General features: G+C 38.8%; 105 protein-coding genes, 1 pseudogene and 1 riboswitch. Of the genes and pseudogenes, 73 read left to right on the top strand and 33 right to left on the bottom strand.

What is annotated here, in order from left to right:
• Positions 1 to 234 precede the first annotated feature (234 nt).
• Complete coding sequence (locus AC6CH1_RS13755; protein WP_087618661.1) at positions 235 to 690, bottom strand: helix-turn-helix transcriptional regulator; 456 nt, start codon at positions 688 to 690, stop codon at positions 235 to 237.
• 113 nt (positions 691 to 803) lie between these two features.
• Positions 804 to 2,888: a DUF2339 domain-containing protein gene (locus AC6CH1_RS13760; protein WP_498318032.1), complete on the bottom strand. Its 2,085-nt coding sequence runs from the start codon at positions 2,886 to 2,888 to the stop codon at positions 804 to 806.
• 229 nt (positions 2,889 to 3,117) lie between these two features.
• On the opposite strand from AC6CH1_RS13760, the gene AC6CH1_RS13765 reads away from it, so the two are divergent.
• From AC6CH1_RS13765 to AC6CH1_RS13795, 7 genes are all read left to right on the top strand, one after another.
• Entirely contained in the window at positions 3,118 to 4,413 is a 1,296-nt protein-coding gene (locus AC6CH1_RS13765; RefSeq protein ID WP_427712260.1) for a transglutaminase domain-containing protein, read from the top strand.
• A gap of 176 nt (positions 4,414 to 4,589) precedes the next feature.
• Positions 4,590 to 4,967: a GntR family transcriptional regulator gene (locus tag AC6CH1_RS13770; protein WP_008406052.1), complete on the top strand. Its 378-nt coding sequence runs from the start codon at positions 4,590 to 4,592 to the stop codon at positions 4,965 to 4,967.
• Entirely contained in the window at positions 4,960 to 5,646 is a 687-nt protein-coding gene (locus AC6CH1_RS13775) for an ABC transporter ATP-binding protein (RefSeq protein WP_498318034.1), read from the top strand. Before AC6CH1_RS13770 ends, AC6CH1_RS13775 begins: the two co-directional genes overlap by 8 nt.
• Positions 5,646 to 6,470, top strand: a complete 825-nt coding sequence (locus AC6CH1_RS13780) for a hypothetical protein (RefSeq protein ID WP_498318035.1) — start codon at positions 5,646 to 5,648, stop codon at positions 6,468 to 6,470. Before AC6CH1_RS13775 ends, AC6CH1_RS13780 begins: the two co-directional genes overlap by 1 nt.
• Before the next feature lie 14 nt (positions 6,471 to 6,484).
• The gene (locus tag AC6CH1_RS13785; RefSeq protein WP_498318037.1) at positions 6,485 to 7,651 is read left to right on the top strand and encodes a hypothetical protein; all 1,167 of its coding nucleotides are present in this window, start codon (positions 6,485 to 6,487) and stop codon (positions 7,649 to 7,651) included.
• Between the two features lie 362 nt (positions 7,652 to 8,013).
• Positions 8,014 to 9,660 carry a M20/M25/M40 family metallo-hydrolase gene (locus AC6CH1_RS13790; RefSeq protein ID WP_498318039.1) on the top strand — a complete coding sequence of 549 codons (1,647 nt, stop codon included), beginning with the start codon at positions 8,014 to 8,016 and terminating at the stop codon, positions 9,658 to 9,660.
• A gap of 84 nt (positions 9,661 to 9,744) precedes the next feature.
• Positions 9,745 to 10,095, top strand: coding sequence for a hypothetical protein (locus tag AC6CH1_RS13795; RefSeq protein WP_251690138.1), 351 nt, complete (start codon positions 9,745 to 9,747; stop codon positions 10,093 to 10,095).
• Between the two features lie 60 nt (positions 10,096 to 10,155).
• On the opposite strand, the gene AC6CH1_RS13800 is transcribed toward AC6CH1_RS13795, so the two are convergent.
• From AC6CH1_RS13800 to AC6CH1_RS13815, 4 genes are all read right to left on the bottom strand, one after another.
• The gene (locus AC6CH1_RS13800) at positions 10,156 to 10,686 is read right to left on the bottom strand and encodes a hypothetical protein (RefSeq protein ID WP_498318041.1); all 531 of its coding nucleotides are present in this window, start codon (positions 10,684 to 10,686) and stop codon (positions 10,156 to 10,158) included.
• A gap of 357 nt (positions 10,687 to 11,043) precedes the next feature.
• The gene (locus AC6CH1_RS13805; RefSeq protein WP_498318042.1) at positions 11,044 to 12,696 is read right to left on the bottom strand and encodes an acyl-CoA dehydrogenase family protein; all 1,653 of its coding nucleotides are present in this window, start codon (positions 12,694 to 12,696) and stop codon (positions 11,044 to 11,046) included.
• Positions 12,677 to 14,191 (bottom strand): class I adenylate-forming enzyme family protein, encoded by a 1,515-nt coding sequence (locus AC6CH1_RS13810; protein WP_498318044.1) that lies wholly within the window; start codon positions 14,189 to 14,191, stop codon positions 12,677 to 12,679. The genes AC6CH1_RS13805 and AC6CH1_RS13810 overlap by 20 nt, the downstream gene beginning before the upstream one ends.
• Positions 14,188 to 14,571, bottom strand: a complete 384-nt coding sequence (locus AC6CH1_RS13815) for a MerR family transcriptional regulator (RefSeq protein ID WP_427712293.1) — start codon at positions 14,569 to 14,571, stop codon at positions 14,188 to 14,190. Before AC6CH1_RS13815 ends, AC6CH1_RS13810 begins: the two co-directional genes overlap by 4 nt.
• A 358-nt stretch (positions 14,572 to 14,929) precedes the next feature.
• On the opposite strand from AC6CH1_RS13815, the gene AC6CH1_RS13820 reads away from it, so the two are divergent.
• The 7 genes from AC6CH1_RS13820 to AC6CH1_RS13850 all read left to right on the top strand — a co-directional run bounded on the left by AC6CH1_RS13820 (position 14,930) and on the right by AC6CH1_RS13850 (position 21,729).
• A complete protein-coding gene (locus AC6CH1_RS13820) occupies positions 14,930 to 15,994 on the top strand; it encodes an iron-siderophore ABC transporter substrate-binding protein (protein ID WP_251690134.1) in 1,065 nt (354 codons plus the stop codon).
• A 1-nt stretch (position 15,995) separates the two neighbouring features.
• Positions 15,996 to 17,030 carry a FecCD family ABC transporter permease gene (locus AC6CH1_RS13825; protein ID WP_427712296.1) on the top strand — a complete coding sequence of 345 codons (1,035 nt, stop codon included), beginning with the start codon at positions 15,996 to 15,998 and terminating at the stop codon, positions 17,028 to 17,030.
• On the top strand, positions 17,027 to 18,058 hold the full coding sequence (locus AC6CH1_RS13830) for a FecCD family ABC transporter permease (RefSeq protein ID WP_427712299.1): 1,032 nt from the start codon (positions 17,027 to 17,029) through the stop codon (positions 18,056 to 18,058). The genes AC6CH1_RS13825 and AC6CH1_RS13830 overlap by 4 nt, the downstream gene beginning before the upstream one ends.
• On the top strand, positions 18,058 to 18,873 hold the full coding sequence (locus tag AC6CH1_RS13835) for an ABC transporter ATP-binding protein (protein ID WP_427712303.1): 816 nt from the start codon (positions 18,058 to 18,060) through the stop codon (positions 18,871 to 18,873). The genes AC6CH1_RS13830 and AC6CH1_RS13835 overlap by 1 nt, the downstream gene beginning before the upstream one ends.
• Positions 18,874 to 18,955: 82 nt before the next feature.
• On the top strand, positions 18,956 to 20,008 hold the full coding sequence (locus AC6CH1_RS13840; protein WP_498318046.1) for an NAD(P)/FAD-dependent oxidoreductase: 1,053 nt from the start codon (positions 18,956 to 18,958) through the stop codon (positions 20,006 to 20,008).
• 139 nt (positions 20,009 to 20,147) lie between these two features.
• Entirely contained in the window at positions 20,148 to 21,164 is a 1,017-nt protein-coding gene (locus tag AC6CH1_RS13845) for a hypothetical protein (protein WP_498318047.1), read from the top strand.
• A 64-nt stretch (positions 21,165 to 21,228) separates the two neighbouring features.
• On the top strand, positions 21,229 to 21,729 hold the full coding sequence (locus AC6CH1_RS13850; RefSeq protein ID WP_427712309.1) for a GNAT family N-acetyltransferase: 501 nt from the start codon (positions 21,229 to 21,231) through the stop codon (positions 21,727 to 21,729).
• Between the two features lie 47 nt (positions 21,730 to 21,776).
• On the opposite strand, the gene AC6CH1_RS13855 is transcribed toward AC6CH1_RS13850, so the two are convergent.
• The 3 genes from AC6CH1_RS13855 to AC6CH1_RS13865 all read right to left on the bottom strand — a co-directional run bounded on the left by AC6CH1_RS13855 (position 21,777) and on the right by AC6CH1_RS13865 (position 25,750).
• Positions 21,777 to 23,498, bottom strand: coding sequence for an ABC transporter permease (locus tag AC6CH1_RS13855; RefSeq protein WP_251690127.1), 1,722 nt, complete (start codon positions 23,496 to 23,498; stop codon positions 21,777 to 21,779).
• Between the two features lie 15 nt (positions 23,499 to 23,513).
• On the bottom strand, positions 23,514 to 24,584 hold the full coding sequence (locus AC6CH1_RS13860) for an ABC transporter ATP-binding protein (RefSeq protein WP_251690126.1): 1,071 nt from the start codon (positions 24,582 to 24,584) through the stop codon (positions 23,514 to 23,516).
• A gap of 74 nt (positions 24,585 to 24,658) precedes the next feature.
• On the bottom strand, positions 24,659 to 25,750 hold the full coding sequence (locus tag AC6CH1_RS13865) for an extracellular solute-binding protein (RefSeq protein ID WP_251690125.1): 1,092 nt from the start codon (positions 25,748 to 25,750) through the stop codon (positions 24,659 to 24,661).
• A gap of 359 nt (positions 25,751 to 26,109) precedes the next feature.
• Here AC6CH1_RS13865 and AC6CH1_RS13870 point away from each other — a divergent pair, with 359 nt between their 5' ends.
• Both AC6CH1_RS13870 and AC6CH1_RS13875 read left to right on the top strand, forming a co-directional pair.
• Entirely contained in the window at positions 26,110 to 26,517 is a 408-nt protein-coding gene (locus AC6CH1_RS13870; protein ID WP_498318049.1) for a pyridoxamine 5'-phosphate oxidase family protein, read from the top strand.
• Positions 26,518 to 26,530: 13 nt separating this feature from the next.
• Positions 26,531 to 26,935 carry a pyridoxamine 5'-phosphate oxidase family protein gene (locus tag AC6CH1_RS13875; protein ID WP_498318051.1) on the top strand — a complete coding sequence of 135 codons (405 nt, stop codon included), beginning with the start codon at positions 26,531 to 26,533 and terminating at the stop codon, positions 26,933 to 26,935.
• Positions 26,936 to 27,214: 279 nt separating this feature from the next.
• Here the strand turns inward: AC6CH1_RS13875 and AC6CH1_RS13880 are convergent, their stop codons facing one another.
• On the bottom strand, positions 27,215 to 27,712 hold the full coding sequence (locus AC6CH1_RS13880; RefSeq protein WP_498318052.1) for a hypothetical protein: 498 nt from the start codon (positions 27,710 to 27,712) through the stop codon (positions 27,215 to 27,217).
• A gap of 269 nt (positions 27,713 to 27,981) precedes the next feature.
• On the opposite strand from AC6CH1_RS13880, the gene AC6CH1_RS13885 reads away from it, so the two are divergent.
• The 4 genes from AC6CH1_RS13885 to AC6CH1_RS13900 all read left to right on the top strand — a co-directional run bounded on the left by AC6CH1_RS13885 (position 27,982) and on the right by AC6CH1_RS13900 (position 31,566).
• Entirely contained in the window at positions 27,982 to 28,452 is a 471-nt protein-coding gene (locus AC6CH1_RS13885; RefSeq protein WP_427712322.1) for a Fe-S oxidoreductase, read from the top strand.
• 276 nt (positions 28,453 to 28,728) lie between these two features.
• Positions 28,729 to 30,057, top strand: coding sequence for a hemolysin family protein (locus tag AC6CH1_RS13890; protein ID WP_251690120.1), 1,329 nt, complete (start codon positions 28,729 to 28,731; stop codon positions 30,055 to 30,057).
• 56 nt (positions 30,058 to 30,113) lie between these two features.
• On the top strand, positions 30,114 to 31,181 hold the full coding sequence (locus AC6CH1_RS13895) for a hemolysin family protein (RefSeq protein WP_498318054.1): 1,068 nt from the start codon (positions 30,114 to 30,116) through the stop codon (positions 31,179 to 31,181).
• A gap of 226 nt (positions 31,182 to 31,407) precedes the next feature.
• The gene (locus AC6CH1_RS13900) at positions 31,408 to 31,566 is read left to right on the top strand and encodes a hypothetical protein (RefSeq protein WP_339172928.1); all 159 of its coding nucleotides are present in this window, start codon (positions 31,408 to 31,410) and stop codon (positions 31,564 to 31,566) included.
• A gap of 34 nt (positions 31,567 to 31,600) precedes the next feature.
• On the opposite strand, the gene AC6CH1_RS13905 is transcribed toward AC6CH1_RS13900, so the two are convergent.
• Positions 31,601 to 31,810 (bottom strand): hypothetical protein, encoded by a 210-nt coding sequence (locus AC6CH1_RS13905; protein ID WP_251690117.1) that lies wholly within the window; start codon positions 31,808 to 31,810, stop codon positions 31,601 to 31,603.
• A gap of 170 nt (positions 31,811 to 31,980) precedes the next feature.
• Here AC6CH1_RS13905 and AC6CH1_RS13910 point away from each other — a divergent pair, with 170 nt between their 5' ends.
• Together AC6CH1_RS13910 and sstT are read left to right on the top strand one after the other, a co-directional pair.
• A complete protein-coding gene (locus AC6CH1_RS13910) occupies positions 31,981 to 32,919 on the top strand; it encodes a bile acid:sodium symporter family protein (protein WP_498318056.1) in 939 nt (312 codons plus the stop codon).
• Between the two features lie 210 nt (positions 32,920 to 33,129).
• Positions 33,130 to 34,341 (top strand): serine/threonine transporter SstT, encoded by a 1,212-nt coding sequence (sstT, locus tag AC6CH1_RS13915; protein WP_498318058.1) that lies wholly within the window; start codon positions 33,130 to 33,132, stop codon positions 34,339 to 34,341.
• Positions 34,342 to 34,394: 53 nt separating this feature from the next.
• Here sstT and AC6CH1_RS13920 read toward each other — a convergent pair whose 3' ends face one another.
• Entirely contained in the window at positions 34,395 to 35,321 is a 927-nt protein-coding gene (locus tag AC6CH1_RS13920) for a DUF4003 family protein (protein WP_498318060.1), read from the bottom strand.
• Between the two features lie 176 nt (positions 35,322 to 35,497).
• Here AC6CH1_RS13920 and AC6CH1_RS13925 point away from each other — a divergent pair, with 176 nt between their 5' ends.
• The 5 genes from AC6CH1_RS13925 to AC6CH1_RS13945 all read left to right on the top strand — a co-directional run bounded on the left by AC6CH1_RS13925 (position 35,498) and on the right by AC6CH1_RS13945 (position 41,949).
• On the top strand, positions 35,498 to 36,712 hold the full coding sequence (locus AC6CH1_RS13925; protein ID WP_427712335.1) for a carboxylate--amine ligase: 1,215 nt from the start codon (positions 35,498 to 35,500) through the stop codon (positions 36,710 to 36,712).
• Between the two features lie 105 nt (positions 36,713 to 36,817).
• A complete protein-coding gene (locus AC6CH1_RS13930; RefSeq protein WP_498318062.1) occupies positions 36,818 to 37,255 on the top strand; it encodes an SACOL1771 family peroxiredoxin in 438 nt (145 codons plus the stop codon).
• Positions 37,256 to 37,268: 13 nt separating this feature from the next.
• The gene (locus tag AC6CH1_RS13935; protein ID WP_498318064.1) at positions 37,269 to 39,266 is read left to right on the top strand and encodes an ABC1 kinase family protein; all 1,998 of its coding nucleotides are present in this window, start codon (positions 37,269 to 37,271) and stop codon (positions 39,264 to 39,266) included.
• A 251-nt stretch (positions 39,267 to 39,517) separates the two neighbouring features.
• Positions 39,518 to 41,002: a histidine ammonia-lyase gene (gene hutH / locus AC6CH1_RS13940; RefSeq protein WP_251690110.1), complete on the top strand. Its 1,485-nt coding sequence runs from the start codon at positions 39,518 to 39,520 to the stop codon at positions 41,000 to 41,002.
• A gap of 68 nt (positions 41,003 to 41,070) precedes the next feature.
• Positions 41,071 to 41,949 (top strand): 5'-3' exonuclease, encoded by an 879-nt coding sequence (locus AC6CH1_RS13945; protein WP_251690109.1) that lies wholly within the window; start codon positions 41,071 to 41,073, stop codon positions 41,947 to 41,949.
• A gap of 38 nt (positions 41,950 to 41,987) precedes the next feature.
• Here the strand turns inward: AC6CH1_RS13945 and AC6CH1_RS13950 are convergent, their stop codons facing one another.
• The 4 genes from AC6CH1_RS13950 to AC6CH1_RS13965 all read right to left on the bottom strand — a co-directional run bounded on the left by AC6CH1_RS13950 (position 41,988) and on the right by AC6CH1_RS13965 (position 46,242).
• A complete protein-coding gene (locus AC6CH1_RS13950; protein ID WP_498318065.1) occupies positions 41,988 to 43,121 on the bottom strand; it encodes a Ger(x)C family spore germination protein in 1,134 nt (377 codons plus the stop codon).
• Positions 43,118 to 44,545 carry a spore germination protein gene (locus AC6CH1_RS13955; RefSeq protein WP_498318067.1) on the bottom strand — a complete coding sequence of 476 codons (1,428 nt, stop codon included), beginning with the start codon at positions 44,543 to 44,545 and terminating at the stop codon, positions 43,118 to 43,120. The genes AC6CH1_RS13950 and AC6CH1_RS13955 overlap by 4 nt, the downstream gene beginning before the upstream one ends.
• Positions 44,538 to 45,629 (bottom strand): endospore germination permease, encoded by a 1,092-nt coding sequence (locus AC6CH1_RS13960; RefSeq protein WP_498318068.1) that lies wholly within the window; start codon positions 45,627 to 45,629, stop codon positions 44,538 to 44,540. Before AC6CH1_RS13960 ends, AC6CH1_RS13955 begins: the two co-directional genes overlap by 8 nt.
• An 85-nt stretch (positions 45,630 to 45,714) precedes the next feature.
• A complete protein-coding gene (locus AC6CH1_RS13965) occupies positions 45,715 to 46,242 on the bottom strand; it encodes a C39 family peptidase (protein ID WP_251690105.1) in 528 nt (175 codons plus the stop codon).
• Positions 46,243 to 46,371: 129 nt separating this feature from the next.
• On the opposite strand from AC6CH1_RS13965, the gene AC6CH1_RS13970 reads away from it, so the two are divergent.
• Positions 46,372 to 46,896 (top strand): sigma-70 family RNA polymerase sigma factor, encoded by a 525-nt coding sequence (locus AC6CH1_RS13970; RefSeq protein WP_498318069.1) that lies wholly within the window; start codon positions 46,372 to 46,374, stop codon positions 46,894 to 46,896.
• Positions 46,865 to 47,791: a hypothetical protein gene (locus AC6CH1_RS13975; RefSeq protein WP_498318070.1), complete on the top strand. Its 927-nt coding sequence runs from the start codon at positions 46,865 to 46,867 to the stop codon at positions 47,789 to 47,791. The genes AC6CH1_RS13970 and AC6CH1_RS13975 overlap by 32 nt, the downstream gene beginning before the upstream one ends.
• Positions 47,792 to 47,837: 46 nt before the next feature.
• Here AC6CH1_RS13975 and AC6CH1_RS13980 read toward each other — a convergent pair whose 3' ends face one another.
• The 3 genes from AC6CH1_RS13980 to AC6CH1_RS13990 all read right to left on the bottom strand — a co-directional run bounded on the left by AC6CH1_RS13980 (position 47,838) and on the right by AC6CH1_RS13990 (position 50,100).
• Entirely contained in the window at positions 47,838 to 48,449 is a 612-nt protein-coding gene (locus AC6CH1_RS13980; RefSeq protein ID WP_498318072.1) for an NAD(P)-dependent oxidoreductase, read from the bottom strand.
• Positions 48,450 to 48,451: 2 nt separating this feature from the next.
• The gene (locus tag AC6CH1_RS13985) at positions 48,452 to 49,645 is read right to left on the bottom strand and encodes an MFS transporter (RefSeq protein ID WP_498318074.1); all 1,194 of its coding nucleotides are present in this window, start codon (positions 49,643 to 49,645) and stop codon (positions 48,452 to 48,454) included.
• Positions 49,646 to 49,782: 137 nt separating this feature from the next.
• On the bottom strand, positions 49,783 to 50,100 hold the full coding sequence (locus tag AC6CH1_RS13990) for a thioredoxin family protein (protein ID WP_498318075.1): 318 nt from the start codon (positions 50,098 to 50,100) through the stop codon (positions 49,783 to 49,785).
• Positions 50,101 to 50,341: 241 nt separating this feature from the next.
• Between AC6CH1_RS13990 and AC6CH1_RS13995 the strand changes: the two genes are divergently transcribed.
• The 10 genes from AC6CH1_RS13995 to AC6CH1_RS14040 all read left to right on the top strand — a co-directional run bounded on the left by AC6CH1_RS13995 (position 50,342) and on the right by AC6CH1_RS14040 (position 60,688).
• Positions 50,342 to 52,726, top strand: coding sequence for a 3-hydroxyacyl-CoA dehydrogenase/enoyl-CoA hydratase family protein (locus AC6CH1_RS13995; protein WP_498318077.1), 2,385 nt, complete (start codon positions 50,342 to 50,344; stop codon positions 52,724 to 52,726).
• 121 nt (positions 52,727 to 52,847) lie between these two features.
• On the top strand, positions 52,848 to 54,020 hold the full coding sequence (locus AC6CH1_RS14000; RefSeq protein WP_498318079.1) for an acetyl-CoA C-acetyltransferase: 1,173 nt from the start codon (positions 52,848 to 52,850) through the stop codon (positions 54,018 to 54,020).
• A 49-nt stretch (positions 54,021 to 54,069) separates the two neighbouring features.
• A complete protein-coding gene (locus AC6CH1_RS14005) occupies positions 54,070 to 55,854 on the top strand; it encodes an acyl-CoA dehydrogenase FadE (RefSeq protein WP_251690098.1) in 1,785 nt (594 codons plus the stop codon).
• Between the two features lie 329 nt (positions 55,855 to 56,183).
• Positions 56,184 to 56,540, top strand: a complete 357-nt coding sequence (locus tag AC6CH1_RS14010; RefSeq protein ID WP_251690097.1) for an arsenate reductase family protein — start codon at positions 56,184 to 56,186, stop codon at positions 56,538 to 56,540.
• Between the two features lie 80 nt (positions 56,541 to 56,620).
• Complete coding sequence (gcvH, locus tag AC6CH1_RS14015; protein WP_251690096.1) at positions 56,621 to 57,001, top strand: glycine cleavage system protein GcvH; 381 nt, start codon at positions 56,621 to 56,623, stop codon at positions 56,999 to 57,001.
• 89 nt (positions 57,002 to 57,090) lie between these two features.
• Positions 57,091 to 57,417: a toprim domain-containing protein gene (locus AC6CH1_RS14020; protein WP_498318080.1), complete on the top strand. Its 327-nt coding sequence runs from the start codon at positions 57,091 to 57,093 to the stop codon at positions 57,415 to 57,417.
• A 7-nt stretch (positions 57,418 to 57,424) separates the two neighbouring features.
• On the top strand, positions 57,425 to 57,727 hold the full coding sequence (locus AC6CH1_RS14025) for a thioredoxin family protein (protein WP_065216306.1): 303 nt from the start codon (positions 57,425 to 57,427) through the stop codon (positions 57,725 to 57,727).
• 61 nt (positions 57,728 to 57,788) lie between these two features.
• A riboswitch (SAM riboswitch) is annotated at positions 57,789 to 57,891 on the top strand.
• Positions 57,892 to 58,036: 145 nt separating this feature from the next.
• Positions 58,037 to 59,065: a methionine ABC transporter ATP-binding protein gene (locus AC6CH1_RS14030; RefSeq protein WP_008408682.1), complete on the top strand. Its 1,029-nt coding sequence runs from the start codon at positions 58,037 to 58,039 to the stop codon at positions 59,063 to 59,065.
• Positions 59,058 to 59,726, top strand: coding sequence for a methionine ABC transporter permease (locus tag AC6CH1_RS14035; RefSeq protein WP_251690094.1), 669 nt, complete (start codon positions 59,058 to 59,060; stop codon positions 59,724 to 59,726). Before AC6CH1_RS14030 ends, AC6CH1_RS14035 begins: the two co-directional genes overlap by 8 nt.
• 155 nt (positions 59,727 to 59,881) lie before the next feature.
• Complete coding sequence (locus AC6CH1_RS14040) at positions 59,882 to 60,688, top strand: MetQ/NlpA family ABC transporter substrate-binding protein (protein WP_251690093.1); 807 nt, start codon at positions 59,882 to 59,884, stop codon at positions 60,686 to 60,688.
• A 126-nt stretch (positions 60,689 to 60,814) separates the two neighbouring features.
• Here the strand turns inward: AC6CH1_RS14040 and gltC are convergent, their stop codons facing one another.
• The gene (gene gltC, locus AC6CH1_RS14045) at positions 60,815 to 61,717 is read right to left on the bottom strand and encodes a glutamate biosynthesis transcriptional regulator GltC (RefSeq protein ID WP_251690092.1); all 903 of its coding nucleotides are present in this window, start codon (positions 61,715 to 61,717) and stop codon (positions 60,815 to 60,817) included.
• Between the two features lie 118 nt (positions 61,718 to 61,835).
• On the opposite strand from gltC, the gene gltB reads away from it, so the two are divergent.
• The 8 genes from gltB to AC6CH1_RS14085 all read left to right on the top strand — a co-directional run bounded on the left by gltB (position 61,836) and on the right by AC6CH1_RS14085 (position 74,066).
• On the top strand, positions 61,836 to 66,356 hold the full coding sequence (gene gltB / locus AC6CH1_RS14050) for a glutamate synthase large subunit (protein ID WP_498318083.1): 4,521 nt from the start codon (positions 61,836 to 61,838) through the stop codon (positions 66,354 to 66,356).
• Positions 66,357 to 66,371: 15 nt separating this feature from the next.
• Positions 66,372 to 67,853 carry a glutamate synthase small subunit gene (gene gltD / locus AC6CH1_RS14055; protein ID WP_498318085.1) on the top strand — a complete coding sequence of 494 codons (1,482 nt, stop codon included), beginning with the start codon at positions 66,372 to 66,374 and terminating at the stop codon, positions 67,851 to 67,853.
• A gap of 471 nt (positions 67,854 to 68,324) precedes the next feature.
• Entirely contained in the window at positions 68,325 to 69,104 is a 780-nt protein-coding gene (gene sufC / locus AC6CH1_RS14060; RefSeq protein WP_251690089.1) for a Fe-S cluster assembly ATPase SufC, read from the top strand.
• 18 nt (positions 69,105 to 69,122) lie between these two features.
• Complete coding sequence (gene sufD / locus AC6CH1_RS14065) at positions 69,123 to 70,430, top strand: Fe-S cluster assembly protein SufD (RefSeq protein WP_498318086.1); 1,308 nt, start codon at positions 69,123 to 69,125, stop codon at positions 70,428 to 70,430.
• Positions 70,430 to 71,659: a cysteine desulfurase gene (locus AC6CH1_RS14070; protein ID WP_251690087.1), complete on the top strand. Its 1,230-nt coding sequence runs from the start codon at positions 70,430 to 70,432 to the stop codon at positions 71,657 to 71,659. The genes sufD and AC6CH1_RS14070 overlap by 1 nt, the downstream gene beginning before the upstream one ends.
• Positions 71,649 to 72,089 carry a Fe-S cluster assembly sulfur transfer protein SufU gene (gene sufU, locus AC6CH1_RS14075; RefSeq protein WP_251690086.1) on the top strand — a complete coding sequence of 147 codons (441 nt, stop codon included), beginning with the start codon at positions 71,649 to 71,651 and terminating at the stop codon, positions 72,087 to 72,089. Before AC6CH1_RS14070 ends, sufU begins: the two co-directional genes overlap by 11 nt.
• Positions 72,090 to 72,158: 69 nt before the next feature.
• Entirely contained in the window at positions 72,159 to 73,556 is a 1,398-nt protein-coding gene (gene sufB, locus AC6CH1_RS14080; protein WP_498318087.1) for a Fe-S cluster assembly protein SufB, read from the top strand.
• A gap of 366 nt (positions 73,557 to 73,922) precedes the next feature.
• Complete coding sequence (locus tag AC6CH1_RS14085) at positions 73,923 to 74,066, top strand: hypothetical protein (RefSeq protein ID WP_251690084.1); 144 nt, start codon at positions 73,923 to 73,925, stop codon at positions 74,064 to 74,066.
• Positions 74,067 to 74,112: 46 nt separating this feature from the next.
• Here the strand turns inward: AC6CH1_RS14085 and AC6CH1_RS14090 are convergent, their stop codons facing one another.
• Positions 74,113 to 74,466: a thioredoxin family protein gene (locus AC6CH1_RS14090; protein ID WP_413078752.1), complete on the bottom strand. Its 354-nt coding sequence runs from the start codon at positions 74,464 to 74,466 to the stop codon at positions 74,113 to 74,115.
• Positions 74,467 to 74,535: 69 nt separating this feature from the next.
• Here AC6CH1_RS14090 and AC6CH1_RS14095 point away from each other — a divergent pair, with 69 nt between their 5' ends.
• The 6 genes from AC6CH1_RS14095 (at position 74,536) to AC6CH1_RS14120 (ending at position 80,286) form a co-directional block, all read left to right on the top strand.
• Positions 74,536 to 75,387 (top strand): DUF72 domain-containing protein, encoded by an 852-nt coding sequence (locus tag AC6CH1_RS14095; RefSeq protein WP_498318089.1) that lies wholly within the window; start codon positions 74,536 to 74,538, stop codon positions 75,385 to 75,387.
• A 25-nt stretch (positions 75,388 to 75,412) separates the two neighbouring features.
• Positions 75,413 to 76,777: a bifunctional metallophosphatase/5'-nucleotidase gene (locus tag AC6CH1_RS14100; RefSeq protein ID WP_498318090.1), complete on the top strand. Its 1,365-nt coding sequence runs from the start codon at positions 75,413 to 75,415 to the stop codon at positions 76,775 to 76,777.
• Between the two features lie 65 nt (positions 76,778 to 76,842).
• Complete coding sequence (locus AC6CH1_RS14105; RefSeq protein ID WP_498318092.1) at positions 76,843 to 77,946, top strand: HD-GYP domain-containing protein; 1,104 nt, start codon at positions 76,843 to 76,845, stop codon at positions 77,944 to 77,946.
• 42 nt (positions 77,947 to 77,988) lie between these two features.
• Positions 77,989 to 78,759, top strand: coding sequence for a sporulation protein YunB (yunB, locus tag AC6CH1_RS14110; RefSeq protein WP_251690080.1), 771 nt, complete (start codon positions 77,989 to 77,991; stop codon positions 78,757 to 78,759).
• Positions 78,760 to 78,871: 112 nt separating this feature from the next.
• The gene (gene lipA / locus AC6CH1_RS14115) at positions 78,872 to 79,783 is read left to right on the top strand and encodes a lipoyl synthase (protein WP_008408659.1); all 912 of its coding nucleotides are present in this window, start codon (positions 78,872 to 78,874) and stop codon (positions 79,781 to 79,783) included.
• 155 nt (positions 79,784 to 79,938) lie between these two features.
• The gene (locus AC6CH1_RS14120) at positions 79,939 to 80,286 is read left to right on the top strand and encodes a YutD family protein (protein WP_340732945.1); all 348 of its coding nucleotides are present in this window, start codon (positions 79,939 to 79,941) and stop codon (positions 80,284 to 80,286) included.
• Positions 80,287 to 80,325: 39 nt separating this feature from the next.
• Here AC6CH1_RS14120 and AC6CH1_RS14125 read toward each other — a convergent pair whose 3' ends face one another.
• The gene (locus AC6CH1_RS14125; protein WP_008408657.1) at positions 80,326 to 80,592 is read right to left on the bottom strand and encodes a DUF3055 domain-containing protein; all 267 of its coding nucleotides are present in this window, start codon (positions 80,590 to 80,592) and stop codon (positions 80,326 to 80,328) included.
• A gap of 91 nt (positions 80,593 to 80,683) precedes the next feature.
• Here AC6CH1_RS14125 and AC6CH1_RS14130 point away from each other — a divergent pair, with 91 nt between their 5' ends.
• The gene (locus AC6CH1_RS14130) at positions 80,684 to 81,136 is read left to right on the top strand and encodes a DUF86 domain-containing protein (RefSeq protein ID WP_498318094.1); all 453 of its coding nucleotides are present in this window, start codon (positions 80,684 to 80,686) and stop codon (positions 81,134 to 81,136) included.
• Positions 81,136 to 81,900: a TIGR01457 family HAD-type hydrolase gene (locus AC6CH1_RS14135; protein WP_498318096.1), complete on the top strand. Its 765-nt coding sequence runs from the start codon at positions 81,136 to 81,138 to the stop codon at positions 81,898 to 81,900. The genes AC6CH1_RS14130 and AC6CH1_RS14135 overlap by 1 nt, the downstream gene beginning before the upstream one ends.
• A 23-nt stretch (positions 81,901 to 81,923) precedes the next feature.
• Here the strand turns inward: AC6CH1_RS14135 and AC6CH1_RS14140 are convergent, their stop codons facing one another.
• Entirely contained in the window at positions 81,924 to 82,163 is a 240-nt protein-coding gene (locus tag AC6CH1_RS14140) for a YuzB family protein (RefSeq protein WP_079524177.1), read from the bottom strand.
• 277 nt (positions 82,164 to 82,440) lie between these two features.
• Between AC6CH1_RS14140 and AC6CH1_RS14145 the strand changes: the two genes are divergently transcribed.
• Positions 82,441 to 83,508 (top strand): NAD(P)/FAD-dependent oxidoreductase, encoded by a 1,068-nt coding sequence (locus AC6CH1_RS14145; RefSeq protein WP_251690076.1) that lies wholly within the window; start codon positions 82,441 to 82,443, stop codon positions 83,506 to 83,508.
• 95 nt (positions 83,509 to 83,603) lie between these two features.
• On the opposite strand, the gene AC6CH1_RS14150 is transcribed toward AC6CH1_RS14145, so the two are convergent.
• The gene (locus tag AC6CH1_RS14150; protein ID WP_008409039.1) at positions 83,604 to 83,936 is read right to left on the bottom strand and encodes a YuzD family protein; all 333 of its coding nucleotides are present in this window, start codon (positions 83,934 to 83,936) and stop codon (positions 83,604 to 83,606) included.
• On the opposite strand from AC6CH1_RS14150, the pseudogene AC6CH1_RS14155 reads away from it, so the two are divergent.
• Positions 83,890 to 84,257 (top strand): annotated as a pseudogene (locus AC6CH1_RS14155) (NifU family protein). The gene AC6CH1_RS14150 and the pseudogene AC6CH1_RS14155 overlap by 47 nt on opposite strands.
• Before the next feature lie 53 nt (positions 84,258 to 84,310).
• Here the strand turns inward: AC6CH1_RS14155 and AC6CH1_RS14160 are convergent.
• On the bottom strand, positions 84,311 to 85,003 hold the full coding sequence (locus AC6CH1_RS14160) for a DUF2225 domain-containing protein (protein ID WP_498318098.1): 693 nt from the start codon (positions 85,001 to 85,003) through the stop codon (positions 84,311 to 84,313).
• Positions 85,004 to 85,214: 211 nt separating this feature from the next.
• On the opposite strand from AC6CH1_RS14160, the gene AC6CH1_RS14165 reads away from it, so the two are divergent.
• From AC6CH1_RS14165 to AC6CH1_RS14190, 6 genes are all read left to right on the top strand, one after another.
• On the top strand, positions 85,215 to 85,589 hold the full coding sequence (locus AC6CH1_RS14165; RefSeq protein ID WP_251690074.1) for a HesB/IscA family protein: 375 nt from the start codon (positions 85,215 to 85,217) through the stop codon (positions 85,587 to 85,589).
• A gap of 312 nt (positions 85,590 to 85,901) precedes the next feature.
• Positions 85,902 to 87,656, top strand: coding sequence for a methyl-accepting chemotaxis protein (locus AC6CH1_RS14170; RefSeq protein ID WP_498318100.1), 1,755 nt, complete (start codon positions 85,902 to 85,904; stop codon positions 87,654 to 87,656).
• A gap of 238 nt (positions 87,657 to 87,894) precedes the next feature.
• Positions 87,895 to 89,106: an EAL domain-containing protein gene (locus tag AC6CH1_RS14175; RefSeq protein WP_251690072.1), complete on the top strand. Its 1,212-nt coding sequence runs from the start codon at positions 87,895 to 87,897 to the stop codon at positions 89,104 to 89,106.
• 148 nt (positions 89,107 to 89,254) lie between these two features.
• Positions 89,255 to 90,466: an NAD(P)/FAD-dependent oxidoreductase gene (locus AC6CH1_RS14180; RefSeq protein ID WP_498318102.1), complete on the top strand. Its 1,212-nt coding sequence runs from the start codon at positions 89,255 to 89,257 to the stop codon at positions 90,464 to 90,466.
• Between the two features lie 102 nt (positions 90,467 to 90,568).
• Positions 90,569 to 91,066 (top strand): NUDIX domain-containing protein, encoded by a 498-nt coding sequence (locus tag AC6CH1_RS14185; protein ID WP_498318104.1) that lies wholly within the window; start codon positions 90,569 to 90,571, stop codon positions 91,064 to 91,066.
• Positions 91,067 to 91,188: 122 nt separating this feature from the next.
• Positions 91,189 to 91,515 carry a YuiB family protein gene (locus AC6CH1_RS14190; RefSeq protein ID WP_251690069.1) on the top strand — a complete coding sequence of 109 codons (327 nt, stop codon included), beginning with the start codon at positions 91,189 to 91,191 and terminating at the stop codon, positions 91,513 to 91,515.
• Between the two features lie 81 nt (positions 91,516 to 91,596).
• Here AC6CH1_RS14190 and AC6CH1_RS14195 read toward each other — a convergent pair whose 3' ends face one another.
• Entirely contained in the window at positions 91,597 to 92,079 is a 483-nt protein-coding gene (locus AC6CH1_RS14195) for a divergent PAP2 family protein (protein WP_427712445.1), read from the bottom strand.
• A 154-nt stretch (positions 92,080 to 92,233) separates the two neighbouring features.
• Here AC6CH1_RS14195 and AC6CH1_RS14200 point away from each other — a divergent pair, with 154 nt between their 5' ends.
• The 3 genes from AC6CH1_RS14200 (at position 92,234) to AC6CH1_RS14210 (ending at position 94,707) form a co-directional block, all read left to right on the top strand.
• On the top strand, positions 92,234 to 93,733 hold the full coding sequence (locus AC6CH1_RS14200; protein ID WP_251690068.1) for a leucyl aminopeptidase: 1,500 nt from the start codon (positions 92,234 to 92,236) through the stop codon (positions 93,731 to 93,733).
• Between the two features lie 120 nt (positions 93,734 to 93,853).
• A complete protein-coding gene (locus AC6CH1_RS14205) occupies positions 93,854 to 94,051 on the top strand; it encodes a hypothetical protein (RefSeq protein ID WP_251690067.1) in 198 nt (65 codons plus the stop codon).
• A 95-nt stretch (positions 94,052 to 94,146) separates the two neighbouring features.
• Entirely contained in the window at positions 94,147 to 94,707 is a 561-nt protein-coding gene (locus AC6CH1_RS14210; protein ID WP_498318107.1) for a YufK family protein, read from the top strand.
• Positions 94,708 to 94,771: 64 nt separating this feature from the next.
• Here AC6CH1_RS14210 and AC6CH1_RS14215 read toward each other — a convergent pair whose 3' ends face one another.
• Both AC6CH1_RS14215 and AC6CH1_RS14220 read right to left on the bottom strand, forming a co-directional pair.
• Positions 94,772 to 96,622 carry a transglycosylase domain-containing protein gene (locus tag AC6CH1_RS14215; protein ID WP_498318109.1) on the bottom strand — a complete coding sequence of 617 codons (1,851 nt, stop codon included), beginning with the start codon at positions 96,620 to 96,622 and terminating at the stop codon, positions 94,772 to 94,774.
• Positions 96,623 to 96,743: 121 nt separating this feature from the next.
• Positions 96,744 to 97,952 carry an MFS transporter gene (locus AC6CH1_RS14220; RefSeq protein ID WP_251690448.1) on the bottom strand — a complete coding sequence of 403 codons (1,209 nt, stop codon included), beginning with the start codon at positions 97,950 to 97,952 and terminating at the stop codon, positions 96,744 to 96,746.
• Positions 97,953 to 98,151: 199 nt separating this feature from the next.
• Between AC6CH1_RS14220 and AC6CH1_RS14225 the strand changes: the two genes are divergently transcribed.
• Both AC6CH1_RS14225 and AC6CH1_RS14230 read left to right on the top strand, forming a co-directional pair.
• Positions 98,152 to 98,739, top strand: coding sequence for a peptidylprolyl isomerase (locus AC6CH1_RS14225; protein ID WP_008408840.1), 588 nt, complete (start codon positions 98,152 to 98,154; stop codon positions 98,737 to 98,739).
• 22 nt (positions 98,740 to 98,761) lie between these two features.
• Positions 98,762 to 98,995: a hypothetical protein gene (locus AC6CH1_RS14230; RefSeq protein WP_251690064.1), complete on the top strand. Its 234-nt coding sequence runs from the start codon at positions 98,762 to 98,764 to the stop codon at positions 98,993 to 98,995.
• Positions 98,996 to 99,074: 79 nt separating this feature from the next.
• Here the strand turns inward: AC6CH1_RS14230 and AC6CH1_RS14235 are convergent, their stop codons facing one another.
• Entirely contained in the window at positions 99,075 to 100,250 is a 1,176-nt protein-coding gene (locus AC6CH1_RS14235) for a MalY/PatB family protein (protein WP_498318110.1), read from the bottom strand.
• A 78-nt stretch (positions 100,251 to 100,328) separates the two neighbouring features.
• Here AC6CH1_RS14235 and AC6CH1_RS14240 point away from each other — a divergent pair, with 78 nt between their 5' ends.
• Entirely contained in the window at positions 100,329 to 100,589 is a 261-nt protein-coding gene (locus AC6CH1_RS14240) for a DUF1871 family protein (RefSeq protein WP_251690447.1), read from the top strand.
• Positions 100,590 to 100,626: 37 nt separating this feature from the next.
• Here AC6CH1_RS14240 and AC6CH1_RS14245 read toward each other — a convergent pair whose 3' ends face one another.
• Together AC6CH1_RS14245 and AC6CH1_RS14250 are read right to left on the bottom strand one after the other, a co-directional pair.
• Positions 100,627 to 100,833 carry a helix-turn-helix domain-containing protein gene (locus AC6CH1_RS14245; protein WP_427712429.1) on the bottom strand — a complete coding sequence of 69 codons (207 nt, stop codon included), beginning with the start codon at positions 100,831 to 100,833 and terminating at the stop codon, positions 100,627 to 100,629.
• 115 nt (positions 100,834 to 100,948) lie between these two features.
• Positions 100,949 to 102,277, bottom strand: coding sequence for a sodium-dependent transporter (locus AC6CH1_RS14250; protein WP_251690061.1), 1,329 nt, complete (start codon positions 102,275 to 102,277; stop codon positions 100,949 to 100,951).
• Positions 102,278 to 102,523: 246 nt separating this feature from the next.
• Between AC6CH1_RS14250 and yugI the strand changes: the two genes are divergently transcribed.
• From yugI to AC6CH1_RS14265, 3 genes are all read left to right on the top strand, one after another.
• On the top strand, positions 102,524 to 102,898 hold the full coding sequence (yugI, locus tag AC6CH1_RS14255; protein WP_251690060.1) for a S1 domain-containing post-transcriptional regulator GSP13: 375 nt from the start codon (positions 102,524 to 102,526) through the stop codon (positions 102,896 to 102,898).
• 231 nt (positions 102,899 to 103,129) lie between these two features.
• Positions 103,130 to 104,374, top strand: coding sequence for a Glu/Leu/Phe/Val family dehydrogenase (locus AC6CH1_RS14260; RefSeq protein WP_251690059.1), 1,245 nt, complete (start codon positions 103,130 to 103,132; stop codon positions 104,372 to 104,374).
• A gap of 69 nt (positions 104,375 to 104,443) precedes the next feature.
• Positions 104,444 to 105,607, top strand: a complete 1,164-nt coding sequence (locus AC6CH1_RS14265) for an iron-containing alcohol dehydrogenase (protein WP_251690058.1) — start codon at positions 104,444 to 104,446, stop codon at positions 105,605 to 105,607.
• Positions 105,608 to 105,666: 59 nt separating this feature from the next.
• Here the strand turns inward: AC6CH1_RS14265 and AC6CH1_RS14270 are convergent, their stop codons facing one another.
• Complete coding sequence (locus AC6CH1_RS14270) at positions 105,667 to 106,656, bottom strand: cation diffusion facilitator family transporter (protein WP_251690057.1); 990 nt, start codon at positions 106,654 to 106,656, stop codon at positions 105,667 to 105,669.
• A gap of 14 nt (positions 106,657 to 106,670) precedes the next feature.
• Entirely contained in the window at positions 106,671 to 107,390 is a 720-nt protein-coding gene (locus tag AC6CH1_RS14275) for an MgtC/SapB family protein (protein ID WP_251690056.1), read from the bottom strand.
• A gap of 143 nt (positions 107,391 to 107,533) precedes the next feature.
• Here AC6CH1_RS14275 and AC6CH1_RS14280 point away from each other — a divergent pair, with 143 nt between their 5' ends.
• Positions 107,534 to 108,424 carry a DMT family transporter gene (locus AC6CH1_RS14280; RefSeq protein WP_251690055.1) on the top strand — a complete coding sequence of 297 codons (891 nt, stop codon included), beginning with the start codon at positions 107,534 to 107,536 and terminating at the stop codon, positions 108,422 to 108,424.
• Positions 108,425 to 108,714 lie beyond the last annotated feature (290 nt).

Consider the following 108,714-nt stretch of genomic DNA (forward strand, 5'->3'; position numbering starts at 1 on the left):
AAGGTAATTTTCAATGTTTATTATTAAAAAAGTTTAAAAAAGTTAAAAAAACATCAAATTGTCTAGTTTATATAAATTTTTCGTTAAAATGCACAAAAGGGTAGGAGAACAATTATTTAATTTCTTTTTATGAGATATTTGTTAGTGAATGAATTAAAAGAGGGGTTAAATTAATATGTCCTGCTGACAGGGGAAATTCACTCAGCAGGACCGTTTATTTACTCGTAATTTCAATTAAACAATTGTTTTTATTGCTTGCCATTTTTCCATTACGACATCTTCATCAAACGTACTAATGATTCGATAGTTTTCGTCATCTAAAATGCGGTAATGCTTGCTTAAAAGATTTTGCTGAAGTCGGTGGTGTTTATATTCGTCGATGTTCTTCCACCAAACATAACCGCCCATTGTTTTTTCACGTGGGGTAATGATGACATTATGTGCGGTAAGTTCAATGACTTCCATCGGGTCGCCGCCAATACGGTTTTGTAATGTTTCGCTATGACGGAAGAGGGCGCAGATCGCAATCGTCGTTGTCCAGTTTGCATAAGTACGCTCTTTCTCGATTTGTACGAGTGTCTTTTTCGAAATGCCCAAAATTTCGGCCATTTTATCTTGTGTATAGTTATTTTCAGTGCGGATAAGTTTCAAACTTTCCGATGTTATTTGTATAATAAAATCTCGATCCATCGAATCACCTCGTGTAATAATACACTAAATATAACATAATGCCATTTCTATTTCGACGAATTGAAATAAAAAATAGCCTGAGCAAAATCGCCCAGACTACTTTCATATAACAATTATTCGTCCTTTCCTTTTCCGAGTAGCTTATTTGAAATGACAAGTCCGATTGCACCGATAATGATGAACGAAATCGAACGAATAAGGATGTCGAGCTCGGATAAATCAAAGAAAATCATCTTGATAATCCCGAAGAACAGTAAGCCAATACCGACCATCTTCAAATTCGAGTAGCTTCGTTTCGCTGCAAGGAACAACGAGAAGCAGGCGATGGTGAAAATAAATACAGTATTTAGAATAACCGCTGAGTTCCAATTGATAAGATCATGGAAATTCATGAAATTCGTTATACTGAAAATCCATATAATCGAAATAATCATACTGGCGATCGTCAGTTGCTCTATATATTGGCTGAAAAACGTTTTGTAGTTTTTATAAATCCATCCTTTTTCCCAAGCATCAGCAACAATTGCCCACAGAATGGCAAAATACAAAATGCGAACGATAAGGGCGACGATAACTGCCTGGTCATCAACCCATACAGTGGAAAGTAAAACAAGTCCCGCAAACACATAAACGCCAGAAGCAAGCCAAGGAAGAAAATGACCGACGATTTCGGGTTTGACGACTAAAACAGCGGCAAATGCAAATGCAATTAAACTAATTGCTAAAAACGTTGTGTAGTGCTGCGGCATATACGCCCAGTCCAGTTTCCAAACATAAAGTAGGGCAACTAAATATAATAGGCACGGATAAATATCTTCCAATTTGAAAAGTCTCTTTTTCTCTTCAACCGGTGCAGCTTTATACTGAAGCAGGACTTTATAAAGACCTATTAGCATCGCTATAACAAGAACAATGTTCAAATGCTTCAATGAGAAGAATGGCTCCACTTCATAAAACATTAAAACGAAAAAGGCGAGTACAGAAAACGTAATACCCTTAACCCATTTCATGAAGAAAATCGCATGCTTCAACGCAACGACCAGTCCGCCAAATGACACGACAATCATCAGAAGCAATGACATTTCGCTTGAAATATTGAGCTGGGTAATAATATTCAGCAGTACAATAATCGATAATGTCCCGAACATATCAATTAACAGTCGTTCCGCACGCTTGAATACGATATATAAAGCGCCGGCTACAATCGCAAAGAACAAAACAAGAGCGACTAGTAACGGAGTCTCTTCACGAGAAAGTATTCCGTTTATGAGTGACAATACGATGACTGTAAAAGTGAATAGTAAACTAGCATGCAACTTACTATTACTAGAATATAACCGTATGAAACTTATGAGAAACAGACTGAAAACGGCAATGATCGCAAATGCAAAAAAGGCCAGTCGTTCATCATGGAATATCGAAACAACCGCCAGTGCTAAAACTGAAAAGGCCGTCCCGATATAAAGTGCTCTACGCTGTGTATGTTTTAAAATAACGACTTGCACAACGGCGAAAAGCAACACGACGAAAATGCCGATAATCACTCCGCTAAACTGCATGTATTCCAATAAATACGGCAGTAATAATGACGTAAAGACAACGAGTGCTGTCAACGCTTCATTTCCTTTAACATAGCTGATGAAAACGCCGTAAACAATATAAATTAGGGCAAAAATTAATGCTACATATAAACTGAGCACATCATATAAAATGGCCCCCGCAGCAGTTGTTAAAATCCCGACAATGAAGGCACCACCGTAAAGCGATAACGCGACAACCCGTGACCCTTTTTCCTTTTTCTCCATATAGTATGCACATGCGCCAAGACCAATAGATAATACAAAGCCGGCAATAATTTTGACGCTATCGGATAAGAAGCCGTAATCACTAACGAGTTTTAAGCCCCAGAGGACACCGAGCACTAAAATGACCGTAAAGATTCGCGGTAATGCCCGGGTAAACAAGTCTTCCAGTGACCGCTTTTCCTTTTCTGGAATAGGGTCTTCTCTAGGAACAGCAACCGTACTACTTGGTACAGGTAGTTTTTTTCGTACAAAAGGTTTTACCGGTTCTTTTTGAACGGGTACAACTTGCTCTATTTTCACATGTTGCTTTAAATGCTGTACTTCTGTTTTTAATGAGCGTACTTCCTGTTCCAAAGCCGCAATCCGTTCCAGCATTTCTGTATCTCTTTCCACACAATCACCTCTTTCAATAAAAGTAATGATACTCTATTAGTGTAATTTTACACTTTTATGCAGTGGAAGTAAATTGTTTTCGGAAAATTCATTTACCGTAAAACTAATCTATAAATAAGGGGCGAGAAAAATAGTAAAAGGACTATTTATGAGAATGTCATGCATATTATTTATCATTTGAAACTATAATTAAGTAATATAGAAATAAGTAAAATTAGTAGGGGGTAATATGAGTAATTTAATTATTTTTTCAATCATTTTTCTAATCGTCCTAGTAATTTTTATCAAGCTGTTTCGTTCCTTTACCGCACAATTATATATTCGAAGCAGAATACGAAAAGGAATCAGGCAGAATTTTAAACAAATTAAATTGGCAAAAGGCAATAAGCAACAGCTATTTGACGTATATAAAAGTGTTTATAATAACGCGACATCAAAACCAAATCGATTATTTGCCTCCAGAGACCGAGATAAGTTTGAACTGAAAGCAAATACGGAATTAAACCGTATGACGAGAAATCCTTTTACAAAACTGTATGCAAGCGCATTAACGTATTCAAAAGGGTTATTTACATGTCTTTTTCTTATTGCGACAATTCTTTCAGGAGGAATTTTGAAAGAGGAAGTAAAAGCCTCTTCACTGACATTGCCGACAGTTGACCAAGACATTCAATTAAAACTGAATGTTAACTTGGAAGATAAAATTGATCAGATCGTGACAAGCTTTATGCAAGGTGAAAATAAACTGCAAAGCTTTAATTTTCAGGATTTGGCGAATAAGAAGGTTGTTCCGGTTTACGACGTAAAAGATTTACCGCAGGCAGTGACCAATGTGGAGCAGTTAGGCCAGGCAATCGCCCATCATATGTCGCAGTTTGAACATCAGTTTACGGTTTACTATGAAGGGGATGTCTCCGATTTTGAAACGACAATAGATGAAGTATTTGCATGGCTGGAAGTAAATGAACCATATTTATGGGCGGTCATGGGCGAGTTCTCAACACGCGCCAAATACTACGGCAATAAAGTTGAATGGCATGCAACGGTAAACTATGATTTAACAGCAGAAGAAAATGCCATTGTGCTAGGGAAAATCGATCAAATTATAAGTACAATTCCGGAAAACGCAACGGTATCGGAAAAAGTGAAATTTGTGAATGATTATCTAGTTGTGCATACGGAGTACAATGTGAACAGTAAAGCAAATCCACATACACCGTATTCTGTTTTAATGAATGGGGAAGGTGTCTGTGAAGGATATGCATTGGCTGCATTATTAATGTTTGAAGCGCTCGGTATCGAGGCGAAATATGTTGTCGGTAATGCCGGCGGACCACATGCCTGGAATTTGGTGAAAGTGGATGGACAGTGGTATCACCTCGATATTACATGGAATGACCCGGTTCCGGATCAGGGAGATCGAGTCCATTATCAATATTTCCTCATAAGCGATGAAAAACTTTCGAATGACCATGAATGGATTAAAGCGGATTATCCGAAAACATCTGTAAATGATTACCTGTAAAAAAATAATATTGACAAAAGAATGTATTAACCACATAATACACTTATTGGGTGTATGAAGTGCTTAATACATTTTTTTATGCATACTGTATTAAGCAGTTAGTACAGAGTTCGGTTATATGGATTTTTTTGCAGATAGTGTACTAAGTGAGTAATACACGAGAGGAGCTGAACAAGGTGGATGTGAAATTCAATAACCGGGATCCTGTATATGTGCAGGTTATCCGTCATTTTAAGGAACAAATTGCAAAAGGTTCGTTTGCGCCAGGGCATGTCATCCCATCTAGACGGGAGTTGGCCAATCAGCTCAAAATCAACCCGAATACAGTGCAGCGTGCCTATAAGGAAATGGAGGAGCAGAAATTGATTTATACAGAAGGAAATATGCCAAGTTGCATTACGAAAGATGAAGCGGTACTAAAAAGTGTACGTGAAGAATTAATCAGTGAAGCGGTGCAAGTATTTATCAGTTCGATAAAATCAATCAATGCGCCACTTCCCGAAATAATGGAGCTCGTACAGAAACAGTATGAGGAGGCGGAGCATCGTGATTGAAGTTAAAAGTGTCTCTAAAAAATATAAAAGAAAGCAAGTATTGAAAGATATGAGCTTTACTGCAGAAAAAGGGCAAATTACATGCCTGATCGGAATTAACGGTGCAGGAAAAACGACCATTATGAAATCTATCATGGCGCTCACTCCGATTGACCGTGGCGAAATTTTAATCGATGGAAAAAAAATCAGCAAAGATGCGTACGAAAAAATTACGTATATTCCAGACCGTCTGACAATGTCACCAAACTATACAATTGCACAAAGCTTCGAGTTTATGGCCGATTTTTATAAAGTGTGGAATGAACAGCGGGCAACAGAACTTCTCGCATTTTTTCAACTGGATCCGAGCGATAAAATTTCAAGCTTGTCAAAAGGGAACACAGCAAAAGTCAATTTACTGCTTGGCTTGGCATTGGATGTAGACTACATACTAATGGATGAGCCATTTTCAGGGATCGATATCTTTTCTAGGGAACAGATTGCAAATGTCTTTACGAGTCATTTAATCGAAAACCGCGGCGTTATTATTACAACACATGAAATTAATGATATCGAGCATTTAATCGACAAAGCGGTGCTTATCGGAGACGGCCGTGTATTAAGAGAAATGAATGTAGAACAGATGCGGGAAACAGAAGGCAAATCCGTAGTAGATGTAATGCGGGAGGTGTATGTCTGATGAATCACTATATAAAGCTCGTCAATTTTGAAGTGAAACGATTTAGTAAACTCTTTCTAGCTTTAATAATTGCGGTAGTAGCAGCCCAAATTTTCGGGGCTATTATCACGTCTTTACATTATGTAAGCAATGCGGAAACAACGATGCTGCGTGACCAAATGACAGTAAGTGACTATATACAAAACTATGGTGCGTATTCACTGCAGAACTTTTTATTCTCGGAATACTTCATACTATCCCTTGTATTTGCAGCAGCGTTACTTATGATCTATGTATTTTTTATTTGGTATCGTGATTGGTTAGGAAAATCATCGGTTATTTATCGTTTGTTCATGCTGCCTACAGCACGCAGAAATGTGTATTTTGCCAAATTGACAACAATTTTGCTTTTTGTTTTCGGTTTAACAGGAATGCAAATCATCTTACTGGAAGTTGTGAAACAAATTACTCAACGAATAGTACCTGACCAATTATGGATGGATGAAAGTGTAATTTATATTTATTCTACTGAAATACTGGATTTATTGTATCCACAATCACCGTTATTATTTGTTTTCTATTATGTAATTGGTATTACAGCTGTTGCAGTAGTCTTTACTTCTATATTATTTGAACGCAGCTATCATCTTAAAGGGCTTTTCCTGGCATTAATCTATATTGTGATTTCAGTTGTCATTGTAATGGTTCCAGTAATCATTCAAACAATCACCGATTATTTTTATACGAATGAGATTTATTTAATCGTTACTGGGTTCAGTATTTTAACTACTGCCCTTGCGATTTATTTAGCAGATTATTTATTAAAACGAAAGATTAATGTGTAGAGGAGGGGAATGACATGAAAAAATATTGGCAACTTCTTTTAATTGCCGGAATCATCGTTGTAACATTTACTGTGCACTATATACAAGTAGTGAACGCAAAAGACAAAGAGTATGATTTTACATTCGAAAAAATTTCTGGTGATGATAAATATATAGATTCATTGATGTTCGAAACAAGCGTTGAGTATGGGATAGGATACAATTTACTTCTTATTAGTAAAGATGAATCCACATTAATTGAATCTATTCATAACCGTACAGTGCCGATAATGTTTCAAAGACTTATAGATGAACATAAAAGCTTTATGCGCGGTAAAGCATTTATTGAAAATAACTATTTTGAGGACGATACGAAGCTTATTTATATGAATGAACCTGAGGAAGGCTGGAAGATAAAAGAAGGGGACACGTATAGTTATGAAGTTGATATACTGGATAAAGTGAAGGATGAAAAAACTTCATTTACTATCGAGTCACAACTGAAAAATAGATATAACTGGGTTTTTTATAATGACATTACGGTTGTTGATAATGAGCTTAAACTTATTGTAAAACAAATGGATAATGACGGAAGCGAAAAAATGTATCAAGTAATTATTGATTTGAAAAAGCAGCAGCTGCTGAGTGAAAATTTACTTGAAGAAGCAACAACGGATGATACGACAAGAAGAAGTATTGATTCCTACAATTCTTATTCAAATTTAGGTCATGAAAAATACCACGTCTATGCTATAAATTCTTTTGATTTGAAAAATCCTGAACAAGATATTTTTTCACGTCAGTTCAGCGCATTAAATACGGAAACGAATGAAATAACAGATATTCAGTTACCGGAAGGTTTAGATCAGAACATGCAAAGTATTGAAGTGGATGATAATTATTTAGTTATCGCCTATTCAACAAAAGAGGAAATAGTCATTTACAGTTATAATATCGGACAGCAGCGATGGCTTGAACCGATTACTGTACCGTATTCTGAAAAAGTGTTAATTCCTGAACTTAATAGCACGGCTACGCTAAACGGAAAATTCTACGTCATGACAGAAGTGAATAATGATTTTATACTCAAGATTTTTGATATTGAACAAGGTACATTATTATATGAAGGAAAACTTATCAATAATAATGTGGAACAAAAATATTATATTCACATAACTGATGTTTATGAATTAGAAAAGTAACTGAAACGATTTAAAACTCAATGAATTTGGCTACCAACAGATTTTTGGAGTATATAATAGAAAGTAGCTTAATCGTGCATGTGCGGAAAATCTTTACGATATTCCGGCAAGCCGTTATTAATTAACGCATTATCTTTAATTCAATTATTCCATTTCAATGGGTAAAGAAAAGAAATAAACTTAAATGCACATAGCAAATCCCGCTATCTTAAATGGTAGCGGGATTTTTTTGATCGCTTCAACTCTCGAAGAATAGTATAGTCTTAAACAAATGATTGACTGAATATTCACATTTATTTACACTGAGGAAAATGAGGCGACATAGAGAGACAGCTAGAATTAGACAAAGGAGAGGGTATGTTGTGATTAAATGGAAGAGCAAAGAGCAGTTAAGGCAATTATTATGTGAACTTGTACAAGTGCAAAGTGTTTCAGGTTCACAGGCAGAAAAGGAATTCCCTGATATTGTAGTGAATAAACTGTCGGAGCTGGTGTATTTCAAAGAAAACCCTGGCCATTTAAATCGAACATATTTGAGTGACGGGCGTAGTTTCATTAACGCGTTGGTCAAAAAATCTCCAGATACAAAAAAAACAATTGTATTAATTAGTCACTTTGATGTAGTGGATGTTCAGGACTACGGAAAATGGAAACAATATGCTTTTGATCCTGAGAAGCTAACGGAACAATTTTACTCGATCAAGGACGACTTGCCTGAAGCAGTGCGGGTTGATATGGAGAGCGGAAACTGGCTATTCGGCAGAGGGACAATGGATATGAAATGCGGGCTTGCCTTGCATATGTCCATTGTTGAGCGAGCGACGTTCGGAGAGTACGACGGCAACATTCTTTTATTGACCGTTCCTGATGAGGAAGTAAACTCTGAAGGAATGCGAGCAGCGGTTCCAAAACTTGTACAACTTTCAAAAGAGCATGGTCTTGAATACACTACGGTTTTAAATTCAGAGCCGATGTTCAGCAATTTTCCGGGTGATAAAAATAATTACTTCTATACAGGATCTATCGGAAAAGCATTGCCGGGCTTTTTATGCTACGGGAAGGAAGCCCATGTTGGGGAACCGTTCGGGGGATTGAATGCAAATTATATGGCATCGGTAATCACAGCTGAAATGGAATTAAATACGGATTTTTGTGAAAAGGTGGGCGAAGAAATTACACCGCCTCCTACGAACTTAATTTATCACGACTTGAAAACGGAGTATTCCACACAAATTTCACACCGGGCTGTGACGCTGTTTAATTTATTTCTATTTGAAAGAAGCATGACAGACGTTGTTTCATTGCTTCAGCAAAAAGCGATTAGAGCAGCAAGTGAAATAGAACAGTCCTATATGAACAAAGCTACGAAGTACTCACAGCATACGGAGTTTACACCGCAAGAATTAAAAGTGAAGGTCATGACGTATGAGGAGATTTACGAATATGCGCTGGAGAAATACGGTGAGGAAAAAGTTGAAGGGCTTCTATCAAATCGTGACAGCGAAAAAGACGATCGGAAACGAACGATTGAACTAGTCGATCAATTAGCTGCGTTATGTAATGAACTGGCACCGATGATTGTCATTTTCTTTGCGCCGCCATTTTATCCTGCAATCAGTTCGGGCAAAAATGGACTCATCAGCAACCTTGTAAATGAGTTGAAGCAATACACGCAGGAAACATATGATATGGAGTTCCACATTCAAAACTACTTTGCCGGAATATCGGATTTAAGTTATGTAGGTTTAAACTATGAAAACAGTTCGATTGCGTCCCTTATAAACAATATGCCGGTTTGGGATAAAGGCTACTCGCTGCCGATCGGGGATATGAAAAAGCTGAATGTACCGGTGCTGAACATTGGTCCGGTTGGGGGAGATCCGCATAAATGGACAGAGCGGCTTGACGCGGATTTTGCATTTGTAACATTAGTCGATCTATTGCAATTGACAATTGAAAAATTATTCGCTGCGCATTATGAGGTGAATGAACAAATAGTAAGCAAATAATACTCTGTCTTTAACGTTTTAACGTTAGATTTATGTTACAGTGGGAATACTAACCGCGAAATAGAGCGGAGTTGGAGGCTTATTATGACAAATACAGTAGACGAACTATTAGAATCGCTCGTGGCAGCGACAATAAATAATGAAGTGAAGTGGAGTAAAGGTACGGAAGCACTGGAAGATGTGTTAGAAGAAGTATACGGCAACACGGAAAAGCTTTATTTCTTCTTTGATGAAGAAGAAGGTTCAAACATCGTTTTAGCAACGTATCAATATTACGAAGGCGAAGTAGAAGCCGATGAATTTTTAAAAGAAGGCATAAGCCTGTTTGTCATCGATGCAGATGATTTTGAGATTTTAAATGAAGTAACAGATGAAGATGCAGACGATGCAAAGTTATTTCCTGCTTTAATGGAAGCGATTGAAGAAGCGAAGTAAACTTTAAAGATATAACGGGTGTGGACAGTGTTTTATATGGTTCACACCCTTATTTTTTATTTATACGAGCTCAAACACTATGCCTTCAGGATAAATGCCAATATAGGTCTCCTCATCATTTAAATAGGCAATTTCCGCTCCATCAATTACTTGATGTTCGGTTAGTTCTGTTAAGATTGATCTCAGTGCTAATCCTAAATCAACAACGAGGCAGAACGTAATGCCGGCACCATCCCCGATTTCGGAGCCATAAAGCTCGCCGTTTCCAGTTTCGTGCAAAATATCATCTAATAAATCCTCCACGAACAGGCTTCTTTCTTCCGCTTCTTCAAACTGCTCTTCCAGTTCATAACGGTATTGAACAGCAATTTTAATTAAAGAACCGGGATCTACATATTCATAGCCTTGACTGACCTTCTCTGCTGCCAGTTTTTCCATGACGCGTTTAGAACTTTGGAAAAATCCTAACGGCAGTTCCTCCTCCTTACCTTGCTCACCTAATGTCCCGGATAATATATGAATCTGCTTATTCATTTTCCAGGCTTGCCAAAATTGTGTGCCACCGTTCATTTTCTTTAATAATCGAATCATTTTCCATCCTCCATATCCTATCTAAAATCTCATACCCATTAAACTATGTAACTAGACAACAGAAAGTTAAAAAAAGGAATCTTTTTTTCTCGCACTTTTTTTATTAGACAATTGAACACGATTTCAGAAAAACTCAACCCGATATTGTAAAGTCTGGAGGTGATATTAGAACAACTGGAGAATAAATTTGAAAATCGCAACTTTATTAGAACAAATAAAATGATATTTGAACTTCTGTAACTATGTTAGAATACCCGGCCAAACTCTAGTGACACCCGGCACAAATCCCGGACAACATAATCCAGCCCAACAAAAAACGCCCGGTAACCACTCAACCAAGGCGTTCCACTCAACCAATCAATAACCGCTATTCAACAATTTAAACCCTTTCACCGCTAACGGCACTTCACCAAAGGGCTTTTGATCAAATTGTTCTTCGATATAAATTTCCGCCAGCATCTGCTCGCGTTCACCGCCCGATTCAGCATGCTTTACTGCGACAACTGCTTCGTATAGACGAGCAAGCTGTTGCATCAGCGGTTTTGCTTCGAGCGTTTGCATTGCCGGATCTAGTGTGACAAACACTGCAAAACGCTGCTCCACGACAGAGGCAAGCTGCTGCAAATACGGATGGCTCGTTTGCTGTAGTTCATGAAGGAGCGTAATATGCGCATTTTTTTGCACAAGGCGAATGAGCTCGTGTGCCAAAATGTTCGCAGTTCCTTCCCAAACGGTTAATACTTGGGCATCCCGAAGTAAACGGGGGAGTACGAAATCCTCGATATAGCCGTTGCCGCCATGTAGTTCAATTGCTTCATGGGTAAATTCGATCGCCCATTCTGCCGTTTCCTTTTTCACTAACGCAATTAACAGGCGGACGATTTGCTGTTCGTCTTCAGATGCATTACCGCCGATAACCTCCTCATAGCGCGATACTAAATCAAATAACGCGACAAGTGATGCATGCCATTTTGCGTGCAATGCGCCTAACGTATGCTTCACCATCGGAAACTCGGCAACAGTCTGGCCAAAAGCGATACGCCCATTTGTATAATGGACCGCTTCATCCAGTGCACGTTTCATAATGCCAACAGATGCTGCGGCATTGCAAATCCGGGATAGGTTAAGCGCTTCGAGCATATAGTAGATTCCTTTGGACGGATCGCCAACAACATATGCTTTTGCACCGTTAAACTCAACTTCCCCTGATGGTACCGCTTTTACGCCAAGCTTATCTTTCAAACGGCGGATTGTAATGTGATTAAGCTCACCATCGTCGTCACGCGACGGTACAGCAAACAATGTTAAGCCGCGTGAACCTTGCTTGGAATTGGTCGTCTGGCGCGCAAGTACCATTGCAACTCCGCACATCCCGGCATTCGATGCAAAGTACTTCTCACCGTATAAACGCCATTCACCTTGTTCAAATCGCGCTTCCACAACGTTTGCGCCGACATCTGATCCCCCTTGACGCTCCGTTAAAAACGTGGCCCCTTCAAATAATTCCGTATCGCCTGTAGCACAAATATGCGGCATAAACTTCTGCTTTAGCTCTTCAGATGCATAGTGCTCGAATAAATAAGCCGTGGCCATCGTCAATGTAACAGGACAGTAAAACCCTGGCTCAGTTTGAGATAATAAATAGCCCTGCGCAAAACTGTATACATAATTGCCTTTGTGACCTAATTTAGGAATATCTTTATGCACATAGCCGACAATTCCGGTTGCGTATGTTTCGGCAACTGTTTGTTTATAGCCTTCGTTTACAATGACTTCACTCACTTCATCGCCGTATGCATTATAGCGACGTAATCTCGGTTCGCCTTCCCGGTCCGTCACTTTGGCACGGGCATCAATTGGTCCTGCACAAAGTGCACCGAATGCAGTCAGCCGTTCATCTGCATAACGGTAAAAAGAAGGGGAAAGCTTTTGTTGTAATAGCTGATGCAATGTTTGATCAAATTCATAAAAGTTCTGGCTCTTTTCACGTTTATTGGCTAACACTTGCATTTGCTTCACCTCTTAGCTGTTGTTTTAATATTTTCCCGGAAGCATTGCGCGGAAGTGCTTCAGCTTGTTCAAAGAATTTCGGGATTTTAAATGCGGCAAGTTTGCCTTCTAAGTGCTCGCGAATTTCCTGCTCGGAAACAGGGACTTTCGCACAGTAAACCGCTTTTACAGTTTCGCCCCATTCAGGATGCGGCACGCCGAACACCGCTACTTCAAAAATAGCGTCATGCAGCAGCATCTGATCTTCAATTTCTTTCGGATAAATATTGACGCCGCCGGAAATAATCACATCTTTTTTACGGTCAACAATGTAAATATAGCCTTCTTCGTCAATGCGGGCTAAATCGCCTGAACGTACCCAGCCATCAACGAAAGTATTTTTCGTTTCTTCCGGATTTTTATAGTACTCTTTCATATTACCTTCACCATATAAAACGATTTCGCCAATTTCTCCAGGAGTTACATCTTCATTTAATGCGTTAATAACACGCAGCTCTGTTCCGAATGGTGCACGCTTTCCGATACTACCTGCTTTATGAGGATGGTCGGCTGCGTGTAGAATCGATCCGCTCGGACCCGCTTCCGTTAAACCGTACACACATACTAAGTTGTCCGTATTAAACTGCTGTTGGATATAGACGACTTCTTTTTCAGACAGCGGTGCCCCTCCGTAAACCCACCATTTCATTGACGAAAGGTCTGCATTTGCGATGCGCGGTGAGCCGGCAGTTAAAAGATAGGCAACAGGTGCCCCGAAGAAGTGTGTCGTTTTGTATTTTTCTACCGTGTCGATTAACAAGTCAGGCGTAAACGTCGGTGTGAGTACAGCGGTTGCCCCGACTAAAACAGCTGTAACTAAAAATAAATTCAATGGAGCTGAATGCGTTAACGGCATCATAATCAGCATTCGGCTTTCAGGTTTTACTTCCATTTCAATTGCAATCATATGCGATACAGCAAGTACATTACGGTTAGTCAGTAAAACTCCCTTAGGATTGCCGGTTGTGCCGGAAGTATAAAGTAAAGTCGAATCGTCATCCTCCACTAAATCACAGCATACAACTTCATTAGGGGCAGCTGTCTGGAAATGATCGAAGCTTTGCCAGTCATGGACAGCAGGACCTGTTTTTACTTTTAGACCATTGAACATAATCGTAGCAGCCTGTTCGAAAATCAACTCATGGACAAAGATCGCCTTTGCATCGCTATGATTGAGCACATACTCAATTTCACGCGTGACAAACTTGGCATTGATCGGTACAACGACAGCACCAACACGCTGAATGGCAAAGTAAAGCGTGACAAACTCTTGCACATTTGGCATGAAAATCCCGACTTTATCACCTTTAACGATTCCGCTTGTACGCAATGAGCCGGCGATTTTATTTACTTGTTCATCCAATTGTTGATACGTCGTTTCCTGACCGAGACTAATGACAGCAATTTGATTCGGATACTTTCTTGCATGACGAGCTAACAGATTAGAAATATTCATGATTGGTCCTCCAATAATAGAATTAGTTTTTCTCGAAAAATAGCTTCCGTCCTTTCGATATCTTGACGGATTTCATACAACTCTTGAATCTTCTGGTCAATCTCCTTTAACTTTTGCTGACCGTATTCGATTGTCCGCTCCAGCTGTTTAATACCTGTACGGTCAAGGTCAAAAAGCAAAATCATTTCCTTAATTTCTTCCATAGAAAAGCCATACTTTTTTCCTCTGATAATTAGCTTGATCTTTGCCTCCTCCCGTTTGGAATAATGGCGCATTCCATTATGAGGTCGTGTCGGTTTTAAAATCCCGAGCTCTTCATAGTAGCGCAATGTTCTAGGTGTGAGTGCATATTCTTTAGCGATTGTTTTAATGGATTTCACATAGACACCCCCCATTGGCGAAAGTATACCATTTACGTTAACGTCAATTTAAAGAGAAATAAAGATTAAAATAGAAAAAATATTTATTAAGGAATGAAATAATGGGGAAGTGAGGTTTGAGTCAAATACAATCGTTATACTTTAGAAGTTATGATAAGGTTAATAGCCCTTATTAAATTCAGCGTGTTTCTCAATCGAGAAGCCGCTTTTTTATTTATATTCGTATAAAATTCTTACTATATAAAAAATAATCCGCAATAAGTAATAATCTCATTGACAATCATTATCAAATAGCATTATTATTTTAATTAGTGAAAATGATAATTGTTATCAATCAATTTTAAGGGGCGTTAATTAGATGAAAACGAAAAAGTTCTATTCTTTAATGGCAATGCTTTTCGTAGCAATGGGCTTACTAGTTGTTGCGGGCTGCTCAGATAAAGAAACAAGTACAGATGAGAATAAGTCAAATGAAACAACAGGCTCTTCGAATTCTGAAGATTCGGCAACTCAATACCCAATCGTAATTAAACATGCATTAGGTGAAACAGTAATTGAAGAAAAACCGGAACGTGTAGCAACAGTTGCATGGGCAAACCATGATGTGGCACTTGCTCTTGGTGTAGTACCAGTAGGTTTCTCAGCAGCAAATTACGGTGTACAAGATGAAAGCGGTATGCTTCCATGGACAGCAGAAAAATTAAAAGAGCTTGGTGAAGAAAATCCGAACATCTACCAAGATACAGATGGTATAGATTTTGAAGCAATCTCAGATTCAAATCCGGATGTGATTTTAGCGGCGTATTCAGGAATTACACAAGAAGAGTATGATACATTAAGCGAGATTGCACCAGTTGTTGCATATCCGGAAATTCCATGGGTTATTACATGGCGTGACCAAATCCTATACAATTCAAAAGGTATGGGTATGGAAGAAGAAGGTAAACAATTGATCGCTGATACAGAAAAATTAATCCAAGATAAAGCAAACGAATTCCCGGAAATCAAAGGTAAGAAAGCGGCGTTCGGTATGTTTAACGCTACAGATTTATCGAAGTTCTATATCTATACACCAGCTGATCCACGCGGTGAATTACTGGAAGAGCTAGGTATGGAATATCCGGAAAGCATTAAAGCGCAAGTTCAGGATGAAAACAGCTTCTATATCGAGTTAAGTGCAGAAAATGCAGATGCTTTAAATGATGCTGAAATTCTGATTGCCTATGGCGATGACAACACATTAAAAGCACTTCAGGCAGATCCGATTTTAGGTAAAGTACCTGCAATCAAAAATGGTACGGTTTTAATTATTCCTGACAACACACCACTTGCTGCTGCAGGAAATCCGAACCCGCTGTCAATTCAATATACAATCGACGAATATGTAACTTTAATTTCGGAAGTTGCAAAAAAGTTAAAGTAATATGAAAAGTACATCCGTTTTAGAAAAGAAACAAATTATGATGCCGCGCAATTTTATAAAAGTATTATTGCTTTTAATAATTTTACTCGGACTATGTATACTAGCATCACTTGTATTTGGTTCGCGGATGATTAGCTGGACAGACCTTCTGAATGGGTTATTCCATTCAGAGGCTCAGTCTCATGAAGCGAACGTCGTAAGGCAGCGTGTAGTAAGAACAGTTTTTTGCTTACTATGTGGTGCAGCATTAGGTGTTTCCGGAGCGCTTATGCAATCGGTGACACGTAACCCTATTGCAGATCCAAGTATATTAGGTGTCAATACAGGGGCATCCCTTTTTGTCGTTTGCGGCATTGCCTTTTTGAATATCAGTTCAGCAAATCAGTATATTTGGCTTGCGATAGCGGGAGCTTTTATTACCGCTATTTTTGTATTTGGGATTGGTTCAATGGGGAAAGGTGGTGCGACACCACTAAAGCTTGTGTTGGCAGGTGCAGCTACGAGTGCAATTTTATCATCACTGGTTGTGGCAGTCATGATACCAAGAACGAATGTAATGGATCAGTTTAGATTTTGGCAAGTCGGAAGTGTCGGTTCCGGCAGCTGGGATACGATCACGTTATTTATTCCATTTATAGTAGTAGGACTATTTATTGCCTTAATTACAGCTCCGGCATTAAATGCGATGGCATTAGGTGATGATGTTGCGACAGGGCTGGGTGTACGCACAGGTACTGTAAGAATTGTAGCGGCATTAGGTGGCGTATTATTATGTGGTGCTGCAACGGCATTGGCAGGTCCAATCGGCTTTATTGGTTTATTAGCTACACATATCGTACGTCTCGTAGTAGGTCCTGATTTACGTTATATTATTCCGATGTCAGCATTGTCGGGGGCGATTATTTTAACCTTTTCCGATGTGATCGGAAGGCTTCTTGGCAGTCCAAGTGAGCTCGAAGTTGGAATTGTGACGGCCTTTATAGGTGCGCCGATTTTAATTTTAATTACGATGAAAGCGAAAATGCGTGCAATATGATGAATGAAACGATGAAGATGATTAAGACGTCAAGATTAAAAAGAAAACGCCGGTTTATATTGATGACTACCTTGATGGCAATCATTTCGCTAGTACTTTGCGGTTTGATGCTTATGCTTGGCAACACGATTTATCCGGTACAGGATGTCATAAAGGTTTTATTAGGTGAACAAGTGAAGGGAGCATCCTTTGCGGTAAATACAATTCGTTTTCCAAGAATGGTGGCCGGTTTGTTTGCAGGCTTTGCATTTGGTGTCGGGGGCTATATTTTCCAGACGATGCTGCGCAACCCGCTTGCAAATCCAAATGTAATCGGAATTACAACAGGTTCAAGTGCGGCAGCTGTATTTTGCATCATTGTATTAAATGCAAGCAATACGGTCGTATCCATCGCTGCTGTAATCGGAGGTCTTGCAACAGCTATCTTTATCTATCTGCTGGCAAAAGGCACATCCTTTTCGATTGGTCGACTTATTTTAATCGGTATCGGCATTCAGGCGATGCTGACGGCCTTTATCAACTATTTAATGCTCATCGGGGATACACATGATATTCCGGCTGCAATGAGATGGCTGAGCGGTAGTTTAAACGGTGCAAAATTAACGAACTTATACCCGCTAATTCTTATCGTGTGTATTTGCACTCCGATTTTAATGTATTTTGCAAAGCGTCTGGAAATGCTGGAACTTGGTGAACAGGCGGCAACATCTCTAGGCATCAATACAAATCAAACGAGAGTCATCCTTATTATTACGTCGGTGCTCATGATTGCATTGGCGACTGCTGCAACCGGTCCGATTGCCTTTATTTCCTTTTTGGCAGGTCCCATCGCAAAAAAATTAGTAGGTGTCGGATTTTCAGGTCTTATTCCTGCAGGTTTAATCGGGGTCATTTTAGTATTGGCGGCAGACCTTATCGGACAGTTTGCTTTTGAGACACGCTATCCAGTAGGGGTCATTACAGGGATAATCGGTGCACCATACTTAATTTATTTATTAATCCGTATTAATCGGAAAGGAGATTTATGATGAAATCGACACATACATTCCAAACGGAAAATCTTGTTGCAGGCTATGACAACAAAGCGATTTTACAAGGTGTTAGTCTAGCGATTCCAAGCAATAAAATCAGCATTATTATCGGTTCGAATGGCTGTGGAAAATCGACACTTTTAAAAACGATGGCACGATTAATCAAGCCAATCTCCGGCCAAGTATTGTTGGATGATAAATCGATTAACAAAATCCCGCCGAAGCAGCTTGCACGTGTTTTAGGACTTCTTCCGCAATCACCGATCGTACCTGAAGGCATCACAGTTGCTGACTTAGTTGGCAGGGGCCGGTTTCCACATCAGAGCTTTTTAAAAGGCTGGTCAACTGAGGATTACGATGCAGTTGCGGAAGCGATGGAAATGATGAACATTACCGAACTTGCCGACAGTCATATCGATGAGCTTTCAGGGGGGCAAAGACAACGTGTATGGATTGCAATGGCACTTGCACAGCAAACCGACATTTTGTTTTTGGACGAACCGACTACATACTTGGATATTACGTACCAAGTGGAGATTTTGGACTTATTGACGGATTTAAATCGTAAGCACGGAACGACAATTGTGATGGTACTTCATGATATTAATTTATCCGCCCGCTATGCCGACTATATTTTTGCTTTACATAAAGGTCGACTTGTTTCGGAGGGAGCACCAGCACACGTCATTACGAGTGAATTGATCAAAGATATATTTAATTTAAACTGTGTTGTCACACAAGATCCTGTTTCGGATTCGCCTTCTGTTGTACCTATCGGAAGACACCATTCGAAATCCGGAATGCTCGTTTAGCTGCAACTTAGTCAATGGAATCCGGAGGCGATTTCGCGAAAAGCGTTATTGTCCGACAAATGAAAAGAATGGAGTGTTTCGAATGAACGATATTTATGATGTAACGATAATTGGCGGTGGTCCTAGCGGATTATACAGTGCGTTCTATGCAGGGTTGAGAGATTTAAAAACAAAAATCATGGAGTTTCAGCCGACGCTCGGCGGGAAACTTCATGTTTATCCTGAAAAAATCATTTGGGATATCGGCGGTATGCCTCCAACTCCAGCACAGCAAGTCATTGAAAATCTCATTAAACAGGGGCTGACATTTAAGCCAACCGTATGTCTAAATACGAAAGTCGATTTCATAACAAAAAAAGAAGATTTATTTGTGATTGAGACAAGTTCAGGCGAAAAACACTATTCGAAAAAAGTGATCGTTGCAGTAGGTGGCGGCATTATCAGTCCGATTAAATTGCATATTGAAGGCGCGGAAAAGTATGAAGTATCGAACTTGCATTATACAATTCGAGGCATTCAAAGCTTTAAGGACAAGTCACTGCTGATTTCAGGCGGTGGCAACTCGGCGATTGACTGGGCGAAGGATCTGATCGGCATTGCCAAGCAGATTACAGTTATTTACCGAGGCGAAAAGCTATCTGCACACGAAGCACAAATCCGACATTTGCAGGATAATGGCGTTCCGATCATTACAAATACACAGATTAAAACCCTTGTGGCTAATGAGACGAAAACAAAAATAGAAGAAGTCATTTTAGAAAATGTCGTAACAAAGGAAACATCGAAAATCGTAGTGGATGATGTCCTTGTCAACCACGGCTATGACCGGGATTCTTCCTTTTCTTTTGATGCGGCACTCTCTCCGGAAAAAGATAAAGACTATGACTATTATTATTTGACGGACGGTAAAGGGCTGACATCGGTTGACGGTATTTACGCTGTTGGTGATATTTCCAAATATGATAACAAAGTATATTTAATTACCGGTACATTCCAGGATGCGGTCAATGCGATCAATGCCATCAAAATTAGCCTTGAACCAACAGCAGATCAGTATGCAAAAGTTTCTTCGCATAATGAAGTGTTCGAAAAACGCAACAGGGAACTAATGAAGGACATTCTGGTGAACGGCTAGTACGATCAAATAGAATAATTACAACGCAGAAGTTTTTGTGAACTTCTGCGTTTTTTTATGATATAAGGGTAATATTCAATTATAATGAAAGTACCAGATTTATGGAATTTATACGGTGTATCTAAGGAAGGGGATTGCGATGGTTTTTCAAAGAGTAGTTGATTATAAATGGCTCTTGATTGCATGTGTCATTTTACTGGGCAATATGATTGTTTATCAGTTATCGTTTGTTTCCGCACTTTCAGATGAGCAAGTACATGGAATGGTAATCGGTTCACTAATAGACTGTGCGGTTGTGGCACCTGCGCTTCTCTTGCTGCAAAAGCGAAAATGGACTGTCAAAAATTTTATTGTCTTTGTTGCTGCGGGTATTTTATTTGCTCGACTAGTCATCCCTAATGGATTGATGGAACCTTTCCGTTATATAACTTTTTCTGCAATCGCTGTTGAAGCCGGATTGGTTTTAATAGAATTAATCATTTTATTTGTTTTCATAAAATATTTACCGAGCACCATTCGGTCGGTCAAATTAGAGCAGGAGCAACTTATTTTTGCATTTCCTCGAATCGTAGCAGAGAAAGTAAAAGATAATGTATTAATGAGAGTACTTTGCCAGGAGATACTTGTTTTTTATTATGCGTTTTGCAGTTGGAAGAAAAAACAGCCAAGCGGATATACCGTTCACAAAAATACAATGTACGTAGGTGTTTTAGTGATGATTTTCCATGCGGCATTATTTGAAGCAGTCGCCTTTCATTGGTTCTTCCATGACCGTATGCCGATTTTAGCTTGGGGCCATACAGTTCTCTCACTTTATGGACTCATATTCTTGCTAGCAGATTCCCGCGCATTAGTACTAAATCCAGTCCGTATCGAAAACGGAAATTTATATCTTTCCAACGGCTTATTGAAACAAACAAAAATTGACCTGAAAAATATTTCCCAGTTGCATACGTCCGTACAAGATGAAAAGATCCATCATTTTAAAGTATTAGGAAATACAGAGGAGCAGCCTGATTTTATTATTGAGCTGAAAGAATTGCAGACAATTCAAGTAGTAGGCGGATTTGAAAAAAAGGCAAAGTATATTGGGGTTTATGCAGACGCGCCAGCGCTTTTACGTAGCGAAATAGAGTTAGCGATAATAGAGAAATAGTGTAAAAGATTAAGAAATGGGGTATAGATTATAGAACGCGAACGCAATGTTATGAGGTGAAAAGATGAATATTCGGATATTAGGTTATAAAGATGCAGAGCAATATAAAAAGGTTAGATTGCACGGGCTTTTAAATTCCCCAACATTATTTAGCTCGTCTTTTGAACATGAGAACAATTATACGGTTCCGGAAATTGAACAACGACTTCGCCCACAAGCCGATAAATTTACGCTTGGGGCATTTGAAGAGAACGAGCTGATCGGAATTGCGACATTTAAAAGAGAAACGGGTGCAAAACTAAATCATAAAGGCGTTCTTGTCGGTCTCTATGTTATGCCAGAATCAAGAGGGAAAGGTGTAGCGCGGGATATGATAGAAGAACTGTTGCGCCTATTAAGAGAAAATGAAGGTCTTGAACAATTACATTTAACAGTCGAGTCAACAAATGCACAGGCAATCTCTCTTTACGAATCACTAGGATTTAAGCAATTCGCAAAGGAACAGCGTGCACTAAAGATTGACGGCAACTATTATGATCAAGTGTGGATGGCAAAAGAATTATAGCTAATAAAAAAAAGTAAAAGCATTTTTTCTGCTTTTACTTTTTTACGTTATATAGCGCTTCCTGCAGAGCCTTTTGATAAGCGTTCTGAAATGATCAGAACAATGAGGATTAAAATAATCTGCAGCACACCGTATGCGCATGCTGTACCGAACTTGAAGGCATACAGCTTTTGGAAAATTGCAACCGACAATGGAATCGTCGACGTATTATAAATCAAAATCGATGCGACGAACTCCCCAATACTTTGGACAAATGCGAGCAATGTACCGGCAAGAACACCAGACAAAGTAAGCGGAATGACAATTCTTCTGAATGTATACCACCACGATGCCCCTAAACTTCGCGAAGCCTCCTCTACGGACTGATCCAGTTGCATAAGGGAAGCGGATGTTGACCTAAAGACAAGTGGTAAATGCCGGATAAAATACGCAAGCGGTAAAATCCAGAATGAACCGATCAATACTTGATTGAATGTAAACGCACTTTCCGTAGAGAACGCAGCGATTAAGTTAACAGCTACAACCGTCCCCGGCAATGCCCAAGGAATCGTAATTAAAATATCGAGTGCTGTTTTCCCTTTGAAACTAAGTCTGACCATCGCATAAGCAGCAGCAACACCGAATATAATATTGCCGACTGTTGCGATGAAGCCCATTTGCAGCGAGTTCCAAATTGGTCGCCATGTCCGCTCATCAGTAAATAGCGCTTTGTAATGGTCGAGTGTATATTCGGTCGGCAAAATCTGAATTGTCCAGGCACCGTCTTTTGAAAATGATATTAAGATCAGCACTAAAATCGGCAGGATCAAAATTAATGTTCCAATGAAGGACAAGGCAACCGCTAAATATTTCAAAGGCTTCGAGCTCACTTCCGACCGGTGAACACTTACGCCTTTACTTAAATTTTGATAGTTACGTCGGTTTTGATACCAGCGCATAATAAGTAAAAAGGTGATGGAAACGAACGATAAAATGGTTGACTGAGTTGCCGCCATATCCAAATTGCCGTTTGTCCGCGATAAATAAATTTGCATCGTCATTGTACGTTCAACCCCGAACATGAGTGGCGCGGTATAGGATGCCATCGACACCATGAAAACGAGCAGGGAAGATGCGATTAAAGATGGGGTAAGCATCGGCAGAATAATCTTCCGCCAAACCCGTATCCGGCTTGCCCCAAGACTTGTTGCGGCTTCTTCCAAAGAAGGGTCAAGCCCTTTAATCGCAGCAGAAGCAGTCAAATAGAAGTACGTATACATCGTGAACGTATGAACCACAATGACACCCCAAATCCCTTTTAATGCAAACGGAACATCTTCCAATTGAAACATCTGCTGAAATAAGCGAGGGAATATGCCACTTTCACCATATAAAAATGTAAAAGATAAAACCCCGACTAAAGGAGGTAATGCCATCGGGACAAGTACTAAAATAGAGAGCAGACGGCGCCCCGGGAAATCATAGCGTTCCAGTAAAAAGGCCATCATAACTCCGACAACAGCACAGCATATGACACTAATGATTGATATATAAAAGCTGTTCCAGAGAGCCTCTAAATTGGCTGTGCTTTCTAAACTAAAAAACTTCTGATAGTTTGCCAGCTGATTGTCGCCAGCAAAGCTCTGAATAAATGTCGAGTAAAATGGATAAATCACATAGGCAAACAATATTAAAAACAGCGGGGAGATAAGGATATAGACAAAATAGCGTGATTGTGTAAGACGAGACCACCAACTCGCTTCGTATGTGTCAACGGATTTTTTGCTCATTGTGTGCCCCCTCTCTTATTCTCCTAGGAAATAAATATTTTGTTTAGGGATATGTAATTCAATCATATCGCCAGCTTGCAGTATTGCAGTACCCCGACTAATAATCATTGCTTTTAACGTTGTATCATTCCATTTCATAAAGTAATTTACGCTGAGTCCGGTAAATTCAATCAGCTCGACGATCCCTGTAACGGAGTTTTCACCAGGACCGCTTTCAAATGCTTCAGGTCGGACGGATACATAAATTTCGTCCCCAATTGATACTTGAAGCCCCGCTGCCAAGTTTTCTGTCAGGCCTTGCAATTCAAGTCCTTTGTCATTTGTTACAGTAATAATATTGTCTTCAATCGATTTTACTTTCATCGTAAGCAAGTTTGTCTCTCCTATAAAAGTAGCGACAAAGCGGTTGTTTGGACGGTGATAAATTTCCTGAGGCGTACCAATTTGTTTGACGACACCATGCTCCATTACCATAATCCGATCTGACATTGCCATTGCTTCAGTCTGGTCATGGGTAACGTAAATTGTCGTCACGCCCAGCTCTGACTGAATCCGTTTAATTTCAATACGCGTTTCCTCACGTAACTTTGCATCCAAATTGGATAATGGCTCATCCAGCAGCAAGATATCAGGTTCAATGACAAGAGCGCGTGCCAAAGCAACACGCTGTTGCTGTCCACCTGATAATTCATTAATTTTGCGTGAGCCATATGGTCCTAAATGAACGAGCTCGCGTATCCGGTCAACCTTTTCTTTAATCGTTTTTTTATCATATTTCCGGATTTCAAGACCGAATGCAATATTTTCATTGACTGTCATATGCGGGAAGAGTGCATAGTTTTGAAACACCATTCCGATATTACGTTTATTAGGCTGCAATGTTGTGACATCCTGATTGTCAAAGTAGATCTTTCCTTGAGAGGGGTAGTAAAATCCGGCGATCATCCGTAATGTTGTTGTTTTACCACAGCCACTCGGACCTAAAAATGTGAAAAATTCACCCGATTTTATATCCAGCTCTAAATCTTTGACGCTTACGACATCACCGAATTTTTTTGAAACGTCGTTAATATGAACAGCTTTCATCCAATCCAACTCCCTTCACACCGACAAATTAGGAAAAGAAAGACCTCTTAATTCAGAGGTCAGTCATATAACTGCTATTTGCCTTTTCCTTTAATATTTGTATCCCAATGTTCCATCCATTCCGCTTCTTTATCGGCCATTACTTGCCAATCAATATCCAATGGTTTTAAATCCAACTCTTTATACCAGTCCGGCATTGCATCCGCCGCAATATCCGTACGTGTTGGAATTTGGTAATACTCTTTTGAAAGTTCAACCATTGTCTCTTGGTCGAACAGGAATTCCATAAATAACTTCGCGTTCTCTTCGTTTTTAGCATTGTTTACAATACCGACTGCATCGACTAAAATCGGTGCGCCACTTTCCGGATAAATAAAGTCAAACGTGTAATCCGTTGTATGTTTTTTCAGTAAAATATCCTGTAAGTTCCATAACGAAATTGAACCTTCCTGGCGAGCCAGTTTTAAATACAATGCGTTAGGATCTTGTGTATATTCTTTCGTGTTCGCATCCAGTTGCATCAGCCAATCATAGCCTTTTGACGGATCATCAGCACCTTGGCGGAAAATCATGGAAGAATAAATTGTGCGCATCGTTCCTGAAGCAAGAACACCTCGAATTAAAATTTCATCTTTCCACTTCGGATCAAGTAATTCGTCCCAATCCTGTGGTCCTTCTTCTGGTGACATTACCTCACTGTTAATCATAATCACTTCAGGTAACAGCATTTCACCGACCCAACGATTTTGTTCATCTTTATGAAGAGGGTCAATAGAATCGATAAATGAAGGATCCCACTGTAAAAGTAAATCTTCATTTGCAGCAACCATCATCGCTGACTGTGTACCGCCCCACCAAAAATCGCCTTGTGGGTTGGCTTTTTCGCCACGGACACGCTCTAAAATCTGCTGTGCACCCATTGTCATATATTCCACTTCGATATCCGGGTAACGCTCGTTAAATTTTTCGATAACACCCTGTACCATGTTTTCGTCACGCCCTGTGTAAATGACGAGCTTGCCGGAAGCATTTTCTTCTGTTGTACCTTCTGTCGTGCCGCTATCGCCTTGCGTTGACTCATTTGTCGTCTCTTCGGCGTCGCTACACGCAGCCAAAACTAATAAAAGAGTTGTGAGAATAAGAGAAAGCCAAGTAAATCTTTTCATCCAATGTCCTCCTTACATATAGTTTTCTTTGTCATGCAGAATAAAAGGATATCTATTCCAATTTCATTTTATCTACAATTTTTTTAATATTCAAACAAATATCCCTATAACTTTTAATTTTTTACAGTTGCTGACTTGAAAAAAATAAATTTTTGCGCAGAAATTTCTGGAATGGGGAAGGGGGAGAGGGTCTTAAGTCAAGTTAAATATGAAGAAAATTGTTTTATTTAAATTTATTAAGGGAATTATAAAAGCATCAGCACAACAGCGGTTTCTCCCATTAATTTGGAATTATATACGGTTGGACGTGCTTCTCATCTCACGAATAATGGAACTTAATTTACCGGAGGAGTGAAAATATGAGTAAAAGTAATAAAGAAATTGCATTGCAAATTTTAAATGAAAACAGTATTGGCGTTATGGCCACAAATAATAATGGTGTGCCGAATTCGCGCTATATGACATTTGACTACGTACAGTCAAAATTGTATACGGTAGCGCTGGAAGATTCGGATGTAGTACGCGAAATTACGGAATATGGAGGTACCCATATTTTATTAGGCTATGAAAGCGATGGTTTACTTGAAACGTTTTTAGAAATTGAAGGCAATGCAGCGACAACATTGAACGATGCTGTGAAGCAGCAGCTGCTTGAAAAATATCCGGAGCATGCGGACGGAAACTTTGTGCTAATTCAAGTTACGCCGACACGAATGAGAATTATGAATAAAAACGGAAAAAACCAGGAAGAGATTCAACTATACTAAGGGAGGCAGTGTAATGGAAACATTAAAAGAAAAAGTACTTTCAATTATTAAAGACCATAAAATCGGGACAATGGCTACATTAAACGGACATCACCCTTATGTTCGTTACATGACATTTACAAATGAAGATTTCACGCTCTATGCGACAACAACTGAGGACTCTCAGAAAGTGTACGATTTAAATGAAAATCCTTACACTCATATTTTACTGGGCTATACAAAAGAAAATCTGAATGCCCCGTATTTAGAAATTACAGCAAAACTAAGCGAAGTAAAGGATGATTCATTAAAATTGAAAATCACAAACTTCTTTAAAGATGTATTTACTTCAGAAGACGGAGATATGGTTACGCTTCAATTTGATCCGATTACAATCAAATTAATGAATGATGGTGAACCCCAGGAGCTGAAACTGTAACGTCTTAATTTAATCAGTTTAGTAAAGCAATGGCATATCGCTGTCATTGCTTTTTCTGTTGTTAAGAATAAAAATTAGCATTCAAGTTAATTTTTTTGCTATTTTATTAACCGTGAGCAGAATTGGGGAACGATGAAAGCAACAGAAATAGTTTGTCCTGGATTCTTTGCTATGAAAAAATTACATAAAAGTCACACTGTAAAAAAAGCAGACAACAATAAATAAAAGCTCTTATGGCGTAGTAATGAATACTACCGCATAAGAGCTTTTGTAATTAAATTAGAAACATTGGAAAGTTAGAATTGAATTTCGGTTAACAGAACTGTATACCCAGCCGAAACGACTCCATCTAAAGCCTAAAATGATATTTTGCGTAACAAACGTCGGGAAGAACCAGAAAGTGTTTCCGTTTCGTTGCCAAATAAACGTATTACGGAAAATACAACGTCTTATACCACTGGAACCTTGCTGTGACTGGCTAGCGGATAGTTGTTGCATTTGTGGAGTAAAGCTAGGGGGCGGTCCGGCTGGCATTTGAGTATTGCCTCCAGGGCCCCCACCCGGACCGCCTCCAGGACTTCCAGGGAAGCCACCAGGACCACCGCCTGGGAAACCTCCAGGACCACCTCCCGGGAATCCCGGTCCAGGTCCAGGGAAACCACCTGGGCCTCCAGGGAACCCCCCCGGGCCTTGTCCTGGTGGTGCAGGGAAAAACTGTTGTTGAAATGGTTGTCCTTCAGGGCTCTCATCAAAGCGTTCAAACGGATTTTGATACAACAAGCATACCTTCTTTCTTAAGTATTCTTTGTAATGTATGTAGATGCGGGTAAACGCCAATAGGAATTCGCCTATTAATAGATGAAATACCGTAATGATCATAATTTACGCCCAAAGATGTAATTTCCATTAGGATGTTTTATTTCATAATGAATTAGGGGAAATTGTTAATGAAAGGATAATTACTTAAATAAGTATAGAAGATTTGAAAAATGTGTGTAACTGGACTAAAATTCACTATGAAGATAAGAAAGAGAAGGGAATTTATAATGAAAAAATATTTGTTTGCTATAATCCTATTGTTGTTGGCAGGTTGTAGTAATGGAGAAAGTACAAAAGTTACATTTACCGAGAAACAGGCAGTACCATTTGAAATTATTAAGTATGATGAAAAAATTGCGCCGATTTATGAATCGCTCGTTCCGCATATTGCCTATGCAAATACACAAGGACAATTTGAATCACTTCAAGGTCGCTTTGATGTAGACAATTTCACAATTGATATGGATAAATATATGGCAGTATTTATTGTCACTTATTCTGGCAGCTGTGGTACTTCAGTCGATAATGTTTACAAACATGATAATTACTTGGCTGTTCAATTGATCGACAATGTCGGACAAAAATGTGAAGACGAAGGTATGCCTCATACATTCGTTCTCCAAGTAGAGAAAGATGATTATGAAAAAGTTCAATTATATAACGGGAAAATTATAAAATCTTCAGTCGATGTAGAATAAATTTATTAAAAGTTTTCAGCTTTGATTATTCAAAGTTGAAAGCTTTTTTTGTAATTTTATATTTTGGGGGCACAATTAATTGTGATTTGAAAATAAAAACTATATAATTTTCTTAAACTATAACGTGATGGTTTTGGAGGGAAGAATTCTCTTAAATGAATTAGTAACTTCACCATCATTGTTAGCATGTTCAATAAGATAGTTGGGTACATAAGAGAAAGACCAATTTTTATTAAATTATTTTTGGAGGTGAATCCCTCACGCTGAGGGAAGTAATTGGACGTAAACACCATATTAAACATCATTTTATTAATTATCTTTTTAGGCTTAACCGCATTTTTCGTAGCAGCAGAATTCGCTGTCGTAAAAATCCGTAAATCCCGTATTGATCAATTGATTTCAGAAGGCAATAAAAAAGCAGTCATTGCAAAAAAGGTAGCAGGGGATCTTGATTATTATTTATCTGCCTGTCAGCTTGGAATTACAATTACAGCAATCGGTTTAGGTGCGTTTACAAAGCCGTATGTAAAAGAACTGCTGCACCCGGTATTTGACTGGTTAAATGTTTCTGATGTAGTAGCTTCGGCTGCTTCTTATGTAATTGCACTTGCTATTGTAAGTTATTTGCACGTAGTAATTGGGGAAATGGCGCCAAAAACTTTAGCGATTCAGTTTTCCGAGAAAGTGACATTAATGCTTGCAGGACCGCTTTATTGGTTCGGTAAAATTATGTATCCGTTTATCCAGGCATTGAATGGAACATCGCGTTTATTATTACGCGCAATCGGTGTTAAATCAGCAAGTGAAGAGCAGGCCTATTCGGAAGAGGAACTGAAAATTATTATGGCTCAAAGTTTCCAAGGCGGCCAAATAGACCAGCAAGAACTGAAATATTTAGAAAATGTATTTGCTTTTGATGAACGTGTTGCAAAAGATATTATGGTGCCGCGAACAGACTTAGTTACAATCGACAAAGATATGAGCGCAGAAGAGATTATCCAAATTTTAGATGAACATAACTATACACGTTATCCGATTGTTGAAAATAATGATAAAGACCGCATTATTGGTGTCGTCAATGCTAATAAGCTTCTTAGCTATATCGTTTCAAATCGCACGGTACAGCTCGAGCAGTTTTTAACGAAAGTCCCGTTTGTTTTAGGCGTGACGAGTATTCAAGATGCACTGTTAAAAATGCAAAAGGCGAAAGTGCATATGACGGTTATTATCGATGAATATGGCGGTACTGCCGGTGTCTTAACAATGGAAGACGTTTTGGAAGAGTTGGTTGGAGAAATTCGAGACGAATTTGACGAGGATGAAGTAGATGATATTCGCAAGTCAGGAGAAAACGAGTATACGATTAATGGCCGTGTACTGCTTGATGAACTGGAAGATCGCTTCGGATTTGAGTTTGAGGACAGTGAAGAGATTGATACAATTGGCGGCTGGATTCAGCACACAAATATCGACTCAATCAAAAACGGAGAAGAGCTTCAAATCGGTGATGAAATAAAATTCGACGACCATATTTGGGTCATTTCAGATATGGACAATTATCAAATTAAAGAAGTTGTATTAAGACAATATAAACTTCAGCAGTAAATGATCGATACTTTATATGTCTTGGAGGTGAATCCCTCATATTTCGGGGGAATTAATTGGACAGTATTATAATAATAAATTTAATTTTAATTGCGGTATTTATTTTGTTAACAGCCTTTTTCGTTGGGGCAGAATTCTCGATTTTAAAAGTGCGAATGTCACGAATCGATCAGCTTATCGCAGAGGGTAATAAAAAAGCCATCACTGCAAAAAAGGTGACAAAGGATTTGGATTACTATTTATCGGCCTGTCAGCTTGGGATTACGATTACAGCATTAATTCTTGGTGCACTCGGTGAACCAACCGTAGAAAAAATGCTTGAGCCTGTTTTTGACTATTTCAGCATTCCTGCGGCAGTTGCAACAGCCCTTTCTTATGTAATTGCGTTATCAGTTGTTACTTTTTTACACGTAGTACTTGGCGAGTTGATGCCAAAAACATTGGCCATCCAATATGCTGAAAAAATGACGCTTTTATTAGCACCGCCACTTTATTGGTTCGGGAAAATTACAGGACCGATTATTTCCGTATTAAATGGTTCTGCTCGTGGACTGCTAAAAATTTTTGGTGTCAAACCTGCTGGACACGATACAGTTTACTCGGAAGAAGAGCTTAAACTGATTGTGACGCAAAGTTATGAAGGCGGAGAGATCAACCAGACGGAGCTTGCCTATTTAGAAAATATTTTCGCTTTTGATTCGCGAAAGTTACGAGAAGTAATGATTCCGCGCAGTGAAATGATTACAATCGAAAAAACATTTACATTACAGCAAATTCTTAACGTAATTGATGAATACGAATTTACGCGTTACCCGGTCATTGATCGTACTAAAAATACTGCAGCCTTTATCGGTTTCATTAACACTAAGGAAATGCTGACAGATATTGCTGCAGGACGTACGAATTCTTTCATTACGTACATTCGTGAGATTCCTCGCTATAAAGAAACGGTGGCGATAAAAGATGTGTTTTTAAAAATGCAGCAATCGCGCAACCATATGGCAATTGTAACGGACGAAAAAGGCATCACAATCGGTCTTGTTACGATGGAAGATATCCTGTCCGAAATTGTGGGAGAAATTGAAGATGAAGATGATGGGGAAATTATTGTTCCCTCAACTTAAAGTGAAATTCCAATCCGTGGGGTATTTTTCAGCCCCACAGATTGTTAGTTGAACCAATCAGGCATTAACGGGGATTTTTACTTTCGTTAATGCGGGATAAAAAAGGTCGTAAATGATGGTTGTATCATCCATTATTTGCGGCTTTTTTGCTATATTAACGAAAGCCGCTCAAATAGATTATAAGGACAATTGTCGTTATAATTGAAGGAATAAGGAGTTGAAGAATATGCAATGTGGGGCAAAATGCTTTTTAGTAGAAATTGAGCATAATGGCGAAAAAAAGCAAGTTCAAGTAAAAGCAAGATCGTCAGTACGTGCCAGAAAAACAGTACGTATTCAATATGAAGAAGCCGTTAACATCCTGTCTGTAAAGGAAGAAAAATAACAATGAGCAACCAATAATAAGGTTGCTCATTTTTTCATTTGTTTTGTTTGTTCTGCTTTTCTAACTTTATTTGTTTAACTAAATGTAGGATTAACATAATGATTCCGACTGTACAGAATAGAAGACTGACGATAAATAATACTAGCCATGCTGTAATGCTCCAATTAGTTGTGAAAAAGATGGAAATGATTAATAAAAGCATCCCGACAAATAACACAAGATAGCCTTTTTTAGATAATGACACTGCAAACCCTCCTTAAATACATATCATAAAAATAACATAAAGTTGGCTGACTTATCTATTTAAATGGTTCCATTACCTAATAGAAAGATGATATCCATTCTCGTCCGGATGCATTCCGCTTATGTTACAATTCGGTAAGGAATACTAATTCAAGAAATGAGGCGCAGTACATGGTTCAATCGCTCAACCAATTTATTCAAAGGTGGATGCCGGTATTAACACCGCTCAGTTTAGTCATCGGTGTTCTGCTCGAAAAAATCGGGACACATTTTCTTTTTCTAGTTCCGATATTATTTGCGGTCATGACTTTCATTAGCAGTTTGAATCTGAAATTTCGCGATATAAAAGTGTTTAAACAATACCCTAAAACGATTTTATCGATGATTGCATTTCTACATATACTCATGCCTTTATGGGCATTCATTCTGGCGGAGCTCATATTCGATGACCGCCTATTAACAATCGGTTTTCTCATTTCCGTTGCCGTGCCAACCGGAGTTACGAGCGTCATTTGGGTGACGATCAGTAAAGGAAACTTGCCTTTATCACTCGCCATCATTTTGATTGATACATTGCTTGCTCCGCTTCTTATGCCGTTAATCTTGCATTTAGTTGTTGGAGAGTCTATTTCGCTAAATACGCCAGCGCTTATTTTTGATCTCATTTGGATGATTGTTTTACCTTCGATATTAGGTATCCTCGTCAATGAATGGACAAAAGGAAAGCTGTTCGAACAATATGGTAAACCAATGTCTTTAATCTCGAAGCTCTGTTTGTTCGCAATTATTATGATTAATAGTAGTGCGATTGCCCCCTATGTAAAAACGATAGATTGGGAGCTCGCGAAAGTAATTGCTGTAGTTCTCTTTTTAGCAGTTTCGGGGTATGCATTTTCTCTTTTATTAGGCCGTCTATTTTGGAAATCAGAGGCCGATCAGGCGACATTTGTCTTTAATGGGGGAATGAGGAATATTGCGGTAGGGGTCGTTATCGCTACAACATATTTCCCGTCAAAAGTAGCAATGCCGGTCGTTTTCGGGATGTTATTCCAGCAAGTATTAGCTTCAATATTTTATAAAATTATCCAAAAAAATTCGCAAATAGAGTAAAGACATTCGTTAATAGTGTACTGTGGAAAAATACAGTTGTGTTATTTAGTCGCACATTGTATTATTGGTCTATAGTAAATTATTTAATTTTAAAGAGTTATATAAAAATGAAGCTTCAGCCGGAGAAATATTGTGGTGCAATGAACCCATTCACTTACTCGTCTCAAACATCCAGAAGCAATGTAACATCTTAGAATAGCGGGGGAAATTATGAAAAGATTGTTCGAAAAATGGAACAGCATTAACTTAGTAAACCGTATTATTGTTGGTATAATTATTGGCGTTATTTTAGCACTAACGATTCCTGACACGGTAAGTGGTATTACCATTCTAGGGACTCTATTCGTTTCAGCTTTAAAAGCAGTTGCTCCAGTTTTAGTATTTGTGCTTGTTATTAATGCGATTGCTTCACATGTTAGCGGCAAAGCAACAAATATGAAGATGATTCTTTCTTTATACGGGGTTGCGACATTAGCGGCAGGATTTGTGGCCGTTATGGTCAGCTATATTTTCCCGACAACTTTAACATTAAAAACCGGTGCGGAAGATTTGACGCCGCCAAGTGGAATTTTTGAAGTGTTTGAAACATTATTATTCAATATTGTGACTAACCCGGTAAGTGCCATTATGAATGCAAATTATCTTGGTATTTTAGCTTGGGCTGTTGTTTTAGGAGTTGCTCTAAAGGCTTCCAATGATACGACTAAAGGCGTTATTGGCAACTTGTCGGATGCCATTACAAAAGTAGTGCAGTGGATCATTAGCTTAGCACCATTCGGTATTTTAGGGATTGTATTCGAGACGGTTTCTACAACTGGTATCTCTGCTTTGGGTGAGTATCTGCGATTAATCCTAATTCTAGTAGGAACAATGTTCTTTGTGGCACTTGTTGTCAATCCGCTTATTGTCTTTGCGGTAGCACGCAGAAATCCATATCCGCTTATCTTTACATCAATTAAAGAAAGTGGAATTACAGCATTCTTCACACGCAGTTCTGCGGCGAATATCCCGGTAAATATGGCGTTGGCGGAAAAATTGAAGTTGGATAAGGATACATATGCTGTTTCAATTCCACTTGGTGCCAATATTAATATGGGCGGGGCAGCGATTACGATTTCCGTTCTGACGATGGCAACTGCTCATACTGTGGGAGTTGAAGTTGATTTTCTTACTGCGGTGATTTTAATGGTGTTGGCTGCAGTATCAGCTGCAGGTGCATCAGGTGTTGCAGGTGGCTCGCTGTTATTGATTCCTTTAGCGTGTAGCTTATTCGGGATTTCAGACGATATTGCAATGCAAGTCGTGGCTATTGGTTTCATCATCGGTGTAATTCAGGATTCTTGTGAAACAGCATTGAATTCTTCGACAGATATCGTTTTTACAGCAGCAGCTGAATATGCGAAAGAACGTAAACAAAATTAATAAAAACTGTGCTGAACGGAATCGAATCCGGTTCAGCACAGTTTTTTTATTATTCAATCAGCACCGCCGGCAGTAATGTCACTATCATAACGTCCTGTATTTGAATGCTCTGCAGCAGAGAAAATAATTGTGGAGAAGCCTACATCGTATGAGGATAAGTCACCGATTGCTTCAGTCGATGTGTATATTTGGGTTGCTACAAGCAGAGAGTTAAAATGCATCCGATCTAACTTTAAAAAGCGGCATATTTCTTCATGCATATCATGGAGTGCCGGGAACTGGTGAACTTCAAACTTGGCGAGTGAGAGCAGGGCAATCGTATTGTAACGGTGCGTTGTAAGTGTTATTTCTGTCTTTTTAATATATGTCGCCAGCTCTTTTAACCGGGCAAAGGTTTCGTGATGAAAATCCCCTGTTCCGATTGTTAAAATGACAGCTGTATTTGTCGTGTCCTTAGTACGTTCAAATCCGATTGACACAAGTGCCTGATAATACTGCTCCACACTGTTTGCCAGTACTTTTGTGTCTTCCGCCCGTCCGGCTAGCATCGCGTTAGTGGAGAGTTTTAACGGTGCATATTTTACGCTTTGTTTGTTCATTAAATCTTTAATTAACAGATTGATTCGCTCGATATGTTCTTCCGATTTTAAATAGGCAGCCGCAATATAGCTGTCCTCATGGCGGGTAAACTGCTTTGTAAGAGATTTGTGGAGATTTAAAGCATCACCGACTTTTTCAGGTTCCTTTGCATAATGAACAAAGTATGTATTAATGATTTGAGTATTAACTCGAGCAAAGTTATACCATTTTGTATTGTTTTTGATTTGCTGACGGACTTTTTCATAATCTTCATAGTTGAATACGATATTGCGGACAGTCAGCTTTAATGCAAGGTCAATATAAAAATATTTTGCATCAGCCCCAAAATATAAAACGATTTTATCAATGTTTGTAAAAAATAATTGTAATTGAGCATTCATCCCGATCACCTCTTACTTAATACGTACGTTTTAATCGAGGAGAAGTTTCATTAAAATGTTCGGGAAATAATAAAAACCGTTTACAAAATACAGCATAAATCGATAGAGTATTGTATGATAAATAAGTGATAAATCAAATATAAAGACCGCTGAACAGATTGAGAGGAAGTATAGTAATGACTCGACAACCATTTTTACCGATTATCGTCGGTACTGATATTAATGCATATAACATGGCGATTTCTTTCCATGAAGAATATAAAATCCGTCCGATTCTAGTAGGAAAAGGTGTTTTGCCTTTTACGAACTTAAGCAATATTCCACGTGCAATTGAGTATGACAAAAAACTTGGTGAACCGGACCAGTTTGCCAAAATATTAATTAGCGTAGCGAAGAAATATGAAAATGAAGCGGAAAAACTGATTTTAATCGGCACAAATGATTTATACGTCCGTTTAATTATTGAAAACCGAGCGATCTTAAGAGATTATTTCGTGTTCAACTATATCGATGAGAATTTAATGAATGACTTGCAGATTAAATCCAATTTCTATAAGCTGTGCGAACAATACGGCATCGATATTCCAACGACTGTATTTTATGATTGCAAAACAGATGGTGCATTTGAAACCGACATGATGTATCCGGTTATTATTAAACCAAGTAACGGGATTGAATACAGCCGTCATCCATTTACAGGCCAGGCGAAAGTATTCAAAGTGGAAAGCAAAGAAGAAGTTCAAAATGTAATCGATATGATTAAAAATAGCGGTTACCAGGAAGAACTCATTATTCAGGATTATATTCCCGGTGATGACACAGCAATGTGGGATTCGGTTGTCTATGTCAATTCAAAAGGGGAAACACAGCTTGTATCGTTTGCACAAGTTGTCCTTCAGGAACATACGAAAACGGCGATCGGCAATTACACAGCGCTAATAACTCGCTACAACGAAGAAGTGATGACGAAACTGCGCGGCTTTTTGGAAGCGGTCGGCTATCGCGGCTACGGTAACTTTGATTTGAAATACGATGAACGTGACGGGAAGTTTAAAGTGTTCGAAGTAAATATCCGTCAAGGTCGTTCAAGTTATTATATTAACGCTATGGGTCATAATTTGGCGCGCAATTTTGTTGAAGATCTGATTCACGATATTCCGAAGCCTTGCTCGTATTTAAAAGGAGATGTCCTGTTTTCAGTCGTTCCGAAAATTGTTTTGAAAAAATTCGTTTACGATGAAACGGTGAAAAAGGATATTCGACGTCTGATCAAGGAAAAGAAACTTGTAAATCCGTTGTTCTATAAACAGGACAAGCATTTGAAACGCAAAATCTACATGTTTATCCGTCAGGTCAACTACTATAAAAAATATAAACAAAACGTTTGGTAAACATCAGCCGATTAACAGGAACTTTCTGTTAGTCGGCTGTTTTCATTATCTGAAAATCTTATACCAAAATGTTATAGTTAAAGAAAATTGAAAAGAGTGATATTTATGACGGTACATACATTTACGTTAACGATTGACTGGCCAGGGGGACGAAATGCGGTTGGGGACTTGAAAACCGAACGATTGCAGACACAAATTTCGATTCCGCCGGAAATGGATGGTCCTGGTATTGGTACAAATCCGGATGAAATGCTGCTAGGTGCTGCGGCAACCTGTTATTTAATTACATTGGCGGCAATGCTTGAGCGAAGCCAAATTGACGCAAAGCTGAATTTGAAGTCAGAAGGGCTTGTTGATGTGACAAATGGAGTTTTTACTTACAAAGCGATCCACCATTATGTCGTTATTGATCTGCAGAACAAAGAAGATGAACGTACCCGTCGTATAGCGGAGCGCTATGCATATAAGGCAGAGGAAACTTGTATGATTAGTAAAGCGTTAAAAGGGAATGTAGAAGTGCATACACATTTAACTTTGACCTAAAGGGGCGATTTGAATGGATTTTATTTCAGCTATAATTCAACTGCTCATTGCATCCGCGCTTATATTCTTTATTAGCGGTCGTTTAATCGGCTCACAAATAAGTCTCATGAAAAGAATATTATCCGTGCTAATTAGTGTTTCATTAACGACCTTTGTTTTTTGGTATACATATTTGCGTGGATCGGACTATTATGACCAAGGAATCGTTTCAAATGTTGTCAACATAACAACAATTATCTGGCTCGGCAGTATGCTTCTGATTTCGATGCTGCTTTATCTGTTCTTCGAGCTGTTTGATTCGATAGAATTGAATGAAAACGGCACACCTGTCGGCAGACGTTCCTATTTTAAAACACTCATTACGTATTGGAAGCGTCAAAAACGATTGCGTGAAGTGGTGGGGATTGCTGTAACGAACGGAGTCACACGAACGATGAAATATGCCCGTGCACGCGAAGATGAACGTGAACTGGCAAAGGCATTACGGGATACACTTGAGCAGTGCGGCGGGGTATTTATTAAATTTGGACAAGTGCTGTCAACACGTAAAGAGCTCTTGTCTCCGATTTTTATTGATGAACTTGAAAAGCTTCAGCAACATGTAAAACCGCTTTCCGAACATCAAGTTGACCAAATAATTGCTGAAAACTTTAATGCGGGAACGAATCAAATCTTCTCCTATATAAGTAAGACACCGTTAGCTTCCGCTTCGATCGGTCAAGTACACAAAGCGGTGTTAAAGGAAACAGACGAACCTGTCGTTGTGAAGTTTTTACGGCCTGACGTGAAAAATATAATGCAGGATGATTTATCGATTTTAATGGAGTTTGCCAGATGGATTACCAGCAAATCACAGTGGGCTGAAAATTTAGGCTTTTACGATCTGGCGAAAGGCTTTAGCATGGCATTGAAGGAAGAAATTGATTTTAATATCGAGGCCCGCAATATGGAGCAAGTTGCCAAAATTGTAGAACGTGGCAGTATCGATGTAAAAGTGCCGAAAGTATACCGGGAGTGCAGTAATTCCAATGTTGTGGTGATGGAATATATAAAAGGGAAGTCCGTTACAGTAGCTAATGAACTATTTACAGATTTGGGCGCTGACCGTCATCAGTTTGCAAAAACATTATTGTATTCGTTTTTAGAGCAAACGCTTATTTCTGGAATTTTCCATGCTGATCCGCACCCTGGGAATATTTATATTGAGGAAACAACCGGACGTGTCGCGATTCTCGATTATGGGGCTGTCGGCCGTTTAGCTGAATTGCAGCAGGAAGGGTTAAAGTACTTCCTTGTCGGAATTCATCAAAACGATGCAGCACTTGTTGTTGATGGGATTGCCCAGCTTGTAGAAAATGCCGAGCAGATCAATCGGCATGAAATGGAGCAGGCGATTAGCCAGATTCTGCTGAAAATCAACTATGTGTCGACGATCCCGACTGATGAGCTAATGTACTCCATTTTCTCTGTTGTGCGTGAGTTTGGCCTCCATTTCTATCCTTCCGTCAACGTCGCATTACGTGCGATTGTAACATTGGACGGTACATTGTCTATTATTTGCCCGGGATTTAGGATTTTCAGTGAAGTAAAAGACTTCTCCAATGATTATTTGAAATCAAGCTTCCTGAAACCGTTCAAACATCCGGTAGAGACGAAAGACTTAATCGAAGAAGAACTGGCACTGATGTTGCCGAATTTACGGAAAATACCGCGCCGGCTTGATCAGTTGTTCAGAAAAGTGGAGAGCGGGAAAATCATCTTGCATCACGATATTTTCTCAGATAAAGCGAATTCCATGTTTATAACACAGCTGTTTTCACGGTTTGTTTTACTGATGGTCGGAATTACATTTGGAATTATATCGGTTGCATTACTGGCAATCTCGCAATTTATTCATAATGCTTATGCAATTTATTTAAATACGGCTGCTTATTTAGGTTTGTTTTTATGTGCGATTTTGCTCGTGCGATTATCCATTCAAGCAATCCGAGATATGAAGCGTACAAAGTAGAGGTCCTTTTACAGGATCTCTATTTTTTTATCCTTCTCCGCTTTAGCACTTTACTATAATAAAATACTAAATCACTAGAAGATTAATGTATTAGCAGGTAAACAACTTTTTAGAAATAAAACGTATAAAGGCCTTAAAATAAGCATTTTCAACTTAACTATTGTTTTAAAGGTGAAATATTAGTAGCAATTAACTGCTATTTAAACAATAATAAAATTGAGAGATAAGAATAGTTAAAAGGGGTGCGGTAAATGATTCAGTTAAACGGACAAAATTTATCGATCGAACAATTAGGGAGCATTTTATATAATGGGGAAAAAGTAGAAATAGCAGAGGAAGCGATAGTACGTGTTGTTAAAAGTCGTGAAGCAGTGGAAAGAATTGTTCAGCAGGATAAAACCGTATACGGCATTAACACAGGGTTTGGAAAGTTTAGCGATGTGAAAATTGCGGAGCACGAAGTAAGCAAGCTCCAAGTTAATTTAATCCGTTCTCATGCATGCGGTTTTGGGGAACCTTTTTCGGAACAAGTTGCAAAAGCGATGATGGTGCTTAGATTAAATGCACTATTAAAAGGGTTATCAGGTATTCGCTTGGTAGTGCTGGAACGGCTGTTATGGATGATTAATGAAAATGTTGTTCCTGTTATTCCACAGCAAGGTTCACTTGGAGCATCGGGAGATTTGGCACCACTTTCTCATTTAGTTTTGGCGGTTATTGGGGAAGGAGAAGTATTTGTAAATGGTAGTAAACATCCGTCACATGAAATATTTGAACATCGGGGACTGCCGAAAATTGAACTGCAGGCAAAAGAAGGTCTTGCATTAATTAATGGAACCCAGGCAATGACTGCACAAGGCGTAGTCAATTATTTGGAAGCCGAGAAACTGGCTTATGCGAGTGAATGGATTGCCTCAATAACAATGGAAAGTTTATACGGGATTATCGATGCCTTCCATCCAGCTGTTCATGAAGCGCGCGGCATGCAAGAACAAATGGGTGTTGCAGAGCGTATGCGTGATTGGTTAAAGGATAGTAAACTCATTACACATCAAGGGGAAAAGCGGGTGCAGGATCCGTATTCGCTTCGCTGCATCCCGCAAATCCACGGAGCGAGCTGGCAAGTATTGAATTACGTCAAAGAAAAGCTCGAAATCGAAATGAATGCGGCAACAGATAATCCGCTCATTTTTGATGACGGTGGTTTAGTCATTTCAGGAGGAAACTTCCATGGACAGCCAATTGCGTTTGCGATGGACTTTCTGAAAATCGGGATGGCGGAGTTGGCCAATGTATCAGAGCGACGTATTGAGCGATTAGTAAACCCGCAGTTAAATGAAGGGCTGCCTGCATTTTTAAGTGCGAATCCAGGACTTGAATCAGGCGCGATGATATTGCAATATAGCGCAGCAAGTTTAGTATCGGAAAATAAAACATTGGCACATCCTGCATCAGTTGACTCCATACCGTCTTCTGCGAATCAGGAAGACCATGTTTCGATGGGTACGACAGGGTCTCGCCATGCGGGCATGATTATTGCCAATGTAAGAAATGTACTGGCAATCGAGGCATTTTGTGCCGCACAGGCAGTGGAATACAGGGGTGTGGAGAACATGTCGCCAAAGCTTTATGAGAAGTGGAAAGACATTCGTAACTTAGCACCTGCAATGACGGAGGATCGGATTTTCAGCAAAGACGTGAATCGTATCATCGATTACTTGAAACCGAACGGGTAAGTATTTACAGCAACATTCTACCGGTGCTTTTGTTATAATAAGTGTTTAGTAGAAAGAGGAGATTTATTATGACAAAACCACATTTATTAATAGTTGATGGAATGGCGCTATTGTTTCGTTCATTTTTTGCGTCAGCAGCGATGAATCAATTTATACGTTTAGATGACGGAACACCATCAAACGGTGTTCAAGGCTTTGCCCGTCATGTATTGACAGCACAGAATCTGATGCAGCCGACACATTTAGCTGTTTGCTGGGATATGGGTGCGGTTACGTTCCGCAATGAACTGTACGATGGCTATAAAGCAAATCGACCTGCACCACCGGAAGAGATGCTGCCGCAGTTTGATATGGCTAAAAGAGTATCGGAAATGATCGGATGGCAAAACTTTGGCACACAAGGTCTTGAGGCGGATGATTTAATCGGATCAATGATTGAAAAGTGGAAAGACGATGCTCAAATTACTGTGATCAGCGGAGATAAAGATTTACTGCAATTACTAAACCCTTCGACAACGATTGCCTTTACGAAAAAGGGCTATACAGAATATGATGTGTATACGGAAAGCCGATTTGTTGAGGAATATGGCATTGCGCCAAAACAATTCGCTGAAGTTAAAGCGTTTATGGGAGACACAAGCGATGGTTACCCGGGGGTAAAGGGCATTGGGCCGAAAACAGCGTTACAGCTTATTCAAAACCATGGTTCCATTGATGGCGTATTAGAAGCATTGCCGACATTAAAGCCGGGCCAACGTATTAAAATCAGTGAAAATTTAGCGATGTTACGATTATCGCATCAATTGGCTACAATACACTGCGATGTACCGATTGACATAGAGCTGGATCAATTAGCATTAGCACCTTATGCTCCGGAGTTATTTGAACACATTGAAAAGCATGGCTACCGCTTAATCGCGAAACATGCGCGTTCGATTTATAAATAAAATGCGAAAGAGGTTGTGCACAGTTGCACAACCTCTTTTTAATGGGAAATGATACGTTCACCTTTGACTTTTACAAGCTCCACATGCACTTTCCGAATAGTAGACTCGTCAAGAGGAATATTTCCATCTTGTTCATACTTTTTCCAAGTTTTCAAATCTTTTCGATACAATACCTCAGCTAACCGGTAAATATCAGCATCAAATTTTAAGGAAGCTTTATAGGTTTGCTCGATTTCTTTTTTTACTTGCTCCTTAATCTTGTTTTTTAATAAATCCATTTTATTTTCATTAAGAATTTCATTTGTTTGAACAACCAATTGCACTTGTAAATCAAATTGCACATTATTTTCGGAAACAATTGGTGTAATTTTAGAATGCACTTCGTCAACGGTTGTCGTTGTATATAACTCTTCAAACTCTTCCGTTTTAACGGTAATATCTGAGCGGTCTGTTTCATTCTCTAGCCATTGAACACCTTTTAAATCGTCGCCTAATAAGTTCCCTTTTAAACCAGAGTTCTTACCGATAATGCTTATGCCTTTAAATGAATAGACTGGATCCGGTCCATCTTCCTTTGACCAGTTTTCGCTAATTTCGATAAATGGTATTTTGGCTTCATGACTAGGTTCATTCAAATGAATCATAAGTTCTCGTAATTGTATAGGACGGATCCGAGATGACTGATTAAATGAACTGAGCGGGTCGGACACCTTTGAAAGGGTAATGGATTTATTGATAATGGGTGTGATGAGCAAAGCTTCCTTGAGTGGTGAATCTGTAATATAAGCCCAAGTTGTATACCTCCATTCCCTGTATCGGATAAGGGAATTGATAACAGGTTCTACTTTACCTTCCTTTGCGATATTTTCCGAAAAGAGAACATAGTTTAAATGCCCTAAAAAGAAGCGCTCATCCATCGTTTGATATAAATTAAAAAATGCTTCATCAAAAGTCTTTCCTTTGGCAATCCCAACTTCAGCCTGCGTAGCTTCCGGGTTCGGCTGTTCGCTTTTAGCAATATTAGTGAAAGCAACAACTTGACTATAAATTTCATATTCACCATCTTTATAATCGATTCCCAGGCCAAGTAAATAATACATACGTTCAGGCTGATTTGTATCCCAGCAGCCAGCAACTAAAAGTAACAATGGAAGCAAAAGCCATTTTTTCATTTTGTTTTTTCCTTTGTTTTATCTTTATCATTTAATATTTCCGGTCGTTTAGTGTTTGATTTTGCTGGTGGACGGAAAAGGGACATTTTTATATTATCCCAGCTCAAATTGACAGCTATATTTAAATAAGGAACACCAAATACACGGATATTCGCGATATAAACAAGGCAAATATAGATTGATAAGAAGAAGCCGAAAAGTCCTAAAATCGATGTAATAATAATAAATACAATTCGCATCATGCTGATTGTCGTAACGAAGGACTGATTGACAAGTGTAAAGGTAGCAATTGTTGAAATGGCTATGACCACAATCATTGCCGGACTAGTAATCCCAGCTCGAATGGCTGCATCACCTATAATTAATCCACCTACAACACTGATCGTTCCACCTAAAATACTCGGTAAGCGTAATCCCGCTTCACGAAATAACTCAAACATAAAAAGCATTCCAAGCATTTCTATAGCTGCAGGCAGTGGGGAGCCCGTATTGGCTTGTACAACTGTCGCAAGTAATTGAATTGGGAGCTGCTCTTGATGGAATGTTGTTAACGCAAGCCAAAAAGCCGGTAGTAAAAGCGCTATTAATATGCAGAATAAACGTAATAATCTTTCTAACGAGCTGAATATGGATGGGAAATCATTATCCTCTCCGGACTTTAATAATGCTAGAATATTGGTGGGCGTGATAATTGCGTATGCAATTCCGTCTACTAAAATGATAAAGCGTCCGGTAACGAGTGCTTGCATCGCAAAATCAGGACGACTTGTCGAATCATTTAAAGGAATTAAATAGGAAATTTTATTCAACCGTTCCATTATTAATTCACCACTTAAAATAACATCTGTATCGATTTCAGAGAGTTGTTTTTTTAATTGTTTCAAGATAGATAAATCTGCAATGTCATTAAAATATAATATAGCGATCTTTGTTTTTGAACGTGTCCCTAACGTTATTTTCTCAACACTTAACGAATTCGTAGGCAGACGTTTGCGGATAAGAGCAATATTTACACCTAAATCTTCAATGAAGTTATCACGTGGACCTTTAATAGTTACTTCTAAGTTTGATTCCTCAGGGCTTCGATTAGGCTTGTTTTCAATATTGCTGCATAACAGTATATTTAAATTTTCGATATAAATAAGAACAAATCCGCTAAATACATTCGTAACAGCTTCTTGCAAATCTTCAATTTTCAGTAGCTGCGGAAGATGTAATTTCTGCATTAAAACTGCCTCTTCAAATTGTTCCTTTTGATTGCATGCCACTCTTAAGCGGGGTACGACTACTTCATTGAATAAATGATTGTCTGTCATCGCTTCACAGGTGATGAGCATAACATTGCTTGCAGGGAAGTCAAATGTTTGAAAGCGAATATCTGCACAATTCTCAAATTGCTTTTTTAAGGTAGCGTATTCAATCATTATATTCCAACTTTCGCTTTGCTTTTCGATTTACTAATATAAAGAGAATAATTGAAAGTACGAAAAAGAATAACGTAGTACTTATTAGAAAATATTGCCCCTTCCATTTGCTAAATATACTGTCATCGAGTAAATAAAGAGGCAGTGAGCAAAAAACAAAGAGCGGAAAAATATATTCCCAAACTTTCTTCTTTTGACCAGTGAGCCCTAATAGCTCGACTGCTATAAATAATATAAAACCAATACGGACAAATGCTCCTGTAAGCCACTGGTAAATAGAAAAGAAATCAATATGGTTTATAAAGCTTCCGATTGTGGCAATTCGCCATTCTTCAAATGCGGGGTAGCGCTGTTTAGCAGCCTCAGTTGGTCCGAATTCGGCAATTGCCCCCAATAAGGGACCTAGTGTTAATCCAAATAGTATAAAGAGCATGATTAATAAATGCCGAAATTTAAGCTTTGTTTTAAAGTGCTGCTGAATAAATACGAGCAAATAAAGCTCAATAAAGCCGGAAGCAGGATATACCATAGATGTGAAAATCGGTGTAAATCCATGCTCGAAAAATGGCTGCAGCAATGCATAATCTTTCACTTGAATATTAACAAATGCGATAAAGAAGCCAAGGACGACAACACCAAACAAGACGACAACATTGACCATCGTAATCGTTAATATGGAGGATGTGGCCAGTAAAAAACATACAACTGTAAAAAAGAAAAACAAAATCAATGGCGGCGTTTGCAGCAAAAAGGTTATTGAAACCCATTGTAGTGTTTCATGCATTGTAATAACAGCCATGAGAAGTAAGTAAAAAGCAATGATAAAAATAAGCACTATACCCAGCTTAGGGTATTTGTTTAGTAAATACATACGAAGAGATTCATCTTTAAGTTTTTTTAATGTGATAAAAGGAAGAACTAACCAGGGGATCATCAAAAATATTGAAAAAATAACAGAAAACCAAGCATCACGACCTGCTCCATTCAGTAAGGATGGAATAATCGTGACATGGTTTTTCAACCCGATGAATGTCATTGTTAAAAAGATAATATGTAAGAGACTTATAGATCTCACTGATTTCATAATGTATCCTCGCAGTTTTAATTACAGTAATAGCCAATCGACTAATCATTTATTCAGAAAAAAGAAAACAGCAGTAGCATAAATGCTACTGCTGTTCCTTTTCGATTTTCACAAAGCTTAAAATATTGCGTTGGTCATCATATTTAAAAGTCCGGATTTGACTGTCACGGTTACGGCCTCCGTTATCATGAATCGTTAAGTAGAGTTCATTGTTTTTAATTTCATATCCGATTAATGGTACCCAATGATATTTATAGAGAGGGTTGGAATTACGCAGAAACTGCCCGGTAAAATATACATCAAATTTCATCGCTACCGGATTACCCAGGCGTAACTGCTCAATTGCCTGAGTTAACGTACATTCTTCGATACACCAGTCTTCCCCTAGCAGTCGACGCAAGTTTCTGATCATCCGCCATTTAAAAAGTCCTATTTTTGTACCACCTAATAATTTATAAAGTTCGTTTACATCTTTCGTGCGGATTGTTTCGTCTTCGCATAAGTAATTCAAAATAACGTGTGCAGTCGTTGGGCCGCATGCCGAGTTTTGATATTCAGGCCGGATGTCCGAACTATATTGTGACCTGCCATTTACATTTAATAATACTCGCATACTTAAAACCTCCAAAGTGTTATAAAGTAGATTAATACCCATAAATAAAAAAAATAATCATTAAAGTTGAAACTAAAAATAAAACAGCTCCGTCTAACGGTTAGCAATTAAAACAAAGGGGGGAAGAAAATGGAGCTTGAAGTGTTTATAAGAACACATGGAGAAGAATTGCTTCGACTTTCCTATACATATGTGAAAAATAAAGAAATGGCAGAAGATATTGTACAGGACGTGCTGTTAAAAGCTTATGAGCAGCGTGGACAATTTCGTGGCGATGCGAGTTACCGGACGTATTTATATCGAATGACAATCAATCGTAGTTATGATTATTTACGCAGCTGGAGCTACAAAAATACCATTTTAACAAATAAAATTCAGGAAATTTTTAAAGGGGCCAAATCTGCAGAACAGCAAGTGCTTGAGAGAAGCGAAAATCAATTGCTGGGAAGAGTAGTTCTCGAGCTTCCGGTTAAGTACCGTGAAATTATAATTTTATATTACTACAAGGAACTGAAAATCGATGAAATTGCACATTTACTCTCGGTTTCGGACAATACCGTGAAAACGAGACTTAGGCGTGGACGTGAAAAGTTAAGAGATCAATTAAAAGGTGGTGAATGGCATGACGAATTCTCAAATGAAACGAGCAATTGATGAAGTGATTAGCAGTGAGCCGCTGATGAATGAAGCATTTGTACAAAAAGTTCTGGATGGGAAACAGCACCGTAAAAAGCGGTTGCCCTTCATGCAGCCTGCCATTGTATTACTATTGCTTTTTGTTGTAGGTGGAATGCTTTACTTTATGCCGCAATCGGATGAACAGTTGGCGGTCGATTCAGAAGATGAGAATATGTATTTGGCAAAACCTGAACATTTTAATGACATGATGATGCAAAATCGTAGAGATAGCAGATTAATGTATGTATTTAATAATGGAACACTTTATTACACAAGCGATACACGCCTTTATTTAGAAAAACCTAAATCAGAAGATGAAATACCCTACTCGGGGGAATTATTCGAGGAAAGATATACAAATATAAAAATCAAAACAAAAGATAACCAATATTTCATTACAGGGGATGACGGGTTTAGCTGGACCTTGACACGGACCGCTCCTCGTATCCTTGTAGACGAGAGAGGTAATGAATATACAATACCGATTGCTTTTGAAGATATACCTAAAACTAGTGATATTCTGCTGGATGATAAAATCCAATCGCTGGGGATTTATAAAATCGGCGGTCTTGGGACATATGCTTATACTTTAGAGGAAGATTTAGACGAGGTAAATGAATTATTCAATCAGGCAACCGTGAATGAAGAGTACATTAGATTAAGCATACCTGAGTACATGATTGATATTAAATATGAGAATGGAAATAGAGGAAACCTGGAGCTAATGGTGAGTGAAAGCAATGAAGCAAGCTATGTAAAAAAACATGATATAGTAAATAATACTTTGACAGTGTTCAAAATTCCAAAAGCATTAGCCGATCATTTTCATCAATTAGCCGAGAAGATAGAAGAAATCAACAACGCCAAATAAAAACAAAAACTACCTCAAGTATTTGGGGTAGTTTTTGTCTGTATATTTAGCTGCATAAACCAACTGATTTGTTTTCGTACTGTGCATTATCCAATGCTTTTACCATAAAATGAGCCACGCTAGCCCTTGGAATCGAGCTTGAACCTTTTGGAACCGTATCGACTGCTTCTTTGTAATTGGTTTTTAACGGTTCATCTTTTAAGCCCATAGGACGAGCGATTGTGTACGTAATATCTTTCGTTTTGTAATAGTTAAGCGCTGCGCGGTGGTCCGCTAATGGATTGGCGAGCATTTTCATCATGAGTTTCCCCATTACACCCGGAATTTCTCCATCCACGCCAGCTGAAGCACAATACACTAAACGTTTTACGCCAGCTTTCTCCATACCGTCCGCAATGTTTTTACCCATTGTTTCAAGTTCATTGGATTTCTTTACACCTGTACTTGAACCTAAACATGAAATGACCGCTTCTTGCCCGACGATCGCATCGGCCACTTGCTCTGCATTAAATGCATCGCCTTGAATAATTGTTACATCTTTCGTTTTTAACTTTTCAGGTGTACGTACAAATGCGGTAACAGTATGACCAGCGGCGACAGCCATTTCAACAAAATGCTGGCCAACGCCACCAGTAGCCCCGAATACAATAATTTTCACAATTAATGGCCTCCTTTTAATGCTGTTTTTTGAATCTTAATACCTTTCCACATAAAAGTAAGAATGATTGTGAAAATTAATATGATTAAACCTGCGATAAACGGGTATAGGATATCGATGTCATATAATGCGCCTGCAAGAAGAGGGCCCATAATATTGCCGATGCTCATATAGGCATTGTTCATACCCATTGCAAATCCTTGTTCATTACCCGCCATTTTTGAAATTAATGTCGTTAATACAGGACGCAAAATGGATGTCGCTAGGAATATTAATAACGAAATCGCAAAGAACATCGTATAGCTTCCTGCGATAATCGACAGGAAGAAGCCCGAAGCCGTAACGACTAAAAATAATTTTAATACATTTACTTCGCCAATCGCTTTTACAAGGCGGTCAACTACAAATAATTGCATAATAACACCGACTAATCCTGTTGATGTGACCATGAAGGCAATTTCCTGTGGTGTTGCACCAAATTTATCATCTACATAAAGTCCAAGAACAGTTTCATAAGACATTAAACCGAAACTCATGATTAGCGTAATAATCAGTGGAATAAAGAATGGCTTTTTAACAGATAAAAGAATATCTTTCATCATTGAAGAGTTTTCGTCTTGAAGAATTTCGACTTTCTCTTCCTGGCTCTCCGCCAAAGTAAAATAAGATACGATAAACGCAAGCAATCCGACTACCGCTGAAACAAGAAGCGGTGTTTTAAGTCCGAAATCCGCTAAAAAACCTCCGATACCTGGTCCGATTACAATACCGAGTGACATCGAGGCTGAAATAAAGCTATTACCTTTTGCACGTTGATCCATTGTTGTAATGTCTGCTACATATGCGAAAATCGCAGGAATTAAGAACGCACAGCCAATTCCGCCGATAGCACGTGATAAGTAAAGCAGCCAAATGGAATCAGCAAAGTAGAAAATAAACATCGAAATAGCTAACGTAAGCAGTCCGATATTAATGAGCGGGCGACGACCATACTTATCCGTCCATTTTCCCCCGATAGGTGATACTAAAAATTGTGCGAATGCAAAAATCGCAATGATTAAACCTGCAGCTGTTCCGCCTTGCCCAATTTCTTTTAAATAGGCAGGGATAATTGGAATGATAATCCCGAAACTCCCAACAGCAATGAACATGTTAAGCATAAGTAAAGCAAGTTTTTTTCGTTGATCTGAAGTCATAAATTTTCCTTTCTTACAATAAAATTTCACGTAATCAATTGTAATTAAAAAACCGCATTATGACTAGCGCTTTAGCTTATGAAAAATAAAAAATAAATCCAAAAGTGGTAAACTTTTGGATTCATTCATAATACATATTATGCTTGTGCGTTTAAGAATTCTTCTACTTGTGCAGGTGATTTTGCATTAGCGCTATGTAAGTGTGCTAATTTTTCACCATTTTTGAAGATTAGTAATGAAGGAATACCCATTACTTGATATTTCTCCGCTAAATCCGGGAAGTTATCACGGTTGATTGAATACCAATCAAATTGATTGTACTCTTCAATAATTGGATCGATAAACATATCCATACGTGTGCAGTCCGGGCACCAGCCAGCGAAGAATTTTACGATTACTGGTTTTTCATTGCTTGTCAGTTCTGTGAATTGTTCAATTGTTGTAATTTCTTGCATATTAATCACGCTCCTTACGCCCATTGTACACGATTATGACAGCTTACGAAAAGTAATTTAGCTTAATATATGTTCCATCTAGCAATAAAAATATAAGAATAATAATTTTATTTAAAATTGCGAGAAAATTATTGCTTAAATTGTCAAAATAATCTACACTAAGAACAGAAAAGCTGTTTGAAGTTTTTTTTTGATTTCAAAATGAATGACTGTTCATTCAAGGGAGAAGGGGGAAGTGCTCGTGTCTTACAAAATTGAAAAAGTAGCGGTTTTAGGTTCAGGGGTAATGGGTTCAGGGATTGCAGCACATTTGGCGAATATCGGGATTCCTACATTGTTATTGGACATCGCTCCGGGCGAACTAACAAAGGAAGAAGAAGCTAAGGGGTTAACACTTGATTCAAAACCTGTTAAAAATCGTTTTGCAGTTTCAGCAATGCAAAAATTACTAAAGCAAAAACCAGCACCACTTTCATCGAAAAAAAATCTAGCATTAATTACACCAGGTAACTTTGACGATGATTTAGAAAAGCTGAAAGATGTTGACTGGATTATTGAAGTAATTGTAGAAAGATTAGAAATTAAAAAAGGCTTATTTGAAAAGATTGATGCTGTACGTAAACCAGGCACAATCGTTTCATCAAATACATCAGGGGTTAGCATTAACGCAATGGCGGAAGGGCGTTCAGAAGATTTCCAGGCGCATTTCCTTGGGACACATTTCTTCAACCCGCCACGCTATTTGAAATTACTGGAAATCATTCCGGCAAACACGACAAACCCGGAAGTTGTAAGCTTTATGCAAATATTCGGTGAGGATGTATTAGGTAAAGGTGTTGTTATCGCAAAGGACACACCGAATTTTATCGCTAACCGAATCGGAACATACGGCCTAATCGTGACAATGAACGAAATGATTGCACGTAACTATACAGTAGGGGAAGTAGATTCGGTAACAGGACCACTAATCGGCCGTCCGAAATCTGCGACATTCCGCACTTTGGATGTTGTTGGTCTTGATACTTTTGCACATGTTGCTACAAACGTATATGACCAGACAACGGGTGAAGAACAGGCAGTATTTGAAGAATCACCTATTTTAAAGAAAATGATCTCAAATGGCTGGATTGGCGCTAAATCGGGCCAAGGTTTCTTCAAAAAAGTAGGAAAAGAAATTCTGCAATTGAATTTATCAACATTTGAATATGAACCGACTACGAAACTTGCAGCACCATCATTAGAAATGGCAAAACAAGCAAAAGGTCCAGGAGGCAAATTAAAAGTTTTAATTTATGCAAATGACCGAGTTGGGGAACTATTATGGAATTCATTTGCACCGACATTAATTTACTCAGGAAAATTAGTAGGTGAAATTGCTGATGACATCGTTGCAATTGACAATGCAATGAAATGGGGCTTCGGCTGGGCTCAAGGTCCATTTGAAATGTGGGATGCAATCGGCGTAGAAAAATCAGTCGCTAAAATGAAAGAAGAAGGCCGTGAAATTCCAGAATTCGTTACTGGATTATTAGAGAAAGGCCTGAAAACATTCTATTCAGAAATCGATGGTGATTTAGCTTACTACAACGGTTCAGAATATGTAAAAGTACCGGTGAACGAAAAAGCGATCGACTTAAAACGCTACAAGAAAAAACATGGCGTGATCAAATCGAATTCAGGTGCAAGCCTAATCGATTTAGGTGATGGAATCGCATTACTAGAATTCCACTCAAAATCAAATGCAATCGGTTTGGATATTGTTCAAATGATTAACTATGCCATTGATGAAGTTGAGAAAAACTTTAAAGGTCTCGTAATCGGGAACCAAGGTAAAAACTTCTGTGTCGGTGCAAACCTTGCAATGATTTTAATGGAAGCACAAGATGATAATATTTTTGAATTGGACTTTGTTATTAAGTCATTCCAGCAAGCAATGCGCCGTATTAAATATTCAACAAAACCGGTTGTTGCGGCACCATTCCAAATGGCACTAGGTGGCGGAGCGGAAGTATGTTTACCGGCTGCACATATTCAAGCATCTGCTGAAACATACATGGGTCTTGTAGAAGTAGGTGTCGGCTTAATCCCAGGAGGCGGCGGTAACTTAGGGCTTTACCAAAAGTTCATTAAAGGCTTGCCAAATGGCGTGGAAGTAGATTACCAGCAAATCGCAAACAAAGTATTCGAAACAATTGCAATGGCAAAAGTTTCGACTTCTGGTGAAGAAGCACGTGAAAATAACTTCCTGGACTTTGCGGACGGTATTTCAGTAAATCCTGATCACTTAATCTATGATGCAAAACAAGCAGCACTTGCACTTGCGGAAGCTGGCTATACAGCACCAGTGAAAAAACCGGTGAAAGTAGTAGGCGCACCTGGTTATGCAACATTGTTATTAGGGGCTCAAGGAATGTTCGATTCAGGCTATATTACAGAGCATGATCTGAAAATCGCGAAGAAACTTGCATATGTAATCGCAGGCGGAAAGGTACCATACGGAACAGAAGTTTCAGAAGAGTACTTATTAAACCTGGAAAAACAAGCATTCCTTGAATTAGTTGCAGACCAAAAATCACAAATGCGTATGCAGCACATGCTTGTAAAAGGAAAGCCATTACGTAACTAATCGAAGTCCGTGCGCAAAAAGCGACAGACTTTATCTTAAAACGTTGTATCAGTTGAAATATTTTGCCGGCAACTAGCTTACGAGTTTAATTGCTGGCTAATCACAAGGGGGAAACATCATTATGCGTGAAGCCGTTATCGTTGCAGGAGCACGAACACCAATCGGGCGTGCGAAAAAAGGATCACTTGCGAACACTCGTCCAGATGATTTTGGTGCAGTAGTAGTAAAAGAAGCATTAAAACGTGCGGGCTATGAAGGTCCAGTTGATGATTTAATTATGGGATGTGCAATGCCAGAAGCAGAACAAGGTATGAATGTTGCCCGCTTAGTTGGGGCATTGGCAGGGTTACCGGATGAAACACCAGCATTAACAGTTAACCGTTTCTGTTCATCAGGGCTACAAACAATTGCCTATGCAGCAGAGCGCATTATGCTTGGCCATGCAAAAGCAATCGTTGCGGGTGGTGCAGAGTCAATGAGTATGATTCCGATGACTGGTAATACAGTTCGCCTAAACCCGAAAATTGCTGAAGAGGCACCACAATACTATATCGGTATGGGTCACACAGCTGAAGAGGTAGCGAATCGTTACAATGTAACACGTGAAGAGCAGGATGCTTTTGCAGTACGTTCACACGAATTAGCTGAAAAAGCGATTAAAGAAGGTAAGTTTAAAGACGAAATCGTTCCGGTTGAAGTAACGGAATATTACGTCGATGAAAACAACCAGTTAAAAGAAAAAGTTACAATCTTTGATACAGATGAAGGGGTTCGTCCAGGTACATCGGTAGAAACGTTGGCAAAATTACGTCCAGCATTCAATGTAAAAGGTTCTGTAACAGCAGGAAATGCTTCTCAAACTTCTGACGGTGCAGCAGCAGTACTAGTAATGGACCGTGAAGAAGCGGAGAAACAAGGCATGCAGCCACTGGCAAAATTCCTGGGATTTGCTGTCGGCGGAGTTCCACCGGAAGTAATGGGTATCGGTCCAATCGTAGCAGTACCGAAAGCACTTGAAATTGCAGGAATTACACAAGATCAAGTTGACCTGTGGGAAATTAACGAAGCATTCGCATCACAGTCAATTCAAGTAGTTCGTGAGCTTGGCATTGATATGGAAAAAGTGAATGTTAACGGGGGGGCAATCGCATTAGGCCATCCACTTGGTGCAACTGGTGCGATTCTTACAGTGAAGCTAATCAATGAATTAAAACGCCGCGGCGGTAAATACGGTGTCGTAACAATGTGTATCGGCGGCGGAATGGGTGCAGCAGGGGTATTTGAAGTTCTTTAATTGTCTGGGGAAACAATAAATCACAAAGGAAACTAGGGAGGAATTTATAATGGCACAAACAACAAACAGCATTATTAAAGGTGGCGGCTTTTTAATCGAGGACGTGGATATTAACCGAGTAATTACACCGGAAGATTTCACAGACGAGCAAAAAATGATTGCTCAAACAACACAGGAATATGTAACGAACGAAGTATTACCGGTAGTTGAAAACTTAGAGCACCATGAGTTCGATCACTCTGTACGTCTATTAAAAACAGCAGGTGACTTAGGTTTACTAGCAGCTGACGTACCTGAAGAATATGAAGGGCTAGGCTTAGACAAAATTTCATCTGCATTAATCGCAGAAAAAATGTCACCGGCTGGCGGTTTCTCAATCACTCACGGTGCCCATGTAGGGATCGGTTCATTACCAATCGTATTATTCGGTAACCATGAGCAAAAAACGAAGTACTTACCGAAGTTAGCCTCAGGTGCATTAATCGCAGCATATGCATTAACAGAGCCAGGTTCAGGTTCGGATGCATTAGGCGCTAAAACAACAGCTAAGTTAAATGAAGCTGGCACACATTACGTATTAAATGGTGAAAAACAATGGATTACAAATGCAGGCTTTGCAGATGTATTCGTGGTATACGCAAAAATCGATGGCGATAAATTCACTGCATTCATTGTAGAGCGTTCATTCCCAGGTGTTTCTGTAGGTCCGGAAGAGAAGAAAATGGGGATTAAATCATCTTCAACTCGTACATTAATTTTAGAAGATGCAGAAGTGCCTGTAGAAAACTTACTAGGTGAAGTAGGCCGCGGTCATATTATTGCATTTAATATTTTAAATATCGGACGTTATAAATTAGGAGTAGGTACTGTAGGTGCATCAAAACGTGCATTTGAATTAGCAGTTGCTTATACGAACCAACGTCAGCAATTCAAAACAAAATTATCGGATTTCAACTTAACGAAAGAAAAAATCGCATCAATGGCTTCTCACATTTATGCATCTGAATCTTTAAACTATCGTACAGTTGGTTATTTCGAAGACCGTTTAAGCCAGTTATCTGATGAAGAGCAAAAAGACGGCAAATCAGTTGCAGCAGCAATCGCTGAATATGCTATTGAGTGCTCGATCGCAAAAGTATTCGGTTCTGAAACATTGGATTTCGTAGCGGATGAAGCGGTTCAGTTACACGGTGGTTACGGCTTTATGGCTGAGTACGAAGTAGAACGCATTTACCGCGACTCTCGTATTAACCGTATTTTCGAAGGTACAAACGAAATTAACCGTATGATCGTACCGGGCACATTTATGAAAAAAGCATTAAAAGGTGAGTTACCACTATTACAAGTTGCGCAAGAACTGCAAAACGAGCTATTAATGCTTATGCCTGAAGAAATCGGCCAAGGTGCTTTAGAGCAAGAGAAATATTTAGTGAAAAATGCCAAGAAGATTGCAGTACTTGCAGCAGGTGCAGCAGCACAACGCTACGGTGCAAAACTGGATGCGGAACAAGAGCTGTTAGTAAACATCGCAAACATTGCGAACCAATTATACGCAATGGAATCTGCAGTAATCCGTACACAAAAAGCAATCGAGCGTGACGGAGAAGAAAAAGCAGCACAAAAAATTCTTTACACTCAAATTTTCTGTCAGGAAGCATTCGCAGAAATCGAAAAAGAAGCAAAAGAAACATTAATCGCTTCAGTTGAAGGTGACGATGCACGTATGATTTTATCAGCATTACGTAAATTAACGCGCAACAACCCTTACAACTTAATTCCGAAAAAACGTGAAGCTGCAGCGAAACTAATCGAAGCAGAAAAATATGTAGTTTAATAAAGACGGTAACCGGGTGTATACAATGCACCCGGTTTTTCTATGGGTTTTCTAATAAAATGTAAAATGTTCTAATATAATTTCAAAATGTCTAATATACATGGGAACTTCTAATATAAGTTTCCTATCTTCTATTATGTCACCCAGAGTTTCTAATAAGTGAAGTGAAGCCGTTCTTCTAAAATACGTCGGGCATGTTCTAATATTTTTTGCACATCTTCTAATAACAACCATAACCAGTAAAACTCCGATAGTGCGAACACATTTTTGATTTGTCCTTCTATATCCGTTACAATATAGGAAAATCCAGGGCAAAAAGGAGTACTTACATGACAGTAAAATTCATCCAATATCCGAAATGTACAACATGTAAAAAAGCGCAAAAATGGCTAGATGAGCAAGGTGTGGACTATGAAAATATTCATATTGTAGAGCAGACACCATCTAAAGAGGAACTTAAAGCAATTTACGAAGCTAGTGGAGTGCCGCTGAAGAAATTCTTTAATACATCTGGCATGAAATATCGTGAATTAGGCCTAAAAGATAAATTACCGACAATGTCCGAGGATGAGCAATTAGAGCTATTAGCATCGGATGGTATGTTAATTAAGCGACCAATCGTTACAGATGGTAAAAAATTAACTTTAGGATTTAAGGAGTCTGACTTCTTAGAAACTTGGAAATAAACAGTTATTCACATTGTATTTCCGAACGAAATATGGCAAAATGAACTTGAATGTACTACATATAACATGGAGGTTTTCGAATGAGCACACCTAAAGAATTACGTTATTCAAAAGAGCATGAGTGGGTTAAAATTGAAGACGGTAAAGCGACAATCGGTATTACGGATTTCGCACAGTCTGAACTAGGCGATATCGTATTCGTAGAGTTACCTGAAGTAGGCGATGAAATTTCAAGGGATCAGCCTTTCGGTAGTGTAGAATCTGTTAAAACAGTTTCTGAACTATATGCACCACTTTCTGGTAAAGTTGTTGCAATCAACGAAGAATTACTGGACAATCCTGAATATGTAAATGAATCACCATACGGTAATGCATGGATGGTTACTGTTGAGTTAACAAGTGAAGCAGAAGTAGACGAGTTATTAGACGCAGATGCTTACACTGCATTAATCGAACAATAATATGAAACACTAAAGCCTTCTATATAAAGGTTTTAGTGTTTTTTTGTTATTCTATATATAAAGGTGTCGAATGAAAGGAAGCGTGTTATATGGGAAGATACATCGTTGTAGAAGGACGTGCCGATAAATTGAGATTAATCCCGATATTAGCTGAGGACGTGACAATTATTTGTACAAATGGCACAATAAGCGAAGTCAATTTGATTGATTTATTGGAAGAATATGAGCAAGATGAAATTATCACTATGTTTGATGCAGATAAAAACGGTGAGAAGTTACGTAAACTGATGAACCGTGCATATCCCGAAGCGACACAGCTTATCATACCTCACGAATATGTAGAAGTAGAAAAAACACCTACTAAAATCTTAAGGGATATTTTACTACAGGCAAAATTTTTAGTAAAAGAAGGATGACAGTATAATGGAACAATGGACGAAACAGCAATGGGAACAGAACGTACAACAGTATGATCAGACAGCGTTTTTCTTATATACGCCTATGTGCGGCACTTGTGAAGTGTCGGAAAAAATGTTGGAAGTAATTGAGAAATTACTCCCAGATCTTCCGCTTGGTATGGCAAATATCAATTATTTAGGGGATTTACCATATGAATTGAAAATTGAAAGTGTACCTTGTTTAATCGTTTCAGACAACGGGGAACTAACGAATAAAATTTATGCATTTAAATCCGTACCGTTTTTGTATGAAATATTAAAAAAGTAATTGACGTAGTCACTTTGTCGTGATAAAGTAACATTCATAATAATAAAACTTAATAACGTTGCTCTTATAAAGAGAGGTGGAGGGAAGTGCCCTATGAAGCCCGGCAACCAGCGTTTACGCAAAGGTGCCAATTCACACAAAGTTTAAACTTTGAAAGATGAGAGAACGGTTTACCGTATAAATGTATGTGAAACCTTTCTACTTGTCTTGGTAGAAAGGTTTTTTTCATTCAACGGAGGTTTTGAATGAGAATAGAACATGATTTTGAAATAGCAGGAAGGTTATTTCAATTTAGAAGGAGTACAACCGATGATTGATATACAAAATATTACAAAAGTGTATAACACGAAAAACGGTAAACTTACAGCAGTTGATAATGTAAGCCTATCGATTAACAAAGGTGAAATATACGGAATTATCGGCTACAGTGGTGCCGGTAAAAGTACGATGATCCGACTGCTGAACGGTTTGGAAAAGCCTACAACAGGTTCTGTCATTGTAGGCGGCCAGGATATTGCAAAAGCTTCCGGGGCAAAATTACGAGAAGCACGCCAAAAAATAAGTATGATTTTCCAGCACTTCAATCTGCTCTGGTCACGTACAGTTGAAGAAAACATTGCATTTCCACTTGAAATTGCAGGCGTTTCAAAAGCTGATCGTGAAAAGCGAGTAGAAGAGCTGATTGAACTCGTAGGTTTAAAAGGAAGAGGGAAAGCGTATCCTTCACAATTGTCAGGCGGTCAAAAGCAGCGTGTCGGCATTGCACGAGCGTTGGCGAACAACCCGGAAGTACTTTTATGTGATGAAGCGACTTCAGCGCTTGATCCGGAAACAACGGATTCAATTTTGGAATTACTGCTCGATATTAATAAAAACATCGGACTTACAATTGTACTCATTACACATGAAATGCATGTTATTCGCAAAATCTGTAACAGAGTAGCGGTAATGGAAGCCGGTAAAGTAGTGGAACAGGGAGATGTATTGCAAGTGTTCCAGCATCCTCAAGCACCAATTACGAAAAACTTCGTATCACAGGCTTCTGGTGAAACACAGGAAACGCAAGCATCACTGGAACAGATTTTAGCCAATTATCCAGAAGGCAAAATCGCTAAATTAACATTTGCAGCGGCAACGACAGAACAGCCTGTCATCTCACAAATGATTAAGCAATTTGACGTAGTTGTTAATATAGTGCATGGCAAAATCTCAAATACAACGGGCGGTTCGTTTGGTACATTGTTTATTCATATCGATGGCGAGCCAAAAGCAGTCGCGGAAGCATTAAGCTTTTTAGCAAAGCAAGAAATTCAGGCGGAGGTGATTGAGCATGTTTAATCAATTATTTCCGAACGTAGATTGGGGTAAAATGCTCGAAGCAACATATGAAACAATTTATATGACGGCTGTTGCGACAGTCATCACATTTATACTAGGACTTCTAATTGGTATTGTCTTATTTTTAACGAGCGACAATCAATTATGGGCAAATAAAATTGTACACTTTTTGACAGGGTCACTCGTGAATATTTTCCGCTCGATTCCATTTATCGTCTTAATCATTTTATTAATTCCATTTACTAAGTTTTTACTTGGAACAATCCGTGGCGCCAATGCAGCATTACCTGCGCTAATTATTGGGGCAGCACCGTTTTATGCGCGCATGGTATTAATAGCATTAAGAGAAATTGATAAAGGTGTCATTGAAGCAGCCCGCTCAATGGGAGCGAAAACTTCTACGATTATTTGGAAAGTGCTGATCCCGGAAAGCTTACCGGCATTAATTTCTGGTATTACTGTTACTGCGGTAGCTTTAGTAGGATATACAGCAATGGCCGGCATTATCGGTGCGGGTGGTTTAGGTAACCTGGCATTCCTTGATGGTTTTCAGCGTAACCGAACAGATGTGACATTAATGGCAACTGTTTTAATTTTAGTTGTAGTATTCATTATCCAATTTATTGGGGACTTCATTACAGCAAGAGTGGACAAACGATAGTTAGTGGCTCATAAAAGGCCGTAATTATAAATAATGGTGCATCGAAACAATATGGACGCAAACTTTAAAAAAGTGCGCGTCTATAAGGAAAATAATCAGAATATAAAAAAGGTTTCGATAAACTGAACAAACTAAAAAAAGGGTAGGTAAAACAAATGAAGAAATTATTATCAAGCGTTATTTTAGGAGCTTCAGTACTTGCTTTAGCAGCATGTGGCGGAGAAGATGAAAAATTAGTAGTTGGTGCGTCAAATACACCACACGCAGTTATCCTTGAAAAAGTTAAGCCAATTTTAGAGGAACAGGGTATTGAGCTAGAAATTGCAACTTATACAGACTACGTTCTTCCAAATCAAGATTTAAATAACGGTGATTTAGATGCAAACTACTTCCAGCACATCCCATACTTCGAAGCTCAAAAAGCGGATTTCGATTATGACTTTGCAAATGCTGGCGGTATTCACATCGAGCCGATTGGTATTTACTCTAAAAAATATTCATCTTTAGAAGAACTTCCTGAAGGTGCAACGATTTTACTTTCTAACTCAGTGGCAGACCATGGACGTATGCTTTCATTACTTGAAGCACAAGGTTTAATTACATTAGCAGAAGGTATTGATAAAACAAAAGCAGAAATAAAAGACATCGTAGATAATCCGAAAAACTTCGAATTCGATGCAAACACAGCAGCTGAATTATTAGTGCAAATGTATGAAAATGAAGAAGGCGATGCGGTGTTAATCAACTCAAACTTCGCAATCGATAACGGTATTAACCCATTGGAAGATTCAATCGCAATCGAGTCTAGTGAATCACCATATGTAAACATTATTGCAGTAAAATCTGGTGATGAAGATTCAAAAGAAATTAAAGCATTAGTAGATGCATTACGCTCAAAAGAAGTACAAGACTTTATCGTTGAAGAGTGGGGCGGCTCTGTAGTACCTGTTTCAGGCGAATAAAATGATCAAAAAACCATTTTCTCTCTTCGGGGAGAAAATGGTTTTTTTTCTGGACATAAAATAGCCTTTTCTTAAATAAGGGGTATCTCCTTATCCAATGAAAATTTTTTTCTGTCCAAATGCATTTTATTGGAATCGTGTTAATCGTGAATAAAAGTTGGATATAAATTTGACGAATACTTCTTCGGATGGAGCAAGATCTCTTGCTGTTGGTGCAATGATGCCGACTGTGCGTCTTATATTAGGAATGGCGATCGGCACTTTGACAGTCATGCGCGGTGTTGAATCGTAAAGTGAACTTTCCGGTAAAAGTGTCACACCGATTCCTGCTGCCACAAGCCCTTTTAAAGCATCCATATCTTCTCCCTCGGTAGTGATATTCGGCATAAAGCCTACAGAGCGGCATGCATCAACAGCCACTTTATTTAAAATATAGCCTTCCGGAAAAAGTACAAATTGGTCATTACGCAAATCGACAAGGTTAATCGAATCTTTTTTTGCTAGTGGATGTGTTGCAGGCAATAAAGCATGGATGTTTTCACTAAACAGCACGGTTGTATTGATTGCTTCGTCTTTTGGTGGTAATGGTCCAAGCAAAGCTAAATTCAGCTCGCGATTTTTGACCGCATCAATCAAATACTTATAGGATCCTTGGCGCAAATGGAAAGAAATTTCCGGGTATTCTTTTTTAAATGCCGAAATGACGGTCGGCAATACATAGCTTGCCAAACTTGTAGGAAAACCTATTTTAATTGTCCCTTTTGCCGGGTCTAAATATTCTTCTACCTGCTTTGCAGCAAAATCAATTCCCTTGAGTGCGGAAATACAATGTTCCAAAAAAATCTTCCCGACCGGCGTCAGCTTTACGTTACGCCCAATTCGTTCAAAAAGCGGTGTGCCGAGTTCTTCTTCCAAGTTGGCAATTTGCCTGCTGATTGCAGACTGGGCAACGTGTAAATGCTCTGCTGCTTCAGAAATATGCTCCCGTTCTGCCACCTCTACAAAGTAACGTAACTGTCTTAATTCCACAATTCCCACCCCATTCATCTAAAAAGTAGATTGTTTATATCCAAACTATATATTGTTTATATTATTTCGAAAACTTTAAAATGTAAATACGGGATTGAAAGAATGAGGGGGAATGAATATGAGTTTTCATCAGTTACCAGAAGCACAAGGGTTATATAATCCTGAATTTGAACATGACGCATGCGGAATCGGCATGTATGCAAATATAAAAGGAATACCTTCACATCAGATTGTAGAAAAAGGATTGGAAATGTTATGTCGCTTAGAACACCGTGCAGGACGCGGCGGGGACGGCAAGACAGGTGATGGGGCAGGGCTGTTAGTTCAAATCCCACATGCTTTCTTTCAACAAAACTGTACGGATCTTAATTTACCTGAAATAGGTGAATATGGTGTTGGTCAAATTTTTTTCACAGAGAATGAAAACGAACGCCTAAAAATTGAACAAAAGATGAACGAATTAATTGAACAGGAAAATCAGCAACTGATTGGTTGGAGAACTGCTCCGACAAATAAGGAAAATTTAAGTGAGATTGCTAAATCGACTGCACCGGTAGTTCGCCAAGTATTTATTCGTTCAAACGAAAACGACAATAAGGCGTTCGAACGAAAATTGTATGTCATCCGCAAACAGCTCGAACATTGGGCTACGGAGCAACAATTCGAATTGTATATTCCAAGTCTTTCTAGTCAGACAATTGTTTTTAAAGGTTTGCTTTCACCAGAAGAGGTAAGTGAATTTTATGTGGATCTGCAGGACGAAAACTTTGTATCCGCATTGGCACTCGTGCATTCACGTTACTCAACGAATACATTCCCATCATGGAAACGGGCCCATCCGAACCGCTATATTATCCATAATGGGGAGATTAACACATTGCGCGGCAATATTAACTGGATGCGTGCACGTGAGCAACAGTTCGTATCTGAAGCGTTTGGGGATGACCTTGAAAAGTTATTACCGATTATTGATACAACGGGTTCAGATTCCTCGATGCTTGATAACGCCTTTGAATTTTTTGTATTAGCTGGACGTTCACCTGCAGAGACGGCGATGATGATGATTCCGGAGCCATGGACAGAAAACCCGCGCATTGATGAAGATCGTAAAGCGTTTTATCAATTTCATGCAAGCTTAATGGAGCCATGGGATGGACCGACTGCTATTTGTTTCACGGACGGCAAACAGATCGGGGCAATTCTGGACCGTAACGGTTTGCGGCCAGGAAGACTTTATGTGACAAAAGATAATCATGTTATTTTCTCGTCTGAAACTGGGGTAGTCGATTACGCTGAGGAAGACATTCTTTACAAAGACCGATTAAGCCCAAGCCGCATGCTGTTAATTGATTTAGAACAAGGAAAAATTATTTCGGATGCGGAGCTGAAATCCGAAGTAGCAGCAGAAAAACCTTATGCAGCATGGCTGGAAGAAAATATGATCAAACTCGAAGTGAAGGAAGAGCAGTTACCTGAAATAAATGATCTGACATTACGCCAGAAAATTCACGGTTACACATTTGAGGATGTACAAAAATATATTGTACCTCTTGCAAATGACGGAAAAGATCCGCTTGGTTCGATGGGGAATGATACACCATTAGCTGTTCTGTCAGATAGACCGCAATCATTATTTAATTACTTTAAGCAGCTATTTGCACAAGTGACAAACCCGCCGATTGATTCCATTCGGGAACATGTCGTGACATCGACAATGACATTGCTTGGAGCGGAAGGTGATTTATTACAGCCGAATGCGCAAAATGCACGTCGCCTCCTGCTGAAAACACCGGTATTAACGACTGCAGAATATGAGCAAATCGTAAATAATAACGAAGAACATTTTGAAGTAGCAGAAATCTCGCTGAAATTTACGGAAAATTTAGAAAGTGAACTTAACCGAATCAAAACGGAAGCGGAAGCGGCTATTTTTGGCGGCAAGACAATTATTGTACTGTCTGACTATATGGATGACGCTAAGCAGTTAACGATGCCTGTTCTTCTGGCAGCAAGTACAATCCATCAATATTTAGTGCGAATCGGTTTACGTACGAAGGCCAGCATTATCGTTAGCAGTGCGGAAGTTCGGGAAGTTCATCATTTTGTTGCACTAATCGGCTTCGGTGTTGATGCCATTCACCCGTACTTAGCATATGCAACGATTGATGAGGCAATTGAAAAGGGTCATCTATCTGTACCGTTTGAAAAAGCAGTTCAAAAATTCCGAAAGGGAGCAGCAGATGGTGTCGTTAAAGTGATGTCGAAGATGGGAATTTCAACAGTTCAATCTTATCGTGGTGCCCAAGTGTTTGAGGCAGTCGGAATTTCAAAAGAAGTGATTGACGAATACTTTACAGGTACGGCTTCGCAAATTGACGGGATCGACTTAAAAACAATCGGTGAAGAAGCGAGACGCCGCCATGAGGAAGCAATGCAATCAATGTCAGAACAATTGCACTCAGGTTCAGATTTCCAATGGCGTGCAGATGGAGAGCATCATGCGTTCAATCCGAAAACAATCCATACACTCCAGTGGGCTACACGTAAAAATGATTTTGGTTTGTACCGGATGTATGCGGAAATGGCCAATGAAGAACGAATCGGATTTTTACGTAATTTATTCGACTTTAAAAAGAATGAACGCCGAATCCCGATGGAAGAAATCGAGTCAGTGGATTCCATCGTGAAACGTTTTAAATCAGGGGCTATGTCGTTTGGTTCGTTATCGAAAGAAGCGCACGAAACATTAGCGGTAGCGATGAACCGTCTAGGTGCACGTTCGAACTCTGGTGAGGGTGGGGAAGATCCGGCCCGTTTTACAATCGAGCCGAATGGTGACAACAAGCGCAGTGCAATTAAACAAATTGCATCAGGACGTTTTGGGGTGAAATCGCATTATTTAGTAAATGCCGATGAACTGCAAATTAAAATGGCGCAAGGAGCCAAACCGGGAGAAGGCGGCCAGCTGCCAGGCAATAAAGTATATCCATGGGTAGCGGATGTACGTGGTTCTACTCCTGGGGTGGGGTTAATTTCACCGCCGCCGCATCACGATATTTACTCAATCGAGGATATGGCACAGTTAATTCACGATTTAAAAAATGCAAACCGTCATGCAAGAATTTCTGTAAAGCTCGTAGCTAAAGCGGGTGTTGGTACAATTGCTGCAGGTGTTGCTAAAGGGGCGGCAGATGTCATCGTCATTTCAGGCTATGATGGCGGTACAGGGGCATCGCCGAAAACATCGATTAAGCATACAGGCTTACCGTGGGAGCTCGGTTTAGCGGAAGCGCACCAAACATTGATGCTCAATGGACTGCGCGACCGAGTGACACTGGAAACGGACGGCAAGCTCATGACGGGGAAAGATGTCGTAATGGCAGCACTTTTAGGAGCAGAGGAATTTGGTTTTGCGACAGCACCGTTAATCGTTTTAGGTTGTGTCATGATGCGTGCCTGTCATTTGGATACTTGTCCGGTAGGTGTAGCAACACAAAATCCGGAACTCCGTGCTAAATTTATGGGTTCAGCTGATCATGTTGTCAATTATATGCGTTTTGTTGCGGAAGAAATGCGTGAATACATGAGTATTTTAGGATTCCGTACTGTGGAAGAGATGGTCGGTCGTACAGATGTACTGCAAATTTCAGATCGCACGGCAAAACATTGGAAAGCAAGCCAGCTTGATTTAACGGCACTGCTTCATCAAATCCAAGGAACACGCACGAAGCATCATCAGCAAAACCATAATATAGAGGGAAGCTTTGATTTACGCGAGTTATTGCCGCAAGTTTCAAAGGCAATAGAAGGAAATGAACGAATTGAATTAAACTACCCGATTAAAAATACAGACCGTGTAATGGGAACAATTGTCGGCAGTGAAATTTCCCGCAAATACGGGGAAGCAGGATTACCTGATAATACAATCAACTTAACGTTTACAGGCCATGCTGGTCAAAGCTTCGGCGCATTTATCCCTAGAGGAATGTCGATGCGCGTAGTCGGAGATGTTAATGATTACTTCGGTAAAGGTTTGTCAGGGGGAAAAGTGACAGCCATCGCACCGATTAAAGGTGAACAGGAGAAAAACGTCATCGCCGGAAATGTTTGTTTATACGGGGCAACAAGCGGTAAAGCCTTTATTAACGGACGTGCAGGGCATCGATTCGGTGTTCGTAATTCAGGTGCTGAAATCGTTGTTGAAGGAATTGGAGATCACGGCTGTGAGTATATGACTGGCGGTAAGATCGTTATATTAGGGGATGTCGGTCAAAACTTTGGTGCCGGAATGTCTGGAGGAATCGGTTATATTCTGCCGAGTGAAGAGGAAAAGTTCAAATCACAATGCAATATGGAAATGATCCATTTTGAAAAACTGACAGACAAAGCGGAGATAGAATCTGTTCGACAATTAATTATTCAGCATTTTGAAGAAACGGATAGTTCCTACGCATTGGATGTGTTAGCTAAGTGGGAGCAGTTCGTTCCGAAGTTCGTTAAAGTTGTACCAACGGATTATAAAATAATGGTAGATAAAATAAACAATTACACTGCAACCGGTTCTACAAAAGACGATGCAGCAATGCAGGCATTTACGGAAGTGACGACTAGTCAGAAGAAGCTTGTGAGCACAAAATAAGAGGGGGTTTCTAGCATGGGAAAAGCAACGGGTTTTATGGAATTTAAACGGGAGAAAGTTCAGGAGCAACGACCACTAGAGCGTCTTTCAAATTGGGGTGAATATACAAGCAGGCTATCTGATGAAAAATTACAGACACAAGGTGCGCGCTGTATGGATTGTGGAACGCCATTTTGCCATATGGGAATTGAAATTCGCGGTACTGCAGCAGGGTGTCCGATTCAAAATGTCATCCCTGAATGGAATGACTTAGTATATAAAGGGAAATGGCAGGAAGCGTTGGAACGATTGCACATGACGAATAATTTCCCTGAATTTACTGGCCGTGTCTGTCCTGCTCCATGTGAAGGGTCGTGCACACTTGCCATTACGGATCCGGCTGTCGCGATTAAATCGATTGAACGTACGATTATTGATAAAGGATTTGAAAATGGCTGGATTACACCACGTATTCCTGCATCGCGTACGGGCTTTAAAGTGGCGATTGTCGGCTCGGGTCCTGCAGGTTTAGCGGCAGCAGACCAACTGAACCAACTAGGTCATTCCGTAACGGTGTTCGAACGTTCCGATAGATTTGGCGGGTTATTAATGTACGGAATCCCGAATATGAAGCTTGAAAAAGATGTGATTGAACGTCGAATTCATTTACTCTCAGTGGAAGGAATCGATTTCGTTGCAAACACGGAAATCGGAAAAGATATAACGAAGGAGCAATTACAAGCTGATTTCGATGCTGTAATTTTATGTACAGGAGCACAAAAACAAAGAATTCTTCATTTAGAAGGAAGCGATGCAGGCAATATTCATTTAGCGATGGACTATTTAACGGATGTTACGAAAAGCCTGCTGGATTCAGACTTTGCGGATAATCAGGCGTTAAATGTGGAAGGGAAGGATGTCATCGTAATTGGCGGCGGGGATACAGGTGCTGACTGTGTAGCAACAGCACTCCGCCAAAAATGCCGATCTGTCTACCAATTTGGGAAACATCCGCAACAAGCCACAACACGTACAGATGAAACAATGTGGCCAAAAGATCCGAACATTTATACAATGGATTATGCTTATGCCGAAGCTGATGCAAAATTTGGTCGTGATCCGCGAGAATATTGTATTCAAACTACGAAAATAGAGAAAGATAGTAAGGGTAATGTAAAAGCGCTTCATACTATCCAAATGGAAAAAATTCTAGGCGAGGATGGCTTCCACTACTTTAAAGAGTTGCATGGTACTGAGAAAGTATGGCCGGCACAGCATGTATTTGTTGCAATCGGCTTTGAAGGTGCTGAAAAAGAAACACCAGAACATTTCGGAGTAGAACTAACGAATAACCGTATCCGTGCATCGGTTAAAGACTACGAAACAAATATTCCGGGCGTTTTTGCTGCAGGTGACGCACGCCGAGGGCAAAGCCTTGTCGTATGGGCAATCAAAGAAGGACGCGGAGTTGCCGCAAGTGTTCATTATTATTTAAATGAAATGTTAGTTAAAAGTTAATAGGATAGTAAGAACGGATATTTTAATAAAATTGATTGGAATGGAGGGCGACCCCAGCGGGAAAAGCACGATGCCTGAGACTACAGGCTCAGGCCGTGCCCGCGGAAAGCGTCTTGGAATGGAAATCAATTTTTACTCACAGCAAAAAACGTCATTTTTCTCCCGGAGAAAAATGGCGTTTTTAAGTTATAATCCAACTTTAAATATTTTTGAGAAAATATAGAATCAATCATTTGAATAAGTGAAATTGATTCTCAATTAAATGATTGCTATTGAAAAAATGAAAAGCTAAATTATTACTGTTTAAATAGTAGAAATAAACCGCAGTAAAGTGTTTTACAAGAATGATAGATATTTTTTAATTAAAATCATTCTAAACTATTTGCAACCCACATTCATTTCGGGTAAGATTGGTAATGAACTTAATTTGGCGTACAAAAAGTATGCAAATGAATATTTGGAGGTAATTTAATGTCAACATTAGAAATTAAAGATCTTCACGTTGCAATCGACGGAAAAGAGATTTTAAAAGGTGTAAATCTAACTATCAATACAAACGAAGTACATGCGATCATGGGTCCTAACGGTACTGGTAAATCGACATTAGCTTCTGCAATTATGGGTCACCCAAAATATGAAGTAACATCAGGCGAAATCTACCTTGATGGTGAAAATGTATTAGAAATGGAAGTTGATGAGCGTGCCCAAGCAGGTTTATTCCTTGCTATGCAATACCCATCAGAAATTCCTGGTGTAACAAACGCGGACTTCTTACGTTCAGCAATTAACGCTCGTCGTGAAGAAGGACAAGAAATCTCATTAATGAAATTCATCCGTGAATTAGATAAAACAATGGAATTCTTAGAAATGCCTGAAGAAATGTCTCAACGTTACTTAAACGAAGGTTTCTCTGGCGGTGAGAAAAAACGTAACGAAATTCTCCAAATGATGATGATCAAACCAACATTCGGTATTTTAGATGAAATCGACTCTGGTTTAGATATCGATGCATTAAAAGTAGTTTCAAAAGGTATTAACGAAATGCGCGGCGAAGGTTTCGGCTGCTTAATGATCACTCACTACCAACGTTTATTAAACTACATCACACCTGACCATGTTCACGTAATGATGCAAGGTAAAGTTGTAAAATCAGGTGGTGCTGAATTAGCACAACGCTTGGAAGCAGAAGGTTATGAATGGATTAAAGCTGAATTAGGTATTGAAGATACTGAAGAAGTAACAGAAGCATAATTAAGGAGGACGACGAAGATGACGGTTGAAACAAAATTAGCGTTATCAGCAGAAGAAGTACGCTCGTTCTCGCAAAAACATGCTGAACCAGCAACATTTGCTGATTTCCGTGTGAGCGCAATGGAAAAAGCTGCTGCGCTTGACTTACCAAAACCAGACAGAACGAACATTAGCAAGTGGAACTTCATTGATTTCCCTAACCATACAGTAGAAAGCACTCCATTTAATTCATTGGAAGAGCTGCCTGTAGAGGTGAAATCAGTAGTTGATATTGAAACACAAGAAAACCTTTATATCCAACGCAACAATACACCAGCGTTCATTAAAGTTTCAGAAGAACTGAAAAACAAAGGTGTAATTTTTACGGATATTCAAACAGCAGTTCGCGATCATAAAGATTTAGTAGAAAAATACTTTATGACAACAGCTGTAAAAGTGGACGAGCATAAATTAACTGCTTACCATGCAGCACTAGTAAACGGTGGTATTTTCGTATACGTGCCACGCAACGTTGTAATCGAAGCACCTCTTCAAGTTGTGTTTTTAAATGACGATGCAGAAGCTTCATTATTTAACCACGTGTTAGTAGTAGCAGAAGAATCTTCTGCTGTTACTTATGTTGAAACTTATATTTCTACATTTGATGAAGCACATGGTCAAGTAAACGTTGTAACAGAAGTAATCGCAAAAGATAATGCACAAGTAACATTCGGTGCAGTAGACAACTTGGCACATGGCTATACTGCTTATGTAAACCGCCGTGGACATGCTGAGCGCGATGCAAAAATTGACTGGGCATTAGGTCTAATGACAAACTCAGATACAATTTATGAAAATACTACAAACTTAATTGGCGATAACTCTACTTCAGATTTCAAAATGGTAACTGTAGGTAGCGGAGATCAAAAACTTAACTTCACAACATTAATCCGTCAATGGGGTAAAAATTCCGACGGTCAAATTTTAAAACACGGTGTAATGAAAGATTCTTCACAGTCAATCTTTAACGGAATCGGTCATATTATGCATGGTGGTACAAAAGCAAATGCAGAACAAGAGTCTCGCGTACTGATGCTTTCAGAAGGTGCACGCGGAGACGCTAACCCAATTCTGTTAATTGATGAAGACGATGTAACAGCAGGACACGCGGCATCTGTTGGACGTGTTGACCCAACTCAACTGTACTACTTAATGAGTCGTGGTATTTCTAAAGCAGAAGCAGAGCGCCTTGTAATTCACGGATTCCTTGCGCCAGTTGTTGCTAAATTGCCAATCGAAGGCGTTAAAAAGCAGCTGACGGAGGTTATCGAAAGGAAAGTTCGATAATGATACCTAACGATATTAAAAGTTATTTTCCAATTTTAAATCAGGAAGTCAATGGACATCCTTTAGTTTATTTGGATAGTGCGGCTACATCTCAAAAGCCGATTCAAGTTATTGAAGCAATCTCAAATTACTATAATTTAGATAACTCAAACGTTCACCGAGGTGTTCATACACTTGGTAACCGTGCAACGGATTCCTATGAAGGTGCGCGTGAAAAAGTTCGTAAATTCATTAATGCTAGTTCAACACAAGAAGTAATTTTTACTCGTGGTACAACAACAGCACTTAATACAGTTGCTTCAGGCTATGGTCGTCAAAATGTACAAGAAGGTGATGAAATTGTCATTACGTACATGGAACACCATTCAAACATTATTCCATGGCAACAGCTTGCAAAAGAAAAAGGGGCGGTACTGAAATATATCGACCTTGAAGCAGACGGTACAATTTCATTGGAAAAAGTACGTGAAACAATTACGCCACAAACGAAAATTGTTTCTATGATGTATGTTTCCAACGTATTAGGTACAATCAATCCAATTAAAGAAGTTGCACAAATTGCCCATGAAAATGGCGCGGTAGTTGTTGCGGATTTAGCTCAGGCAGCACCGCATATGAAGATCGATATTCAAGATTTGGATGTTGACTTCGCAGCATTTTCAGGACATAAAATGTGTGCACCAACTGGAATTGGGGTACTATATGGTAAAAAGGCGCTTCTTGAAGAAATGGAACCAGTAGAGTTTGGCGGTGAAATGATTGATTTCGTAGGTTTAAATGAATCAACATGGAAAGAGTTACCGTGGAAATTCGAGGGTGGTACACCGATCATTGCAAGTGCAATTGGTTTAGGTGCTGCAATCGACTTTTTAGAGGAAATCGGTTTAGACAATATTGCAGCCCACGAACATAAGTTGGTAGGTTATGCAATGGATCAATTGGAAACAATTGATGGTCTTCAGATTTTCGGACCACGTGACCCGATGAAACGATGCGGACTCGTTACATTCAATCTAGACGACGTACATCCACATGATGTGGCGACAGTATTGGATATGAGTGGAATCGCTGTCCGTGCAGGACATCATTGCGCCCAACCTTTAATGAAATGGCTTCAAGTAACAGCAACAGCTCGAGCAAGCTTCTACATGTACAATGATGAAGAAGATGTTGATCGTTTAGTTGCAGGATTGCGCTCAGCGAAGGAGTATTTTGGCGATGTCTTTTAATAATTTAGATCAACTTTATCGTTCCGTTATAATGGATCACTATAAAAACCCTCGTAACAAAGGGTCTCTTGAAGAAAACAGTGTGACAATCGATATGAATAACCCTACTTGCGGTGATCGTATCCATTTAACATTGAAGCTAAACGATGATATCGTGGAAGATGCGAAGTTCGATGGGGAAGGCTGTTCAATCTCCATGTCTTCAGCATCAATGATGACTCAAATCGTTAAAGGCAAAAAATTGGACGAAGCTTTAGAACTGGCTGATATTTTCTCAAAAATGATGCTGGGCGAAGACTTTGACGATGAAAAGTACGACCTTGGGGATGTTGAAGCACTGCAAGGTGTAGCAAAATTCCCGGCACGTATAAAATGCGCTACATTAGCTTGGAAAGCGATGGAAAAAGGCGTAAACAACGAAAAGAAATAAACAGTAGTAAGGCTAAAGTGTGTTTATGCACATTTTAGCACTTCTCAATAGATGAACGGAGGAGACAACATGGCTAAAAAAATGCCTGAAATCGGCGATTACAAGTATGGTTTCCATGATAAGGACGTATCTATTTTCCGTTCTGAACGTGGACTTACAGCAGATATCGTTCGTGAAATCTCAAGTATGAAGGAAGAGCCACAGTGGATGCTTGACTACCGCTTAAAAGCTCTTGAAAAATTCTATGAAATGCCAATGCCTCAATGGGGCGGTGACCTAGCGTCATTAAACTTCGATGAAATTACGTATTACGTAAAACCATCTGAAGCAACTGAACGTTCTTGGGATGAAGTACCTGAAGAAATCAAAGCAACATTCGACAAATTAGGTATTCCAGAAGCTGAACAAAAATATCTTGCAGGTGTATCTGCTCAGTACGAATCTGAAGTAGTTTACCACAACATGAAGCAAGACCTTACAGATTTAGGGATTATCTTCAAAGATACTGACTCAGCATTAAAAGAAAACGAAGATATCTTCAAAAAACACTGGGGTACAGTAATCCCTTATACAGATAACAAATTCGCAGCATTAAACTCTGCAGTTTGGTCTGGTGGTTCATTTATTTATATGCCTAAAGGCGTTAAATTAGACACACCATTACAAGCATACTTCCGTATTAACTCTGAAAACATGGGTCAATTCGAACGTACGCTAATCATCGTAGACGAAGATGCATCTGTACACTACGTAGAAGGTTGTACAGCGCCTGTTTACACAACAAACTCTCTACACTCGGCTGTAGTAGAAATCATCGTTAAAAAGAACGCTTACTGCCGTTATACAACGATTCAAAACTGGGCAAACAACGTTTATAACCTTGTTACAAAACGTACAGTTGTTGAAGAAAACGGTACAATGGAATGGATCGACGGAAACATCGGCTCAAAATTAACAATGAAATACCCTGCTTGTATCCTTAAAGGTGAAGGCGCACGTGGTATGACATTATCAATTGCCATTGCAGGTAAAGGTCAACACCAACACGCTGGTGCGAAAATGATTCACTTAGCACCAAACACATCTTCAACAATCGTTTCAAAATCGATTGCTAAGCAAGGTGGTAAAGTTACGTATCTTGGTCAAGTAAAATTCGGTAAAAATGCTAAAGGTGCACGTTCAAACATCGAGTGTGACACATTAATCATGGATAACGAATCTACTTCTGATACAATTCCATATAACGAAATCTTAAATGATAACGTATCTTTAGAGCACGAAGCGAAAGTTTCTAAAGTATCTGAAGAGCAATTGTTCTACTTAATGAGCCGTGGTGTTTCTGAAGAAGAAGCGACAGAAATGATCGTAATGGGCTTCATCGAGCCATTCACAAAAGAATTACCAATGGAATACGCAGTAGAAATGAACCGTCTAATCAAGTTCGAGATGGAAGGTTCTATCGGATAATTTTTATCCAGGCACTTGCCTCCAATTTATTGGAGACAGGTGCTTTTTTATGTTAAGGAAACAATAGATTTTGGCATTGTGGATAACTTTGAACTAAACGACTGTCTACGTCTAGGCTAAAGCGCCAACTCCTCGGCCATTTCGGTCCCTCCATGCAAAAGTGGTGAAGCATTTACTTTTGCGTCGGGCCCTCCAATGGCTGTCGGAGTTGAACGGGCGCTTTAGCGCTTTTGTTCTAATTGTGGTGAATTCGTGAAGAAATAAACAACTTTACTAGAAAGATTACAGAAAGCGCACAGTATACGTTTACAATAATTGTATTAGATGGAATAATGGATTTAGAATGTATATAAAGGAGCGACAAAAATGGAAAACTTATTTTGGCCAGTAGCTTTAGGGGTTCCTGGTGCTGTAGTTGTAGTTGCAGTAGCACTCACTTTTTGGGCTTTAAAGGAAAAGAAGAACGGTAAGATTATGAAAAATGAAGAGCATGAAGGTATTATTAAATAATATTAAAATGGCTTCAAACGACTACTTAAGCGTTTGAAGCTTTTTTCTATTTTAAGTTGGAAATGAAGTTTTCGATTTCCTGTTGTGTTTTACGGTCTTTGCTGACGAAACGTCCAAGCTCCGTGCCGTTTTCATAAGCTAAAAAACTAGGAATACCGATAATTCCTAAATCAATACATAGATCTAAAAACTTATCTCGGTCTACTTTAACGAATTTATATTCCGGAAATTTTTCAACGACTTCCGGCATAAACGGATCAATGAAACGACAATCTCCGCACCAATCCGCTGTAAATTCGAAAATAACGGCTGAACTGCTTTTAAATTGCTCAAATTCCTCTGTTGATTGTAAAATATGCATAAACTTGTCCTCCTTTTTTCTATTATTATGATGTGAAATGTAGTGTTTTGCAATGAATGACTATTGAAAAGGGTAAGGTATTATACAATGCTAGAGAGGTGAAGAACGATGATTTCAATCGGCTTAACTGGTTGGGGAGATCACCCGGAAGTATATAGTGAAGTTACTGCAGCAAAAGATAAATTATTTGATTATAGCGGGCATTTCCCTGTCGTAGAATTAGATACGTCCTTTTATGCGATTCCTTCACCGGCAAATGTAGAGAAATGGTGCAAGGATACACCGGATAGCTTTCAATTTGTCGTGAAGGCTTATCAGGGCATGACAGGTCATTTACGCGATGAACTGCCATTTGAGACGAAAAATGATATGTTCAACGCATTTCGAAATTGTGCAGATACATTTAAAAAGTACGGTAAACTTGCAATGGTACTAGTTCAATTTCCTCCTTGGTTTGACTGCCAAGGGAAAAATGTTCAATATATCCGTTATATAAAGCAACAATTACAAGGGTATCCTATTGCTATTGAGTTTCGAAACCAAACTTGGTACAGTGCGGAGATGAAAGAGAAGACACTGCAATTTTTAAAAGACCATCAGTTGATTCATACAGTTTGTGATGAACCGCAGGCAGGAAGCGGCTCCGCTCCTTTTGTACCAATTGCTACTAGTGAGAAGGTGCTCGTACGTATTCATGGTCGCAATGTTCATGGATGGCGAAATATAGGGCATGGGGAAAACTGGCGCAAAGTGCGGTTTTTATATGATTATAATGAAGAGGAACTGCAGAAACTTGCAGAGGAAGTAAAATTTTTGGCACGCCAATCAAAACATGTCTTCGTATTATTTAATAATAATTCTGGAGGGCATGCAGCAAAAAATGCAAAACGAATGCAGCAAATTCTTGATCTTGAATTTGATGGTTTAGCGCCAAAGCAATTAGGTCTTTTTGAAGAATAACGTAAAGCGAGGTGGCAATGCAAAAGTGCGAGAAGTAATTCATATATTCCATACGAATGATTTGCATAGTCATTTTACGTACTGGAAACGCAGTCAGTCGTTTATTCAAATACAACGTCAATTACTGGCCGATAAAGGTGAAACTAGCTTCTTGATCGATTTAGGAGATCATTTGGACCGTTCCAATTTATATACAGAGGCAACACTAGGTAAGGGTAATATCAAAATGCTAAATGATGCGGATTATGATGTTGTGACAATTGGAAACAATGAAGGCATAACGCTCTCCTATAATTTGCTCTATCATTTATATGATGACGCAAAGTTCGAAGTAGTTGTTGCAAATCTATATTCACAATCAGAAGAAAACCCCCGGTGGTTGAAACCTTGCACAATATTAACTACCCAGTATGGCACAAAAATCGCTGTAATAGCTGCGACTGCTCCGTTCGACCTTTTCTATAAGGAGCTTGGGTGGGACGTGACAAACCCGCGTACAGAGCTTGTGAAGCTTGCATTTGAATTAAAAGAGCAGGTAGATATAATCGTTTGTTTATCACATTTAGGGATTACCGAAGATGAATTGCTGGCACAGGAATGCCCGATTATCGATGTGATTTTCGGTTCGCACACACATCATGTGTTTGAAAAAGGTAAAGTGGAAAACAATGTACTTTTAACTGGAGGGGGGAAATTTGGGCAGTATACCGGACAGTTAACGATGGAATTTGACCACAAGTCCAGAAAATTAGTGGGAAAATCAGATCAATTATTTGAAAACGCACTTTTACCAACTGTCGAAGAAGAAGAACAGTGGTTGTCCAATCTTCAAAAAGAAGCAAAGGCTATTTTGGAAAAGCCTATTTTCACATTAACGAAACCTTACAATAAAGAATGGTTTCACCGTTCCCAATTATCGGATTTATTTGCAGAGTGTATGTATGATTATACAGAAGCGGATTGTGTTATGTTCAATGCTGGAATTTTTGTCGAACCGTTGCGTAAAGGACTAATTTCTACATATGATATTCATAAAATTTTTCCCCATCCGATAAATATATGTGTCGTGCAAATAACCGGCAGTGAATTAAAAGAAATTTTCACTCAATCCGAAAACGAAGAATGGCCGCGTCTTGAATTAAAAGGCCTTGGTTTTAGGGGTGTGATTTTCGGAAAAATATTGAATTATGGTATTGAGATGACGAAGCAGCGTGAGTTATATATTAACGGGAAACTCATGGAGCCGGATCGGATCTACCGATTAGCAACACTGGATCTGTTTACATTCGGTTATTTTTTCCCAAGCTTTAAATATGCAAAAAAGCAATATATGCTACCGGAATTTATCCGGGATGTCTTTAAAAATTATTGTATGAAAAAGTTTCAGTAAATTTCCCAAAATCCACTTTCCAATTATATAATGAACGTAATAGTAGAATGGAGAAATTAGTATAGATGCGATTAATATCGATAAATGTTTTGAAAGAAGGTATGGCAGTCGGCAGAACTATTTGGAATGAAGCTGGTCATCCACTGCTTCATAAAAATGTCGTTGTAACAAGCCGAATTATTGAAAGGCTGCGAGAGCTGAATATTCATTATTTATACATTGATGACAAACTATCAGCCGGTATTGAAATAGAAGAAACGATTGCACCGTTAAAAAGAATGGAAGCCGTTAAAAATATGGCTAAATCGTTTGAAAATGTGAAAAAAGCGAAACGGGATCAGGCGTCCTATGTGCTGGATCAACAGTCCAAAGTAATTGGCTTTATTGTCGATGATATTATGAATGCCATTATTAATAGCGAGGAAGTATTAATGGTTCTGACGGATGCTTATTTGTATGACAAATATATTTACCAGCATTCATTCCAAGTAGCATTGTATTCAATCGCGATTGCTAAGGAAATGGGCTATTCTTACGAAGACATACGATTAATTGGAATTGGGGCTATTTTCCATGATGTGGGCAAGCTTCTTATTTCGCCTGATATTTTATTGAAGCCGAGTAACTTAACGGATGAAGAATACGAAGAGATGAAGAACCATGCCCGTTACGGGTTTGACTTATTACGCAATTTACATTCAGTGTCATTGCTTGTAGCACATTGCGCGTTTCAGCATCATGAACGAATTGATGGAAGCGGTTATCCACGGGGGCTTGTTAACAATGAAATTCATCCGTTTGCAAAAATTATCGCTGTTGCAGACGTGTTTGATGCATTAACATCAAATCGGATATACCGGAAGAAAATGTTGCCGTCAGAAGCGATTGCAATCATAGATAACGGTAACGGAATGCAGTTTGATGCAAAGGTGATGCAGGCATTTAAACGGAGTGTTGTCCATTATGCAAATGGATCAATTGTGCTGTTGTCCGATGGAAGACGTGGAATTGTATCAAAGCAAAATCTTGTCGATGTGACACGTCCTTGGATACGTATTTTCCAGGAAAACGGTCAGATGTTGGACGCTACATATGAAATATGTTTAAGTGATTACCCGACAGTCGATATTAAAAAAGTTGATGTAGATTTTGATGAAAATATAGAATAGAAAAATCCTCCTTCTCATATTTTATGGGAAGGAGGATTTTTTTTGCGTTTTCGTAAAAGAAAGTGGAATTCCTATGGCAGGAAAAAAGGCAAAATGCATAATGCCGTAACAATCGTTATCGTCAGTATTGTCGGTATGGTTTGTTTTAGTATATATGTTATTAACGATAGATTAATGCCAACCTATTTACAGTACGCCGAAGTCCAAACATTTAAAGTAGCTTCATATGTTGTGAGTAAAGCAATTAATTCCAGAACATCAAGTGTGCTTGATGTAAATGATGTCATCGTCGATTTACCGACCCAATCAGATGATATGATTACGACAAAATTTAATACGGAAATAATTAACCAAGTACGGGCAGAAACAACAGCATTAGTAAAAGAGTATTTAGAACAGGCTGAAAATGGAGATTTATCACATTTGCCGAATTTGGAAAATGTAGAATATGACGTAGGAAAAATGGAAGCCGGGGACGGAATCGTATTTTTCGTACCATTAGGGCAGGCTTTAAACCTTCCGATTATCGGGAATTTAGGGCCGAAAATACCGATTCGCTTTCATATTATTGGGAATGTGAGCAGTAATGTTGAATCAACAGTAAGTGAATTTGGCATAAATAATGCAATTGTAGAAGTAAATTTACTCATTGGAGTGAATGTCCAAATTATCGTGCCATTTGCCAGTAAATCTGCGTCGGTCGAGCAGAAAATCCCGATAGCAATTGGTCTAGTAAGAGGAACAGTGCCGCATATTTACAGTGCAGGTGAAGGGGCACAGCCGTCTATCGAAGTACCAATCCCTTACGAATAGTAACTTAATTATGATAAATTAAAATTATGAGAATACTCTGTTGTTGGAAAGTTGTTAATATGATACTCTGACATCAGAACATCGTAGCATTTGAGTGAGGGGAGTAAATGATATGACATCTTGTAAACCAACTAATCCTAGAGAAGAACACTTGCGCAAACCGGAGTGGCTAAAAATTAAGCTAAATACCAATGACGAATACAAAGCACTAAAAAAATTAATGCGGGACAATAACTTGCATACGGTATGTGAGGAAGCTCGCTGCCCGAATATTCACGAATGCTGGGGTGAGCGTCGTACAGCAACAATGATGATTTTAGGTTCTGTATGTACGCGTGCATGTCGTTTCTGTGCAGTTAAAACAGGTTTGCCTAATGAATTGGACTTGGCTGAACCAGAGCGCGTAGCAGATTCTGTTGCGTTAATGAATTTAAAGCATGTTGTTATTACAATGGTAGCGCGTGATGACCTGAAAGACGGGGGCGCGGAAGTATTGGCAGAAACGGTGCGTGCAATCCGCCGTAAAAGCCCGTTAACTTCTGTGGAAGTACTACCATCTGATTTAAGCGGTCGTGAAGAAAGTTTACGCATATTAATGGACGCAAAGCCGGACATTTTAAACCATAATATTGAAACAGTACGCAGTCTGACACCACGTGTTCGGGCAAAAGCGACATATGACCGTTCACTGGAGTTTTTACGCAGAGCAAAAGAAATGCAGCCAACTATACCGACAAAATCTTCTTTAATGATTGGTTTAGGAGAAACGTTAGAGGAAATCTATGAAGTAATGGATGACCTGCGTGCAAACAATGTTGATATTATGACAATCGGCCAATATTTACAGCCGACAAAAAAACATTTGCCAGTAAAAAAATATTACTCTCCAATCGAGTTTGGCAAGCTGCGTAAAATCGCTATGGAAAAAGGCTTCAGCCATTGTGAAGCAGGTCCATTAGTACGCAGTAGTTACCATGCGGATGAACAAGTGAATGCAGCAAAACAATCAAGTGTTACATTATAGAAAAATAGACGTTTAACTTATCTATGCGGGCATTTTAATACTCGCCGAAAGACGGACTATAGCTGATTTCACCATATTTACCTACAAAATTTGTTGTGAATATTGCTTTCAGGTTCAATATTCATTAACATGGAAATAGATAGGTGGTGTCTAGTTTGATTATTGCAGATGGGTATGCTTATGAAGTGATCGAAAATGTGCGGGAAGGTTTTCAAGAAGATGCATTTATCGCACGATACTCAGATATTTTATCGAAATATGATTATATTGTAGGGGACTGGGGTTACGGTCAGCTACGTTTAAAAGGATTTTTTGACGATAAAAATCAAAAATCCACGTTTGATACAAAAATTAGTACGATTCAAGACTATTTGTACGAATATTGTAATTTTGGATGCGCCTATTTTATACTTCAAAAAACAGGCCGTGCACAAGAACAAAAGAAAGAACAAATCGTTGCACAACAAACTGAGGCAGAAGAGCCGGTTGAATCAGCTGAATAACGTACCAAAGAGGAGGCGCCGTATAGCGCCCCCTCTTTTTTAGCTTAATAGTTCACGTAAATATTCACGTAAGTCTTCCGTTTCTTCTTCTGTACGGTTGTATACATGTTCTAAATACCCAGGTTCTTCCACATCATCTGCTCCAATAATGGCAAAACGGCCAAACTGGATATCAAGAACGAGCACTTTTCCGAAAAAGCGACTACTTTGCAATATGGCTAAATCATAGCGCTGAGTTTTTCCGGCAAAGCTGACGAAGCGCGTTTTTGTATCTTCTACATCATCATATAAGAAAAATCGTTCCATTTTGTTTTGTACCCCTTCCATCTCTATAGAATATGGTACTATATAAAGGAAAACACTATCAACTTTTATTGATTGAATGGAGGCTTTATCTATGTACTTCGTAGATAGAAATAAAATTACAAACAACTTAGCACACTTGGACGAGTTACTGTCGATCTTTGAATCGACTGAAAACTGGTTGGCAGATGATATTCATAAGCTGGCATTACAACGAATCGGCCATAATGTAATGGAAGCGATGATGGATGTAGGAAACTTGGTGATTGACGGCTTTATTATGCGTGATCCTGGAAGCTACGAAGACATTATCGATATTTTCGTTGATGAAAAAGTGATTACAGAAGAGATGGATGCACCCTTAAAAGCGGTTGTCGGCTTACGCAAAATGATCGTTCGTGAATTTATCGCTGTAGATAGTGAAGAAATTTTAAATGTATTAACAGCAAACTTAAATATACTCAAGCAATTCTCTCCAAAAGTTCACGATTATTTAACAAATGAATTAGGACCAGTTTCAGCCTTTTTACCAGAGGATGAGGCATAATGTTTCCGTATAAAGCGTATTGCTTTGATTTGGATGGGACAATCTATCGGGGGAGTGAAGCGATCGATTCTGCCGTGAAATTTGTCCACCTACTGCAGGATGAAGGAATTGAACCGTATTATTTAACGAACAATTCATCGAAAACCCGTGAACGACTTCAGCAAATTTTACAAGATATTGGCGTAGAGGCACCGCTTGATCATATTTATTCAAGCTCACTTGCAACGGCAGCCTATGTAGCAAAAATGAGTGCAAATAATAAAGTGAATGTTGTCGGTGAACTTGGCATTCGCACAGCTTTAATCGAGCAAGGATTAGAGATTACCGATGAACAGAGCGATGTTCTTGTAATGGGGATAGACCGTCAAATCTCATATGAGAAACTTGTAAAAGCATGTGGCTATGTCCAGAATGGCGCGAAGCTAATTGGAACAAATGGTGATATTAAATTTCCGAATGAAACGGGTTTTACTCCGGGGAATGGGTCATTTGTTCAATTAGTAGCAAATGTTTGCGGGGTTACACCGACGTTCGTAGGGAAACCATCACCGGTTATGCTGCAGATCATTGCTGAAGAGCATCACTTTGAAAAGAATGAAATGGTTATGGTCGGGGACAACTATGATACCGATATTTTATGTGGTATAAACTTTGGCTGTGATACCATTCATGTCAATACGGGAGTTACTCCTACTGAAATTGTAAAACAGCAAGCCAAGCTGTCTACGTATTGTGTAGAAAATTTAATGGAACTTATTAAATAAAGAAAAAATCCGATGTGGGACGTTTACCACATCGGATTTTCTTCTATATATTTATAAATGCGCTTCGTCAGCTCTTCTGGAGTGTCCGCCTCAACTATATCCCCGTTAACAACAGCATAAAAGTTTTCGGCACATTTCGTACAGTAGCTTAAGCAGCCATATTCCAATACATCAATATCAGGATCTTGCTCCAGTTGTTCATATGTTTGTTGCGCACCATTTGCTAAATTGCTGATGCAAAATTCGACTAATGGATTTAACATGTTGTCACCTCACTATTAGCAATCCTACTTTTTTTTGCTGCGAACGTCAATTTCTCCGATTTAATATCTTTCAACATATGTTTGAATATGCTTCAATTGCAACAAAATAAATAAAATAGAATAATAAAAAACTTATGTGAATAAATTCACAAAATATCATTTAACATATTGTGAAACTTATCACAAACAGTTATAATACTTATGGAAACTTTGTGAACACAATTATGATGCCTAAAAGCTTTATAATTGATTACTTACAGATATGAGGGAATATGCTATGCAAAAGTTAGTATTATTAGGTGGCGGATACGGAAATATGCGAATTTTACTTCGTCTATTACCAAGTTTACCAGCAGATGTAGAAATTACATTGGTAGACCGTACACCATTCCATAGTTTGAAAACAGAATTTTATGCACTTGCTGCAGGTACATCAACAGATAAGGAAGTCCGTGTTGCATTTCCGGAACATGAGCGCTTAAAATGCGTATACGGAGAAGTAGTACGCATCGACCGTGAAGATAAAAAAATTTACTTGGGTGACGGCGGAGAGCTTGCTTATGATCAGCTTGTTATTGGTTTAGGCTGTATCGATAAATATCATGGAGTGCCGGGTGCCGATGAATTCACATACAGTATTCAAACAATCGCCAAATCACGTAAAACATTCGAAAAAGTATGCGGATTAGCTCCAGGTTCGACAGTTGCCATTATTGGTGCAGGTCTTTCAGGAATCGAGCTTGCAAGTGAACTACGTGAAAGCCGTTCAGATTTAAAAATTAAATTATTTGACCGCTCACACCGTATTTTACGCGATTTCCCGGAAAAGCTAAGTGAGTATATTAAGTCTTGGTTTATTAAACACAACGTAGATGTAATTGCAGAATCAAATATCACTCGCGTTGAAGAAGGCCGTTTATACAACCATGATGAAGTAATTGAAGCTGACGTAATCGTATGGACAGCTGGTGTACAGCCTGTGAAAATCGTTCGTGAACTGGATGTTGAAAAGGATAAATTCAATCGCCCGATCATTACAGATCATTATCATGTAGTTGGGGATGAAAATGTATTTGTAGTAGGAGACTGTGCTTCTTCTCATTTACCTCCAACAGCGCAATTGGCAGAAGAACAAGGCGAACGAATCGTTAAAGTTCTAAAAATGCGCTGGAAAGGCGAGCCACTTCCAGAAAAGCTTTCAGAGATCAAAATGAAAGGCTTTATGGGCTCCCTTGGTAAAAAACAAGGCTTCGTTCATCTAGCTGATACAACGGTAACAGGACGCATTGCACGCCTTATGAAGTCGGGTCTGCTTTGGTACTATAAAAAGCAAAACGAAAATTAAAATTGAACATCCCTGCAAAGGAAATCAATTTGACTGTAAACAAAAAAATTCAATTTCCTCAAGGAGAAAATTGAATTTTTTGTTTATGTTATAATTTACTCTTCTGTTGGTACAAAGCCCGCTGATTCGAGCGCTGTAAATACAGGCTTAATCTGCACATAGCCTTCACCAACTACTTCATCATTGACTAGAACTAAAGGGTAGAAAAATTCATCTTCTTGAATACGATTTGCGTAATCTTGATCACGTTCATTATCAATTACACCTTCAATATCGATATAGCGGATAGTAAACGGCTGTTCCGGATATTTTCGTGAAATTGCCGCTTGAAGCCATTCATATGTATCTTTGGAAGATGGTGCATTTACACAGCTGGCACAGATGATATCAGCGCCGAAAACTTCTATAACTGGATGTGATTGTGACATAGGAATTCCAACCTTTCGTTATTCAATAATGGATTTTTTTGCTCCTTCACATTATAATGATTTTAATGAAGGGAGTCGAGCAAAATGACAGAAACAGAACAATATGCACAAGTACAAGAAGTTTTAGATAAATTACGTCCGTTTTTATTACGTGACGGCGGAGACTGTGAATTGGTAGATATTGAAGAAGGTATCGTTAAATTGCGTTTATTAGGCGCATGCGGTAGCTGCCCAAGTTCTACAATCACATTAAAAGCAGGTATCGAACGTGCACTACTAGAAGAAGTGCCGGGTATCGTCGAAGTAGAACAAGTTTTCTAATTCAAATTTGAAAGAGCTGCCAAGAAAGTTATTACTTACTTGGCAGCTCTCTTTTATTGGACGATTTTACCTCGCTCTTCTCGAACTAATTCCCATTGCTCTTTAGCCATATTGACGAGTTTGGCTTCACCGCCTACACGTTGACTTTCAATTACACGTGAAAAGAAGCGTGTTGCATTTTCATAATCCCCAAGGCGACGGGACAGCTCAGCAACCATATATATAATTCGTACACTGGACATTGTTGTACCTGCATAATCTTCCGTTGAATAGCTTTCCATATAATGATCGCGGGCCAATTTTAAAAAGCGCAGTTCCTGAACGTTATTTTTTAATGATCGATATAACCAAGCCAAGCGTAATGCCAAGCCAGAAGTAATGACGAATTTTTCTTTTTTAATCGTTGCACAAAACAACGCAAGTTTATATGTTTGAATTGTTTCGAAAACAGAACGTTCTTTACTGAAACTGTGCGGTATCCAATGACTGCAAATTTTTTCATTGATTTGTTCTTTTACACCTGGAGCAAAATATTTACTGAAGTCTTCGGTAAACGAAAACCCGCAATGCTGACAGACAAAAACATTATAATATAATGCATTCACGTTATTGTCTGTATAGACTGGTTGAAAGTCGGATGTTGTATGTTCAATTTTTATGGACTTGGTACGAACTTTAAGTGTTGAAAAATTTTTCTTGCAATGAATACAGTTCACTGTCTTTTCGTAAAATGGGGAAATTTCCATAAAGGTTCATACCTTTCGTTTAATTATGATTCCTTATTATAGCAAGGAAATTTAAAAAAGTGTGAGTAATCTACTGAATTTATGTGAATTTTTTAGGTATTTTATCCTTATCCCCTTTTACACAATGCAGGAATATAATCAGGTAGAGCAGTTTTGTTGTCAGATAGCTTTTACAATTGTTATGATAAATAAAAGAAAGTAGGTGACTGGAATGGCAAGTGAAAAACAAGTAATCATTTTAACAGAAGCGGCCTCATTTCAAGTCAAAGAAATGATGGTTCATAACGGAGAAGAAAATGCGAGCCTGCGTGTTGCCGTAAAAGGCGGAGGCTGCAGTGGTCTATCATACGGTATGGCATTTGAGCAAACAATAAATGACGATGACTTCGTTGACAACCAACACGGCATTCAAATTATCGTATCCCAAGAAGATGCGGGCATTTTACAAGACACGAAAATTGATTTTAAACAATCATTAATGGGTGGCGGTTTCACAATCGACAATCCGAACGCACTTGCTTCATGCGGATGCGGCACAAGCTTTAAAGCGGCGGCACGCCCAGCAGTAGAACAACCATGTGAATAATGGATTGTGAATAACGAGTCTCTTTGATTTGTGATGTTATTAAACATACAAATCATGGAGGCTTTTTTTATGCTTAAAACAGAAAATAAACAACTGAAAGAGGATATTATGTAAAAATATGTTGGAATAAGTAAAAAATTAGGTTAAAATAACATTCGAGAATTAAAACTAGTACTTTTATCTATAATTTAAAGTTGTGTAGGAGTAATTTGTACTCTTTTTTAGAGGGGTAATAGTTAATTAATTCTATAAATAGGGAGGTTAATTAGTTGCAGTAACCAATAAAAAATTAAATATAAGGGGTGTACATAATTGAAAAAGCAGTTTAAATCTAGCTCTTCTATTAAATCCAAGCTAATTGGAATCTCTATTTTACTATTGATTGTTCCGATGATTGTAATTGGAGTGACAAGTTACCAGAAAAGCTCTACTAGCTTAGAGCAAATAGGTAAAACAAACTTGCAAAACAGTGTTGAATTTACACTTGCTACAATTGATGCTTATAATTCGGAAGTTGAAAAAGGAAATATTTCACTTGAAAGTGCTCAAGAGAAAGTAAAGGAGATTATTTTAGGCGAAAAGAATGGGGATGGGATTCGACCTATAAACTCTTCAATTGATCTTGGTAAAAACGGCTATATGATTGTATATAGTCAAGATGGAACTCGTATTGCGCACCCATCTAAAGAGGGTGCTAGTGCATGGGATGATGAGGATGAAAACGGTGTAAAATTCGCTCAAGAAATGATTAAATTAGCGAATGCCGGTGGTGGCTTTACTTTTTATAATTCAGCATTACCAAATAATAAAGAGCAAATTGAAGAGAAGGTTTCCTATTCAAAAATAGACCCAAACTGGGATTGGGTAGTGACTGCCAGTACCTATATGATGGATTTTAATCAACCTGCTACAGAGCTGTTGACTATTATTCTTATTGTTATGGGTATTTCAATTATTTTAGGGGTAATCATCATATGGTTCTATGCAAATTTAATTACAAAACCAATCATTAAAGTAACGGAACAGATGGGACATCTAGCAAATGGTGATTTAACGAAAGAACTGCTGCTAGTCAAATCAAAAGATGAAATAAGCAGATTGGCTGATACCATCAATTTATTACATAAAAATCTTAAAAATTCGATGAAAAAGGTTTCCGAAACTTCAGAGTCATTAACTAGTCAAAGTGAAGAACTATCACAATCTGCCGATGAAGTGAGAATGGGATCAGAACAAGTGGCATCTACTATGCAAGAATTGGCTGCTGGTTCAGAAACACAAGCTAATCATGCAAGTGAATTAGCTTCTGTAATGAATACTTTTGTCGAAAGAGTCCATGATGCAAATGAGAATGGGTTACGGATAGAGGAGAATTCAAAAGATGTATTAAATATGACCAATGACGGATCGGAATTAATGAAAAAGTCAATTCAACAGATGGAAAAAATCCATTCCATTGTAAATGAATCCGTTAAAAAGGTTGCAGGGCTAGACAAGCAATCACAGGAAATATCAAACCTAGTTACCGTCATTAAGGATGTAGCCGATCAGACAAATCTTCTTGCTTTAAATGCTGCAATTGAAGCTGCAAGGGCTGGAGAGCATGGAAAAGGATTTGCTGTAGTTGCTGATGAGGTAAGAAAACTGGCTGAGCAAGTATCAAACTCTGTAACAGATATTACGGGTATTGTAGACAATATTCAAAAGGAAACTTCTTTCGTGTCCGACTCATTAAAATTAGGTTATAAAGAAGTAGAACAAGGCAAAACACAAATTGAATCAACAGGTGAAACTTTTGAAGGGATCAGCAATGCTGTAAAAGAAATGGTAAATAGTATTACAACGATCGGCAAAAACTTATCAGAGATTTCAGCTAGTACACAAGTGATGAACGGTTCTGTTGAAGAAGTTGCATCGGTATCTGAAGAATCCGCTGCTGGCATTGAACAAACAGCAGCATCTGTTCAACAAACAAGCAGTATAATGGAGGAAGTAGCCGGAAGTTCGAAACAACTTGCCAATTTAGCAGAAGAACTCAATACATTAGTGAGAAAGTTTAAACTTTAATTAATTTTTGGCAGCACGCCCTGTGAATAAAATGTAACCAATCTTAAAACCTTTAGCGATTAACTTTCGTTAAAGGTTTTTTTAAAAAAATCCACCTTTTCACTATGCAGAATAATTTGTCAAAATCTTAAAACTTATATTTCCTATAAAATAACTATGTTTTATTGTATCGTTTTGTATTATTATAAGGTTTGAATTATTATAGATTTATCACCATACTGCTAGGGGGCTTTTCTAAATGAGTGTTTTAGAATTACTGGATAAGTTAGATCAAATCGAAATTTTATATGAGCCAATCTATAGTGCAGATGGGCATCGCATTGTGGCTTATGAAGCGATAGGCCAAGTGGAAAGTGAAAATGAAAAAGAGCCGATTAATATTGAGCAATTTACATATGAAAAAGACGTACCAGCAGATATTAGAGCAGAAATTGAGCAAATCTTTGTTCGCAGATCGTTGCAAAATGTTGCCCATTTAATTGATGATGTTGGTTTGTATATTCCGTGCAACCCTGAACTGCTTTTGCTTGATTTTGGAGAAAGCTATTTTTCAATGCTGAAAGAAACAGTCGCTGAATCGAACCTCCGAAATATTACCCTTGTCATGACGGAACATCTTTACGAAGGAGAGATGAATCAGCTGCAGCATTTAATTCGCTATATTAAAACATATGGCATTAAAATTGCATTGGCAGATGTTGGCTCACAAACACAGCTTGAAAATATTTTACTACTTGAACCGGCTATTCTTAAAATTAATGTCGGCCAGTTGAACTATAATTTATGGGGTGCGCAAAACCATGCGTTTTCAACTATTCGTACACTCGCTGTGAAGATGGGAACGCAATTATTAATCGAAAATATTGAAACGGTCTATCAATTACAGCACGGCTGGAAAAACGGTACCCGTTATTTCAAAGGGCCTTATTTGCAACTGCCGCATAAAGAGCTGCAAGTACGCGATTCTTTAAAAGAACGTTTCCGTAAAGATTGTGAGCAGTTTATTGCTACGGAGAAGAAATTGCTTCTGCAAAAGTATGAGGAAATGAAACGTCTTGAACGGATGATTTGTTCAACAGTCGATCAAATCAATCCATCTACATCACAAATTGATAAACTGATGCAGCTGGCAAACGCATTGGAAAAATGTGCATTTCGTATTTATATTTGTGACAGCAATGGTTTCCAAACATCCCCGAATATCCGCTGGAACGATGAAAAATGGGAAAAGCAAGAAGAAATCATCGGTAAAAACTGGAGCTGGCGACCGTACTTTCTGTTGAACATTATTAAAATGACAAAAGACAATAAAGGCGAGTTTTCCTCCGTCTACAGTGATATTGAAACAGGCGAGTTAACACGCACGTATTCAATGGCTATTTCAAACGAAGAGTTTTTGTTTATTGATATTAAATACGATTACTTATATGAACATAATATTGTAAATTGACAATGAATAATATCCATATGTTTGAAATCACACAGGAAAAACGCTACTATTATGTTAGTATTTCAGTAAAAAACCGTTTACTGGCGTTCTATAAAAATGGCAAATAGATTTATAGCGCCGGTTCATTAAAATGAAGGGGTTTGATTGAATGAAGAGACCGACAATTTTAGTATTAGGCGCAGGGTACGGAGGATTAACAACGATTGTAAATCTTCAAAAATTAATCAATACAAATGAAGCAGAAATTATTTTAGTGAACAAAAACGACTATCATTATGAAACAACATGGCTGCATGAAGTAGGGGCAGGAACGATTTCTCCAGATAAAGCACGTTATCCGATTTCAAAAGTTATTAATCACAATGTAACGTTCGTCATTGCCAATGTAGAAAATATTGATGTCAATACAAAGAAAGTAGAAACATCAGCTGGTGAGTTTTCATATGATTATTTAGTGATCGGCTTAGGCTTCGAAGGGGAAACATTCGGTATTCCCGGTCTGAAGGAACATGCATTATCATTGACGAATATTAATACCGCACGCCAAGTCCGTGAGCATATCGAGTATCAGTTTGCTTCTTGGACATTGGATGAAGTGAAAGACGACAGTAAACTTACGATTGTCGTAGGTGGTGCCGGCTTTACAGGCATAGAATTTTTAGGGGAGCTCGGCAACCGGATTCCTGAGCTTTGCAGAGAATTTGATATTCCTCAGGAAAAAGTACGTCTTCTTTGTGTAGAAGCAGCACCGACCGTATTACCTGGATTTGATCCGGAATTAGTCGATTATGCGCAGGATCAGCTGCGTAAAAAAGGTGTGGAATTTTCTATCGGCACACCGATTGTGGAAGCAACAGCAGAAGGCGTGAAAATTAAAAAAGATGAAGAAAATACGGAATTCATTAAAGCCGGTACAGTTGTATGGGCTGCAGGGGTACGTGGAAATGCTCTAATCGAGACTTCCGGTATTGAATCGAACCGTGCACGTATTGCAGTTCGGGAAGATATGCGCGCACCAGGTTTTGATGATGTCTTTGTAGTGGGAGACTGTGCATTTTTATTGAATGAAGAAGCAGGCAGACCTTACCCGCCAACAGCTCAAATTGCGATGCAGCAAGGTGAGATCATTGCTAAAAATATAAAGCATTTAATGAATGATGAGCCGACAGAAGTATTTGCTTACGATGATAAAGGAGCTGTTTGTTCATTAGGTCAAGAAGATGCCATTGGAACAGCATTTGGTCGTAAATTTACAGGGAAGCCAGCATCAGCATTAAAGAAAGTCGTAGATGACCGTGCATTATATATAGTCGGCGGTGTCGGCTTAACGTTGGAAAAAGGGAAATTCAAATTTATATAAACGAACTTCAAACTTGCAAACGAGTGTGTAACGCTTCCTTTGCAAGTTTTTTAACTCTCATGAAGTTTTACTTTATCAGCATAGCAAAGGGGATTGTTATTTATGAAGAAGGATCGAGGAAAAGTTTGGCTTGGAGTTGCCGCAATTGTTGAAAATTCATCAGGAGAATGGCTGCTAGTAAAAAAAACATATGGGGGACTAAAAGGGGCTTGGTCATTACCTGCGGGGTTTGTCCAGCCAGCCGAAACAGTTACGACGGCTGCGACGCGTGAAGTTATGGAAGAGACGGGGATTCTTTGTGAAGTAAAGGGACTTGTCGGCTTCCGTTCCGGTGTAATCCTCAATGATATTAGTGATAATATGGCGATTTTTTATTGTAAGCCGGTGGATAATGATCAGCCTTTTACTTTGCAGGAAAGAGAAATCGGTGAAGCATGCTGGATGGCACCGAGTGAAATTATTCACCATGAACTGTCATCGGTTATGCTCAGAGAAATGGCAAACCAGCATGCGGCACAACATATTCACCCAATTATTGAAGGTGTGAACCCGGGGGACGTATTCGGCTATAGTGAATACCATCTGTTTTTCAAAAAATAAATGATTTACTTTATGAAGTATTTCTGACAATATTAGTATTCTATACGTTATTTTGGATGTTGAATTGAAAGGACCTGTTATATCATGTAAAATTATGATAGATTAATGGGGGTATACATAACATGAATGATGTTTCGCTAGTACAAGTAATCATTTCCGTCGTATTGTTTTTTGTCATGTTTTTCGGTATCGGCTTTTTATTGAATATGTTATTGCGGATGACATGGTTAATGGCTATTGTCTATCCGGTTGTCGTAATTTTTATCATTGATGAAGTAAGCTTTTTGGATTATTTCTTTAAGGCAGGGACAGCATTTCCGGCTTTAATCGATAAAATTCAAGCATTAAAGGTTGTTGATATTGTTGTCTTATCGGGTGGTTTTGGCGGGGCGATCGTGTCGGGCTTTGTCATGATTGCGCTGCGAAAAGCAGGATATCGCATGTTTTAGTTTACTTTAGCGGAGTATCCGCAACGAAAAAAAATAAAGGGGTGTGTTAAAAGCCGATTTAGCCTTTAACATACCCCTTTTTTATAACACTTGAATGGTGTACCATAAAGCCGCAAAAACAATTCCTGCCAATCCTCCGATGAATACTTCACTTTTTTTGTGACCTAATAATGTTTTTAAATCCTCTATTTTTTCTTGCTCATTCATTTCCGGCCAACGTTTAATTTCATCAAAAAACAAACGGAGATCGTGGCGCAGTTCGTTTAAAACGGCCGCGTGTTGCCCAGCCTGAAAGCGTACATGGCTCGCATCGTACATGACGATTCCTGCCAGCATCGCTGCAACAGCGAAAGTGGGTGAATCAAATCCGGTCTCAATACCGACCGCCGTCGCAACACTTGTTACAGCTGCAGAATGGGAACTTGGCATTCCACCGGTAGATGTCAGCAAGCTCCAATCCACTTTTTTCGTTACGATAAAATGGATTGGTACTTTTAAAATTTGCGCAAAAACAATCGCAAAAACCCCAAGCCAAAGCGGCGTATTTTGTAGAAGTTCGATAATTACACCTACTTTCTCCTCATTGCTATAATTATATCATTTTCCCTATAATCGTTTGAATTTAAACTTGCAGAAAAATAAAAATTATTGGATGTTTCGTTACCCGAATTAAAAAAATTTGTATATAATGAAACTATACATTAGGAGGGTTTTAACTATGAATATTGAATCAACAGCAAAAACGTTTGAAACACAAACTTCGGAAACATTGATTATCGGAGTACAAAAACATCGTGAACAAATGAAAAACTGGTCAGCGTTTAGTGAATTTTACGGAGATATCATTGATACATGGCTACATGCAGGTGAAATTTCATCAGACACAAAAAAAATAACGAAATTACCGTATTCAGGCAGCCACTCTTCACTTAAGCGTATTTACTTTGTCGGTCTTGGTGAACGTAAAAATATAACAGCAAACGAATTACGTGAAGTATTTGCAGCAGTTGGTAAAGAACTGAAAGCATCAAAAGTAAGTGATGTGGCAGTTTGGGTAGAATCGTTTACAACAGATCAGCTGGAAGAGGCGGAAGTTGCGTATTTAGCTGGTGAAGGTTTAAATCTAGGCTATTACTCAGTACAAAATTATAAAACGACTTCAAATGAGCCGAAAACATATTTTGATCAAATTCAATTTGTTACTGAAGCGAATATGGAAGATGTGATCGGTAATTTCGAAGTAGGGAAAATTTATGCGGATGCGGTTAATGAAGCGCGTACATTAATCAACTTGCCTCCTAATTTACTGACAGCAAGTGATTTGGCAGATTATGCAACAGAGCTTGCCAATATTTATGGTTTAGAGGTTGAGATTTTAAACAAAGCCCAAATGGAAGAACTGGGTATGGGCGGTATTTTATCTGTCAATAAAGGTTCTGTAGAAGAGCCTCGTTTAATCACATTGAAATATAAAGGGAAACCAGAATGGGAAGATGTGATCGGCTTTGTCGGAAAAGGTGTAACATACGATACAGGCGGCTACTCATTAAAACCGCGTGAAGGCATGGTCGGCATGAAAGGTGATATGGGTGGTGCAGCCGCTGTTCTTGGTGCAATGCGCATTATCGGTGAAACACGCCCGAAACAAAATGTCGTTGCCGTTATCGGTTCTACAGACAATATGGTATCAGGGGATGCATTTAAGCCGGATGATGTTATTACTATGTACAACGGCAAAACGGTTGAAGTATTAAATACAGATGCGGAAGGCCGTTTAGTACTGGCAGATGCTATGACATATGCGAAACAGCAAGGTGCCAACTATTTAATCGATGTAGCGACATTAACGGGCGGAGTAATCGTTGCATTAGGTAAAGATAAAACAGGTGCTTTAACAAATAACGAAGAATTTTTCGAAGAGTTTATGGGCGCGGCACTTGAAACAGGTGAGTTCGTATGGCGCTTACCGTTAACAGAAAGCGATAAAAAGCGTATCCGTAAATCCGAAGTGGCAGATTTAAACAACTCTCCGGGTCGTGACGGCCATATGATTTTCGGCGGCGGCTTTGTTGGAGAGTTTGCAGAAGGTACTCCTTGGGTTCACCTTGATATTGCAGGAACTTCTGATGCGGATGCACCGCATGCATTGGGACCAAAAGGCGGCACAGGTGCGATGGTACGTACTTTGGCAACACTAGTAGAATTACGCGATATCTAATCAACATGACAGGATGCTTTGCAAGGAAAAACTTGCAAGGCATCTTTTTCATTTTTAGGCGGGTGACTAGTGGCTCTCATAATTATGAATACACTATTCATAAGGGAGGAGGACATGAACATGGTTAATCGTTATAATCCAGGTTTTGGATTTGGATATCCATTTGGGGTTCCGTTTTTAGGGAGCTTTTTAGGAGGTTTTTTAGGGGGGTCGCTGAATAATAATCGTTACGGACCATATCCACCGTATTATCAACCGTATCCGCCTAATTACTACTATCCACCGTATTATCCGCGCTATCCGAGACGCTACTGGTAAGAATGCGGTAAGTAGATAAGGAGAGGCTTGCTCGTCCCCACATTGTTAGCTATGATGAGGAAAAGAAATATTACGAGTTTTGAGGGAACGAAATTATGAAAAATCCATATTTATATGGCTACTTACCATTCATTACAATTATTTTATTCAGTTTTTCATTCAGTATGTTGGCTATATCAGAATCGCTACAACTAATCCGTGCAATCGGTCTCTATAATGGAATGCGTGAGTTTTTATCGGATATGGAGCTGCGTTTCGTATTACTGATTGTATTTGTGCTACTATTTTTCATGATTTTTTCAGCATTGAAGCTGATCGGTGAAACGATTCATGAGCTTGGAATGCTGTTCTTCTCAAAAGATAAAGAAGGGCAAACGATCCATGCAGCACGCGGTGGATATGTCATCTTCTTTTTCGGAGCATTTGCTTCGGTAATTGGGAGTCAATCCTTACCGATTTTAGTCGGCATTTTTATGTTCACGATTTTTTGTTATTTTATTTACAACGTTTATAAGAAGAGTCAGTATATGTCCATTCCAGGAGTGATCGGATTAATCTTTTATGAAGTAATTACCTGGTTTCTATTAGTGGCTCTCGTCGTCTATGCCGTGATTAAGCTATACAACGGAATTCTTGCGAGCTTGCCGTTCGCATAGTATAAAAAAAGCTTGTTAGGATTTTAGCGGGGGAGGTGCGCTATTTAAAACTAACAAGCTTTTTTTATTCTGTTATTGCATTGAATATAGAAAAATGAATTTTTGCGCGTTCGATTGCTTCCATTGAAAGGGGCTGATCATAGCCTATCCAGACGGCTGCCGTAAAGTCATCCGTCAATCCGGCAACCCAATAATCTTTAAATTCGTTCGTCGTTCCGGTTTTGGCACCGATAAAGCCGGATGAGCTATAAAGACCTCTTCCTGTGCCTGTAGCTACCGTTTCATTCAAAAGGCTGCGCATCGTTTTCGTTGTCGAGGCAGACCATATTTCCTCACGTTTGTGCGGCCAGCTAAAAATCGTTTCTCCTGTTAAATCCGTTACTTTACGAATGCTATGAACAGGTACATAATAGCCGTCGATAAAGCTGGAGTATGCATCGGCCATTTCCAGTGAAGTCACACCGTATGTTAACCCGCCCAATGCTGCGGCAAATGTGCGGTCTTTTTCTATAATCGATTCAAAATTGAACCGGTTAATATAACGAAATGCTGTATCGACCCCTATGGCATTAAACAATCGTAATGCACTTGTATTAATACTGTTTTTGAATGCTGTTTCCACGGTTATATTGTTGTACCAAATGCGTCCATAGTTTTTCGGACAGAAATTCCCGACACAGTACGGACCGCCATTTACGATCGAATATTGTGTTGCGGAAGTTTCTTCAAAGTAAGGGGCAAACACACTGATGGGCTTAAATGCAGAACCCGGCTGTCTAGGTGATTGGAATGCACGGTGCAAATCATGCTTTCTATAATTCTTCCCGCCAAAAATACTGATCACTTCTCGTGTTTCATTATCAATAATCGTTGCACTTGCCTGTAAATCGGTCTTCGGTAAAATGCGGTTAATGGCCGCTTCATCCTGTCGCTGTTTCTCAGGTTGCAGCGCAGTATATACATGAACACCTTGACGTAAAATTGCGTCCGTTTTTTTCTTCAGCTCTAACTGTAGAAATTCCTTTTCCATTTTACCAGGTGTATTATCAATCTTTTCACGGTAACCCGTTTGTTCGGCAATGAGCCATTTCAGCTCCTGTAAAACGAATGTACTGTAACTTGGATACTGCTGTGCTTTTTGTTTAATATTTAATTGAATCGGTTCTTTTTTATACATCTTTGCTTCTTCAGCTGTAATAACCCTATGCTCTGTCAGTTTATCGATTAACCGTTCCTGCCTGCTTTTTGTATTTTTGAAGTGCACGACCGGATCATATAATGAGGGGTTGTTCGGAATAGCCGAGATAAAAGCGATTTCGGGAATGGAAAGTTTTGATAACGGCCGATTGAAATAATAAGTTGCCGCAGCTCCGATTCCGTATACTTGATTGCTGAAATACATTTCATTTAAATACATCTCAAAAATTTCGTCTTTTGAAATAGATTTCTCAATTTCGTAGGCATAAAAAAGCTCCATCAGTTTCCGCTCATATGTTTTGTCCGTTGTTAAATAACGCATGCGGACAAGCTGTTGTGTAATGGTGGAACCGCCCTGCTGGATAGACTGCTCCGATTTATTTGCGATGAGCGCGCGGGCAATTGCACTCACATCAAAACCGATATGTTCATAAAAACTTTCATCTTCACTGTATATAAATAGCTGTTTTGCAATTTCAGGGACCTCATCAAGCGAAAGTGGCTGTGACCATTCAGTATATTCTTCACTGAAAATTTTGTTGTTTGCATCATATAAGGTAATGGGCGATGTGGAAGTTACTTCAGGGAGCTTAATCGATTTCTTGATTAACTGTTCATACTGCTCCGCTTTCACTAGTTCTTTCCAAGCCTCATTCCCAATCAGAAGAAGTAAAGGAATGCTACATAAAATGACAATGTAGCCGAAAAGTTGTTTCATGGATAATTGGCCCCCAAATAGGATATTCATTATAATTGTCCAAACAAAAAACAACAAAACGAAAACGTACTAAGCGTAATCATCTGTTGTTTTTTAAAGATACCATATATACATTGAACATTTAAGCATGTTTTTTCAACATCTCGTCCATGTACTGCGTCGGAAGCTTTTTCAAAAAGGACATAATGACAAAGCCGATTAAAAATAATAGGCCGGTCGTATAAAATACGGAATGAATCCCGCCAAAGCTTGCTACAACCCCGCCTAATACCGGTCCGATAATATTGCCAAGGAAACGGAAACTCTGGTTATAGCCCATAATTTCGCCTTGCACTTCAATTGGTGCTTCACGGCGAATGAGCGCGGACGTAATCGGAATGAGACCGCCGGATATAATACCAAATAAGAATCGTAGTATAATAAGCTGCCATAACTCCGTAACGAATGCCTGTGGAATGATAAAAATGACGGCAAGGATTAACAAGTACGATAAAATTCTTTCATATCCATAGTGGTCGGCCAATTTCCCCCAAAATCTCGCGAAACATATATTACCAAGCCCAGCGGCACTAAAGGTAACGCCGGCGAGCATGGCTACTTCTTGAGAAGGGGTAAGTTCAGATACGTAAAGAGACAGCAATGGCTGAATGCTAAAGTTCCCGATCTGAATGAGTGAAGTTACGAACATTACATTTAAAATAAGGCGATGATGGAAAATAGCCCAGATTACATTTTTCCTTGAATAAATGGCATTTTTAACTTTACGGATAATGGTCGGTTCATGAATACCGAAAATGATAATTATCGCAGCAATTGTAATTGTGACTGCTGTAATGATAAAAGTGTACTTAAACCCGAAAGTATCTGCCATTAAGCCTCCTAATACAGGACCGAATAATGTTCCGCCGACACTGCCCATCTGCAATGTCCCGAGCGTTTTCCCGGCCACTTCTTTCGGAGTATGCTTACTAATGAATGCAATAGAAGTAGGGATAAAGCCTGTCACAACACCCATCGCAAGCCTCAGTAAAAAGAACTGCTCGACATTTTGAACATAACCCATTAAAAAGATACTTAACCCAACGCCGAAGCAGTTGATAATCATAATCGGCTTGTACCCGTATTTGTCAGCAATCCGCCCCCAAATCGGAGACATTAAAAATGCCGTAACAAATGTTGCAGCAAAGATTATTCCTGCCCATGTTTGTACATAGCTATCTGTAAAGTCGCCGAGTGTATCAATATATAAAGACAAAAACGGCATAATCATCGTAACAGAAGCCGCAACAATAAAGTTTGCTATTAAAATGATGATGAAATTATGTCTCATATTTTGCTTCAAATTATCACTTTCTTCCTTTTAAATTAATATTTAGTATAACTTATTTCGGAATACGAAGGAAGTCCTTCGCAAGTTAGTGGCTTAAAATATTAGAGTTATGGTAAACTTGGACTTGGTATTAAAGGGGAAGTTTGGTTTCTATACCTATACCCATCCATTCCACATTTTATTTAAAGGAGAGACAAAAATGTTTCCACAATTATCGAAAGAACTAAATCCAGGTGAAGTAATGGTAGAAATGAACACAACTATGGGTTCAATCAAAATTAAATTATTCCCGGAGCACGCACCAAAAACAGTTGAAAACTTTTTAGGTCATGCAAAATCAGGTTACTATAACGGTATTATTTTCCACCGTGTAATTCCGAACTTCATGGTACAAGGTGGAGATCCAACTGGTACTGGTATGGGCGGCGAGTCTATTTGGGGCGGTACATTCGAAGATGAGTGTGTTCCTGAACTAATGAACATCCGTGGCGCATTATCAATGGCCAATGCAGGTCCTGGTACGAATGGATCTCAATTCTTCATCGTTCAAGCACCTCAAGTTGAAGTATCTATGTTAAAACAAATGGAAGTGCGCGGCTGGTCAAAAGATGAAGTTGAGTTTTACAAACAAAACGGCGGTACACCATGGTTAGACGGCAAACATACAGTATTTGGCCAAGTTGTTGAAGGTATGGATGTTGTTGACAATATTGTTAAAGTTGACCGAAATATGCACGATAAGCCTAAAGAAGATGTTAAGATTGAGTCAATCACAGTAATTGACTAACTTTTAAAGGACGTGTGGGCACGTGAACCATTTTTTAATGAATTTCTCTGGTGGCTTTTTATATTTCCCGGAAGACAAGTCATTGTATCTTCCCGCTGCAATTGAATTCGCCATTTTACTGATTATTGTTTTGGTTACATTCCGGTTCGTCCGCCGTATCGCTGCTCGCCAAGCTGCACAGGCTAAAATTTTAGAAGAACGCGCATTAAAAGAACGTGATGCGCGTATCGCTAAAGAAAACGCTAAGGAAGAATAATAAAAACAATAATCAAATGATGGAATAGAAAAAGGGGCATTCCGGAAATTAATAATTCCGGGCTGCCCCTTTTGATTGTTTATTCGAATGTAGCCATTGTTCGTTTAATGCGTTCAACACCGTCCTGCAGCATTTCAAATGGACAAGCAACATTAATACGTAAGAAGCCTCTTCCTGATTCCCCATATTTTGTCCCTGGATCTAATGCAACTTGTCCTACCGATAGAAGACGTGCCATTAATTCCTTTTCTTCAATACCTGTTTTACGGTAGTCAATCCACATTAAATATGTCGCATCAGGAATTTCCACTTCAAGTCCTTCAATAGCGTTCAATTCTTTCACAACATATTCCATATTGTTTTTTAAATAAATAAGAAGATCATCCAACCAGGCAGCTCCTTCTGTATAGACAGCCTTTACGGCAGTCGAAGCAAATGTATTTAAACCTAAATTCCCGTGTGCCTGTGTATTTTTCTCGATTGCCGTAAATAGTTTTTTGTCTGGTGCGACAATCATTGCGGCATGAATTCCTGCAATATTAAATGTTTTCGTTGGTGCAATACATGTGATGATTTTTGCCTCGTTTGCTTTCGCTAATGTTAATACAGGCGTATACGATTTTTGAATTGAAATATCGGCATGAATTTCATCGGATAATAGATACACATCATATTGAATACAGAGCGCAACTAACTGTTCCAGCTCTTCTGGACTCCATACAATACCGATAGGATTATGCGGATTACATAAAACAAACAGTTTAATACCAGAGCGGAATATTTCTTCAAGCTCCTCAAAATTCATCATATAATGACCGTCTTGTTCGGTTAATTCACATGTCACGACTTCGCGTTTCTGAGCAGTCGGTACATTTGTGAATGGAGGATACGCTGGTGTAGACATACCGATTTTATCGCCAGGTTCTGTAAAGGTTTCGATAACGGTCGCGATTGCCGGCACAACACCAGGCTGGAAAATAATCGTGTTCGGATCAATCGTCCACTGATGGCGGGTACTATACCAGTGAACAATCGCATTTTTTACATCATTGTCGGCAAAAGTGTAGCCGAAGATAGGATGCTCTAATCGAGTTTTTAACGCTTCTGTTAAAGCTGCAGGCGGAGGGAAGTCCATATCTGCTACCCACATCGGAAGTAATTCTGTTGTATCTTTCAAATTGTAGACGACATTCATCATATCCCATTTTACAGATGCGGAACTGCGACGCTCATGAACTTTATTAAAAATAGACATTTAAACCCTCTTTTCTTATGCTTTCTTTCAGATTATGGTATCATACTAACTATTATAAGAGGTAGTAAGGTGAATCAAATGGATAATATTGAAATGAATCAAAAGTGTGTACATTTATTGGAACAGTGGGATCCTTTTAGCTACGGTTCCGAAAGTTATGCGACTGAAACGGCAGATGTAGTTGCTGCACTTCAAAATATTGACGATCCAACAACATTGGCGAAAGTCATTCAAAGAGTTTATGAATACTCTTTTGAACAATGGATTCCTTTTGAGCAATGTGTTGCAATCGCATATAAATTAATTGCCGTAAAATTTGAAGCGAAGTGTATTATATAAAAATGCAGGCGACCTGTAAGTTGAGGTCGCCCGCATTTTAATGTAATCCGTCAATTAAGTTAGAAACCGGTACTTCTAAAACAGTCGATAAAATTAAAATGTTTTGGGTTGAAGGAATTTGCTCACCGTTTTCATAGGCTGTCAGTTTTTCAATACTTACTTGTGTTCGTAATGAAAGCTCTTCAATTGATAAATTCTTTTCCGAACGTAAAGTTTTTAACTGTTCCTGAAACTGCAATTTCATTTCCCATCTCCTCCCCGTATATGTTTACTATCATATGAACAACAACTTATAAAGTCCTCTTAGTTGTGAAAATAAAAAAACTTGTCCGAATTCATATCGAACAAGTTTTTCAAGCTTAACTAAAGAAAACTTTATTAATAAAGATAGCTGCAATTGAAAGTGGTGCTACATAGCGTACAATGAACAGCCAGCAATTATAAACAACTGGTGATGTCATCATTTCTTCACGAGAAATTTTCTTTGAATAATAATATCCGGCAAAAATAGATGTTAAAAAGGCACCGATCGGCATTAAAATCGCGCTCGTTACATAATCGACAAAGTCAAAAATGGAACGTTCAAAAATGGTGATATCCGATAAAATTCCGAATGATAAAGCACTAGGAATACCGATGACAAAAATAATTGATGCTAATAACCAAGATGCTTTTTTGCGCTGGGCAGTTTTTTCCCGAATACCAATGGAAACGACCACTTCCAGCAATGCAATCGCTGAAGTAACTGTTGCAAACAGAAGTAAGATGAAAAAGACGAGCAATAAAAACCCGCCAAATGGCAATTGCTCAAAAACAGCTGGAATCATAATAAATACTAAGCCCGGTCCTTCTGTAGGAGAGAACCCTAATGCGAATACGGCAGGGAATATTACAAGACCCGCCAATAAAGAAATCGCGATATTCATACTTGCTACATTGACTGCTGAAGTTACAATTTTTTCTTTCTTAGATAAATAAGATGCGTATGTTATCATTGCCGCAACTCCAATACTAAGAGAGAAGAATGCTTGTCCTAACGCTAACATTAACGTATCGCCGTTCAAGTAAGACCAGTCCGGAATGAACATGAACTTAACACCTTCCATCGCACCGTCCAATGTAATGGAACGGATAAACAGCAAAATGAAAAATAAGAATAAAATCGGCATCATCCATTTACTCGCTGTTTCAATCCCGTTTTTTATCCCTGCTTGGACAATGAATAATGTTAGAAGCATGAAAGCAGCTTGTGCGATTAACACTTCCCATGGATTGGAAATGATATCTGAAAACAAAGTGCTGAAATCAGCCCCTTGTCCTGTAAGTGAAAAACTAACGGCCCGAACTATATAGCTCAATATCCAACCACCTACAACACTATAGAAGGATAATATTAACCCGCACGCAACAAGACCGATCCAACCGATCATAAACCATGGTTTATTTGGAGCCTGCTCTTTAAAAGATGTAATCGGATCTTTTTGACCGCGTCGTCCAATCATAAATTCCGCAATTAATATCGGCAAGCCAATTAAAACTGTACATATAACAAACAAAATAATAAATACACTACCGCCATTGGTCCCCGCCATATAGGGGAACTTCCAAATCGCGCCAAGACCGATTGCGCTTCCTGCTGCTGCAAGTATGAATCCGATCTTAGATGTAAATTGATCTCTAGATGACAAAACAAAACCTCCTCATATATATGCAATTACTCATTTTACAGTACGATTCACGTATTTAGCAAAAAGTTTTGTGAATTTATTGAATGTAATTATAGAAAGAGAAAAAAATTTCATATTTTTTTAGTAAGACTCTTATTTAATGACTTAAAAACGCTAGATTAAAGCGATTCTTTGTTACAGTCCGTCTCATATGTTATAATTTAACATGACATTTACGTATATACGAAAAGAAGGTAGGAACAAAGTATGGCAAAAAAAATTGAAGTGGGTGACGTGCTAACGGGTAAAGTGACAGGAATTCAACCATACGGAGCTTTTGTTGCTTTAGATGAATTTACGCAGGGACTTGTGCATATTTCTGAAATCACATACGGTTTTGTGAAGGATGTAAGTGATTTTTTATCCGTCGGGGATGAAATACAAGTTAAAGTTCTGGATGTGGATACAGATCAAAAAAAAATAAGCTTATCGATACGCGAATTGCAGGAAGTACCGTTTCACCGGAAAAGGGATATGCCGCCTCGACGTACTTTGCAAGATCGGGTTGATGAAGTGGATGCGGATGGCTTTCAAATTTTAAAGGAAAAATTGAAAGATTGGATCGAACAATCTGGACACTAAGCAGGACATGTTCAATTTATTTTTTAATAAGTTGGACATGTTTTTTATATGGGGGAAATTGGTCAGTTTTGAGCAAATTTCGTGAAAAAAGCGCTTTCTTCATTAATTATCAACGGAAATATTAAAAGTGTATAAAATGTGGCTAAATATTTAACAAACTCTGAATAAAGTATGTTACAATGTTGGCGGAAAGACCCAAATAAATCAAAATTTAAAGAGGCGAATAATAAAATGGCTGAAAATTTGAACTTATTTACATCAACTCAAGAAGTAATTCATGAGGCATTAAATAAACTAGGCTATGATGAAGCAATGTATGAATTACTGAAAGAACCGATTCGTATGTTGACTGTGCGTATTCCTGTAAAAATGGATGACGGTGCGACAAAAGTATTTACTGGTTACCGTGCACAGCATAATGATGCAGTTGGTCCAACAAAAGGTGGCGTACGATTCCACCCGATGGTATCGGAAGAAGAAGTGAAAGCGCTTTCGATGTGGATGACGTTAAAATGTGGCATTGTTGATCTTCCGTATGGTGGAGGTAAAGGTGGCGTTATTTGTGACCCACGCGAAATGTCAATGGGCGAAATTGAACGATTAAGTCGCGGTTATGTTCGTGCGATTAGTCAAGTAGTTGGTCCAACGAAAGACATTCCGGCACCGGACGTATTTACAAATGCTCAAATTATGGCTTGGATGATGGATGAGTACAGCCGTATGGATGAATTTAATTCGCCAGGATTCATAACAGGTAAACCAATCGTTCTTGGCGGTTCACAAGGTCGCGACCGTGCAACTGCGGAAGGAGTTACAATTGTCATCGAAGAAGCTGCAAAAAAGCGCAATATCGATATTAAAGGTGCACGAGTGGTTATTCAGGGCTTCGGTAACGCAGGTAGTTTCTTAGCGAAGTTTATGAGCGATTTAGGTGCAAAAGTCATTGGTATTTCAGATGCACACGGTGCGTTGCATGATCCGAACGGTTTGGATATTGATTACTTATTAGATCGCCGTGATTCGTTTGGTACGGTTACGACATTGTTTGAAAATACAATTTCAAACAAAGAGCTTCTAGAACTGGATTGCGATATTTTAGTGCCTGCTGCCATTGAAAATCAAATTACAGCAGACAACGCACATCAAATTAAGGCAAACATTGTTGTAGAAGCAGCAAACGGTCCAACAACAGCTGAAGCGACAAAGATTTTAACAGAGCGCGGTATTCTTCTTGTACCAGACGTTTTAGCATCTGCTGGTGGTGTAACGGTGTCTTACTTTGAATGGGTTCAAAACAATATGGGTTATTATTGGACGGAAGAAGAAGTACGTGAAAAATTATATTCTAAAATGACTACTGCGTTTGAAAATGTCTACACAACAGCACAAAACCGCAATATTAATATGCGTTTAGCTGCTTATATGGTAGGTGTACGCCGTACTGCCGAGGCCTCTCGCTTCCGTGGATGGGTATAATCATTATATTATTAAGTCTCACTCCTATAATTGGAGTGGGACTTTTTTGAAAAATAGGGGGAACCATTGATGAACGAATTTTCATTTTATAATCCAGTAAAGATTCATTTTGGTAAAGGGAGTATCGAACATTTACGAAAAGAACTTCCGCAATACGGCCAGAATATATTAATTGTATATGGTGGAGGAAGTATTAAATCGAATGGTGTATACGATGATATTATGACCATTTTAAATGACTTGAATATGAACGTATTCGAATTATCTGGTGTCGAGCCAAACCCTCGTGTAGAAACAGCGCGTAAAGGTATTGAAATTTGTAAAGAAAATCAGGTTGATATCGTATTAGCAGTAGGGGGCGGTTCAGTAATTGACTGCTCTAAATTAATCGTTGCAGGTGCAAAGGTGGAAGCGGATGCTTGGGATATCGTAACTAGAAAAGTAATGGCAACTGAAGCATTACCATTGGCGACTGTTTTAACATTAGCTGCGACAGCATCTGAAATGAACTCAGGTTCGGTTATTACAAACTTAGAAACAAAAGAGAAGTATGGTTGGGGCAGTCCCGCAACTTTCCCGAAATTCTCGATTTTAGACCCATCTTATACTTATTCGGTGCCGGCAAATCAAACGGTAAATGGTGTTGTTGATACAATGTCGCATATTTTTGAACAGTATTTCAACAATGCGACAAACACGCCGATTACAGATGAAATGAGCGAAGGGATTTTACGCACGCTGATTGAAGTTGCGCCAAAAGCATTGAAAGATCCTTCTAACTACGAGCATCGTGAAACATTAATGCTTGCGGGAACTATCGGTTTAAATGGATTCCTTGCATTAGGTTCACGCGGTGACTGGGCAACACATAACATTGAGCATGCGGTTTCAGCATATTACGATATTGCACATGCAAGCGGCTTAGCTATTTTATTCCCGAATTGGATGAAGCATAATTTACATGTGAATCCTTCGCGTTTTGCAAAATTAGCTGTAAATGTGTTCAATATTGATCCGACAAACAAATCAGAGGAACAAGTTGGATTGGAAGGTATTGAAGCATTATCTGCGTTTTGGACATCTCTTGGTGCCCCAAATCGCTTAGCTGACTATGATATTGATGCTACACACTTCGAAGAAATGGTTGAGCATTGCCTAGTATATGGTCCGTTCGGCAACTTCAATAAACTTGAAGCAGACGATGTACGCAAAATTTTAGAAATGTCTTTATAAGAACGTGAAAAAAGGAAGCGGTCGGATAGTGGGACCAGCTTCCTTTTTATTGGATTCAATTAAATCATGCCTTTTTCTGATTCAGGTTTTGTAGCGATATGTTTCCAGCTGCGTTCTCCATTATCCTCATCGAACGCCAACGTAACTTTTGTCACACCTTTTTGGTTTAACAGCAGTGTTGTTAAATGATCGCGTACATCATCTAAATAAGCGAGAGACAAACTTGGATCTGTTTCCGCAATAAGTTCCACATGTAAAAATTCGCCTTCTTTGATTACTTCAAGTCGTGCGATATCTGTTACATGCGGATCTTCCATCACAAGATTTCCGATATGCACAAGCATTTCCTCATCCGTTTCACCGATTGCACCACGTGCATTATCTAAAAAGACACGGCCAACTACGTAAAACATCATTAAACCGATTACCATTGAAATAAATCCTTCTAATCGGTAAAATTCGGTGAAATATGCAATAACAATTGCTAAAAACGCCAGGACATTACCCGAAGTCGCCACTAAGTCTTCCATCCATACAAGCTTTGTCGCCGGTTTTGCACGCTTTAAATATTTTGCAGACTGGAGAATTATTATCCCCTTAGGTTCTACGCTAACTTCATGAAGCACTTCTTTTGCAGCTTTATTTAAAACAAAACCTTCTAGAATAATACCAATTGCCAATACGCTAAGAGCGATCCAAATTCCTGAAGATTCAGATGCAGGATGGATAAAATGATGCCATCCTTCTTTAATTGTTTCATATGAAAGGATTGCTACAATTAAAACGGCGCCCAAACAGACTAAGTTAACAATACGTCCGTATCCATTCGGGAATTTTGGAGTAGGCGCCTTTTTTGCTAAGGCAGACCCTATGAATACGAAAAATTGGTTTGCGGCATCCCCGAAAGAGTGCATCATTTCGGCAAACATCGCAACATTTCCTGTAAAGAAGAACGCAACCCCTTTAATCGTTCCTAAAAATGTATTGACGAATGCTGCGAGTAAGGACGGTTTATTACCATCCTTTAGTAATTTGAAAAATTCTCCCATTGCGTTTTCCTCCGTTAATCTAAATATTCGATTTTAATATTTACTACATAATCCAATTTCCGAAGCCGGTTATAAAGTTCGATAGTATGGTTCGTTTCGACGGTAGATAATCGTATATCGATTTCATGTAATAGTTTTTCGGAAAATGGTACATCTCGGATTGAAATATTATCGATATACATATCATGCTCCCTCAAATAATCCACGACATTTTTTATATTGTCCGCTTGGTCGGTATTGATAATTAAAGAAACTTCGCGCATTCTTAGACGTTTTGGACCGAACTTCAATAGGAAGGGAGCAAGAAGTTCAATACCCAATACGACAATCAGGACCGTAATAAATGCTTCAATATAAAAACCAGCGCCTACAGCAATTCCGATGGCGGCGGCTCCCCAAATCATGGCGGCTGTTGTCAGTCCGGTAATACTATCATTCCCTTTACGCAAAATAACACCGGCACCTAAAAAGCCAATACCGCTTACAATTTGCGCGGCTAAACGTAATGGATCCATCGTAATGTTGATATCGTCCCGTGCAGGTGTTGAATAGGCAGTCTCAATTGAGATGATTGTAAGTAAACAACTGAATGTCGCGATTACTAAACTTGTCTTTAAACCGACTGGCTTCTTTTTCAATTCCCTTTCGATACCAATAATTAAACTTAGTGTAGCCGCAATTAGTAATTTTAATAAAATTTCTACGGTAAATTTATCATTCGCTAACCATTCCATATCCAAACATCTCCTTCATTTAAAATGGAATTCAAATCCTCTCGAAAAAAAATCTTTAATAAGGTATAGTTTGATAATGTGAATATGAGGTATCGCAAAATATTTCGTATTAGATGATATATATATAGAAAGAAGGGGTTATAGTGGATAAACCACCAATCCACCCGTATATTCCTATTATTATTGGCGTAATCTCTGTTTCCCTTTCTGCAATTTTTGTAAAACTTGCAAGTGCAGATGCTGGAGTTATTGCATTTTATCGTATGCTGTTTTCGATATTGATAATGCTGCCGTGGTTTTTAATGAAATATAGCAATGAAATAAAAGTGCTGTCAAAACGTGATTGGATATTTTCATCAATCGCAGGGGTATTTTTATCATTTCATTTTATATTATGGTTTGAATCATTAAATTACACTTCTGTAGCCAGTTCTACTGTACTGGTAACAATGCAGCCGCTGTTTGCATTTATCGGGACGTATTTATTTTTCAAAGAAAAAATAACGCTGCAGACATTTATTGCAGGGGGCATTGCGATTTTAGGCAGCGTCCTTATTAGCTGGGGAGATTTCCAAATTAGCGGTACGGCACTTTACGGGGATATATTAGCATTAATTGCATGTGCCTTAATAACAGGTTATTTATTGTTCGGGCAGGATGTACGGAAAAGATTATCACTTGTTACTTATACGATGGTCGTGTATTCCGTAAGTACAATTACTTTATTCTTTTATATTATTATAAAAGGGGAATCATTCGGTCCATATCCGGCGATTGATTGGATGTGGTTTATTTTATTGGCGATTATTCCAAACTTATTAGGGCATAATCTTTTCAACTGGGCATTGAAATGGACAAGTACGAATGTAATCTCGATTGCGATTTTATTCGAACCGGTTGGTGCAGCGTTACTTGCGATTTTAATCTTCAATGAATATTTGACTGTTTCCCAAATAGTAGGCGGATTAGTCGTTATTTTGGGGATTATGTTGTTTGTAGTAGACTTTAAAAAGTTTTTTAGAAAAAAAGCTTGATTTTAACTATCCTTTTGAGGTATATTATTACTTGTCCTTAAGAGGATGGTTACTTCGAAAATATTTTACAATAATTATTGACTTCAATAAAACATTGTAATATACTAATGTAAGTCGCTATTGAAGCGAAAGAATATTAGAAAATGTTATTGACATAATAGTTATAAAATGATAACATTGAGAAGTTCCTTTTGGGAGCACAATGAACCTTGAAAACTGAACAAGCAACGTTAATGAAACAAGCTTCTTAAATGAAGCAAACAATAGATTTCAACTTCTAACGAAGTCGG

It is taken from the genome of Solibacillus sp. GQ1 (genome assembly GCF_059758555.1).

Bases quoted from the DNA above. Each gene is read 5' to 3' on its own strand.
- AC6CH1_RS14040 (WP_251690093.1), top strand. From the start codon at position 59,882: ATGAAGAAATTATTATCAAGCGTTATTTTAGGAGCTTCAGTACTTGCT.
- AC6CH1_RS14185 (WP_498318104.1), top strand. From the start codon at position 90,569: ATGAAGAAGGATCGAGGAAAAGTTTGGCTTGGAGTTGCCGCAATTGTT.
- AC6CH1_RS14205 (WP_251690067.1), top strand. From the start codon at position 93,854: ATGGTTAATCGTTATAATCCAGGTTTTGGATTTGGATATCCATTTGGG.
- AC6CH1_RS14020 (WP_498318080.1), top strand. From the start codon at position 57,091: ATGGGAAGATACATCGTTGTAGAAGGACGTGCCGATAAATTGAGATTA.
- AC6CH1_RS14150 (WP_008409039.1), bottom strand. From the start codon at position 83,936: ATGTCACAATCACATCCAGTTATAGAAGTTTTCGGCGCTGATATCATC.
- AC6CH1_RS14220 (WP_251690448.1), bottom strand. From the start codon at position 97,952: ATGAGACATAATTTCATCATCATTTTAATAGCAAACTTTATTGTTGCG.
- AC6CH1_RS13955 (WP_498318067.1), bottom strand. From the start codon at position 44,545: ATGATTGAATACGCTACCTTAAAAAAGCAATTTGAGAATTGTGCAGAT.
- AC6CH1_RS13795 (WP_251690138.1), top strand. From the start codon at position 9,745: ATGACAAATACAGTAGACGAACTATTAGAATCGCTCGTGGCAGCGACA.
- AC6CH1_RS14105 (WP_498318092.1), top strand. From the start codon at position 76,843: ATGCGATTAATATCGATAAATGTTTTGAAAGAAGGTATGGCAGTCGGC.
- AC6CH1_RS14165 (WP_251690074.1), top strand. From the start codon at position 85,215: ATGGCAAGTGAAAAACAAGTAATCATTTTAACAGAAGCGGCCTCATTT.
- sufU (WP_251690086.1), top strand. From the start codon at position 71,649: ATGTCTTTTAATAATTTAGATCAACTTTATCGTTCCGTTATAATGGAT.
- AC6CH1_RS14085 (WP_251690084.1), top strand. From the start codon at position 73,923: ATGGAAAACTTATTTTGGCCAGTAGCTTTAGGGGTTCCTGGTGCTGTA.
- AC6CH1_RS14130 (WP_498318094.1), top strand. From the start codon at position 80,684: ATGTACTTCGTAGATAGAAATAAAATTACAAACAACTTAGCACACTTG.
- lipA (WP_008408659.1), top strand. From the start codon at position 78,872: ATGACATCTTGTAAACCAACTAATCCTAGAGAAGAACACTTGCGCAAA.
- AC6CH1_RS14175 (WP_251690072.1), top strand. From the start codon at position 87,895: ATGAGTGTTTTAGAATTACTGGATAAGTTAGATCAAATCGAAATTTTA.
- AC6CH1_RS13845 (WP_498318047.1), top strand. From the start codon at position 20,148: ATGGTTTTTCAAAGAGTAGTTGATTATAAATGGCTCTTGATTGCATGT.
- AC6CH1_RS13975 (WP_498318070.1), top strand. From the start codon at position 46,865: ATGACGAATTCTCAAATGAAACGAGCAATTGATGAAGTGATTAGCAGT.
- AC6CH1_RS13850 (WP_427712309.1), top strand. From the start codon at position 21,229: ATGAATATTCGGATATTAGGTTATAAAGATGCAGAGCAATATAAAAAG.
- AC6CH1_RS14225 (WP_008408840.1), top strand. From the start codon at position 98,152: ATGTTTCCACAATTATCGAAAGAACTAAATCCAGGTGAAGTAATGGTA.
- AC6CH1_RS13865 (WP_251690125.1), bottom strand. From the start codon at position 25,750: ATGAAAAGATTTACTTGGCTTTCTCTTATTCTCACAACTCTTTTATTA.
- AC6CH1_RS13800 (WP_498318041.1), bottom strand. From the start codon at position 10,686: ATGATTCGATTATTAAAGAAAATGAACGGTGGCACACAATTTTGGCAA.
- AC6CH1_RS13970 (WP_498318069.1), top strand. From the start codon at position 46,372: ATGGAGCTTGAAGTGTTTATAAGAACACATGGAGAAGAATTGCTTCGA.
- AC6CH1_RS14005 (WP_251690098.1), top strand. From the start codon at position 54,070: ATGGCACAAACAACAAACAGCATTATTAAAGGTGGCGGCTTTTTAATC.
- AC6CH1_RS14160 (WP_498318098.1), bottom strand. From the start codon at position 85,003: ATGGAAATTTCCCCATTTTACGAAAAGACAGTGAACTGTATTCATTGC.
- AC6CH1_RS14190 (WP_251690069.1), top strand. From the start codon at position 91,189: ATGAATGATGTTTCGCTAGTACAAGTAATCATTTCCGTCGTATTGTTT.
- AC6CH1_RS14270 (WP_251690057.1), bottom strand. From the start codon at position 106,656: ATGGGAGAATTTTTCAAATTACTAAAGGATGGTAATAAACCGTCCTTA.
- AC6CH1_RS14125 (WP_008408657.1), bottom strand. From the start codon at position 80,592: ATGGAACGATTTTTCTTATATGATGATGTAGAAGATACAAAAACGCGC.
- AC6CH1_RS13910 (WP_498318056.1), top strand. From the start codon at position 31,981: ATGGTTCAATCGCTCAACCAATTTATTCAAAGGTGGATGCCGGTATTA.
- AC6CH1_RS13965 (WP_251690105.1), bottom strand. From the start codon at position 46,242: ATGCGAGTATTATTAAATGTAAATGGCAGGTCACAATATAGTTCGGAC.
- AC6CH1_RS14260 (WP_251690059.1), top strand. From the start codon at position 103,130: ATGGCTGAAAATTTGAACTTATTTACATCAACTCAAGAAGTAATTCAT.
- sufB (WP_498318087.1), top strand. From the start codon at position 72,159: ATGGCTAAAAAAATGCCTGAAATCGGCGATTACAAGTATGGTTTCCAT.
- sufD (WP_498318086.1), top strand. From the start codon at position 69,123: ATGACGGTTGAAACAAAATTAGCGTTATCAGCAGAAGAAGTACGCTCG.
- sstT (WP_498318058.1), top strand. From the start codon at position 33,130: ATGAAAAGATTGTTCGAAAAATGGAACAGCATTAACTTAGTAAACCGT.
- AC6CH1_RS13985 (WP_498318074.1), bottom strand. From the start codon at position 49,645: ATGACTTCAGATCAACGAAAAAAACTTGCTTTACTTATGCTTAACATG.
- AC6CH1_RS13835 (WP_427712303.1), top strand. From the start codon at position 18,058: ATGAAATCGACACATACATTCCAAACGGAAAATCTTGTTGCAGGCTAT.
- AC6CH1_RS13900 (WP_339172928.1), top strand. From the start codon at position 31,408: ATGCAATGTGGGGCAAAATGCTTTTTAGTAGAAATTGAGCATAATGGC.
- AC6CH1_RS14035 (WP_251690094.1), top strand. From the start codon at position 59,058: ATGTTTAATCAATTATTTCCGAACGTAGATTGGGGTAAAATGCTCGAA.
- AC6CH1_RS13840 (WP_498318046.1), top strand. From the start codon at position 18,956: ATGAACGATATTTATGATGTAACGATAATTGGCGGTGGTCCTAGCGGA.
- AC6CH1_RS13810 (WP_498318044.1), bottom strand. From the start codon at position 14,191: ATGAATATTTCTAATCTGTTAGCTCGTCATGCAAGAAAGTATCCGAAT.
- AC6CH1_RS14145 (WP_251690076.1), top strand. From the start codon at position 82,441: ATGCAAAAGTTAGTATTATTAGGTGGCGGATACGGAAATATGCGAATT.
- AC6CH1_RS14010 (WP_251690097.1), top strand. From the start codon at position 56,184: ATGACAGTAAAATTCATCCAATATCCGAAATGTACAACATGTAAAAAA.
- AC6CH1_RS14070 (WP_251690087.1), top strand. From the start codon at position 70,430: ATGATACCTAACGATATTAAAAGTTATTTTCCAATTTTAAATCAGGAA.
- AC6CH1_RS14180 (WP_498318102.1), top strand. From the start codon at position 89,255: ATGAAGAGACCGACAATTTTAGTATTAGGCGCAGGGTACGGAGGATTA.
- AC6CH1_RS13945 (WP_251690109.1), top strand. From the start codon at position 41,071: ATGACAAAACCACATTTATTAATAGTTGATGGAATGGCGCTATTGTTT.
- AC6CH1_RS13935 (WP_498318064.1), top strand. From the start codon at position 37,269: ATGGATTTTATTTCAGCTATAATTCAACTGCTCATTGCATCCGCGCTT.
- yugI (WP_251690060.1), top strand. From the start codon at position 102,524: ATGGCAAAAAAAATTGAAGTGGGTGACGTGCTAACGGGTAAAGTGACA.
- AC6CH1_RS13765 (WP_427712260.1), top strand. From the start codon at position 3,118: ATGAGTAATTTAATTATTTTTTCAATCATTTTTCTAATCGTCCTAGTA.
- AC6CH1_RS13950 (WP_498318065.1), bottom strand. From the start codon at position 43,121: ATGAAAAAATGGCTTTTGCTTCCATTGTTACTTTTAGTTGCTGGCTGC.
- AC6CH1_RS14025 (WP_065216306.1), top strand. From the start codon at position 57,425: ATGGAACAATGGACGAAACAGCAATGGGAACAGAACGTACAACAGTAT.
- AC6CH1_RS13855 (WP_251690127.1), bottom strand. From the start codon at position 23,498: ATGAGCAAAAAATCCGTTGACACATACGAAGCGAGTTGGTGGTCTCGT.
- AC6CH1_RS14240 (WP_251690447.1), top strand. From the start codon at position 100,329: ATGGATAATATTGAAATGAATCAAAAGTGTGTACATTTATTGGAACAG.
- AC6CH1_RS13785 (WP_498318037.1), top strand. From the start codon at position 6,485: ATGAAAAAATATTGGCAACTTCTTTTAATTGCCGGAATCATCGTTGTA.
- sufC (WP_251690089.1), top strand. From the start codon at position 68,325: ATGTCAACATTAGAAATTAAAGATCTTCACGTTGCAATCGACGGAAAA.
- AC6CH1_RS13805 (WP_498318042.1), bottom strand. From the start codon at position 12,696: ATGCAAGTGTTAGCCAATAAACGTGAAAAGAGCCAGAACTTTTATGAA.
- AC6CH1_RS14200 (WP_251690068.1), top strand. From the start codon at position 92,234: ATGAATATTGAATCAACAGCAAAAACGTTTGAAACACAAACTTCGGAA.
- AC6CH1_RS13755 (WP_087618661.1), bottom strand. From the start codon at position 690: ATGGATCGAGATTTTATTATACAAATAACATCGGAAAGTTTGAAACTT.
- AC6CH1_RS13830 (WP_427712299.1), top strand. From the start codon at position 17,027: ATGATGAATGAAACGATGAAGATGATTAAGACGTCAAGATTAAAAAGA.
- AC6CH1_RS13875 (WP_498318051.1), top strand. From the start codon at position 26,531: ATGGAAACATTAAAAGAAAAAGTACTTTCAATTATTAAAGACCATAAA.
- AC6CH1_RS13990 (WP_498318075.1), bottom strand. From the start codon at position 50,100: ATGCAAGAAATTACAACAATTGAACAATTCACAGAACTGACAAGCAAT.
- AC6CH1_RS13960 (WP_498318068.1), bottom strand. From the start codon at position 45,629: ATGAAATCAGTGAGATCTATAAGTCTCTTACATATTATCTTTTTAACA.
- AC6CH1_RS14140 (WP_079524177.1), bottom strand. From the start codon at position 82,163: ATGTTAAATCCATTAGTCGAATTTTGCATCAGCAATTTAGCAAATGGT.
- AC6CH1_RS14095 (WP_498318089.1), top strand. From the start codon at position 74,536: ATGATTTCAATCGGCTTAACTGGTTGGGGAGATCACCCGGAAGTATAT.
- AC6CH1_RS14000 (WP_498318079.1), top strand. From the start codon at position 52,848: ATGCGTGAAGCCGTTATCGTTGCAGGAGCACGAACACCAATCGGGCGT.
- AC6CH1_RS14030 (WP_008408682.1), top strand. From the start codon at position 58,037: ATGATTGATATACAAAATATTACAAAAGTGTATAACACGAAAAACGGT.
- AC6CH1_RS14135 (WP_498318096.1), top strand. From the start codon at position 81,136: ATGTTTCCGTATAAAGCGTATTGCTTTGATTTGGATGGGACAATCTAT.
- gltD (WP_498318085.1), top strand. From the start codon at position 66,372: ATGGGAAAAGCAACGGGTTTTATGGAATTTAAACGGGAGAAAGTTCAG.
- AC6CH1_RS14265 (WP_251690058.1), top strand. From the start codon at position 104,444: ATGAACGAATTTTCATTTTATAATCCAGTAAAGATTCATTTTGGTAAA.
- AC6CH1_RS13860 (WP_251690126.1), bottom strand. From the start codon at position 24,584: ATGAAAGCTGTTCATATTAACGACGTTTCAAAAAAATTCGGTGATGTC.
- AC6CH1_RS14275 (WP_251690056.1), bottom strand. From the start codon at position 107,390: ATGGAATGGTTAGCGAATGATAAATTTACCGTAGAAATTTTATTAAAA.
- AC6CH1_RS13825 (WP_427712296.1), top strand. From the start codon at position 15,996: ATGAAAAGTACATCCGTTTTAGAAAAGAAACAAATTATGATGCCGCGC.
- AC6CH1_RS14210 (WP_498318107.1), top strand. From the start codon at position 94,147: ATGAAAAATCCATATTTATATGGCTACTTACCATTCATTACAATTATT.
- AC6CH1_RS14245 (WP_427712429.1), bottom strand. From the start codon at position 100,833: ATGAAATTGCAGTTTCAGGAACAGTTAAAAACTTTACGTTCGGAAAAG.
- gltB (WP_498318083.1), top strand. From the start codon at position 61,836: ATGAGTTTTCATCAGTTACCAGAAGCACAAGGGTTATATAATCCTGAA.
- AC6CH1_RS13920 (WP_498318060.1), bottom strand. From the start codon at position 35,321: ATGAATGCTCAATTACAATTATTTTTTACAAACATTGATAAAATCGTT.
- AC6CH1_RS13870 (WP_498318049.1), top strand. From the start codon at position 26,110: ATGAGTAAAAGTAATAAAGAAATTGCATTGCAAATTTTAAATGAAAAC.
- AC6CH1_RS13820 (WP_251690134.1), top strand. From the start codon at position 14,930: ATGAAAACGAAAAAGTTCTATTCTTTAATGGCAATGCTTTTCGTAGCA.
- hutH (WP_251690110.1), top strand. From the start codon at position 39,518: ATGATTCAGTTAAACGGACAAAATTTATCGATCGAACAATTAGGGAGC.
- AC6CH1_RS13925 (WP_427712335.1), top strand. From the start codon at position 35,498: ATGACTCGACAACCATTTTTACCGATTATCGTCGGTACTGATATTAAT.
- AC6CH1_RS14235 (WP_498318110.1), bottom strand. From the start codon at position 100,250: ATGTCTATTTTTAATAAAGTTCATGAGCGTCGCAGTTCCGCATCTGTA.
- gcvH (WP_251690096.1), top strand. From the start codon at position 56,621: ATGAGCACACCTAAAGAATTACGTTATTCAAAAGAGCATGAGTGGGTT.
- AC6CH1_RS13780 (WP_498318035.1), top strand. From the start codon at position 5,646: ATGAATCACTATATAAAGCTCGTCAATTTTGAAGTGAAACGATTTAGT.
- AC6CH1_RS13930 (WP_498318062.1), top strand. From the start codon at position 36,818: ATGACGGTACATACATTTACGTTAACGATTGACTGGCCAGGGGGACGA.
- AC6CH1_RS14215 (WP_498318109.1), bottom strand. From the start codon at position 96,622: ATGAAACAACTTTTCGGCTACATTGTCATTTTATGTAGCATTCCTTTA.
- AC6CH1_RS13885 (WP_427712322.1), top strand. From the start codon at position 27,982: ATGAAAAAATATTTGTTTGCTATAATCCTATTGTTGTTGGCAGGTTGT.